Annotated in this window: 113 protein-coding genes, 2 tRNA genes, 3 pseudogenes and 1 riboswitch (2 of these 119 only partly in view); of the genes and pseudogenes, 48 read left to right on the forward strand and 70 right to left on the reverse strand. The window is 72.6% G+C overall.

The window, feature by feature from the left end:
• The 4 genes from FB455_RS21495 to FB455_RS21515 all read left to right on the forward strand — a co-directional run.
• Positions 1 to 305 carry the 3' end of a helix-turn-helix domain-containing protein gene (locus tag FB455_RS21495; protein ID WP_030271678.1) on the forward strand. Its footprint begins 574 nt before the window's first position, so the window shows 305 of its 879 coding nt (coding positions 575-879); the start codon falls outside the window, past its left edge; its stop codon occupies positions 303 to 305.
• Positions 298 to 498: a DUF397 domain-containing protein gene (locus FB455_RS21500; RefSeq protein ID WP_030271680.1), complete on the forward strand. Its 201-nt coding sequence runs from the start codon at positions 298 to 300 to the stop codon at positions 496 to 498. The genes FB455_RS21495 and FB455_RS21500 overlap by 8 nt, the downstream gene beginning before the upstream one ends.
• Before the next feature lie 232 nt (positions 499 to 730).
• Positions 731 to 937, forward strand: coding sequence for a DUF397 domain-containing protein (locus FB455_RS21510; protein ID WP_030271682.1), 207 nt, complete (start codon positions 731 to 733; stop codon positions 935 to 937).
• A gap of 83 nt (positions 938 to 1,020) precedes the next feature.
• The gene (locus FB455_RS21515) at positions 1,021 to 2,160 is read left to right on the forward strand and encodes a site-2 protease family protein (RefSeq protein WP_145754795.1); all 1,140 of its coding nucleotides are present in this window, start codon (positions 1,021 to 1,023) and stop codon (positions 2,158 to 2,160) included.
• Positions 2,161 to 2,221: 61 nt separating this feature from the next.
• Here FB455_RS21515 and FB455_RS21520 read toward each other — a convergent pair whose 3' ends face one another.
• On the reverse strand, positions 2,222 to 3,448 hold the full coding sequence (locus FB455_RS21520) for an FAD-binding protein (protein ID WP_145754797.1): 1,227 nt from the start codon (positions 3,446 to 3,448) through the stop codon (positions 2,222 to 2,224).
• Between the two features lie 67 nt (positions 3,449 to 3,515).
• On the opposite strand from FB455_RS21520, the gene FB455_RS21525 reads away from it, so the two are divergent.
• Positions 3,516 to 3,929 (forward strand): hypothetical protein, encoded by a 414-nt coding sequence (locus FB455_RS21525; protein ID WP_145754800.1) that lies wholly within the window; start codon positions 3,516 to 3,518, stop codon positions 3,927 to 3,929.
• Positions 3,930 to 4,221: 292 nt separating this feature from the next.
• Here FB455_RS21525 and FB455_RS21530 read toward each other — a convergent pair whose 3' ends face one another.
• Entirely contained in the window at positions 4,222 to 5,151 is a 930-nt protein-coding gene (locus FB455_RS21530) for an LLM class F420-dependent oxidoreductase (protein ID WP_145754803.1), read from the reverse strand.
• Between the two features lie 87 nt (positions 5,152 to 5,238).
• On the opposite strand from FB455_RS21530, the gene FB455_RS21535 reads away from it, so the two are divergent.
• Both FB455_RS21535 and FB455_RS21540 read left to right on the forward strand, forming a co-directional pair.
• Positions 5,239 to 5,547 carry a metalloregulator ArsR/SmtB family transcription factor gene (locus FB455_RS21535; RefSeq protein WP_186461614.1) on the forward strand — a complete coding sequence of 103 codons (309 nt, stop codon included), beginning with the start codon at positions 5,239 to 5,241 and terminating at the stop codon, positions 5,545 to 5,547.
• Positions 5,548 to 5,550: 3 nt separating this feature from the next.
• Positions 5,551 to 6,081 (forward strand): SRPBCC family protein, encoded by a 531-nt coding sequence (locus FB455_RS21540; protein WP_145754809.1) that lies wholly within the window; start codon positions 5,551 to 5,553, stop codon positions 6,079 to 6,081.
• 9 nt (positions 6,082 to 6,090) lie between these two features.
• On the opposite strand, the gene FB455_RS21545 is transcribed toward FB455_RS21540, so the two are convergent.
• Both FB455_RS21545 and FB455_RS21550 read right to left on the reverse strand, forming a co-directional pair.
• Complete coding sequence (locus tag FB455_RS21545; protein WP_013287882.1) at positions 6,091 to 6,474, reverse strand: hypothetical protein; 384 nt, start codon at positions 6,472 to 6,474, stop codon at positions 6,091 to 6,093.
• An 80-nt stretch (positions 6,475 to 6,554) separates the two neighbouring features.
• Positions 6,555 to 7,316 carry a GNAT family N-acetyltransferase gene (locus FB455_RS21550; protein ID WP_145754812.1) on the reverse strand — a complete coding sequence of 254 codons (762 nt, stop codon included), beginning with the start codon at positions 7,314 to 7,316 and terminating at the stop codon, positions 6,555 to 6,557.
• A 158-nt stretch (positions 7,317 to 7,474) separates the two neighbouring features.
• Between FB455_RS21550 and FB455_RS21555 the strand changes: the two genes are divergently transcribed.
• Both FB455_RS21555 and FB455_RS21560 read left to right on the forward strand, forming a co-directional pair.
• A complete protein-coding gene (locus FB455_RS21555; RefSeq protein WP_145754815.1) occupies positions 7,475 to 7,942 on the forward strand; it encodes an SRPBCC family protein in 468 nt (155 codons plus the stop codon).
• A gap of 369 nt (positions 7,943 to 8,311) precedes the next feature.
• On the forward strand, positions 8,312 to 8,746 hold the full coding sequence (locus FB455_RS21560; RefSeq protein ID WP_047892035.1) for a hypothetical protein: 435 nt from the start codon (positions 8,312 to 8,314) through the stop codon (positions 8,744 to 8,746).
• Positions 8,747 to 8,890: 144 nt separating this feature from the next.
• Here the strand turns inward: FB455_RS21560 and FB455_RS21565 are convergent, their stop codons facing one another.
• Positions 8,891 to 9,376: a hypothetical protein gene (locus tag FB455_RS21565; protein ID WP_047892036.1), complete on the reverse strand. Its 486-nt coding sequence runs from the start codon at positions 9,374 to 9,376 to the stop codon at positions 8,891 to 8,893.
• Positions 9,373 to 9,879 (reverse strand): SigE family RNA polymerase sigma factor, encoded by a 507-nt coding sequence (locus tag FB455_RS21570; RefSeq protein ID WP_013475583.1) that lies wholly within the window; start codon positions 9,877 to 9,879, stop codon positions 9,373 to 9,375. The genes FB455_RS21565 and FB455_RS21570 overlap by 4 nt, the downstream gene beginning before the upstream one ends.
• Before the next feature lie 136 nt (positions 9,880 to 10,015).
• On the opposite strand from FB455_RS21570, the gene FB455_RS21575 reads away from it, so the two are divergent.
• On the forward strand, positions 10,016 to 10,807 hold the full coding sequence (locus FB455_RS21575; protein ID WP_145754818.1) for an AAC(3) family N-acetyltransferase: 792 nt from the start codon (positions 10,016 to 10,018) through the stop codon (positions 10,805 to 10,807).
• A gap of 24 nt (positions 10,808 to 10,831) precedes the next feature.
• Here FB455_RS21575 and FB455_RS21580 read toward each other — a convergent pair whose 3' ends face one another.
• On the reverse strand, positions 10,832 to 11,272 hold the full coding sequence (locus FB455_RS21580) for a hypothetical protein (protein ID WP_235437459.1): 441 nt from the start codon (positions 11,270 to 11,272) through the stop codon (positions 10,832 to 10,834).
• A gap of 19 nt (positions 11,273 to 11,291) precedes the next feature.
• On the opposite strand from FB455_RS21580, the gene FB455_RS21585 reads away from it, so the two are divergent.
• Positions 11,292 to 11,816, forward strand: a complete 525-nt coding sequence (locus FB455_RS21585) for a hypothetical protein (RefSeq protein ID WP_235437460.1) — start codon at positions 11,292 to 11,294, stop codon at positions 11,814 to 11,816.
• Here the strand turns inward: FB455_RS21585 and FB455_RS21590 are convergent.
• Positions 11,748 to 12,131, reverse strand: coding sequence for a hypothetical protein (locus FB455_RS21590; protein ID WP_186461613.1), 384 nt, complete (start codon positions 12,129 to 12,131; stop codon positions 11,748 to 11,750). The two genes, FB455_RS21585 and FB455_RS21590, sit on opposite strands and share 69 nt — an antisense overlap.
• Before the next feature lie 335 nt (positions 12,132 to 12,466).
• Positions 12,467 to 12,742, reverse strand: a complete 276-nt coding sequence (locus tag FB455_RS34840) for a hypothetical protein (protein WP_278090924.1) — start codon at positions 12,740 to 12,742, stop codon at positions 12,467 to 12,469.
• A 13-nt stretch (positions 12,743 to 12,755) separates the two neighbouring features.
• Between FB455_RS34840 and FB455_RS34845 the strand changes: the two genes are divergently transcribed.
• Positions 12,756 to 13,088, forward strand: a complete 333-nt coding sequence (locus FB455_RS34845; RefSeq protein WP_278090925.1) for a hypothetical protein — start codon at positions 12,756 to 12,758, stop codon at positions 13,086 to 13,088.
• A 1,136-nt stretch (positions 13,089 to 14,224) separates the two neighbouring features.
• Here FB455_RS34845 and FB455_RS21600 read toward each other — a convergent pair.
• Complete coding sequence (locus FB455_RS21600; RefSeq protein WP_047892040.1) at positions 14,225 to 15,292, reverse strand: helix-turn-helix domain-containing protein; 1,068 nt, start codon at positions 15,290 to 15,292, stop codon at positions 14,225 to 14,227.
• A gap of 665 nt (positions 15,293 to 15,957) precedes the next feature.
• Between FB455_RS21600 and FB455_RS21605 the strand changes: the two genes are divergently transcribed.
• From FB455_RS21605 to FB455_RS21625, 5 genes are all read left to right on the forward strand, one after another.
• Complete coding sequence (locus FB455_RS21605) at positions 15,958 to 16,284, forward strand: helix-turn-helix domain-containing protein (protein ID WP_377624748.1); 327 nt, start codon at positions 15,958 to 15,960, stop codon at positions 16,282 to 16,284.
• On the forward strand, positions 16,230 to 16,541 hold the full coding sequence (locus FB455_RS21610) for a hypothetical protein (RefSeq protein WP_486481563.1): 312 nt from the start codon (positions 16,230 to 16,232) through the stop codon (positions 16,539 to 16,541). The genes FB455_RS21605 and FB455_RS21610 overlap by 55 nt, the downstream gene beginning before the upstream one ends.
• Positions 16,542 to 16,728: 187 nt before the next feature.
• Positions 16,729 to 17,520, forward strand: coding sequence for a hypothetical protein (locus FB455_RS21615; RefSeq protein ID WP_145754821.1), 792 nt, complete (start codon positions 16,729 to 16,731; stop codon positions 17,518 to 17,520).
• A 114-nt stretch (positions 17,521 to 17,634) separates the two neighbouring features.
• Entirely contained in the window at positions 17,635 to 18,132 is a 498-nt protein-coding gene (locus FB455_RS21620; protein ID WP_047892043.1) for a DUF5956 family protein, read from the forward strand.
• Positions 18,133 to 18,150: 18 nt separating this feature from the next.
• Complete coding sequence (locus FB455_RS21625; protein ID WP_145754824.1) at positions 18,151 to 18,345, forward strand: hypothetical protein; 195 nt, start codon at positions 18,151 to 18,153, stop codon at positions 18,343 to 18,345.
• A gap of 47 nt (positions 18,346 to 18,392) precedes the next feature.
• Here the strand turns inward: FB455_RS21625 and FB455_RS21630 are convergent.
• From FB455_RS21630 to FB455_RS21645, 4 genes are all read right to left on the reverse strand, one after another.
• A tRNA-Ile gene (locus FB455_RS21630) sits at positions 18,393 to 18,469 on the reverse strand.
• A 124-nt stretch (positions 18,470 to 18,593) separates the two neighbouring features.
• Positions 18,594 to 19,829 carry an NAD(P)/FAD-dependent oxidoreductase gene (locus tag FB455_RS21635; RefSeq protein ID WP_145754826.1) on the reverse strand — a complete coding sequence of 412 codons (1,236 nt, stop codon included), beginning with the start codon at positions 19,827 to 19,829 and terminating at the stop codon, positions 18,594 to 18,596.
• Positions 19,822 to 21,957 carry an MMPL family transporter gene (locus FB455_RS21640; protein WP_145754829.1) on the reverse strand — a complete coding sequence of 712 codons (2,136 nt, stop codon included), beginning with the start codon at positions 21,955 to 21,957 and terminating at the stop codon, positions 19,822 to 19,824. The genes FB455_RS21635 and FB455_RS21640 overlap by 8 nt, the downstream gene beginning before the upstream one ends.
• A gap of 176 nt (positions 21,958 to 22,133) precedes the next feature.
• Positions 22,134 to 22,206, reverse strand: a tRNA-Asn gene (locus FB455_RS21645).
• Positions 22,207 to 22,473: 267 nt separating this feature from the next.
• Between FB455_RS21645 and FB455_RS21650 the strand changes: the two genes are divergently transcribed.
• Entirely contained in the window at positions 22,474 to 22,860 is a 387-nt protein-coding gene (locus tag FB455_RS21650) for a hypothetical protein (protein ID WP_013287896.1), read from the forward strand.
• Between the two features lie 96 nt (positions 22,861 to 22,956).
• Positions 22,957 to 24,141, forward strand: coding sequence for an ROK family transcriptional regulator (locus tag FB455_RS21655; RefSeq protein WP_145754832.1), 1,185 nt, complete (start codon positions 22,957 to 22,959; stop codon positions 24,139 to 24,141).
• 4 nt (positions 24,142 to 24,145) lie between these two features.
• On the opposite strand, the gene FB455_RS21660 is transcribed toward FB455_RS21655, so the two are convergent.
• The 17 genes from FB455_RS21660 to FB455_RS21740 all read right to left on the reverse strand — a co-directional run bounded on the left by FB455_RS21660 (position 24,146) and on the right by FB455_RS21740 (position 46,373).
• Positions 24,146 to 25,156 carry a sugar phosphate isomerase/epimerase family protein gene (locus FB455_RS21660; RefSeq protein ID WP_145754835.1) on the reverse strand — a complete coding sequence of 337 codons (1,011 nt, stop codon included), beginning with the start codon at positions 25,154 to 25,156 and terminating at the stop codon, positions 24,146 to 24,148.
• 173 nt (positions 25,157 to 25,329) lie between these two features.
• Complete coding sequence (locus FB455_RS21665; RefSeq protein ID WP_145754838.1) at positions 25,330 to 27,438, reverse strand: ThuA domain-containing protein; 2,109 nt, start codon at positions 27,436 to 27,438, stop codon at positions 25,330 to 25,332.
• A 17-nt stretch (positions 27,439 to 27,455) separates the two neighbouring features.
• Complete coding sequence (locus FB455_RS21670) at positions 27,456 to 30,290, reverse strand: RICIN domain-containing protein (RefSeq protein ID WP_145754841.1); 2,835 nt, start codon at positions 30,288 to 30,290, stop codon at positions 27,456 to 27,458.
• A gap of 290 nt (positions 30,291 to 30,580) precedes the next feature.
• A complete protein-coding gene (locus tag FB455_RS21675) occupies positions 30,581 to 31,648 on the reverse strand; it encodes a polyprenyl synthetase family protein (protein ID WP_145754844.1) in 1,068 nt (355 codons plus the stop codon).
• Positions 31,645 to 33,039 carry an alkaline phosphatase family protein gene (locus FB455_RS21680; protein WP_145754847.1) on the reverse strand — a complete coding sequence of 465 codons (1,395 nt, stop codon included), beginning with the start codon at positions 33,037 to 33,039 and terminating at the stop codon, positions 31,645 to 31,647. The genes FB455_RS21675 and FB455_RS21680 overlap by 4 nt, the downstream gene beginning before the upstream one ends.
• Positions 33,036 to 34,223 (reverse strand): metabolite traffic protein EboE, encoded by a 1,188-nt coding sequence (gene eboE / locus FB455_RS21685; RefSeq protein ID WP_145754850.1) that lies wholly within the window; start codon positions 34,221 to 34,223, stop codon positions 33,036 to 33,038. Before eboE ends, FB455_RS21680 begins: the two co-directional genes overlap by 4 nt.
• Complete coding sequence (locus FB455_RS21690; RefSeq protein WP_013287904.1) at positions 34,223 to 35,074, reverse strand: TatD family hydrolase; 852 nt, start codon at positions 35,072 to 35,074, stop codon at positions 34,223 to 34,225. Before FB455_RS21690 ends, eboE begins: the two co-directional genes overlap by 1 nt.
• Position 35,075: 1 nt before the next feature.
• Positions 35,076 to 35,681, reverse strand: a complete 606-nt coding sequence (locus FB455_RS21695; protein ID WP_145754853.1) for an EboA domain-containing protein — start codon at positions 35,679 to 35,681, stop codon at positions 35,076 to 35,078.
• Between the two features lie 34 nt (positions 35,682 to 35,715).
• Complete coding sequence (locus FB455_RS21700; RefSeq protein WP_145754855.1) at positions 35,716 to 36,612, reverse strand: sugar phosphate isomerase/epimerase family protein; 897 nt, start codon at positions 36,610 to 36,612, stop codon at positions 35,716 to 35,718.
• A complete protein-coding gene (locus FB455_RS21705) occupies positions 36,609 to 37,517 on the reverse strand; it encodes an SCO3242 family prenyltransferase (protein ID WP_047892053.1) in 909 nt (302 codons plus the stop codon). The genes FB455_RS21700 and FB455_RS21705 overlap by 4 nt, the downstream gene beginning before the upstream one ends.
• Positions 37,514 to 38,662: an inositol-3-phosphate synthase gene (locus FB455_RS21710; RefSeq protein ID WP_145754858.1), complete on the reverse strand. Its 1,149-nt coding sequence runs from the start codon at positions 38,660 to 38,662 to the stop codon at positions 37,514 to 37,516. The genes FB455_RS21705 and FB455_RS21710 overlap by 4 nt, the downstream gene beginning before the upstream one ends.
• 210 nt (positions 38,663 to 38,872) lie before the next feature.
• Positions 38,873 to 40,045 carry a Gfo/Idh/MocA family protein gene (locus tag FB455_RS21715; RefSeq protein WP_377624752.1) on the reverse strand — a complete coding sequence of 391 codons (1,173 nt, stop codon included), beginning with the start codon at positions 40,043 to 40,045 and terminating at the stop codon, positions 38,873 to 38,875.
• Positions 40,046 to 40,098: 53 nt separating this feature from the next.
• Positions 40,099 to 41,151, reverse strand: a complete 1,053-nt coding sequence (locus tag FB455_RS21720; RefSeq protein WP_013287910.1) for a substrate-binding domain-containing protein — start codon at positions 41,149 to 41,151, stop codon at positions 40,099 to 40,101.
• Between the two features lie 93 nt (positions 41,152 to 41,244).
• The gene (locus FB455_RS21725) at positions 41,245 to 42,333 is read right to left on the reverse strand and encodes an ABC transporter permease (protein ID WP_145754862.1); all 1,089 of its coding nucleotides are present in this window, start codon (positions 42,331 to 42,333) and stop codon (positions 41,245 to 41,247) included.
• Positions 42,330 to 43,898, reverse strand: coding sequence for a sugar ABC transporter ATP-binding protein (locus FB455_RS21730; RefSeq protein ID WP_145754865.1), 1,569 nt, complete (start codon positions 43,896 to 43,898; stop codon positions 42,330 to 42,332). Before FB455_RS21730 ends, FB455_RS21725 begins: the two co-directional genes overlap by 4 nt.
• Positions 43,895 to 45,073: an ROK family protein gene (locus FB455_RS21735; protein WP_013287913.1), complete on the reverse strand. Its 1,179-nt coding sequence runs from the start codon at positions 45,071 to 45,073 to the stop codon at positions 43,895 to 43,897. Before FB455_RS21735 ends, FB455_RS21730 begins: the two co-directional genes overlap by 4 nt.
• Before the next feature lie 208 nt (positions 45,074 to 45,281).
• Entirely contained in the window at positions 45,282 to 46,373 is a 1,092-nt protein-coding gene (locus FB455_RS21740) for a YihY/virulence factor BrkB family protein (RefSeq protein WP_013287914.1), read from the reverse strand.
• 1,026 nt (positions 46,374 to 47,399) lie between these two features.
• Here FB455_RS21740 and FB455_RS21745 point away from each other — a divergent pair.
• The 5 genes from FB455_RS21745 (at position 47,400) to FB455_RS21765 (ending at position 54,441) form a co-directional block, all read left to right on the forward strand.
• Positions 47,400 to 49,691, forward strand: coding sequence for a TRAP transporter fused permease subunit (locus FB455_RS21745; RefSeq protein ID WP_013287915.1), 2,292 nt, complete (start codon positions 47,400 to 47,402; stop codon positions 49,689 to 49,691).
• Complete coding sequence (locus FB455_RS21750; RefSeq protein WP_013287916.1) at positions 49,667 to 50,686, forward strand: TAXI family TRAP transporter solute-binding subunit; 1,020 nt, start codon at positions 49,667 to 49,669, stop codon at positions 50,684 to 50,686. Before FB455_RS21745 ends, FB455_RS21750 begins: the two co-directional genes overlap by 25 nt.
• A 64-nt stretch (positions 50,687 to 50,750) precedes the next feature.
• Positions 50,751 to 53,087, forward strand: coding sequence for a sensor histidine kinase (locus FB455_RS21755; protein WP_013287917.1), 2,337 nt, complete (start codon positions 50,751 to 50,753; stop codon positions 53,085 to 53,087).
• Positions 53,084 to 53,476: a roadblock/LC7 domain-containing protein gene (locus FB455_RS21760; RefSeq protein ID WP_013287918.1), complete on the forward strand. Its 393-nt coding sequence runs from the start codon at positions 53,084 to 53,086 to the stop codon at positions 53,474 to 53,476. The genes FB455_RS21755 and FB455_RS21760 overlap by 4 nt, the downstream gene beginning before the upstream one ends.
• Positions 53,473 to 54,441 (forward strand): TAXI family TRAP transporter solute-binding subunit, encoded by a 969-nt coding sequence (locus tag FB455_RS21765; RefSeq protein ID WP_013287919.1) that lies wholly within the window; start codon positions 53,473 to 53,475, stop codon positions 54,439 to 54,441. Before FB455_RS21760 ends, FB455_RS21765 begins: the two co-directional genes overlap by 4 nt.
• A 15-nt stretch (positions 54,442 to 54,456) precedes the next feature.
• Here FB455_RS21765 and FB455_RS21770 read toward each other — a convergent pair whose 3' ends face one another.
• Positions 54,457 to 54,996, reverse strand: coding sequence for a GNAT family N-acetyltransferase (locus FB455_RS21770; RefSeq protein ID WP_013475555.1), 540 nt, complete (start codon positions 54,994 to 54,996; stop codon positions 54,457 to 54,459).
• A 78-nt stretch (positions 54,997 to 55,074) separates the two neighbouring features.
• Between FB455_RS21770 and FB455_RS21775 the strand changes: the two genes are divergently transcribed.
• The 5 genes from FB455_RS21775 to FB455_RS21795 are packed head-to-tail and all read left to right on the forward strand — an operon-like array spanning position 55,075 to position 58,039.
• A complete protein-coding gene (locus FB455_RS21775; protein ID WP_145754868.1) occupies positions 55,075 to 55,998 on the forward strand; it encodes an ABC transporter ATP-binding protein in 924 nt (307 codons plus the stop codon).
• A gap of 36 nt (positions 55,999 to 56,034) precedes the next feature.
• The gene (locus FB455_RS21780) at positions 56,035 to 56,826 is read left to right on the forward strand and encodes an ABC transporter permease (RefSeq protein ID WP_145754871.1); all 792 of its coding nucleotides are present in this window, start codon (positions 56,035 to 56,037) and stop codon (positions 56,824 to 56,826) included.
• A complete protein-coding gene (locus FB455_RS21785; protein ID WP_145754874.1) occupies positions 56,823 to 57,380 on the forward strand; it encodes a TetR/AcrR family transcriptional regulator in 558 nt (185 codons plus the stop codon). Before FB455_RS21780 ends, FB455_RS21785 begins: the two co-directional genes overlap by 4 nt.
• Positions 57,381 to 57,413: 33 nt before the next feature.
• Positions 57,414 to 57,668 (forward strand): type II toxin-antitoxin system Phd/YefM family antitoxin, encoded by a 255-nt coding sequence (locus FB455_RS21790; RefSeq protein WP_013287924.1) that lies wholly within the window; start codon positions 57,414 to 57,416, stop codon positions 57,666 to 57,668.
• Positions 57,665 to 58,039, forward strand: a complete 375-nt coding sequence (locus FB455_RS21795) for a type II toxin-antitoxin system VapC family toxin (RefSeq protein ID WP_013287925.1) — start codon at positions 57,665 to 57,667, stop codon at positions 58,037 to 58,039. Before FB455_RS21790 ends, FB455_RS21795 begins: the two co-directional genes overlap by 4 nt.
• Before the next feature lie 3 nt (positions 58,040 to 58,042).
• Here FB455_RS21795 and FB455_RS21800 read toward each other — a convergent pair whose 3' ends face one another.
• The 9 genes from FB455_RS21800 to ppdK form a co-directional block, all read right to left on the reverse strand.
• Positions 58,043 to 58,585 (reverse strand): hypothetical protein, encoded by a 543-nt coding sequence (locus FB455_RS21800; protein WP_047893502.1) that lies wholly within the window; start codon positions 58,583 to 58,585, stop codon positions 58,043 to 58,045.
• The gene (gene dnaG / locus FB455_RS21805) at positions 58,585 to 60,480 is read right to left on the reverse strand and encodes a DNA primase (protein WP_145754876.1); all 1,896 of its coding nucleotides are present in this window, start codon (positions 60,478 to 60,480) and stop codon (positions 58,585 to 58,587) included. Before dnaG ends, FB455_RS21800 begins: the two co-directional genes overlap by 1 nt.
• A 73-nt stretch (positions 60,481 to 60,553) precedes the next feature.
• Positions 60,554 to 60,799 carry a helix-turn-helix transcriptional regulator gene (locus FB455_RS21810; protein ID WP_013287928.1) on the reverse strand — a complete coding sequence of 82 codons (246 nt, stop codon included), beginning with the start codon at positions 60,797 to 60,799 and terminating at the stop codon, positions 60,554 to 60,556.
• A gap of 10 nt (positions 60,800 to 60,809) precedes the next feature.
• A complete protein-coding gene (locus FB455_RS21815; RefSeq protein ID WP_013287929.1) occupies positions 60,810 to 61,661 on the reverse strand; it encodes an ABC transporter permease in 852 nt (283 codons plus the stop codon).
• Positions 61,658 to 62,632 carry an ABC transporter ATP-binding protein gene (locus FB455_RS21820; RefSeq protein ID WP_145754878.1) on the reverse strand — a complete coding sequence of 325 codons (975 nt, stop codon included), beginning with the start codon at positions 62,630 to 62,632 and terminating at the stop codon, positions 61,658 to 61,660. The genes FB455_RS21815 and FB455_RS21820 overlap by 4 nt, the downstream gene beginning before the upstream one ends.
• Positions 62,633 to 62,702: 70 nt before the next feature.
• Positions 62,703 to 63,539, reverse strand: coding sequence for a siderophore-interacting protein (locus FB455_RS21825; protein WP_013475546.1), 837 nt, complete (start codon positions 63,537 to 63,539; stop codon positions 62,703 to 62,705).
• Between the two features lie 48 nt (positions 63,540 to 63,587).
• Entirely contained in the window at positions 63,588 to 64,814 is a 1,227-nt protein-coding gene (locus FB455_RS21830) for a deoxyguanosinetriphosphate triphosphohydrolase (protein WP_013475545.1), read from the reverse strand.
• Positions 64,815 to 64,863: 49 nt separating this feature from the next.
• Positions 64,864 to 65,217, reverse strand: coding sequence for a VOC family protein (locus tag FB455_RS21835; protein WP_013287934.1), 354 nt, complete (start codon positions 65,215 to 65,217; stop codon positions 64,864 to 64,866).
• 115 nt (positions 65,218 to 65,332) lie between these two features.
• Positions 65,333 to 68,041 (reverse strand): pyruvate, phosphate dikinase, encoded by a 2,709-nt coding sequence (ppdK, locus tag FB455_RS21840; protein ID WP_013287935.1) that lies wholly within the window; start codon positions 68,039 to 68,041, stop codon positions 65,333 to 65,335.
• A 310-nt stretch (positions 68,042 to 68,351) separates the two neighbouring features.
• On the opposite strand from ppdK, the gene FB455_RS21845 reads away from it, so the two are divergent.
• Together FB455_RS21845 and FB455_RS21855 are read left to right on the forward strand one after the other, a co-directional pair.
• The gene (locus FB455_RS21845) at positions 68,352 to 70,082 is read left to right on the forward strand and encodes a beta-N-acetylhexosaminidase (protein WP_145754881.1); all 1,731 of its coding nucleotides are present in this window, start codon (positions 68,352 to 68,354) and stop codon (positions 70,080 to 70,082) included.
• 840 nt (positions 70,083 to 70,922) lie between these two features.
• The gene (locus tag FB455_RS21855) at positions 70,923 to 71,570 is read left to right on the forward strand and encodes a C39 family peptidase (protein ID WP_145754886.1); all 648 of its coding nucleotides are present in this window, start codon (positions 70,923 to 70,925) and stop codon (positions 71,568 to 71,570) included.
• Positions 71,571 to 71,641: 71 nt separating this feature from the next.
• On the opposite strand, the gene dusB is transcribed toward FB455_RS21855, so the two are convergent.
• Positions 71,642 to 72,805: a tRNA dihydrouridine synthase DusB gene (gene dusB, locus FB455_RS21860; RefSeq protein ID WP_013287938.1), complete on the reverse strand. Its 1,164-nt coding sequence runs from the start codon at positions 72,803 to 72,805 to the stop codon at positions 71,642 to 71,644.
• A 178-nt stretch (positions 72,806 to 72,983) separates the two neighbouring features.
• On the opposite strand from dusB, the gene FB455_RS21865 reads away from it, so the two are divergent.
• Positions 72,984 to 73,946, forward strand: coding sequence for a type IV toxin-antitoxin system AbiEi family antitoxin domain-containing protein (locus FB455_RS21865; protein WP_145754890.1), 963 nt, complete (start codon positions 72,984 to 72,986; stop codon positions 73,944 to 73,946).
• A gap of 60 nt (positions 73,947 to 74,006) precedes the next feature.
• Here the strand turns inward: FB455_RS21865 and FB455_RS21870 are convergent, their stop codons facing one another.
• From FB455_RS21870 to FB455_RS21880, 3 genes are all read right to left on the reverse strand, one after another.
• Positions 74,007 to 75,386 (reverse strand): glycine--tRNA ligase, encoded by a 1,380-nt coding sequence (locus FB455_RS21870; RefSeq protein WP_145754892.1) that lies wholly within the window; start codon positions 75,384 to 75,386, stop codon positions 74,007 to 74,009.
• A 113-nt stretch (positions 75,387 to 75,499) separates the two neighbouring features.
• Positions 75,500 to 75,973 (reverse strand): hypothetical protein, encoded by a 474-nt coding sequence (locus FB455_RS21875; protein ID WP_013287941.1) that lies wholly within the window; start codon positions 75,971 to 75,973, stop codon positions 75,500 to 75,502.
• A gap of 94 nt (positions 75,974 to 76,067) precedes the next feature.
• A complete protein-coding gene (locus FB455_RS21880; protein ID WP_013287942.1) occupies positions 76,068 to 76,409 on the reverse strand; it encodes an antibiotic biosynthesis monooxygenase family protein in 342 nt (113 codons plus the stop codon).
• 27 nt (positions 76,410 to 76,436) lie between these two features.
• Between FB455_RS21880 and FB455_RS21885 the strand changes: the two genes are divergently transcribed.
• The 7 genes from FB455_RS21885 to FB455_RS34365 all read left to right on the forward strand — a co-directional run bounded on the left by FB455_RS21885 (position 76,437) and on the right by FB455_RS34365 (position 80,555).
• Complete coding sequence (locus FB455_RS21885) at positions 76,437 to 76,700, forward strand: DUF6703 family protein (protein WP_013287943.1); 264 nt, start codon at positions 76,437 to 76,439, stop codon at positions 76,698 to 76,700.
• An 88-nt stretch (positions 76,701 to 76,788) separates the two neighbouring features.
• Positions 76,789 to 77,736, forward strand: coding sequence for a metal ABC transporter substrate-binding protein (locus tag FB455_RS21890; protein ID WP_145754894.1), 948 nt, complete (start codon positions 76,789 to 76,791; stop codon positions 77,734 to 77,736).
• Positions 77,733 to 78,497, forward strand: a complete 765-nt coding sequence (locus FB455_RS21895; RefSeq protein ID WP_145754896.1) for a metal ABC transporter ATP-binding protein — start codon at positions 77,733 to 77,735, stop codon at positions 78,495 to 78,497. The genes FB455_RS21890 and FB455_RS21895 overlap by 4 nt, the downstream gene beginning before the upstream one ends.
• A gap of 1 nt (position 78,498) precedes the next feature.
• Positions 78,499 to 79,374 (forward strand): metal ABC transporter permease, encoded by an 876-nt coding sequence (locus FB455_RS21900; RefSeq protein ID WP_145754897.1) that lies wholly within the window; start codon positions 78,499 to 78,501, stop codon positions 79,372 to 79,374.
• A 43-nt stretch (positions 79,375 to 79,417) separates the two neighbouring features.
• Positions 79,418 to 79,720, forward strand: a complete 303-nt coding sequence (locus FB455_RS21905; protein ID WP_013287947.1) for an ArsR/SmtB family transcription factor — start codon at positions 79,418 to 79,420, stop codon at positions 79,718 to 79,720.
• Positions 79,721 to 79,772: 52 nt separating this feature from the next.
• Positions 79,773 to 80,378, forward strand: a complete 606-nt coding sequence (locus FB455_RS21910) for a hypothetical protein (protein ID WP_013287948.1) — start codon at positions 79,773 to 79,775, stop codon at positions 80,376 to 80,378.
• 9 nt (positions 80,379 to 80,387) lie between these two features.
• Entirely contained in the window at positions 80,388 to 80,555 is a 168-nt protein-coding gene (locus FB455_RS34365) for a hypothetical protein (RefSeq protein ID WP_013287949.1), read from the forward strand.
• 57 nt (positions 80,556 to 80,612) lie between these two features.
• On the opposite strand, the gene FB455_RS21915 is transcribed toward FB455_RS34365, so the two are convergent.
• The 4 genes from FB455_RS21915 to FB455_RS21930 form a co-directional block, all read right to left on the reverse strand.
• The gene (locus FB455_RS21915; RefSeq protein WP_145754898.1) at positions 80,613 to 82,586 is read right to left on the reverse strand and encodes an acyl-CoA dehydrogenase family protein; all 1,974 of its coding nucleotides are present in this window, start codon (positions 82,584 to 82,586) and stop codon (positions 80,613 to 80,615) included.
• Between the two features lie 108 nt (positions 82,587 to 82,694).
• Complete coding sequence (locus tag FB455_RS21920) at positions 82,695 to 83,195, reverse strand: DUF6328 family protein (RefSeq protein ID WP_013287951.1); 501 nt, start codon at positions 83,193 to 83,195, stop codon at positions 82,695 to 82,697.
• A 91-nt stretch (positions 83,196 to 83,286) separates the two neighbouring features.
• Positions 83,287 to 84,036, reverse strand: coding sequence for a sugar isomerase domain-containing protein (locus FB455_RS21925; protein WP_013287952.1), 750 nt, complete (start codon positions 84,034 to 84,036; stop codon positions 83,287 to 83,289).
• A complete protein-coding gene (locus tag FB455_RS21930) occupies positions 84,033 to 84,869 on the reverse strand; it encodes an alpha/beta fold hydrolase (protein WP_174361733.1) in 837 nt (278 codons plus the stop codon). The genes FB455_RS21925 and FB455_RS21930 overlap by 4 nt, the downstream gene beginning before the upstream one ends.
• Before the next feature lie 76 nt (positions 84,870 to 84,945).
• Positions 84,946 to 85,052, forward strand: a riboswitch (TPP riboswitch).
• 75 nt (positions 85,053 to 85,127) lie between these two features.
• On the opposite strand from FB455_RS21930, the gene FB455_RS21935 reads away from it, so the two are divergent.
• The 3 genes from FB455_RS21935 (at position 85,128) to FB455_RS21945 (ending at position 88,045) form a co-directional block, all read left to right on the forward strand.
• A complete protein-coding gene (locus FB455_RS21935; RefSeq protein WP_013287954.1) occupies positions 85,128 to 85,718 on the forward strand; it encodes an ECF transporter S component in 591 nt (196 codons plus the stop codon).
• A 96-nt stretch (positions 85,719 to 85,814) separates the two neighbouring features.
• Positions 85,815 to 87,248 (forward strand): ABC transporter ATP-binding protein, encoded by a 1,434-nt coding sequence (locus FB455_RS21940; RefSeq protein ID WP_013287955.1) that lies wholly within the window; start codon positions 85,815 to 85,817, stop codon positions 87,246 to 87,248.
• Positions 87,245 to 88,045: an energy-coupling factor transporter transmembrane component T family protein gene (locus FB455_RS21945; RefSeq protein ID WP_013287956.1), complete on the forward strand. Its 801-nt coding sequence runs from the start codon at positions 87,245 to 87,247 to the stop codon at positions 88,043 to 88,045. Before FB455_RS21940 ends, FB455_RS21945 begins: the two co-directional genes overlap by 4 nt.
• Positions 88,046 to 88,298: 253 nt before the next feature.
• Here FB455_RS21945 and FB455_RS21950 read toward each other — a convergent pair whose 3' ends face one another.
• Positions 88,299 to 88,595, reverse strand: a complete 297-nt coding sequence (locus FB455_RS21950) for a hypothetical protein (RefSeq protein ID WP_145754899.1) — start codon at positions 88,593 to 88,595, stop codon at positions 88,299 to 88,301.
• A 366-nt stretch (positions 88,596 to 88,961) separates the two neighbouring features.
• Between FB455_RS21950 and gndA the strand changes: the two genes are divergently transcribed.
• Entirely contained in the window at positions 88,962 to 90,404 is a 1,443-nt protein-coding gene (gene gndA, locus FB455_RS21955; protein WP_145754900.1) for an NADP-dependent phosphogluconate dehydrogenase, read from the forward strand.
• Between the two features lie 27 nt (positions 90,405 to 90,431).
• Here the strand turns inward: gndA and FB455_RS21960 are convergent, their stop codons facing one another.
• The 4 genes from FB455_RS21960 to recO all read right to left on the reverse strand — a co-directional run bounded on the left by FB455_RS21960 (position 90,432) and on the right by recO (position 92,713).
• Positions 90,432 to 90,656 carry a hypothetical protein gene (locus FB455_RS21960; protein ID WP_013287959.1) on the reverse strand — a complete coding sequence of 75 codons (225 nt, stop codon included), beginning with the start codon at positions 90,654 to 90,656 and terminating at the stop codon, positions 90,432 to 90,434.
• A gap of 121 nt (positions 90,657 to 90,777) precedes the next feature.
• A complete protein-coding gene (locus FB455_RS21965) occupies positions 90,778 to 90,963 on the reverse strand; it encodes a hypothetical protein (RefSeq protein ID WP_013287960.1) in 186 nt (61 codons plus the stop codon).
• Positions 90,964 to 91,031: 68 nt separating this feature from the next.
• Positions 91,032 to 91,808 (reverse strand): isoprenyl transferase, encoded by a 777-nt coding sequence (locus FB455_RS21970; protein ID WP_030274649.1) that lies wholly within the window; start codon positions 91,806 to 91,808, stop codon positions 91,032 to 91,034.
• 32 nt (positions 91,809 to 91,840) lie between these two features.
• Positions 91,841 to 92,713, reverse strand: a complete 873-nt coding sequence (gene recO, locus FB455_RS21975) for a DNA repair protein RecO (protein ID WP_030274647.1) — start codon at positions 92,711 to 92,713, stop codon at positions 91,841 to 91,843.
• Positions 92,714 to 92,890: 177 nt separating this feature from the next.
• Here recO and FB455_RS21980 point away from each other — a divergent pair, with 177 nt between their 5' ends.
• Positions 92,891 to 93,649, forward strand: coding sequence for a DUF4097 family beta strand repeat-containing protein (locus FB455_RS21980; RefSeq protein WP_232236785.1), 759 nt, complete (start codon positions 92,891 to 92,893; stop codon positions 93,647 to 93,649).
• Positions 93,650 to 93,714: 65 nt separating this feature from the next.
• On the opposite strand, the gene FB455_RS21985 is transcribed toward FB455_RS21980, so the two are convergent.
• From FB455_RS21985 to FB455_RS22020, 10 genes and pseudogenes are all read right to left on the reverse strand, one after another.
• Positions 93,715 to 94,890 carry an acyltransferase family protein gene (locus FB455_RS21985; RefSeq protein WP_013287964.1) on the reverse strand — a complete coding sequence of 392 codons (1,176 nt, stop codon included), beginning with the start codon at positions 94,888 to 94,890 and terminating at the stop codon, positions 93,715 to 93,717.
• 151 nt (positions 94,891 to 95,041) lie between these two features.
• Complete coding sequence (era, locus tag FB455_RS21990; RefSeq protein ID WP_013287965.1) at positions 95,042 to 95,938, reverse strand: GTPase Era; 897 nt, start codon at positions 95,936 to 95,938, stop codon at positions 95,042 to 95,044.
• Entirely contained in the window at positions 95,935 to 96,321 is a 387-nt protein-coding gene (locus FB455_RS21995; RefSeq protein ID WP_013287966.1) for a hypothetical protein, read from the reverse strand. The genes era and FB455_RS21995 overlap by 4 nt, the downstream gene beginning before the upstream one ends.
• Positions 96,314 to 97,723 carry a hemolysin family protein gene (locus FB455_RS22000; RefSeq protein ID WP_174361814.1) on the reverse strand — a complete coding sequence of 470 codons (1,410 nt, stop codon included), beginning with the start codon at positions 97,721 to 97,723 and terminating at the stop codon, positions 96,314 to 96,316. Before FB455_RS22000 ends, FB455_RS21995 begins: the two co-directional genes overlap by 8 nt.
• Positions 97,699 to 98,172, reverse strand: a complete 474-nt coding sequence (ybeY, locus tag FB455_RS22005) for an rRNA maturation RNase YbeY (RefSeq protein ID WP_013287968.1) — start codon at positions 98,170 to 98,172, stop codon at positions 97,699 to 97,701. The genes FB455_RS22000 and ybeY overlap by 25 nt, the downstream gene beginning before the upstream one ends.
• 39 nt (positions 98,173 to 98,211) lie before the next feature.
• Positions 98,212 to 98,574, reverse strand: a pseudogene (locus FB455_RS34850) (PhoH family protein); the annotation flags it as partial.
• 264 nt (positions 98,575 to 98,838) lie between these two features.
• Positions 98,839 to 99,657 (reverse strand): annotated as a pseudogene (locus tag FB455_RS34855) (LAGLIDADG family homing endonuclease); the annotation flags it as partial.
• Positions 99,646 to 100,341, reverse strand: a pseudogene (locus FB455_RS34860) (PhoH family protein); the annotation flags it as partial. The pseudogenes FB455_RS34860 and FB455_RS34855, both read right to left, overlap by 12 nt.
• 134 nt (positions 100,342 to 100,475) lie before the next feature.
• Complete coding sequence (locus tag FB455_RS22015; protein ID WP_145754901.1) at positions 100,476 to 101,852, reverse strand: serine hydrolase domain-containing protein; 1,377 nt, start codon at positions 101,850 to 101,852, stop codon at positions 100,476 to 100,478.
• The gene (locus FB455_RS22020; RefSeq protein ID WP_013287971.1) at positions 101,849 to 102,193 is read right to left on the reverse strand and encodes a histidine triad nucleotide-binding protein; all 345 of its coding nucleotides are present in this window, start codon (positions 102,191 to 102,193) and stop codon (positions 101,849 to 101,851) included. The genes FB455_RS22015 and FB455_RS22020 overlap by 4 nt, the downstream gene beginning before the upstream one ends.
• Before the next feature lie 93 nt (positions 102,194 to 102,286).
• On the opposite strand from FB455_RS22020, the gene FB455_RS22025 reads away from it, so the two are divergent.
• Positions 102,287 to 103,048, forward strand: coding sequence for an SDR family oxidoreductase (locus tag FB455_RS22025; RefSeq protein ID WP_145754902.1), 762 nt, complete (start codon positions 102,287 to 102,289; stop codon positions 103,046 to 103,048).
• Between the two features lie 125 nt (positions 103,049 to 103,173).
• Here the strand turns inward: FB455_RS22025 and FB455_RS22030 are convergent, their stop codons facing one another.
• The 3 genes from FB455_RS22030 to hrcA form a co-directional block, all read right to left on the reverse strand.
• Positions 103,174 to 103,908: a 16S rRNA (uracil(1498)-N(3))-methyltransferase gene (locus FB455_RS22030; protein WP_013287973.1), complete on the reverse strand. Its 735-nt coding sequence runs from the start codon at positions 103,906 to 103,908 to the stop codon at positions 103,174 to 103,176.
• A 1-nt stretch (position 103,909) separates the two neighbouring features.
• Complete coding sequence (gene dnaJ, locus FB455_RS22035) at positions 103,910 to 105,055, reverse strand: molecular chaperone DnaJ (protein ID WP_030274641.1); 1,146 nt, start codon at positions 105,053 to 105,055, stop codon at positions 103,910 to 103,912.
• Between the two features lie 73 nt (positions 105,056 to 105,128).
• Positions 105,129 to 106,151 carry a heat-inducible transcriptional repressor HrcA gene (gene hrcA, locus FB455_RS22040; protein WP_013287975.1) on the reverse strand — a complete coding sequence of 341 codons (1,023 nt, stop codon included), beginning with the start codon at positions 106,149 to 106,151 and terminating at the stop codon, positions 105,129 to 105,131.
• A gap of 232 nt (positions 106,152 to 106,383) precedes the next feature.
• Here hrcA and FB455_RS22045 point away from each other — a divergent pair, with 232 nt between their 5' ends.
• Entirely contained in the window at positions 106,384 to 106,995 is a 612-nt protein-coding gene (locus tag FB455_RS22045; RefSeq protein ID WP_013475521.1) for a DUF4870 domain-containing protein, read from the forward strand.
• Between the two features lie 39 nt (positions 106,996 to 107,034).
• On the opposite strand, the gene hemW is transcribed toward FB455_RS22045, so the two are convergent.
• Complete coding sequence (gene hemW, locus FB455_RS22050; protein ID WP_174361734.1) at positions 107,035 to 108,258, reverse strand: radical SAM family heme chaperone HemW; 1,224 nt, start codon at positions 108,256 to 108,258, stop codon at positions 107,035 to 107,037.
• Between the two features lie 19 nt (positions 108,259 to 108,277).
• On the opposite strand from hemW, the gene FB455_RS22055 reads away from it, so the two are divergent.
• Both FB455_RS22055 and FB455_RS22060 read left to right on the forward strand, forming a co-directional pair.
• Positions 108,278 to 109,063 carry an enoyl-CoA hydratase-related protein gene (locus tag FB455_RS22055; protein WP_013287978.1) on the forward strand — a complete coding sequence of 262 codons (786 nt, stop codon included), beginning with the start codon at positions 108,278 to 108,280 and terminating at the stop codon, positions 109,061 to 109,063.
• A 113-nt stretch (positions 109,064 to 109,176) separates the two neighbouring features.
• Positions 109,177 to 110,037: a hypothetical protein gene (locus tag FB455_RS22060; RefSeq protein WP_030274634.1), complete on the forward strand. Its 861-nt coding sequence runs from the start codon at positions 109,177 to 109,179 to the stop codon at positions 110,035 to 110,037.
• 13 nt (positions 110,038 to 110,050) lie between these two features.
• On the opposite strand, the gene FB455_RS22065 is transcribed toward FB455_RS22060, so the two are convergent.
• Both FB455_RS22065 and FB455_RS22070 read right to left on the reverse strand, forming a co-directional pair.
• Positions 110,051 to 110,884 (reverse strand): carbohydrate ABC transporter permease, encoded by an 834-nt coding sequence (locus tag FB455_RS22065; protein ID WP_013287980.1) that lies wholly within the window; start codon positions 110,882 to 110,884, stop codon positions 110,051 to 110,053.
• On the reverse strand, positions 110,881 to 111,442 hold the 3' portion of the coding sequence (locus tag FB455_RS22070) for a carbohydrate ABC transporter permease (RefSeq protein ID WP_013287981.1). The gene runs 425 nt beyond the window's last position; 562 of the gene's 987 nt are visible here — the last part of the coding sequence; the start codon falls outside the window, past its right edge; it ends in the stop codon at positions 110,881 to 110,883. The genes FB455_RS22065 and FB455_RS22070 overlap by 4 nt, the downstream gene beginning before the upstream one ends.

Consider the following 111,442-nt stretch of genomic DNA (forward strand, 5'->3'; position numbering starts at 1 on the left):
AGATCCTGAAGGCAGCAGAGCTACCCAACGTGACCGTCCAAGTTGTGGAATTTTCCGCCGGGCTGCATGCCGGGGCCATGGCGGGAGCCTTCTCGATCTTGGACTTCCCGAAGGACAGCAACGGCAAGGAGCTGGAACCACCGGTGGCTTACCTGGAGGCAGCGACCGGCGCCATCTACCTCGACAAGCCGCACGAGATTGCCGCCTACGACACCATCTGGGCCGACATGACGAGCCGCGCCCTCACCGAGTCCCGATCGAAGAGTCTGATCCAGCAAGTCGCAGAGGAGTACTCCCGTGCCTGACCTGACCGGCGCAGTCTGGCGCAAGTCGAGTCGCAGCAACAACGGTGGCAACTGTGTCGAGGTCGCCGACGGCCTGCCCGGCGTCGTGGGGCTACGTGACAGCAAGGAACCCGCCGGCTCGGCCCTCGCCTTCCCGCCTAGCAGTTGGACCGCCTTCATCCGGGCCGTCAAGAACGAGACGCTCGGCCAGTGACCGGCCGTCTCGGCTGGTGGCAGGCGTACGACGACGTGCTGCCGGACGATGCGGACCGGCCCGGCCGCACCATCCAGATCCTGATCTTCGGCGCGGACGAGTGCGGGTCGATGGGCAGCACCTTAAGCGTGCTGACCTTCCCGAGCCGGCCGATCCGGGGGTCGTCTACGTCGAGACCCGCGCGGGTAGCCTCATCCTGGGGGCGATCGACGAGCTGTGAGAGGACGCGCGGGTGGAAGAGGTCAACCAGGCGGCGGTGACCTGGCGCAAGAGCACCCGCAGCAACGGCTCTGGAAACTGCGTCGAAGTCGCCGACGGCCTGCCCGGCGTGGTCGGGCTACGCGACAGCAAGGACCCCGCCGGTCCGGCCCTCGCCTTCGACCGGGCAGCCTGGTCGACCTTCATCGCGAGCGTCAAACAGCGGTCCTTCCGCCGCTGACGCCCTGAGGGCTCTGCCCTGGTGCCCTGTGAGATGCCACCCGGCCCTGGTGTGCGGGTGGGTCCGCCGGGTATGACGGGAACATGAGGGCGAGTTTCCGTCTGGGCCGGATCGCGGGCGTACCGGTCGGCGTCAACTGGAGTGTCCTGGTCATCTTCGTGCTGATCGCGTGGGCGCTGTCGGCGAGCCTGTTCCCATCCTCGTACCCCGGTCACTCCCCCGTCGCCTACTTCGCGGCCGGTCTGGCCGCCGCCGTGGTCTTCTTCCTCGGCCTGCTCGCCCACGAGGTGGCGCACGCCGTGGTCGCCAAGCGCAACGGCATCGAGGTCGAGGGCATCACGCTGTGGCTGTTCGGCGGCGTCGCCGAGCTGAAGGGCGAGGCGAAGGACCCGGGCGCCGAGCTGCGGATCGCCGGGGTCGGGCCGCTGGTCAGCCTGATCATCGGCGTGTTCTTCGCGGCGATCGCGGTAGCGGTCGCCGCCGCGGGCGGGCACGGGCTGCTGCTCGGCGCGCTGGCCTGGCTGGCGGGCATCAACGTGCTGCTGGCGATCTTCAACGTGCTGCCGGCCGCCCCGCTGGACGGCGGGCGGCTGCTGCGCGCGGCGGTCTGGAAGTTCACCGGCGACCGGACCAAGGCGTCCGTGGTGGCGGCCCGCGCGGGCTGGGTGCTCGGCGTCGTGCTGATCGGGCTCGGGCTGTGGCGGTTCTTCACCGGCGCCGGGTTCGGCGGGCTGTGGCTGGCGCTGATCGGCTGGTTCCTGCTCGGCGCCGCCGGCCAGGAGGAACGCGCCGCACGGATGGGCGACGCGCTGCGCGGCATCCGGGTGGGCGACGTGATGACGCCGCAGCCGCAGACCGCGTCCGGCGACCTCACAGTGGCCGACTTCGTCGACCACTACCTCTTCGCGTACCGGCACTCCGCGCTCCCACTGACCGTCGACGGCAGGCCGGTCGGCCTGGTCACGCTCGATCGGGTACGCAGCATCCCGGCGGACCGCCGCGCGTCGACCACCCTGGCCGAGGTGTCCTGCCGGACTGACGAACTCGTGCTCGCCCGCCCGGAGGAGCAGCTCACCGACCTGCTGCCCCGGCTCAACGAGTGCACCGACGGCCGGGCGCTCGTGGTGGTCGGCGACCAGCTGGTCGGCATCGTCTCGCCCAGCGACATCAGCCGGGCGGTGCAGCGTGGCAGCCTGCGCCAGCAGGTGCCGGCCGGGCGCTGACCCGCATGAGTGACCGCACCGAGCGAAGCGAGGGCCGGGAGCGCATGCCCAGTCGGCGCCGTCAGTCCCGGGGGAAGTAGCGGTCCATCTCGGCGGTGCGGAACTTCCCCTTCGGGTCGAACTCGCGCAGCAGCGCGGCGAAGTCGGCGTGCCGGGGGTACGCGGCGGCGGGATCGCGGTCGAACAGCTTCCCCCAGTGCGGGCGCGGCGCGAACGGGGCGAGCCGCGTCTCCACCTCGGCCAGCACCGGCGCCACCGCCACCGGGTCGCCGATCCAGGTGAAGTGCAGCGCCAGCGAGTGGCGCCGGTAGTTCGGGCTCAGCCACAGCTCGTCGGCGGCGATCGTCCGCAGCTCGCAGATCTGGAGCACGGCGGCGATCCGGTCGGCGACCGGGTCGAGCGCGGCGAGCGCCGCCGCCGCGTCGTCCCGGGCCACGTGCCACTCGGACTGCAACTCGTCGCCGCTGCTCGGGGTGAAGCCGAGCCGGAAGTGCGGCAGCCGCTCGTGCCACGGCCCCGGCTCGCCGAGCTGCGCCGTGCAGTGCTCCGGCGACATGCCGGGCACCGGGTGCCGGGGGGAGTCGGCCGCCTCCGTGTCCAGCCAGTCGGCGGGCGGCGGCGCCTGGTCGGCGTACTGCTTCACCCACACCTGGTCGAAACGCTCCGAACGCCACGAGGTGAAGACGCTGACGCTGTACTCGGCGTCGAGCGCCTCGTCCAGCGCCGCGCGGGGCAGGCCGAGCCGGACGTATTGCCGGATCTCGTACGTGGGCACCACGTCGAGCGTGAGCCGGGTGACCACGCCCAGCGCGCCCAGGTTGACCACCAGCCCGGCGAACCGCGGGTCGGCCCGGTCGACGGTGATCAGGTCGCCGTCGGCGGTGACCAGTTCCAGCGCGGCGACGGCGGCGGCGAGGTTGCGGTTCCGCACGCCGGAGCCGTGGGTGGCGGTGGCGACCGAGCCGGCCACCGAGATGTGCGGCAGCGAGGCGAGGTTCGCCAGCGCGTACCCCTGAGCCTGCAGCGCGGTGGCCAGGTCGCCGTAGCGGACGCCGGCCGCGACGGTGACGGCGCCGCGGTCCGGGTCGAGCGCGACGGCGGGCGGCAGGCCGTCCAGCGCGATCTGGGTACCAGTGGTGTCGCCGAGCCGGTTGAACGAGTGGCCGGTGCCGACGGCCCGGACCAGGTCGGCCTCCGCGACCAGCCGGCGCAGGTCGTCGGTCGAGGTCGGCCGCGATCGGGTACGCGCCGACCAGCTGACGTTTCCGGCCCAGTTGGTGTCCGTCATGCGCTGCATCATGCGCCATCATGCGCCCGCAGGGTTGCCCCGGCCACTCGGCGGGAATCCTGGCGGGATGAGCAGCTACCGCGACCCGAGCCTCCGCGGCGACGTGTACCCGTCGGAGGAGGAGATCGACCCGACCGGCGTGGACCCCGACGCCGCGGAGATGCCGCCTGCCGCCGTGGGGATGCCGCCTGCCGCGGCCGGGGCGGGGCCCGTGGGGACCGCGCCGGTGCCGGGGCCCACGCCCGAGCCCGAGCCGGACCCGGTGCCCCATCCGGGGCCGCCGCCGCGCCAGGTGTCGGGCCGGTCGATCGTGACCCGGCACCTGGACGGTTCCGTCGAGGTGGTGACCGACCTCGACGGCGACGGCGTGGCCGACGTGGTGCAGGTCGACCTGGACGGCGACGGTGTGCCCGACGTGACGTACCTGGACAGCGACCGCGACGGCCGCCTCGACACCGTCCGCCGCGCAACCCCACGCTGACGCGCCCGGCGCTCACGCGACTCGGCGACGATCTTGGAGTTCTGGCGCCCACACCGTTGATCATGCAGTTGCTGCCCCGACAAGAGCCGTAAATCCGGCACTGAAAGGGCCGCAACCGCAAGATCGCGGGGTTGCGGCGGTGGTGCGGGAGTGCCTCCCGTAACGCGAGATAGTCGTTTCGCAAGGTGGGACCGATGGAGATCTTGGTAAGAAAGGGCCCCTATGGGGGCCGTTTGGTACCAAGATCTCGACGGGATCCGGGAGGCGCGACGGGCGGCGGGCAGGGGCCGGGTCAGATCTTGGGCATCACCTCGGCAGCTACCAGCTCCAGGTGGTCCAGGTCGCTCACGTCGAGCACCTGGAGGTAGGCGCGCGAGCTGCCCGCCTCGGCATACCGGCCGAGCGTCTCGACCACCTCGGCGGGCGTGCCGGCGGCGCCGTTGGCGCGCAGTTCGTCGGGGTCACGGCCGATCGCCTCGGCGCGGCGCTTCACCTCGGCCTCGTTGCGGCCGCAGCAGAGCACGAGCGCGTTGGACCAGGTCATCGTGGACGGGTCGCGGTCGATCCGGGCGCACGCGTCGCGTACCCGCCCGAACTGCGCGACGGTGTCCTCGACCGAGGCGAACGGCAGGTTGAACTCGTCGGCGTACCGGGCGGCCAGGCGGGGTGTGCGCTTCGGGCCCATGCCGCCGAGCAGGATCGGCGGGCGGGGGCGCTGCACCGGCTTGGGCAGCGCGGGCGAGTCGCTGACCGGGTAGTACGTGCCGGGGAAGTCGAACGTGGAGCCCGCCGGGGTGGACCAGAGCCCGGTGATGACGGCGAGTTGTTCCTCCAGCCGGTCGAACCGCTCCCCCAGCGACGGGAACGGGATGCCGTACGCGGAGTGCTCCTCGGCGTACCAGCCGGTGCCGATGCCCAGCTCGACCCGGCCGCCGCTCATCTGGTCGACCTGCGCCACGGTGATCGCCAGCGGGCCCGGCAGCCGGAACGTGGCGGCTGTCATGAGCGTGCCGAGCCGGATCCGGGTGGTGTCGCGGGCCAGCCCGGCGAGCGTGGTCCACGCGTCGGTCGGGCCGGGGTCGCCGCTCACCGAGCCCATCTTCAGGTAGTGGTCGGAGCGGAAGAACGCGGCGAAGCCGGTCTCCTCCGCGCGGCGGGCCACAGCGAGGAGCTGGTCGTATGTGGCCCCCTGCTGGGGCTCGGTGAAGATCCGCAGTTCCATCCCCCGAGCATATGGAGCCGGCCGGGCCGGGGCAGCGCGACCTGTCATTCCTTGCCAGGCATATAACTGATGAGGCATATTGCAGGGGTGACCGTCGACGCCTTCACAGTGCTGGCCGAGCCGTCCCGGCGCCGCATCCTCGACCGGCTGCGCCGGGCGGAGAGCAGTGTCGGCGAGCTGGTGGACGCGCTGGGCATGAGCCAGCCGGCGGTCTCCAAGCACCTGCGGGTGCTCCGCGACGCCGGCCTGGTCACCTGCCGTACTGCCGCGCAGCGGCGGATCTATCGGATCGACACCACGCCGCTACGGGTAGTGGACGACTGGCTCGGGCCGTACCGGTCGATGTGGACCGCACACCTCGACGCCCTGGAACGCCATCTCGACAGTCAGGAGTGACCGATGGACCGCGACACGTTCCGTCCCGGCCCGCCCGCCCGGGTGCATCTGGAACCCGCGAACGACAGGTGGGACCTGGTCTTCGTCCGCGCCCTGCGGCACCCGCCGGAGACGGTGTGGGCCGCGCTCACCGACCCGGATCGGCTCGCCGAGTGGGCGCCGTTCCTGGCCGACCGCGACCTGGGCCGTACCGGTGACGCCGTGCTCAGCACCGTCGACGGCGACCAGACCCACCCGGCGGCGGCCCGGGTGCTGCGCGCCGACCGGCCGCACCTGCTGGAGTACACCTGGGGCGACGACCTGCTCCGCTGGGAGCTGACCGCGACCGCCGACGGCACCACGCTCACGCTGCGGCACCGGGTCGGCGGTCCGGACCTCGCCCCGATGACGGCCGCCGGCTGGCACCTCTGCCTCGACGTCGCCGCGCACCTGCTCGACGGCGACCCGGTCGGCCCGATCCGGGGCGCGGAGGCGAAGGACTTCGGCTGGGCGGAACTGCGCGACGCGTACGCCGAACGTCTGGACCGCGACTGACGACGCCCGTCACGCGGTCCGGCGGCGCAGCCACCCGGCGGCGCCGCCGACCAGCGTCGTCCCGATGGTCGTGCCGATGGCCACCAGCGCCGCCCCGACCGCCCACAGGCCGGTGTCGTCGGTCGAGGCGGCGTGCACCGCCCACGGGACGGTGAACGCCACTGTCATCACCGTTGCCACCAGCCAGATGTTCAGCCACCAGCCGCCTACCGCGGCCAGCGCGCCCAGGGTCAGCACCGCGGCGGCGACCTGCCAGACCGCGTACGGCCCGCTCATGTCGCCGGTCTGCGGGTCCACGGTCCAGCCGGACTCCCAGCTCAGCCACGCCACCCAGGCACCGGCCGTGGCCAGCGCCAGGAGCAGACCGCCGAGCAGCGTACGTCTCGTTGTCACGCATTCGATCCTGCCCGGCCGACGGGCCGGGCGAATGAGCACGCGTACTCGGTTCGCCACCTCGGGACGCATCGAGCGGGCTACGCGTCGGGGATGCGGACCGTGAGCACCCGGGTGAGGACGCGGAAGCCGACGGCGTCGTACATGCGGCGGGCCGGGTTGCCGTCGACCACCGACAGGCCGACTGACGGCAGCCCGACCTCCCGCGCGCCGCGCAACGCGTGCACGAGCAGCGCCCGGCCGAACCCGCGCCGCTGTGCGCGGGGCGCCACGCCCAGGTTGAGGATCCAGACGCAGTCGTCGTCGGTCCACGGCACCGGCCCGGCGCACAGCACGTGCCCGGCGCTGCGGCCGTCCGGGTCGATCAGCCGGGCCGAGGCGGGCACCAGGGGTGGCACCGGCTCGCCGGTGTCGAACATCGCCCGTACCTCGTCGGTGTCGCTCGGCTGCCAGCGGCCGTCCGGGTGGTCCGGGCCGTACGCCGCGTCCAGCCCTTCGGCGAGGTCGTCGTCCCAGCCGGGGGCGCCGAGCGACCAGCCGTCCGGCAGTGCCACCGGTTCGGGTACGCCGGTCAGGTCGTGTCGCATGTCGGTGGCGGCCCGGTCCAGCTTGAGCCCGTCGGCCACCAGTGCCGCCGCCAGCGCCTCGTCCGGCGTCTCCAGCCGGTGCCCGGCGAGGTCGCGCCGCACCTGCGCGACGAGCCGGGTGAGCGGCGCCTCGGGCAGCGGCCGGACGTCGGCCGCGACCGCGGTGCCGTCGTCGTCCCGCAGCCGCATTCGGGCCAGCGGCGTGTCGTCGTCACCCAGCAGCAGCGAGTCGTGGAGGTGTTGTCGTACCGGCATTCGCGGCAGCGTACCGGGCGCGCCCCGCTCCCGCTCCCCGCCGATCTTGGACTTGTGGCGCCTGAATCGCCCTTCTCAGCCGCATTCGTTCACGACCACAACTCCAAGATCGACGAGGAGCACCCGCGGGCGGGAGGGCGCGGGCCTAGGGTTGGGGGGTGAGCAGGATCGACCGGGGCAGCAGGACGATCGCCGCACCACCGGCGGCGGTGTACGACGCGCTCGTCGACCGGGCCGCCCTGGAGGCATGGTTGCCGCCGGACGGGATGCGCGGGCGGATCGAGCGCTGGGATCCACGGCCGGGCGGCGGGTTCCGGATGGTGCTCACCTACCTCGACCCGGCCGGCAGCCCTGGCAAGACGTCGGACGCGACGGACGTGGTCGACGTCGGGTTCGCCGAACTCGTACCGGCGCACCGGGTGGTGCAGACGGCCGTGTTCCAGGCCGACGACCCGGCGTACGCGGGCACCATGACCATGACCTGGCACCTCACGGCGGCCGGCGACGGCACCGCTGTGACGGTCACCGCCACCGGTGTGCCGCCGGGCATCGACCAGAGGGTGCACGAGGAGGGCATCGCGTCCTCGCTGGCGCACCTGGCCGCGTACCTCGAACCGGGCGGCTGACCACGACGGAGGCCGGGAATGGCGGCGGCTTTTGCGGGTAGCCGCCGGCGGTGACCGGGCAGCGTGCGGGGCGCGGCGGCCGGCGGGGGTCGTCGCGGCGCGCCGGCCTGGACGCGGAACGGTTCGACGAGGCGTGGGAACGCGTGAACGAGCGCGGCCGCGCGGCCGGGCGGGACCGGATGCAACAGCTGCGGATCAAGTCCGTACTCGCCGTGCAGGCCGGACTTGCGGCGGCGCTGGCCTGGGCCGCCGCGCGCTGGCTCACCGGCATGCCGAGCCCGATCTTCGCCCGCGGACGCGGGCGTGCAGGTGCATGTCGTGCCGTCCGTCGTCGTGCACGGCAGCGCTGCGCTCGGCTAGGGTGCGCCTGTGGCAGTGACGGCAGCGGGCGTCTTCCGGCGTACGCCGCAGGAGCGGGCCGACCAGCGACTCGCCTGGGATCGCGCCGACCAGCCGTTCTTCGCCGCCGGGGCCTGCCACATCCTGGCCTGGGTGTGCCGGGACACCTACCCGGATCGGCCGATCGGTCTCGCGGGGTTGCGGTTCGCGGGTCAGAGCCAGGTCTTCCACGTGTACGCGACCTGGGCGGACCGGGCGTTCGACCACGCCGGCTGGAACCCGGAGGCGGATCTGCTCGCGGCCAACCGGGAGTTCGAACGGCGCCCCCTGGAGCGGATCGCGATCGTCGACGATCTCGCCACCTTCTGCCGGGAGCACTTCTCCCGCATGCCACACCAGTACTGGGGTGATCCGCTCCCCCGCGCCCGCGACTACGTGAACCGGCACGCCCCGCCGTGGGAGTGACGCCGAACGTCGGTAGGGCCGTCTCCACCCGGCTCGGATCGGTCGGGCGTACCCGCATGGACTGACCGCGCCGAGGGCCGGGCCCGCCACGGTCGGGGCGGGCCCGGCCCTCGCACCGGCCCGGAGGGTGCCGGCGTACGACGGTCAGCGCCTGATGGGGCTGGGCGACGGAGCCGCACCGCCCGGCGGGCTCGTGCCCTCCGGACCCAGCGGGACGGGCGACGGCATCGCACCGCCCGACGGGCTCGTGCCCTCCGGGCCTACCGGGACGGGCGACGGTGCGCCCGGGCGAGTCGGGTCCGCGCCGTCCGGCATCCGCCGGCCGTCCGGGCCGACCGGGACGGGCGACGCCAGGCCCGGCGGGGCCGGAACGGGCTCGGTCCGGTCCGGCTGCGGGGCGCTCGTGCCCGGCTGCGGCGAGATCACCGGGTCGTCGCCGCGGCCGGCGTAGGCGAACGGCGCCCCGATCACCAGCACCGCCAGGATGCCCGCCGCACCTGCCGCCACCGTGTTGCGTCGACGGTTACGCACGCGCCGTTCCGCCCTGGTCAATGAGTCCTGCACAGTCGGTGCCTCCTCGGCGATGTCGGTGAGGGTGGAGCGGAGCAGACCTTCGAACGGATCACTCATCGCCGCATCTCCAGAAGCTCGCTGTCCGGCAGGATCTGACGCAGTCGGGTGACCGCCCGGTGGGTCCGGCTGCGCACCGTCCCGACCGAGCAGCCCAGCAGTTCGGCGACCTGGGCCTCCGGCAGGTCCTCGTAGTAGCGCAGGACCACGACGGTGCGCTGCGCGGGCGGCAACTCCCACAGCGCCGCCCGCAACGCCAGCCGGAGATCCGTACCGCCGGCCGGGTCGGCCACCACCGGCTCCCGCACACCGGCCGGGGACTCCCGACGACGGCGCAACCGCCGCCACCAGCTCACCTGCTCCCGGTACATGACGGCACGGAGGTAGCCCTCCGGGTCGGCGTGCCGGATGCTCCGCCACTTCGGAATGATCTTCGACAGCGCCGACTGGAACAGATCCTCGGCACTGCTGCGGTCACCGGTGAGCAGGTAGGCGACCCGTATCAGCGCCGGGGCACGGCTCGCCACGAACTCGGCCAGCACCGCCCGCTCGTCCTCGTCCACCGCACCACCCTCGTCTCCTCGTTCACCAGTGACAGACGCCGGACGGCACCGCCGCTATCCCGGGATCGGCGAAACGGTTTCCGCGGGCGTCGGCACCGTCCCCGGTCCAGGCTCGGCCCCGCCTACACTGCGGCGGGTGGACCAGGCCGCACCGCACACCGTCAGCTCGATCGCGTACGACCTGCGCGTGCTCGGCATCGCCCCGGGTGACGTTCTGCTGCTGCACTCGTCGTACCGGAGTCTCGGGTTCGTCGCCGGTCGCACCGAGGCGGTGGTGCGGGCGCTGCTGGCGGCGCTCGGGCCGGAGGGCACCCTCGTCGTGCCGACGCACACCCCGGAGAACACCGACCCGGCCGAGTGGCGGCATCCGCCCGTACCCGAGGCGTGGTGGCCGGTCATCCGCGAGCAGACGCCCGGCTTCGACCCGGCGTGCACGCCGAGCCGGTGGATGGGCGCCGTCGCCGAGACGGTACGCACCTGGCCGGGCGCCCGCCGCAGCGACCACCCGCAGGTGTCCTTCGCCGCGCTCGGCGCGCACGCCGCCGACGTCGTGGAGGGACACCGCCTCGACGACGCGCTGGGCGAGCACTCACCGCTCGGCGCGGTGTACCGGCTCGACGGCAAGGTGCTGCTGCTCGGCTGCGACCACAGCTCCAACACCTCGCTGCACCTGGCGGAGTGGCGGCAGGCGTCGCCGCCGCGGGCGGTGACGGGCTCGGCGGTACGGCTGCCGGACGGCACGAGCCGGTGGACCACGTGGACAGACGTCGTCACCGACGAGGACGACTTCGACCGGCTGGGCGCCGACTTCGAGGCGACAGGCGGCGCGACGACCGGCCAGGTCGCCGGCGCGACGGCACGGCTGATGCGCCAGCGCACCCTGGTCGACTTCGCAACCGCCTGGATGGCCACGAACCGCGCGCACTGACCGCGCCTGCGGCGCGCCGCGCGCTCAGTCCGGCGGCTTGGGGGCGAAGGGGTTACGGCGGGGCTGGCGTAGTTCCCACTCCGCCGGGCAGAGGTGGGTCCACGCGGCTCCCGTCACCGATCGCCGGTCGGGCAGCTCGTCGCCCCAGGCCGGCAGGCGGTTCTCGACCTGCCGGACATAGCGCTCGTAGACGACAAGCTCGCGGTACTCCGGATCGTGCCGCCAGAGCGCGTACGGCTGCTCGCGCAACCAGTCGCATGCCGCGTCGCCCTCGGCGACCAGATCCGCGGTCGGCGGCAACACCGCCAGCGGCCGATCGTTCCGCCGGTCGCCGTACTGCTTCAGGTACGCCAGGTATCCGCTCTCGTCCCGCGGGTGGGTCGCGTGGACGCCGACGACGGTCACCGGCAAGGCGAGCAGCGCGGTCACGGCCAGTGCCGACACCACCCACAGGCGTCTGTTCACGCGGCAACCATAGACTGCGGTGCATCTGTCCGCCGCCCCCTGGCAGCGGCGCGCCACGCCTACGATCTCGCGCATGAAATCGCCGCGCCTGCGCCTTCTCAGCTGCCTCGCCGTGCCGTTGCTGGCAGCCTGCGGCGCCGAACCGTCCGAGATGGTGGCGGAGGTGCCGCCGACGTACACCTGCTGCGAGGACCTGGACGTCGACAAGCCGTATCAGCCTGGCCAGACCGTGACCGTCCACTGGACCGTCGAGTCCCCGGACGAGCCGGGCTCCGCCTCGCCGCAGGTCGAGCTGGCCGCACGGCTGACGGGTCCGTTCGGCACTGTGGACGACCTCAAGGCCGCTTCGGCGGTCCCGGGGCTGGTCACCTTCACGGCGACACCGGTCCGGCCGACCGGCACTCCGGGCGAGCGTCCCGCCAGCACGATCGTGATCGGCCCCGATGCCAAGCCGGGCTTCTACGACCTGGTCACCTCAGTGATCGACGGAGGCAACGCCACGTCCAGTGGCAGCAGCATCGTCCGGGTCGTGCCCGAGCAATGAGCGCCGGCTTCCAGGAGCAGGCATCTCCCGAGGCGGCCCCGGCTCGGCGCGGCACCAACCGCCTCGGAACTCCACTCCGGGGATTCCCTCGATCAGGCGGCTGATGTCGACCACCGCCCCGAGAGAGTCGGCGACGCTGCCGCGCAGTTCTCCGACCGCCGATTCGAGATCGTCGTCTTCCGTGCGCCACTCGACATCCGCATCTCGCAGCTCGGCCACTGCGCGATCGGTGAGAGCCTCCGCGTCAGTGACCAGGACGTCGACTCTGCAGTACAGGTGCAGAGCGAACGGCGTCGAGGCGTGCGGGTTCTCCATCCGGTCAGCATGCCGAAGCAGGCGTGAGTTGGGTAGAGCGCTCCCGACGGGCCCGGCCCTCGCCGTGGTAGAGGTCCGCCCGGTCCTGGAAGCTTATGACCCGGGCGAGTTCATCAGTGGGATGCGCGGGGCCACCCACTCGGCCAACCCGCGCCGTAGCAGGAACCGCTGATCCGAAGTGAGATCAACCGTTACGACGTCAGCAGCGCTCATGCGCGCGATTGTCACCCGGGCGGTCCATCTGGTTGATGGCCGCCACTGCGTCCGACATGTATCGTCACGCTCCCGCAAGATCGCGAGATGGGATACGACGTGACGGTACGACGGTTCGGGCTCTACGTGGCGGTCGCTGCGATGCTGCTCACCGCCTCGGCGTGTGGCCGCGCCGACGAGACGCCGGGCACGCCCACCGCCGTGGCGGCGAGCACCGCTACGGAGTCACCCACTCCCATGCCCTCGGCGCCGACGGCCACACCGAGCCTCGCGCCCGAGCCCTCGCAGACCTCACGGTCCTCGGGGACTCCCCGGTCCTCGACGGCCCCCGCGGCCGCGCCCACGACCAGGAAGGCCACGCAAGTGGCCACCGCCAGCAGCAAGGCGGCCTGCACCACCGTCAGAGGTCCCTTGGAGAAGGCCATCGCCGGGCTGATCACCCTGGTCGGGGTCGCCTCCAGTTCGACAGTGGAGGCCGAGCTCGTCAACGCCCGGGCGGAGGCGTCCACCCGATTGGTCAACCTCGAGGCGGTGGCGAACAGGGTGGCCGGCGAGCAGACCGACCGCACGCTGCGGAAGAAGTTCCAGGTGCTCACCATGGCCGCAGGCCGGAAGGACGTCGAGGTCCGCTCGATCAAGCCCAAGCTCGAATATGCGGAAGCGATCGTGAAGGTGGCGAGCGACACGGGCGACCTGGAGAGCGCGGTCGACAAGCTCGAGCCGACCTGCGGCAGGTACTGGTAGCTCGGCTGAGCAGGGCGTCTCGCGTGGCAGGGCGGGCGGCATCGAACGCATCCCGCCTTTCGGTACGGTGACGCTTCACGGGTCGCGCCCCAACCGTCGAAGGCCTCGCCGTTCAGGAGGTGACGCGCGTGCGATGGACCAGCCGCATGTTGTGGTGGCCGATCAGCGTCTGCCTGATGGTGACGCCAGCAGCCTGTACGTCCTCAAGCGGTTCCGGCCAGGGTGAGGCCCGACCACCCGCACCAACTGCATCTCTGGGTACTGACCCGAGCGCGTCCCCGTCAACTGACGGGAGCGCCAGGCAGGAGTCATGCACTGTATCGGTGGATGCGATGCAGGAACCGCCGGCGGGTTATCGGCTCGTGGGAGAGGACGTCGCGGTACCTGACCGGCCTGTGCTTCAAGCAGAGGAATCGGGGCAACCGGACCCGGCAGCCCGGCTGTTCGCCAAATGGGGATTGGTCGTACGCGGCGGCGCAGTGATCGATCTTCGGGTGGCATCCGGCTGGGAGGACAGGGCGCGTCTCGGATGGGGCTCGTCAGTGGTGCCGGCCGTGCGCGCCCGTGTGCGCGCCTGCGCACCTGTCGACGACCAATCTCAGTGGCTGGCCTTCGTCGGCGGCACGTGGGTTGCGCGGGCGACCTGCCTACCGCTCACAATTCGGTCGCGGGGGCAGACGGCGCAAGTACAGCTAGGTATCGGTGTCCCGTGCGACGGAACCGACCCGCCAAGTTCCTAGGAAGGCTTGCCAGGAACTTCGCTGTAAGGCGGATCTCCTCGTCGCAGTCGTAGACCGGCCTCAGTGCGGACCGAGAGCGTCGGACCGGACCTCGACGCGGTGCGTGCGGGTCGCCACCAGCATGGCCGACCAGGGAAAACGGGTGGTGGGGCGGGCGGGGTTCGAACCCGCGACCGAGGGATTATGAGTTAGATTTCCCGCGTGATCGCTAGTCCGAAGACGTGTTGAGGGGTGCCTATCCGTCCTGGTGGGCACCCTTCACCGTGGTTCCCCATCTAGCCCCGTGACGATCAATCCGGAGGCGTCCGGGCTCACACCGGGCTCACACCGGGCTCACGTTAGGCCCCCACGCCGGTCGGCTGAGTGCTCTCAGCCGCAGTGAGCTCCGCCTCGCTGTCAGGCTCGCTCGACCTCGCGCAGCATCAACGCGAGGCTCTGTGACCGCCGCTCGGCCGGGAGCGCGTCCCAAGCCCGCCGGGCGTACATGACGCCGCCAGCCTTGTCGCCGGCCTTTGCCATCGTCAGCCCCCGATGTAGCTCGATGTGCGTCGCGAAGCGCGGGAGCCCTGCCGGCCGTGTCCGGTCGGCCTCCTCTTGAGCCTCGCTTCCAGGTTCCGGCATCCCCAAGCGGGCGTACAGCATGCTACGGAAGGTCGCCATACGCCATGGCGGAACGGCGGTGTCGGAGATTTCCCCGTCCGGTGACGCGACGTGATCGAAGACGCGGCGCGCTTCGGTGTCAAGCGCAATCGCGCCGGCCTGGTTGCCGCGCCCCGCCGCGACGTGCGCGCCGGCCATGAGGGCTTGGACGCGGCCGAGCGAGGGCCGGTCGGACAGGGCTAGGGCCTGGTCGGCGTACCGCCGGGCCGTTGGAAGCGCCGCGCCTTCGTAGGCGAGTGCGATAGCTGCCCTGCCTCGAACCCATACGCGGACTCCAAGGTCGTCGGACCGGTCCGCCGCCGTTGCCGCTAGGTCGTACCAACGGATCGCTTCAGCCGGGTTGGGTGTGGTTTTCCCATAGGTGACCAGGGCTCGCGCGGCGTGCGACCACATGTGCGGCGTGTCGAGGTGCTGTTGAAGGATCACGAGGTCATTCGCAAGTCTGACCTGGAGAACGGCCGCTCCTACAGCCATGTAGTCCCGGCCGTACTGGTCAACCCGCTCGCGCCAGTCCTCCTCGGCCCCTCGGCCATCAAGTGCGGCGGTGAAGCCAGCTCGGATGAGTTCTCCAGCCACGACCGGACCCACGACGCCGGCTGCGAGTCCGAGTACTTGTCGGCGGTTCACGTCACCCTCCCCGAGCGCCCGCGCATAGGCGAGCACGATGTCAGGGGTCGCGGCCCTCCGTCCTGCCTCCACGTTGCTCAGGTGCGAAGCCGAGTAGCACGAGCGGGCCGCCACCGAGGCCAGCGTCGCGCCGGCCTCGGTACGAGCCTGCCGCAACTGCGCGCCAAGGTCGTCCACGGGGTCCCCCTGTTGAAAGCCTCTGAAAGCATCGACCTCCTTCCGAGCGTAGTCCGCTGATTGCAGGCTGAGACCAGACGGCCGACGCGACGGGAGGTAGAGCAACGTGCCTCGATGGAAGTGGTTTCGGCGCAAGCAGAACCCCGGAGATGCCTCAGAGCGCTCGGCGCGTGCGCAATGTAGCGGTCTACATGTCGGCCGCGTCCGTTCAGCGCCCGGCTGGAACGGTCCCACAATGCTGCTGGATGATCGGCCCTTGCTGACGCGGGGTGGCATGTGGCGGGCTGATCAGGCGGGCCGCCGGTCACGTGGAGATCGGCGGTGAACGTGGGAACGCCGCTGCCTGAACCCCCTTTCGCCGTGATGATGGCGGGTTTCGTCGTTGACTTCCATCACCGAGATGCGTGCTCTCGGTGCCAGCCGGACGGCAGTTGTGCTCGGCTCAGTCGCGCGGGCGAAACGCTGCTGGCGTGGAGAGCCAGGAACGGGCAGACGGCCGGCTTACTGCCGGCGCGTAGCGCTGCGGAGTACGCGCCGGCTCGGCCGCCGGGTCGTCTGTCGCATGAGGGTGGTGGGCGGCGGTGACCCTTTCTGTGGTGGCCGCGCTCGCCGCTCCTCAGCGCCTGGAGGCGGTCCCGTTGGAGGTGGTGGCGGACTCACGCCGGGTGTCGGGGCGTGCTCTGGCAGAGTCGCGGCGGTCGGCGGGGGTGACACAGGAGCGGTTGGCGCTCTTGGTGCGGCGGTCGCGCAGCAGCATCGCCAACATCGAGGTAGGGCGCCAGGTCGCGCCACGCGAGTTCTGGATGGCCTGTGACGTGGCGTTGGGATGCGAGAGTGCGTTGGCCGCGTGGGGCCGCACGGACGCCCTGCTGCGTCGGCTGAGGGAGCAGAAGAAGGAAGCGCAGATTCGGCAGCTCCTCGCCCAGCCGCCTCCTGGATGTGTCTGTCGGGAACTGCATCGGCTGTTGGCGGAGTCGGGGTGGTCGTCGTGACGCGCCGGCCGCATTCGCCGCTTCGGCCGATCCGGCTGTGTCGTGCCTGCGGCCATCCATGGCCGCGTGGGGACGCGAAGCTTGCGCTCTTGAGTGAGTACGAACGGAACAGGGTGAGCCTGTTCGTGTACCTGGCCGGGACGCTGGGTGATGCGGCGGACGACCTCGCCAAGCTGCGCGCCGAGGTGCCGAGTGCGAACGAGCTGTTCGATCGCTTTTTGGGGTGGCCGAAGTTACAAAAGAGGGAGCGAAGCTAGGCCGACCGAACAGGCCGAACGCGATTTCACCGCCGGGTCCGATCTCGCCCGTGCGGCAATTCCGCTTATGTATATTGATTGATGTTGGTGAATGTCAGTAAAGCGACGAAGCATTGATTGACCGTTCTAGATGTCGCAAGAATTCTCACGACCGCATTAACCGGCAGTTTGCGTGAGAGGAGAAAGCGTGAACATCCGTAGCCTCAGAAGGGGCGGCGCAATCGTCGCCGGCCTTCTCGCTGTCGTGCTCGGCGTCACGGCGGTGGAAGCTCCGGCGGTGGCCGGCGCGAGCGGGAAGAACACCTACGACGGCGCTCAGAAGGTGCTCGCGCCGTGCATCGCGCTGGCCATGCAGCAGAAGTCGCCGGATTGGGTCTGCACGAGCGCCGGTCTGGCCAGCACCCGCCGTGACCCCAACGGCACCCCCGTCACCACCTACACGCCCGTCGCCGCGACGATCGCCCCGGCCCCCGATCCCGTGTCGGTCCTCGCGGACGACTACGACACCTGGTGCGAGAGCAGCGGCACCTGTCACCGGATCATCGACGCCTCGCGCTACATCGGCGAGACGAAGGGCAACGCCACCTACGGCGACAGCAACGGGGTTATCGGCAGTTTCGACGTGATCATCCGCAACAGCCTCCAGGGTCGGCGCGGCCGGTGGACCGTCTCCCTGATCTGGGACTACGGCCCGTCGCTGACCTTCAGCGACTCCTGGATCAACTGCTACGAGGTCATCGACAACTGGCCGGACGCCGACTGCGGCGACCACGCTCTCTACCCGGGCCGAATCAGTGGCACGAACTGGCGCTGGAACAGCTCGACTCTCTACGGCAACTTCCTGGTCAACCCCAAGCCGTACTACGCGGCCTTCAACACCGACTTCACCCCCGGCGGCTACTCCGTGCGCACGCTGCCCCCGCTGGAGACGGCGCGCTTCAAGTGTTACGGGTCGACCGCCGACCCCTGCAAGTTCTGATCCTGTCCGGTCCGAAGTCGTACCATCACAGGTGAATGCGGATGTGTGACCACGGTCCCGACCTCTCCCCGGGGAGGCCGGGACCGTGCCGTAGCAAGCCTCCGGAGGAGCAGCATGGGCGACACCAGCGCCGCACCGAACGCCTGGGACACGGCCGCGCCGTTCCCCGGTTCACCGCCGGACATCACCGAGCGCCGCCACGCCATCCACACTCCTGATGGCAGGTACTGGGAGCTGAGCGTTTCCGGCTGGGATGCCATGCTCGGCTACCTCGCCGACCCCTCCACCCTGGCCCGGCTCCCTGAAACCCGGCAACACCAAGTGGAGGTGAAGATCATCGACCGTGCAGGAGAGCGTACGTCCTTCGAGCCGCGCACGGCCGATGACCAAGAGATCATCGATGAGGCCGCGAACTCGTTCCTACGCGATGTGGGATTGCCGGAGCGGCCGGCTGGCTATCGCTGGTTTCAACGCCTACCCGACGACCTCACCGTCAGAGACATCGATGAAGCGATCTACGAGGCGATCAAGCACCTACCCCTCGACCACCACCCCGCCGAGGCGGTGCCGGCCATCCGTGCGGCCCTCGCAGAGCTGTACAGCGGCCGATGAGGCGGCGACGAGGCCACCGTGACCGACATGGGTGAGCCTCGAAGAGTGCAGCGCCACTGGAACCCCGAGCTGGCGGAGGCGGCACCGGAGCAGCGTATCGGCGTCCCTCGTCCGGATCGAGGAGACGAGCCCAAGAGCGATGCCGGAAACCGCATCGTCGCTCTCGACGCCGACGGCTTGAAGGTGTCGAAGCGCCACATCAAACGAGTGTAAAAGATCGCAAAACTGGCAAGAAGTAGCAGGTCAAGCGCTCTTTCTGATGGTGGGGCGGGCGGGGTTCGAACCCGCGACCGAGGGATTATGAGTCCCCTGCTCTAACCGGCTGAGCTACCGCCCCGTGACCGCGCCGGATCGTAACCCGCCGATCGTTGCGCGGACCACCACCTACCGGGCGGAAACACGGCCGCGACAGCACGATGGGCAACGCGAGGATAACAACGCGCAACCCGTCGACCAACGCCTCACGCGCGCCGCAACTCCGCGAGGACCGCGCCGACCGCTCGCCACCCGCTGGCGAGCGCCCCCTGGATGGACGGGCTGTCGCGGTGGTCCCCGGCCACGTACAGGCCGTCGCCGAGCGCCACCGGCTTCCGCAGCCGGCCCTGTGGTGGCGGTGCGGCCGGGAGCGCGTCCGGCACGGCGACTGTGGTGAGGTGGGTCCAGTCGGCGGTGGAGCGGCCGTAGAGGCGGTCCAGTTCGCGCCGGATCACCGGTTCGGGCGGGGCCTGCGGGCCGACCACCGAGGTGGCGATCAGGTGTTCGCCGTCCGGCGCGTACGTGGGCGCGGCCCGGCTCACCACCACCGTGTTGGCCACGAGTTCGCGGCGGTCGCCGTCGAGCAGCAGGATCGGCTCGTCCAGCGGCGCCGCGCCGGTGCGGTGGTAGTAGGTGGTGTACGCGTGCATGCGTACCCTCGGCAGCCCTGGCAGCAGCGTGGCCGCCGCGGACGGGTCCACCGCGACCACGACGGCGCGGCAGGTGATCTCGCCGGACGGGGTGCGGACCCGGCCGGGCGCGACCTCGGTGACCGGGGTGTTCAGCTCGATCAGCTCGGCGGGCAGCGGCGCGGCGAGCGCCCGGGGCAGCGCCTGCATGCCGTCGGCCGGCAGGCCGATCCTCCCCCGGGCGAAGGAGCGCATGACGACGGCGAGCACGTGGCTGGAGGTGGCCAGCTCGCGGTCGAGCAGCACGCCGGACAGGAACGGCCGGAGCAGTTCCTCGATGATCGCGTCGGAGAGGCCGGCCCGGCGCAGCGCCTTCTCGGCGCTGCTCTCGGGCGTGTCGAGGAGCCGCCCGACCGGCACTGTGGCGTAGCCGGCGGCGAGTGTGGCGAACCGCAACCGGTCGGTCAGCGATCCGATGCCGGCGGTGAGCGTGCCGGGTGCGCCGGCAGGTTCTCGCAGCGGGTTGACCAGGCGTTCCAGCCGGTCGCCGCGGCGCACCAGCACGCCGGAGGTGAACCAGCCCATCTTGAGGGTGCCGACGTCGACCAGTCCGGTGAGCCGCGGGTAGGCGGTGTTGAGCACCTGGAAGCCCCGGTCGAGCAGGAACCCGTCGACGCGGTCGGTGGCGACCCGCCCGCCGAGCCGGTCGCCCGCCTCCAGCAGCCGCCACGGCACGCCGGCGCGGTGCAGCCGCCGGGCGGCGGCGAGACCGGCCAGGCCGCCGCCGACGATCACCACGTCCGTGTCAGGCACGGTCCACCCCCGCCCCGGCCCGGTCGCCCTCGCGGTGCGACCGCGACAACCGGCCCGGCCACCAGACCTTCGGCCCGATGTCGTACGCGAGCGCGGGCACCAGCAGCGAGCGGACCACGATGGTGTCGAGCAGTACGCCGACGGCGACCGCCACGCCCAACTCGACGAGCACCACGAGCGGCAGGACGGCGAGCGCGGAGAACGTGGCGGCGAGCACGATGCCGGCGGAGGTGATGACGCCGCCGGTGACGGCCAGTCCGGCGAGCACACCGGCGCGGGTGCCGCGGCGGACCGACTCCTCGCGGACCCGGCTCATCAGGAAGATGTTGTAGTCGATGCCGAGCGCGACCAGGAAGACGAACGCGAACAGCGGGAAGGACTGGTCGACGCCGGGGAAGTCGAAGACGTACCGGAACAGCAGCGCGCACAGGCCCAGCGTGGCCAGGAACGACAGCACCACTGTGGCGATCAGCAGCACCGGTGCGACCAGGGCCCGCAGCAGCAGGGCCAGGATGACCGCGATGACCAGCAGCACCACCGGGATGATGACGTCACGGTCGCGTACCGAGGCGTCGGCGGTGTCCACGTTGATCGCGGTGAAGCCGCCGACCACGGCGTCGGCGCCGGGTACCCGGTGCACCGCCTCGCGCAGGTCGCGGATGGTGCGTTCGGCGCCGTTGCTGTCCGGCGGGTCGGCGAGCGTGACGTCGAGCTGGACCCGCCCGTCGACCACCTTCGGGGGCGCGTCCGGGTCGGGCGGCGCGTTCTCGCCCCGCTGGCCGAGCGGCAGCACCGAGGCGACGCCCGGCACGCCCTGCGCCACCTGGGCGACCTGCCGCGCGGTGGCCTGGGTGGTGAAGATGGTGGCGGGGCTGCCGGTGCCGGCCGGGAAGTGCCTGTCGATGACCTCCTGCCCGGCCACGGAGTCGGTGCGCTGGGTGAACAGCTGGGACTGGCCGAGCGTGGTGGCGCCGAGCTGGGTCACCCCGATCGTGAGGGCGGCGAGCACCACGGCGGTGACGACCCAGACGGTACGCGCGCGGCGCGCCACGAAGCCGGCGATCCGCCCCCAGATGCCGTGTTCGGTGCGCGGGTCGGCCTGGTCGTAGCGGGGTCGCCGGGGCCAGAACGCCCAGCGGCCACCGAGGACCAGCAGCGCGGGCAGGAACGTGAGCATCACCAGCAGCGTGGCGGCGATGCCGACGGCACTGACCGGGCCGAGCGCGCGGTTGGAGTTGAGGCTGGACAGCAGCAGGCAGAGCAGGCTCACGATGACTGTGGCGCCGGAGGCGATGATGGCCGGGGCGGCGCCCTTCCAGGCGGTCCGCATGGCGTCCCACGGGCGCTCGTGCCGGTGCAGTTCCTCCCGGTAGCGGGCGATGAGCAGCAGCGCGTAGTCGGTGCCGGCGCCGAAGACGAGCACGGTGAGGATGCCCTGTGCCTGCCCGTTGAGCTTGACGATGTCGTGGTCGGCGAGCAGGTAGACGAAGACGGCGGCGAGCGAGTACGACATCCCGGCGGCCAGCAGTGGGAAGATCCAGAGGACCGGGCTGCGGTAGACGACGAGCAGGATGACCAGCACCACTGTCAGCGTGACCAGGAGCAGCGGCCCGTCGATCGCGCCGAACACCTCGATCAGGTCGCCGAGCAGCCCCGCGGGTCCGGCCACGTCGACGGTGAGCCCGTCGCGGTCCGGGCCGGCGATGTCGCGCAGGCGTTCCACAACGGACCGGATCTGTTCGCCCTCGGAGCTGTCGATCGGCACGATCACCTGGGCGGCCTGCTCGTCCTGGCTGACGACCGGTGGCGGCAGCGGACCGACCACGCCCGGCACCTCGGCGAAGCGGGCCGCGTCGGCCCGGATGCGCTGCTGGTCGGCCGGGGTGAGGCCGCCGGGTCGTTCGTAGACCACGAGTGCCGGGGTGGTCTCCCGGTCGACGAATCCGGCGGCCAGGTCCTGCGCCCGGGTGGCCTCGGCGTCGGCCGGCAGGAAGGAGGCGTTGTCGTTGGTGGAGACCTCGCCGAGCTTGCCGGAGTAGGGGCCGGCGATGCCGCCGACGATCAGCCAGCCGAGCACCACCGCCACCGCGATCAGCGTCGCGGTCCAGCGGCTGCGTCCTGCGGCCATCTCCACCGTCCTCGAATCGACGCATCAATCGACGCAGCGGGAGTCTAAGTCGACGCCGACCATCCTGCCGGGCGAACGAGGACTCGGGGGCGGAAACCGGGCAGCCGGGCACGCGAAGGGGACCAGCGACGACGAACGCCCGCCGGCGATGCCGACGGGCGTGACGTGGAGCGAAGCTCCCCCGATTGGACTCGAACCAATAACCTGCCGGTTAACAGCCGGCTGCTCTGCCAATTGAGCTACAGGGGACCGTGCACCGCTCGGTTCGGATCTCTCCGCTCCGTGCGACGGGGACAAGAGTACAGGACATCGGGGGGTGGTGCGCCAGGGGGTTACCGGAGGAGGACCGGACCGGCTGACGCGCCAGGATTGCGGACAAATCGTCATCTCGGCACAGGGAGGCATGAGCGGAGAGCAGGATGGGTAGTTAGCCGTCGACAGAGAAGCAGGCGCGAGACGGTCATTCCGCCGAGCTGGCGGAAACCGGCGAGAGCGTCAGGTACGGAAGGAGCCGCCATGCGCGGAAAGATCATGTTTCTTGGCGGGCTGGCTGCGGGATTCGTCCTGGGCGCCCGTGCCGGCCGGGAGAAGTACGAGGAGCTGGTGGTCCGCGGGCGCAAGGTGCTCGACCACCCGACCGTCCAGGAGGCGGCCGGGGTCGCGCAGGCCCAGGCGACCCGGCTCTACTCGGAGGGCAAGGACAAGCTGGGGCAGACCAAGCTCGGTGAGAAGCTCGCCACCAACGGCGGCAAGCCGGGCATGACCGACGCCGACAAGCCGTTCGCCGGCACGCCGGCCGCGGTCGGCAGCCGCAGCGCCAACGGGACGGGCTCGACCAGCGCGTCCGGCTCGACCACCACCGGCACGAGCACCAAGCCGTCCAGCACCGGCAACACGCTCTGACACCAGCGGACAGCGGGCCGGTCACCTCCGGGTGACCGGCCCGCTCCCGTGTGCGCGGGCGGCGATGTGGCACATTCTCCGTGGGGAGGTGACCAGATGCCGATGGTCGGACCGGAGACGGCGGATCAGGCGCGACTGCTGCGCCTGCTGCGCGACGACGGCCCACGCTCCCGGGTCGAGCTGGCCGACCTCCTCGGCCTGCCCCGGGCCCGGTTCGCCGCCGAGGTCGACCGGCTGACCACGCTCGGCCTGGTGGAGACCGCCGGACCGGCCGCGTCCCGGGGCGGACGCCGCTCGTCGCTGCTGCGCGTCGGCGCGCAGGTCCGGTTCGGCGCGGTGCTCGTCGGCGACGGCGTCCTGCGGGTCGCGCTCACCGACGGCGAACTGAACCCGCTCGCCCGGCACGACGAGCCGGTGGACGTCCGGCTCGGCCCGGACGTGGTGGTCGGGCGCATCGTCGAACTGCTCGGCAAACTGCGTGTCGAGGCGGGACTGTCGTCGCTCACCGGCGTCGGCGTCGCGCTGCCCGCGCCGGTCGAGGTCCGCGACGGCACGCCGGTGTCCGCGCCGGCCCTGGCCGGCTGGCACCGCTTCCCGGTACGCGACACGCTCGCCGCCGAGCTGGGCTGCCCGGTGCAGGTGGACAACGACGCCAACGCGATGGCCCTCGGCGAACGGCACGCCGGCACCGGCCGCCCGTTCGACGACTTCCTCTACGTCAAGCTGGGCGAGGCGATCGGCTGCGGGCTGGTGCTCGCCGGCGCGCTCTACCGGGATGCGGCCAGCGGGGCCGGCGACATCGGCCACTTCCAGCTCACCGAGGACGGGCCGCTCTGCGGCTGCGGCAACAACGGGTGCGTCGAGGCGTACTGCGGGGATGTCGCACTGGTGCGCGAGGCGGTGAGCGCCGCGCGGGCCGGGCGCTCGACGGCGCTGGCGGACCGGCTGGCCGCGGCCGGGACGCTGTCGGTGGCCGACGTGGCGGCGGCGGCCACCGAGGGCGACCCGGCGGCGCAGACGCTGGTGCGCGACGCCGCCCGCCGGCTCGGGCGGGTGCTGGTCGGGCTGGTCAGCTTCGTCAACCCGGCCATCGTGATCATCGGCGGCGCACCCGGCGGGATCGGGCCGGTGCTGCTCGCGGAGATCCGGGGCGTGGTCTACCGGCGCTCCACGCCGCTGGCCACCGGCAGCATGCCGATCGTCCTGTCCGACCTCGGCGACACCGCCGGCCTGGTCGGGGCGGCGCGCCTGGTCAGCGACCAGGTCTACGCCGCCCGCTGACCGGTCAGTCGCGGCTGCTGCTGAAGGCGGCGTCGAAGGCCGCGGACGGGGCGTCGAACGCCAGGCGGCGGACGAACTGGAGCGCCTCCGGCGCGCCGACCAGGCGGTCCATGCCGGCGTCCTCCCACTCGATCGAAATCGGGCCGTCGTAGCCGATCGCGTTGAGCGCCCGGAAGCAGTCCTCCCACGGCACGTCGCCGTGGCCGGTGGAGACGAAGTCCCAGCCGCGCCGCAGGTCGGCCCAGGGCAGGTGGGAGGAGAGCCGGCCGCGCCGCCCGTCGCCGGTACGGACCTTCGCGTCCTTGCAGTCGACGTGGTAGATCCGGTCGGCGAAGTCGAAGATGAAGTTCACCGGGTCCAGTTCCTGCCAGACGAAGTGCGACGGATCCCAGTTGAGCCCGAACGCCTCCCGGTGCCCGATCGCCTCCAGCGTGCGCTTCGTCGTCCAGTAGTCGTAGGCGATCTCGCTGGGGTGCACCTCGTGCGCGAACCGCACCCCCACCTCGTCGAAGACGTCGAGGATCGGGTTCCACCTGTCGGCGAAGTCCTGGTAGCCGCGCTCGATCATGGCCGGCGGCACCGGCGGGAACATCGCCACCGTGTGCCAGATGGACGAGCCGGTGAAGCCGACGACGGTGTTCACGCCGAGCTTCGCCGCCGCCCGCGCGGTGTCCTTGATCTCCTCCGCGGCCCGCTGCCGCACCCCCTCCGGCTCTCCGTCGCCCCAGATCCGGGACGGCAGGATGTCCTGGTGCCGCTCGTCGATCGGGTGGTCGCAGACGGCCTGCCCGACCAGGTGGTTGGAGACGGCGAACACCTGGAGGTTGTGCTTGGCCAGGGTGGCCCGCTTGCGCTCCACGTACGAGTCGTCGGCGAGCGCCTTGTCCACCTCGAAGTGGTCGCCCCAGCAGGCGATCTCCAGCCCGTCGTAGCCCCACTCGGCGGCGAGCCGGCAGACCTCGTCGAACGGCAGATCGGCCCACTGGCCGGTGAAGAGCGTGATGGGTCGCGCCATTGTCCTTCTCCCCTGTGGTGATGGGGGATTCCGTCGCGGACCGGGGCGAGGACGACCGGAGGCGGCGGCGCGTGGGAACCGGTGGACGCCGGAGCGTCTGCTCCCGGACGGGTTGCGCCTCCCGCCGGGTCACCGGCCACCTCGCGGTCGCCGCCTCCACTCTATGGCCTCCGTCAGGGCAGGGTCCAGCGCTGGTTCGCCGCGCCCGTGCACGTCCACAGGTGCACCGCCGTGCCGTCGGCCGAGTTGTTGCCGGACACGTCCAGGCACTTGCCCGACTGCGGGTTACGCACCGTGCCGTCCGCCTGCGCGGACCAGTTCTGCGCGCCTGTGCCGTTGCACGTGTAGAGCTGGATCTTCGTGCCGTCCGCACTGCCGCCGCCCGACACGTCCAGGCACTTGCCCAGCGCCTTCACCGGCCCGTTCGGCGTCACGGTCCACGACTGCGCCGACGAGCCGTTGCAGGTGTAGAGCTGGATCTGGGTGCCGTCGGCCGACGATCCGCTCCGCACGTCCAGGCACTTGCCGGCGAGGCCCTTGATCGGGCCGGCGCCGCCGGTGCCGGTCGAGCGGACCAGCGTGAAGTCGTCGACGTCGAACAGCCCGGAGCCGCTGCCGGTGAACGTCAGGTGGACCGTCTGCGTACCGGACGGCACGCCTGTGAGCGCGGTGCTCACGTCGGCGAACGTGGTCCAGCTACCGGTGTTCGGCACCGCCACCTGGCCGAGCACCGGGCCGCTCGGCGAGCCGGTCCGCACCTGGAGTGTGCCGCCCGGGCCGCCAGAGACCACCCGGGCGCGCAGCGACGTCACACCGGTCAGGTCCAGACCCGGGTACGCGGCCCAGTCGCCCGGGTCCACGTACCCCAGGGTCTGGCCGCCGTTGGCGCCGGCCTTGGGGTACGCGCTGACGCCGCTCGCCGAACCGAACGCCTCGGCCTGGACGGTGGTGTTGCCGGTCGGCGGCGGCGTGCCGCCGAGTTCCTTGATCCGGATGTTGCGGAACGACACGTCGTCGCCGGTGCCGTGGTTCTGGATGCCGACGTGCCCGGCGAGCGACCGCACCGGGTCGGTGTTCGTGAAGTCGTTGATCCGCACGCCGTTGAGGAAGACCTGGAGCCGCTCGGACTCGACCAGGATCTCGTAGGTGTTCCACTCCCCCGCCGGGTTCAGCGCCGCGTCCCGGGCCGCCAGGTCGGCGGACTTGAAACCGTAGACCGCGCCGGTGGTCCGGTCGGCCGCGTCGGTGGGGTCGATCTGGATCTCGTAGCCGTTGTTCACCGCCGAGTTCGGGTCGCTCGACGGCGGGAAGCCGACGAACACGCCCGAGTTGTCGTCACCGGCCAGCCGCCAGTCCAGCTTCAGCGAGTAGTTGGTGAACTGCTTGGCGCTGTACCAGTACAGGCCCATGCCGCCGACCGAGGTGAGCGTGGCGTCGGCATTGGTGAAGCTGCCCGGCCCGGCCTGCGACCAGCCGGTGGTGCCGCCGTTGTAGAGCGCGGTGTAGCCGGTCTCCGGCCGGCAGTCGGCCTTCGTGCGCCCGGCGGCGTAGCGGATGCCGCCGAGCAGGTGCGCCCGGAACGCCGCGTCGGCGTAGGACGCCTGGGTGTGGCCGCCGCCGGTGTAGAAGGACCGGCCGCCGCTGTACGTCTTGCACCAGGCGTGCGGGTGGTCGCCGCCCATCGAGCCGCCGGAGTACGTGGACTCGTCCAGGCTGGCCAGCACGTGCGCGGTGGAGCGGGCGTTGGTGCGGTAGTCGTACCACTCGTCGGTGCGGTTCCACCGCTGCGGCAGGTGCGCGGTGGCGGCGTGCGCCCGGTCCTCCACCTTCACCGTGGCCGGCTGGATGGCCGGGTGGGACGCGAACCAGGCGCCGACGAGGTTGCCGTAGAACGGCCAGTCGTACTCGGTGTCGGCGGCGGAGTGCACGCCGACGTACCCGCCGCCGGCGCCGATGTACGCCTCGAACGCCGACTGCTGGCTGGCGTTGAGGACGTCCCCCGTGGTGTTGAGGAAGATCACCGCCTCGAAGCGGGCCAGGTTGGCGGTGGTGAACTGGGCGGCGTCCTCGGTCGCGGTGACGGTGAAGTTGTTCGCCGCGCCCAGCTCCCGTACGGCCTGCGTGCCGACCGCGATGGAGTCGTGGCGGAAGCCGGCGGTCTTGGAGAAGACGAGCACGTCGTAGGGGGCGTCGGCGGCGGCTGCCGGGCCCGCGGGGACGGTGCAGGCGATGGTGGCGAGGACGGCGGTCACCGCCCCCAGTGCGGTACGCACGAGTTTCATCTGGTTCTCCTTCATTCTCACGGCAGGGTCCAGCGCTGGTTCGCCGCGCCGGTGCAGGTCCACAGGTGCACCGCCGTGCCGTCGGCCGAGTTGTTGCCGGACACGTCCAGGCACTTGCCCGACTGCGGGTTACGTACCGTCCCGTCCGCCTGCGCGGACCAGTTCTGCGCCCCGGTGCCGTTGCACGTGTAGAGCTGGATCTTCGTGCCGTCCGCACTGGCCCCGCCGGATACGTCCAGGCACTTGCCCAGCGCCTTCACGGTGCCGTTCGGCGTCACGGTCCACGACTGCGCCGTCGTGCCGTTGCAGGTGTAGAGCTGGATCTGGGTGCCGTCGGCGGTGGCGGCGTTGCGCACGTCCAGGCACTTGCCGGCCAGGCCCTTCACCGGGCCGGTGCGGACCGCCGACGTGGTGAGCGTGAACGCGTCCAGGTCGTAGAGCGCCCCGGTGCCACCGGCGAACGTCAGGTAGAGCGTGGTGGTGCCGGCCGGCGGATTGGCGATCGTGCCGGTGACTGTGGTGAACGTGTCCCAGGCGCCGGTGACCGGGACGGTGGCCGAGCCGAGCACGGTGCCGGTGGCCGAGCCGGCCCGCACCTGGAGCGTGCCGCCGGCGCCGGCGGACGACACCCGGGCGGTGAACCCGGTGGCGTCGGCGAGCAGGTACGGCTGGAACGCGATCCAGTCCCCGTTGTGGATGTCGCCGACGGTCTTGCCGCCCTCGGCGGTGGCCTTGTCGAACGTGTTGATCCCGGACGAGGTCTTGAAGTGCTCGGCCTGCCGGTGCCGGGGCTGGAGCGTGTGCTGGGTGTGCGTGGTGAGGCCACCGGAGTCGGTGTACTCGGCGTCGAAGACGGCGAAGATGTTCGCCGCGTCGTCGTGCTCACCGTCGACGGGTACGGCGATCGAGCCGGTGCAGCCGGTCGCCGAGGTGATCTGGTGGCCGTGCTGGTCGTGGCCGAGCACGTATGTCATCTTGACCTTCGTGCAGTCGATCGTGGCGTCCTCCGGGTCGGTGACGGTGATCCGGAACGGCACGGTGTCGCCGAAGGAGAACAGCTTGCCGTTGCCGGGCGTCTCGATGACGACTGTCGGCGCGGTGTTGCCCACTGTGATCGTCACGCTCGCGGTGCCGGTGGCGCCCTGCGGGTCGCGCACGGTGAGGGTGGCGGTGTACCTGCCGTTTGTGGTGTAGGTGTGCGAGGGGTTCGCGGCGGTCGAGGTGCCGCCGTCGCCGAACGTCCAGGCGTACGTCAGCGCGCCGCCCTCCGGGTCGGACGAGCCGGCCGAGGAGAAGGCCACAGTCAGCGGCGCGGCGCCGGAGGTCCGGTCGGCCGCGGCGCGGGCCACCGGGGCGCGGTTGGCGCCGCCCAGGTAGTCGAAGCGGTACAGCGCCGAGTTGGCGTCGCCGTTGAAGTAGCCGGTGCCGTAGTCGAGCACGTAGTACGCGCCGTCCGGGCCGAACGCCGAGTCCATCACCTGCTTGCCGGTCCACGGGAAGCTGTCGATGGTGCCGGGTGAGCCGTCCGCGCCGACGTGGATCGGCTTGATCCAGCCCCGGCCGAACTCGGTGGCGAAGAACTGCCCGTCGAAGGACTGCGGGAACTTCGTGGTGGACGGGTTCGCCGCGTCGTACCGGTAGACCGGGCCGCCCATCGGCGACTCGGAGCCGCCGCCGAACTCGGGCGGGCTGCCGGCGTCACCGGCGTAGCGGATCCAGGACGGCTTCGCCGCCGGCAGCGTGGCCAGGCCGGTGTTGCGGAACGAGTTGTTCGTCGGCCCGCCGGTGCAGTTGAACTTCGGGCCGGCGGTGCCGGCGGCGAAGTCCCACTCGGCGTACGTCTCGGCGGCGGTGTTGGTGCCGGTGCAGTACGGCCAGCCGTAGTTGCCGGGCCCTGTCACCCGGTTGAACTCGACCTGCCCGGACGGGCCGCGGGCCGTGGTGGTGCCGGCGTCCGGCCCGTAGTCGCCCACGTAGACGATGCCGGTGGCCTTGTCGACGCTGATCCGGAACGGGTTGCGGAAGCCCATCGCGTAGATCTCCGGGCGGGTCCGCGCGGTGCCGGGCGCGAAGAGGTTGCCGGCCGGGATCGAGTACGTGCCGTTGGCGTTCACCTTGATCCGCAGGATCTTGCCCCGCAGGTCGTTGGTGTTGCCGGCGCTGCGCTGCGCGTCGTACCCGGGGTTGCGGTTGGTGCGCTCGTCGATCGGCGCGTAGCCGGCCGAGTCGAACGGGTTGGTGTCGTCGCCGGTGGACAGGTAGAGGTTGCCCGCGGCGTCGAAGTCGATGTCGCCGCCGACGTGGCAGCACAGCCCCCGGTCGGCCGGTACGTCGAGCACGTCGACCTTGCTGGCCTGGTTGAGCGTGAAGTCGGCGTTGAGGGTGAACCGGGAGAGCCGGTTGACGCCCTGCCAGGCGGAGAAGTCGCTGCCGGTGGCGGGCGCGTCACCGGCCGGGGTGGACAGCGGCGGCGCGTAGTAGAGGTAGATGTGCCGGTTGGAGGCGAAGCCGGGGTCGACGCCGACGCCCTGGAGCCCCTCCTCGTCGTGGGTGTAGACAGGCAGCGTGCCGATGACTGTGGTGGCGCCGGCCGCGTCGGTGCGGCGCAGCGTGCCGTTGCGGGCGGTGTGCAGGACCGACCGGTCGGGCAGCACCGCGAGCGACATCGGTTCGCCGGTCTCGGCGACACCGCGGGCGAGTTCGACCTGCTGGAAGTCGCTCGCCGGGATCGGGTGGGCGGACGCCGGGACGGACGCCGCGGCCACTGTGACGGTGCCGGCGGTGGCCGCGAGCAGCAGCGCTGCGGCAGCGGCGAACGGTCGTCGGGCACGGGGGTGGTGGTGGCTGGACATGCTGTGCTGTCCCTTCCTGACGCGCGCAGCCAGGAACGGGCGCGCGTCGCGCCGGATGCCGAGCAGGGGGATGCTGCGCCGGCCTGCCGGGGAGGTCGGCGGGCCGCGACCTCCGGTCGGGACCGGAGGTCACCTCGCCGAGGCGGGCGGTGCGGGGCGATCTGGTGCGGGGCGATCACCTCGGCGAAACAGCGTTGTGCTGTGCACGACATTAAAACCTTTCGATCAGCCTGTCCATAGCTTCTGATCGATTGGCTTTGACTTTCGGCGCTCAGCGACAAAAGTAGGTGTCACTCGTGGCGGTCGACCGCCCGCTCCGCGAGCGCCGCCAGCACCCGCCGCGCCGGTTCCGCCAGCGGCAACGCGTCCAGCGCGACAAGTGCCGCGTCGGCCCGGGTACGGATCATCCGCTCCACCGCCTCCCGGGCACCGGACTCCTCGACGATGCCCCGCACCTCTGCCGCGGCCGACTGGTCGAGGCCGGGATCGCCGACCAGCTCCCCCAGCCGGGCCGCACCGGCCGGCGAGGCGGACGCCCGGGCCAGCGCCAGCAGCACCGTCGGCTTGCCCTCACGCAGGTCGTCCAGGTTGGACTTGCCGGTCACCGACGGGTCACCGAAGACGCCGAGCAGGTCGTCGCGCAGCTGGAACGCGTCACCGAGCGGGTCGCCGAACCCGGCCAGCGCGGCCACCTCCTCCGGCGCCGCACCGGCGAGCGCGGCGCCGATCTGCACCGGACGGGTCACCGTGTAGCGGGCCGTCTTCAGCCGTACCACTGTGAGCGCGTTCGCCACCGAACCGTCCCCGGCCGCACCGGCCACGTCCAGGTACTCCCCCGCGATCACCTCCGAGCGCATCCGGGCCAGCAGCACGTGCCCCCGGCGCAGCCGCTCGGGCGGCAACCCGCACCCGTGGAACATCTGCGCCGACCAGGTGGCGCAGAGGTCGCCGCAGAGCAGCGCCGCCTGCCGGCCGTACGCCGCCGGGTCGCCCGGCCAGCCGGACGCGGCGTGCAGCTCGGCGAAGAACCGGTGCAGCGTCGGCGCGCCCCGGCGGCGGTCGCTGCGGTCCACGATGTCGTCGTGGATCAGCGCGAACGCGTGGAACAGCTCCAGCGACGCCGCGGCGACCACGATCGGCGAGGCGTCCGGGCCGCCGAAACCCCGCCAGCCCCAGTAGCAGAACAGCGGGCGCATCCGCTTGCCGCCGGCCAGGACGAACCAGCGCAGAGCAGTGTGGACGGCCCCCGTACCGTCGTCCGGCCGATCCGGCTCTCTCGCGTCCAGGAACGCGGCTAGCGCGGCGTCGAAGCGGCCCCGCAACAGGGCCGGATCGGTCGGTGCGACGGTTACGGTCATGGTGCCTCCCTGGCCAGTCCGGCGAGTTCGAGCAGCAACGCCTTCACATCGGTGGCCTCCACCCGGGGCCGGATCGCGGCCCGGTCGGAGCAGAGCAGCACCGGGCCGTCCGCCGGGTCGGCGGGCAGGCGCCCGTGTGAACCACGCACCGCACGCGCGCCCGCGTCCAGCCCCACCACTGACATCAGGTAGCGCAGCCCGAGCTTCTTGCGGGCCAGCGCCACGGCCGCGCGGCGCTTCGCCGCACCCGGCGCGGCCGGGTCGAAGAACAGCTCCGCCGGGTCGTAGCCGGGTTTGCGGTGGATCTCCACCAGCCGGGCGAAGTCGGGCGCCCGCGCGTCGTCGAGCCAGTAGTAGTACGTGAACCAGGCGTCCGGCTCGGCCACCAGCACCAGCTCACCCGAGCGGGGGTGATCCAGCCCGTACCCGGCCTGCCCGGCGGCGTCGAGCACCTCGGCCACGCCCGGCAGCGACGCGCAGAGCTTCGCCACCGCCGGCACGTCCGCCGGATCCTTGACGTAGACGTGCGCCACCTGGTGGTCGGCCACCGCGAACGCCCGCGACGTCCACGGGTCGAGATATTCCATCCCGGCCTGGGTGTAGACCCGCAACAGCCCCTCGGCGCGCAGCATCCGGTTCACGTCCACCGGGCGGGACACGTCGGTGATGCCGTACTCGGACAACGCCACCACTGTGGCGTCCCGTTCCCGCGCGGCGTCGAGCAGCGGACCGAGCACGGTGTCCAGCTCCGCCGCCGCGGCGGCGGCCTGCGGGCCGGACGGGCCGAAGCGTTGCAGGTCGTAGTCCAGGTGCGGCAGGTAGACCAGCGTCAGGTCGGGAGCGTGATCGGCGAGGATGCGCTGCGCCGCCCGGCTGATCCACGCCGAGGACGGCAGCCCGGCACCCGGCCCCCAGTAGCTGAACAGCGGGAACGTGCCGAGCGCGTCGGTGAGGGTGTCCCGCAGCTCGGGCGGGTCGGTCCAGCAGTCGGGCTCCTTGCGCCCGTCGGCGTGGTAGACCGGGCGCGGCGTGACCGTCCAGTCCACGTCCGCGCCCATCGCGTACCACCAGCAGACGTTCGCCACCCGGTAGCCCGGCTCGACGCGACGGGCCGCCTGCCACACCTTCTCGCCGCCGACGAGCCCGTTGTGCTGCCGCCAGAGCAGCACCTCGCCCAGGTCGCGGAAGTACCAGCCGTTGCCCACCACGCCGTGCCCGGCGGGCAGCTCGCCGGTGAGGAACGTGGACTGCGCCGAGCAGGTCACCGCCGGCAGCACGGTGCCCAGCTCGGCGGCGAACCCGGCGTCGGCCACCGTGCGCAGCCGGGGCATGTGCGCCAGCAGCCGCGGCGTCAGCCCGACCACGTCGAGCACCACGAGCCGCCGGCTCATGAGGGCGCCCCCACCGTCGTGGCCAGGCCGAGCGCGGTCAGCTCGTCGCGGGCGAACGCCAGCTCGGCGGCGATGCCGGCGGCCAGCTCCGCGTCGCCGCGCGGCCGCCGCGCCTCCGGCAGCACCCCCCAGGTGTACGTCTCGACGTCGAGGTGGTCGCAGCCGGCGACGGGACCGGCGTACAACGCGGCCAGCGCCTCGCGCAGCACCGGCGCTGTGGAGCGCAGCGGCGGCTCGGGCGGGGCGTGCAACGGCACGTGGTAGTGCACCCGCCACGCCCCGGGCAGCCGCGCGTCGAGCGCGGCGTCGAGGTCGTCGGCCGCGTACGCCGGATCGGCCGGATCGGCGGCGCCTGCGCAACCGGCAGCCCGCGTCTGGTGCAGGAAGCGCGGTTCGACGAACCGGCGCAGCGCCGCGCTCGCGGCGGGCGGGTCAGGGGCCTCGACCGCTGCGGACACCTGGACCTTCACCACGGGGAGACCGGCGGCACGCAGCCCGGCCAGGGCATCCGCCGGCTGCTCCCAGGCACACGCCAGGTGCGCGAGATCCACGCAGATCCCGAGCCGGTCGGTATCCATGTCTGAGAATACCTCGCGTGCTTGTCCCGTCGACTCCACCAGACAGCCCGGTTCCGGTTCGAAGCCGACCCGGATCACCCGGCCGGTCTCCCGCTGCACGGCGGCCAGGCCCTCGGCCAGCGCGTCCAGGCGACGCCGGGCGGTGGCGGCCCGCCCGGCGTCCCAGGGGGTGCGCCAGGCGATCGGCAGCGTCGAGATCGAGCCCCGGACGGCGTCGTCGGGCAGCAGGTCGGCGAGAACCCGGGCCAGGTCCAGCGTGTACGCCGACCGTTGCGGCGTGGTCCAGTCCGGGTGGTACACCGCGCCCTTGACCACAGGGGCCTGGAACGCGGCGTACGGGAAGCCGTTGAGCGTGACCACCTCCAGCCCGCGTACCGTCAGCTCGTGGCGCAGCCGGCGCCGGGCCGGCGGGTCGGCGGCGAGCGCGGCGGCGACCGGCGCGGCCAGCCAGAGTCCGAGCCCGAGCCGGTCGGCGTCGAGCGCCCGGCGTACCGCCACCGCGTACGTGTCGAGCTGGGCGACGATGCCCGGCAGGTCCTCGGCCGGGTGCACGTTCGTGCAGTAGCCGAGATGGACGGTCGTGCCGTCGGCGTGGCGCAGCCGCATCACTGCCCCCCACGGGCGATCGAGTTGCCGGCGAAGGTGGGGTCGCTCGTCTCCAGGTCGGTCAGGTCGAGCCGGCCGGACTGGCCGTAGAACTCCACCGGGTTGCGCCACAGCACCCGGTCCACGTCGTCGGCGTCGAACCCGGCCAGCAGCATCGCCTCCCCGGTGGCCCGGGTCAGCAGCGGATCCGACCGGCCCCAGTCGGCCGCCGAGTTCACCAGCATCCGTTCGGTGCCGTACCGCTTCAGCAGCTCCACCATCCGCGGCGGCGACATCTTCGTCTCCGGATAGATCGAGAAGCCCAGCCAGCAGCCGGTGTCCCGGACCAGCTCGACGGTCACCTCGTTGAGGTGGTCGACGAGCACCCGTCCCGGCGCGATGCCCGACTCGGCGACCACCGCGAGCGTTCGCTCGACGCCGCGCGCCTTGTCCCGGTGCGGCGTGTGCACCAGCGCCGGCAGGTCGTGCGCGACGGCCAGGGCGAGCTGACCGGCCAGCGCGGCGTCCTCGGCCGGCGTCATGGCGTCGTAGCCGATCTCGCCGACCGCCACCACGCCGTCCTTGTCCAGGTAGCGGGGCAGCAGGTCGAGCACCGGGCGGCAGCGCGGGTCGTTCGCCTCCTTCGGGTTCAGCGCCACAGTGGCGTGGTGCCGGATGCCGAACTGGCCGGCCCGGAACGGCTCCCACCCGATCAGCGAGTCGAAGTAGTCCACGAAGCTGTCCACGCTCGTACGCGGCTGGCCCAGCCAGAACGCCGGCTCGACCACCGCGCGGACGCCCGCGGCGGCCATCCGCTCGTAGTCGTCGGTGGTGCGGGACGTCATGTGAATGTGCGGGTCGAAGATGCGCATGTCACGCCTCCGTGGTGGGGATGGTCAGCCGGCGCAGCAGGTCGGTCGCGTCGGCGGGCATGTCGCGGCCGGCGGCGTGCCGTTCGGCGGCGAACGCGGCGAGCATCCGGGCCAGTTCGCCGTCGGCCCGCTCCGGCAGGCCGTCGACGACCGCCAGCGGCACGCCGGTGAACACGCACTTGAGCACCGCCTGCCGCCAGGTCGCCTGCTCCAGGTGCCGGGCGTACGGGCCGAGCGCCGCGGCCATCAGCCGGGTGTCGTTGGTGCGGGTCGCGTCGTGCAGCAGCGGCACGCACTCCGCGCCGATCGGCAGCAGCGGCAGCGCGCGCAGCACGGCGCGTTTCTCGGCGGCGTCGCCCTGCCGGTACAGCGTCTCCGCGCCGGCGGCGTGGCCGTGCGGCAGCGCGGTCAGCAGCAGCGCCCGGGCCGCCTCGTCCGCCGTCCAGCCGGGCGGGTCGGGCAGCGGCAGGCGACCGCACCGCCGGGCGGCGGCGGCGAAGAACCGCCCGATGGCCGTGGGTTCGGTCGCGACGCGGCGCAGCGCCGCGTCCAGCCACTGCGGATCGGGTACGCCCCGAAGCGCGGCGCGCAGTCGGTCGGGTGTCATGCCGTCTCCCCTCTGCCGGGTGGAAGGTGGTGGGTCACCGCCCCTCGCCGCGCGAGGCGGCGGCGCGCAGGAAGTCCAGTGAGCGGGCGGCGACGGCCGGTGCGGCGTGCGAGTGGCGGGGCAGTTCCACGGCCACCAGCCCGCGGTAGCCGGCGTCGGCCAGGGCGCGCAGCACCGGCGGGAAGTCGATCTCGCCGGTGCCGAACTCCAGGTGCTCGTGCACGCCCCGGCGCATGTCGTCGATCTGCACGTTGACCAGGTGCGCGGCGACCGCCGACACGCACTGCGGCACCGGCATCGGCTCCAGGCAGCGGCAGTGCCCGATGTCGAGCGTGATGCCGAAGCCGGGCGGCGCGCCCAGCGCCTCGCGCAGCCGCCACCACCCGGCGATGTCCTCGACGAACATGCCCGGCTCGGGTTCGAAGCCCAGCGGCACGCCCGCCTCCGCCGCCGCGGCGCACACCGTCGCGCAGCCCGCCACCAGGCGGTCGGCGGCGACGCCGGGTGGTACGCCGGGTGGGCGTACCCCGGCCCAGAAGGAGACCGCCTCCGCGCCCAGGTCGGCACCGATCCGGACGGCTCGGCGCAGGAACTCCACCCGCCGGGCCGGGCCGTCGTGCAGCAGTGTCGGCGCGTGCTTGTGCCGCGGGTCGAGCAGGTACCGGGCGCCGGTCTCGACCACCACGGCCAGCCCCAGCGCGTCCAGCCGGCGACTGACGGCGGCGACCCGGCGGGCCAGGCCGGGGGCGAACGGGTCCAGGTGGTCGTGGTCGAGGGTGAGCGCGACGCCCACGTAGCCGAGGTCGGCGAGGACCGCGAGCGCGTCCCCGAGCCGGTGGTTGGCGAAGCCGTTGGTGCCGTACCCGAAGCGCAGCGCGCCCGGCCCGGACAGCGGGCCGGCGGTGGGCCGGGAGGCCGGCGCGGCGGTCATGTCGGTGAGATCAGTCGGGCCAGGCGGCGGCCGAGCGGCGCGGCGCCGGCCACGGCGAGGCCGAGCAGCCGGGCCCCGGCGCGGGCGGTCAGCGCGCCCTGCAACGCGGGCAGCCCGGTGATCCCAGCGCCGACCGCGGCTCGCACCCGGGCCGGTGACGGGTCGGCGAGCACGCGGGCCTGCGCCCGGCCGTAGCGGACGGCGTACCCGGCGGCGAGCACCGCCGGAACCAGCTCCCCGAGCCGAAGGAAGGGCCCCCTCTTAACGCATCCGGTAGAGGAGGGGGCCCCGCTTAACACGGTCGGCCGGGCCGGGGTGGTGAGCGCGATCAGCGCGGTGCCGGCGAGCGTGAGGCCCGGCAGACGCCGGTCCGCGCCGGTCACCTCGCGGCGGGACAGCGCGGTCACGGTCCAGGTGTGCGCGGCGACTGTGAGCGCGGCCGGGAGCGCCCGGACCACCCGCCCGCCGGACGCGCCGAGCAGCACGTCCAGCCCTCGGCACGCGGCCATCACCGCCGGCCCGGCGGCGGTGTTCTTCGCGCGCAGGTCGTACCCCCAGATCGTGGCCGCGAGCGGCAGCGCGACTGCCGCCGCCCGGCGGCCCCCGGCGGCGGTGGCGACCGCGAGCCCGGCGGCGGTCAGGCCGGACGCGACGCCGAGCGCGACCGACGGGCGCACCCGGCCGGACGGGATCGGCCGCTCCGGCCGCTCGACCGCGTCCAGCCGCCGGTCGGCCCAGTCGTTGGCGGCCATCCCGGCCCAGTACAGCAGCACCGACGCGCCGGCCAGGGCCGGTGTACGCGGACCGAGCGCACCGGCGGCCGCCGCGCCGGAGAGCACGTCCCCGGGTACGGAGAGCGCGGCGGGCGCCCGGACCAGCTCGGCCAGGTCGGCCAGGCGGGTCACGGCGTCACCCGGGCGTGCAGGCCGGCGGCGAACTCCCGCAGCACCGTCCACTGTTCACCGAGCGCGTGACCGGTCGCGCCGAGCGGGTCCTTGAAGAAGAACGCCAGCTCGGTCAGCGGGCCGTGGCGGCCGGCGGCGTGCGCGGCGGCGGTGAGCCGGGCCAGGTCCAGCACGAGCGGCGCGGCCAGCGCCGAGTCGCAGCCGTGCCAGGTGAACTCCATCCGCATTCCGGTGCCCAGGAAACCGGCGAACGTGACCAGGTCCCAGGCGGTCTTGAAGTCGCCGAGTTCCTCGACGTACTCGATCCGGGTGTGGCCCTGCGGCAGGTAGCCGAGCGTCTCGGCGAGCACCCGCTGTTTGCTGCCCACCTTCGCGGCGTTGGCGGCCGGGTCGGCGAGCGTGGCGCCGTCGCCGCCGCCGAGCAGGTTCGTGCCGGACCAGGAGCGCACGGCCAGGTGCCGCATCGCGAACATCGGCGCGAGCACCGACTTGAGCAGCGTCTCGCCGGTCTTGCCGTCGTGCCCGGCGTACGGCAGCTTTCGTTCGGCGGCGAGCGCGGCCAGGGCCGGCAGGCGGGCGCCCGTGGACGGGGTGAAGTCCACGTACGGGCAGCCCGCGGTGAACGCCGCGTACGCGTATCCGGAGCTGGGCGGCAGCACGTCGGCCGGGCCGGTCAGCGCGTCGCGCAGCGCGGCCAGGTCGCTGTGGGCCGGGTGCGGGGCGGGCGCCGGTTCGGTGGCGGCGACGTTGACCACCACCACCCGGTCCAGCCCGTTCCGGCTGCGGAACTCGGTCAGGTCGCGCACCACCGCGGCGATGCGCTCACCCTGGCCGCCCTCGGTGGGCGCGGGCCGCAACGCCGCCTCGACGGCGGCCAGGTCGGGCGCCACGGCGTCGGCCAGCCGGGCGGGCAGCACGCCTGCGGCGGCGAGCGCCTCGGCGCGTTTGGTGAGCGGGGTGGCGACCACGTCGTGGCCGCCGAAGACGAGATCGGCGAAGCCCGGCAGGGCGGGCCCGCGCAGGTCGGGCAGCTCGGTCACGCAGCCGGTCGGCGCGGTGAGCCCGGCCCGCAGGGCCAGTCCCCCGACCACGCTCGTGGTGGCGACCGAGCCGCGCGCACCCACCAGCCAGACACCCGTACGCATTCGCGCTACCTCCCCAGGTATGGCCGGTCCGCCGGTGCGGCCGGGGAATCCCGGTCCGGCCGCACCGGAGGGCCGTGCTGGTCGTGCCGGCGGATACCGGCGGCACGCTCCCCGGAGCCGGCCTCGTCCCCGCCGCGGGGCGCAACCGCGGCGGGCCCTCGCCGGCCGGCGCCGGTGAGTGTCGACGGACCCCGCAGGGGCCGTCTCGGGTCAGGCGGAAGCTTCGGCCAGTGCGGGCTCCACCTCCGTCCAGGCGGCCCGCTCGGCCGAGCGGGTCACCGCGTCGAGCACGAGCTGGACCTGCAACGCGTCGGCGAACGACGGGGCCGGGTCGGCGCCGGTGGCGACCGCCTCGACGAAGTCGCGCGCCTGGTGGGTGAAGGAGTGCTCGTAGCCGATGATGTGGCCGGGCGGCCACCACGCACCCAGGTACGGGTGGTCCGGCTCGGTCACCAGGATCCGGCTGAAGCCCTGCTCGGCGGCCGGCCGGGTGGCGTCCAGGAACTCCAGCTCGTTGAGGCGTTCCAGGTCGAACACGACGCTGCCGCGCGAGCCGTTGATCTCGACCCGCAGGGCGTTCTTGCGGCCGGTGGCGAACCGGGTCGCCTCGTACGTGGCCAGCGCTCCCCCGTCGAGCCTGGCCACGAACACCGCCGCGTCGTCAACCGTCACCTGGCCCATCGCGCTGCCGTTGCCGTCGGCCTGCGCGGCCAGGCCGCTCGACCCGGCGACGAGCGGCCGCTGCCGCACGAACGTCTCGGTGAGCGCGCTGACCCCGGTGACGAGCTGACCGGTGACGTACTGGGTCAGGTCGATGATGTGCGCGCCGATGTCACCGAGCGCGCCGGAGCCCGCCCTGTCCTTCTGCAACCGCCACACCAGCGGGAACTGCGGGTCGACGATCCAGTCCTGGAGGTAGGTCGCCCGGACGTGCCGGATCTCGCCGATCCGCCCGTCGGCCACCAGCTGCCGCATCAGGGCGACAGCGGGCACCCGCCGGTAGTTGAAGCCGCACATCGCGCGTACCCCGGACTCGCGTGCCCGGGCCGCGGCCTCGGTCATCTCGCGGGCCTCGGCGACGCTGTTCGCGAGCGGCTTCTCGCACAGCACGTGCTTGCCTGCGGCGAGCGCGGCGAGTGCGATCTCGCGGTGGCTGTCCCCCGGCGTGCAGATGTCGACCACGTCGATCTCGTCGGACTCGACGAGCCGCCGCCAGTCGGTGGTGTAGCCGTCCCAGCCGAGCCGGTCGGCGGCCTCGGCCACCTTCGGCTCGTCGCGGCCGCAGACGAGCGCCATCCGCACCCGCGCCGGCAGGTCGAACACCCGGTTCACGGTGCGCCACGCCTGGGAGTGCGCGGCGCCCATGAACGCGTAGCCGACCATGCCGACCCGCAGGATGCTGTCGTGACTGGACAAGGTGGGTCTCCCCCCGTGTGTCAGAACCCGAGCTTCAGGTAGTCGCTCGCGTTCTCCTTGGTGATCGTCTCGGAGGCGAGCACGATCTCCTTCGGTACCTGGAGTTCGACCAGGTCGGACATGCCCTTGCCCTGGCCGATCAGGCGCGCCAGGGAGATGGCCGAGGAGGCCATCGACGGGCTGTAGGTGACTGTGGCCTTGAGGACCGTGTTGTCGGCGGCGATGTCCTCCATGGCCTTCTTGGAGCCGGCGCCGCCGACCATGACGAATTCCTTGCGGTTGGCCTGGTTGACCGCCGCGAGCACGCCGATGCCCTGGTCGTCGTCGTGGTTCCAGACCGCGTCGATCTTCGGCAGCGCCTGGAACAGGCCGGTGGCGGCCTGCTGCCCCGAGTCCACAGTGAACTCCGCAGGCCGCCGGTTGGCGACCTTGAACCCGTACGAGGCGAGCGTGTCGGCGAACCCCTTCGAGCGTTCCTGGGTCAGCTCCAGCGACTCGATGCCGGGGATCTCGCCGATCACCGGGTTGCTGACGCCCTTGGCCTTGAGCTGCTCGGCGATGTAGGTGGCGGCGGCCACCCCCATGCCGTAGTTGTCGCCCTTGATCTGCAGCCGGTAGGCCCGCGCGTCCGGGAAGGCCCGGTCCAGGTTGACCACCGGGATGCCGGCCTTCATCGCCTCCAGGCCGAACGCGTTGAGTTCCTTGCCGTCGTGCGGCAGCAGCACGATCACGTCGGGCTTCTGCGAGATCAGCGTGGACAGCGCCGCCCGCTGGGCCGCCGCGTCCGCGCCGGCCTCGACCGACTTCAGCTCCACGTCCTGGTACGCCCCGGCCTGGGCCTTGGCGTTGTTGGTGATGGCGGCGATCCAGCCGTGGTCGGCGGCCGGGGCGGAGAAGCCGATGCTCACCTTCTTGCCCGTCTCGGTGTTGGCGCCGGAACCGGCCGCCTTGGTCTGCGCCTCGGTCGGGTTCTGCTCGTTGCTGGTGCAGCCGGCGAGCAGCACCCCGGCGGAGACGGCGGCCCCGCCGAAGAGCAGCCGGCGGCGGGACAGGTCATGGCGCGGTGTTCTCATGACGCCTCCTGGGATGAGGTGGTGGGGTGGTTTCGGGTGTGGCGGGCCGGACCACAGTCGGTACGACGGCAGCCGGGGTGTGCGCGGGTGGGGTCAGGTGGTGGTGGCCCGGTTGCGGGCGAGGAACTGGGTGAGACTGCCGAACTGCACCTGCTGGACCAGGACGGCGGCGACGATGATGCCGCCCTTGACCATGTTCTGGGCCTCGGCGGAGAGGTTGTTGATGGCGAACAGGTTGGTGATGGTGGAGAAGATGATCACCCCGAGCAGGGAGCCGATGATCGTTCCCCGCCCGCCGCTGAGCAGCGTGCCGCCGATGATCGCGGCGGCGATCGCGTCCAGCTCGTAGAGGTTGGCCATCGCCGCCTGCGCGGAGGTGGCCTGCGCGGTCAGCATGACCGCGGCGATGCCGCAGCACAGGCCGGACAGCGCGTAGAGGAGCACCGTGTGCCGGCGGACGTTGATGCCTGCCAGCCGGGCCGCCTCCGGGTTGCCGCCGACCGCCACCGTACGGCGGCCGAACGTGGTCCGGTTCAGCAGCACCCAGCCGGCCGCCACCACCGCCACCAGGATGTAGACCAGCAGCGGGATGCCGAGCACGTTCGTGCTGGCGATGCCGTTGATGAACGTGCTGCCCGACACCTGGGTCTGCTTGTCGGAGATCTCCGCCGCCAGCCCCCGGGCGGCCACGAGCATGGCGAGCGTGGCGATGAACGGCACCAGCCGCCCGTACGAGACGAGCAGCCCGTTCACCACGCCGACGGCGAGCCCGACTGTGAGCGCGGTGAAGATCATGCCGCCCGCGCCGTAGCTCTGCGTGGCCACTGTGGTGCACCAGACCCCGGCGAGGGCGACGATCGCGCCGACCGACAGGTCGATGCCCCCGCCGATGATCACGAACGTCATGCCGACTGTGACCACGCCGACCACCGAGGCGAGCTTGAGGATGGTGAGCGTGTTGCCCCACACCCAGTTCGGGTCGCCGTAGAGGTCGGGGCGGGTCAGGACGCCGATGACCACCAGCACGACCAGCGTGGCGAGCAGGCCGAGGTTGCGCTTGACGCCCTCCCCGCCGTCACCGCGCCACCAGGAGAGCTTCGCCGGCGCGCCGACCTTCGCGGTCTCCGTCCGCTCCACCGGCGGCGACTGCGCGGGCAGCGAGGATTCTCTGACATCGCTCATGCCGGTGCGCCTTCCATGAGAGACCCCGCCATGACGAGGTCGAGCACTGTGTTCTCGTCCAGTTCGCCGGCCGGGGCCTCGCGGACCACCCGGCCCTCCCGCATCACCAGCACCCGGTCGGCCAGGCCCAGCACCTCGGGCACCTCGCTTGAGACCAGCAGCACCCCGACGCCACGGGCGGCCAGATCGCGGATCACCTGGTACAGCTCGGCGCGGGCGCCCACGTCCACGCCCCGGGTCGGCTCGTCGAGCAGCAGCAGCCGGGTGTCTCCGAGCAGCCACCGCCCGACCACCACCTTCTGCTGGTTGCCGCCCGACAGCGTGCGCACCGGCCGGCGTACGTCCCGGGGCCGCAGCTCCAGCGACGCGGCGATCCGGTCCGCCTCGGCGCGCTCCCGTCCGGTATCGGTGAAGCCGAGGCGGGCGTACCTGCTGAACGTGGCGAGCGTGACGTTGCGGTAGATCGGTTCGCCGAGCAGCAGCGCCTGACTCTTGCGCTCCTCCGGCGCCATGCCCATCCCGGCCCGTACCGCCGCGCCCACACTGCCGGGACGCAGCGCACGGCCGTCCACCCGGACCGTCCCGGCGTGCGCCCGGCGCGCGCCGAAGATGGTCTCCAGCAGCTCCGACCGGCCGGAACCGACCAGCCCGGCGATGCCGACGATCTCTCCCGCCCGGACCCCGAGCGAGACGTCGGCGAACTCGCCGTGCCGGGTCAGCCCGTCCACCCGCAGCAGCTCCGCGCCGTCCCCGTGGTCGGCCGGGCGCTGCGGGAAGACGTACTCGATGGTCCGCCCGGTCATCCGGGCGACCAGGTCGCGGGTCGGCGTCTCGCGGGCCGGCAGGCTCGCCGCCGTGGTCCGGCCGTCCTTGAGTACGGTGACCCGGTCGCCGATCTCGCGGATCTCCTCCAGCCGGTGCGAGATGTAGATGACCGCGATGCCCTGCGCGGTGAGTTCCCGGATGATCCGGAACAGGTTCGCCACCTCGTCGTGGGCCAGCACCGCGCTCGGCTCGTCCATGATGATCAGCCGCGCCTCGTGGGACAGCGCCCGGGCCATGCTGACGATCTGCTTGCCGGCGGCGGGCAGGTGCCGCACCAGCCGTCCCGGCGGGATCTCCGGGTGGCCGAGCCGTGCCAGGATCTGCCGGGCACGCCGGGCCATGTGCCCCCGCCGGACGAAGCCGAACCGGCGCGGCTCGTGGCCGAGGAACGCGTTCTCCGCCACCGACAGGTCGTCGACCAGGTCGAGTTCCTGGTAGATCGTGGCGATGCCGGCACGCATGGCGGCCTGCGGGTTGGCGAACGAGGCCGGCTCGCCCCGCCAGAGCACCTCGCCGGAGTCCGGCCGGTGCACCCCGGCCAGCACCTTGATGAGTGTGGACTTACCGGCGCCGTTCTGCCCCAGCAGGCAGTGGACCTCTCCGGCCCGCACCTCCAGTTGCACGCCGTCGAGCGCGCGTACCCCCGGGAACGTCTTGACCACGTCGGTGAGGCGCAGGACCACCTCGCCCGCGACGGCGTCCGCGGGCGCCTCGACGAGCGGCTTGCCGGTGTCGTTCACGCTGCCTCCCCGAATGCGAGGTCACTGGCCAGCACCGCCGCGCCGGCGACGCCGGCGCGCGGGCCCAGCTCGGACAGGACGACGGGCAGGTTGCCGGTGGCGAGCGGCAGCGAGCGGCGGTAGACCACGCTGCGGATCTCGGCCAGCAGGATGTGCCCGAGCTGGGCGAGCCCGCCGCCGATCACGATCATCGACGGGTTGGTGAAGCTGACCAGCCCGGCCAGTACGCTGCCGACCCGCCGGCCGCCGTCGCGGATGAGCTGGATGCAGGTGACGTCCCCCTCGATCGCCCCCTGCGCCACGTCGAGCGCGGTCACCACCCCCCGGGCCGCGAGCCGCTCGGCCAGTGCCGGGGACACCTCGGTGCGGGCCGCGACTGTCGCCTCCCGGGCCAGCGCGGCGCCGCTGAACACCGCCTCCAGGCAGCCGAGGTTGCCGCAGCTGCACATCGGGCCGTTCGGGTCGACCTGGATGTGGCCGATGTCCCCGGCGCAGCCGTCGGTGCCCCGGTAGACCTCGCCGTGCAGGTAGATGCCGCAGCCGATACCAGTGCCGATCTTGATGAACAGGAAGTCGTCGACCGAGTGGGCCACGCCGCCGTGCCGCTCGCCGATCGCCATGATGTTGACGTCGTTGTCGACCACGGCCGGGCAGCCGTGCTCACGGGTGAGCAGCTCGCGGACCGGGAACCGGTCCCAGCCCGGCATGATCGGCGGGGAGACCGGCACGCCGTCGCGGAAGCTGACCGGCCCCGGTACGCCGATGCCCACCGCGTCGAGCCGCTCGTACGCGCCGTCCACCTTGGCCTTGTGCAGCAGCTCGTTGACCCGCTGGAGCGTCACCTTCGGGCCGGAGCGGATGTCGGCGGTCTCGGTGTAGGCGGCCACCGTCTCCAGCCGGCCGTTCACCACCTCCACGTCGATCGAACTGGCGCCCAGGTCGACGGCGGCGAACCGCAGGTGCGGGCTCAGTTCGACGAGGGTGGAGCGCCGCCCGCCCCGGGAGGCGGCCAGCCCCGCCTCGGCCACGTAGCCGAGGGAGACCAGGCGCTCCAGCTCGGCGAGCAGGCGCGGGCGGGGCATCTGGAGCCGGTCGCCGAGTTCGGCGCGGGACACCGCGCCCTCGTCCCGGAGCAGTCGCAGAAGCCGTACGTGCAGGGGGTCGACCGTCCGCACCGGCAGTCACCTCCGCATCGGAAGTCCGTCACATCGACGACAGCGATGTGTGTTGTGTCCGACACAGTAGGAGCCTTCCGGGCCGCATGTCCATAGCTTCGGCACGTCTGATGCAAACTTTTGTCCATACGAACAAAAGCGAGTTCCGGATCATGAAAACGCATCGCCCCGCCGGGGATTCTTCCGGGCGGGGCGATGCGTTTTCGGGTCAGCGGGAGTGCGCGCGGCCCTTCTTGCGCAGCTTGCGGTCGTCGCGCAGCTCGACGTAGGGCTCCTCGTCGGCCGGGTGCCCGGCGGCGATGGCGCGGCTGCGCTCCAGCTCGGCGTCGAACTCGGCGCCGAGCAGGATGGCGACGTTGCTCAGCCAGAGCCACACCAGGAAGATGATCACGCCGGCCACCGCGCCGTACGTCTTGTTGTACGAGCCGAAGTTGCTGACGTAGAGCGCGAACAGGCCGGAGACCACCAGCCAGAGCACCACCGCGAGCACGCCGCCGGGGCTGACCCAGCGGAAGCCGCCGTGCCGGGCGTTCGGCGAGGCCCAGTAGAGGATCGCGAACATCAGGCTCACCAGCACCAGCAACACCGGCCACTTGGCGATGTTCCACACCGTCACGGCGGTCTCGCCCAGCCCGATCGCGTTCCCGGCCTGCTCGGCAAGTCCGCCGGTGAACACCACGATCACGGCGCTGATCAGCAGCATCACGCCGATCACCGCGGTCACGCCGAGGCGCACCGGCAGCGTCTTCCAGATCGGCCGCCCCTCCGGCACGTCGTAGATGCTGTTCGAGGCGCGCATGAACGCGGCGACGTAACCGGACGCCGACCAGAACGCCGCCACCAGACCGACGATCGCCGCGATGCTCGCCAGCCCGCCGGACTGGCCCGCCTGGTCGATAGCGCTCTCGATGATGCGGCGGATGTTCTCCTCCGGCACCGCCTGCCCGACGGTGTCCCGCACCCCCTCGGTGGCCCGTTCCCCGAGCAGGCCGAGCACCGAGATCAGCACCAGGACGCCCGGGAAGATGGAGAGCACGCCGTAGTAGGTGAGCGCGGCGGCCCAGTCGGTCAGGCTGTCGTCCTGGAACTCCTGCACCGTCCGCTTGAGGGTCGCCATCCAGCCCGTCGCCGACAGGTCGGCCGGGCTGTCCGGCCCGTCGTCCGGCCCCACCGGTCCGGCGTGCTTCCGCCCGTCCGGCCGGTCGTGCCCGGCGCGGGCGTCGTCGCGCGTGGTGGGGGCGTCCTTGCGCCCGTCGCGGGTGTCCTCGTGGACGTCGTGGGCGTCGTCGCGGGCGGCCATGGCACCTCCTCGTCGTCATGTCGTCCCGCACGACATGCCCTGACGAGGGCAGCGATAACCACCGCACCCGCAAACCGGCCACTCGACCGCCGGCGACCGTCCCCACCCACCTCCCTGCCGGCCCCTTCCACGGCCGCGCCCGGCCCTTAACTCCCACCCGCTCCACTGCCCGCGCCCTGTCGCCGCCTCCCCCGTCGGCACCTTCCGCCCGCTCGCCGCCTCTGGCTCTGCAGCCACGCGCGCGACAGACACGCTCCGTAACCATGTGCGCCGATGGATGCAGAGCAAAGGCGGCGGGAGCAGCGCTCCCACCGTCGCCCCGCCACTCCCCACCCGAAATCCCGGAGAGCCGTCGCGCCACCGCGACCACCGATCGCCGCCATCACGACGACCGTCACGACGAGTGGAACGTCATGGGTGTCAAACGGGGCCGGAAGCACCCATGACGTTCCACTCACCGAGGGTCGGCCACCGGTCGACCGGCCGCCTGTGCGGAAGCGAGAGCGCGGTGTGCGGGCGGCGAAGGCCAGGGCGCTGAGGTAACGCGTGATCCGTCTTCCGATGCCACCACCTCGGCGAAGTGGAGTCGATCGTGGAAACGCGAGACGGCGAAGACGCTTTCCAGCCATTTCCCAACCGGGTGAGCGTGGCGGGCGCGAGCGCACACAGCACGGCGCGAGCGGGGTGCTACGGGCGCCGTCCGCGCGAGCCGCCACGAAAGACGCACCCACCTCAGCGGACACGTTGCGTGACGACAAGCATCCCCGGCACGTTCATTCTTCATCGTTGTAAGTGATATCGGGAGAGAGCCGGGAGAACCCTTCTCCCGCCATTGCGAAACAGTTTCAAGAAATAAGTGACGCGAGTGAGCGAAGCTCCATTCCGTCACTCATTGCAATCACGATCGGCAATGTTCCCAACATGCGCGCTATTCGCGTATCGTGCCCCCTCGTGCCGCCCGTTCGCCCCTCCGACGCGACTCCCCCCAAACCCCGGCCGCCGTCCGGCGGACGACCGGGGTCCGACGTGGACGCCGAGGTGGTGTCGCTGCCGCCGGACGACGGAAGCGTCGCCGGACCCGAGTGGGCCGACGACGGGCCGGGCGAGACCCACCACCACAGCCGAGCAGCGCACCACACCGCAGGCGAGCACCACACCGCGGACGAGCACCACACCGCAGGCGAGCACGACACCACGGGCGAGAACGAGACCCGCGACAAGAGCGAGAGCCCGGAACAGACCCAGGACGCCCGCGAACTGGCCGCCCGGTTCGAGGAGGAGAAGCCGGGACGCGTACTCGCCGGACCGGTCGGTGTCCTCTTCACCGGCATCACCGTCGCGGTCGGGCTGCTGACGCTCTGGCAGGTGTTCTTCCCGCTGGCCCAGGGCAGCAAGTACTACCTGATCTTCTTCCTGGCCGGCGTCCTGCCGATCGTGTTCCTCGCGTACCCCTCGGGGGTGCGGCTGCGACGCGCCAAGGCTGACGCGGCCGACGCGGACGACCGGCGCGGACCGACGCCCGTGGACTGGCTGCTGGCCCTCGCGGCGCTCGTCGTCTGCCTCTACCCGGTGCTGCCGGTCACCATCGGCGCCGGTGGCGGCGGGTATGACGCCTTCCTCGACCGGCAGGGCCTGCTCGATCCGCTGGACGTGGCGTTCGGCACCGGGCTGCTGCTTCTGCTGCTGGAGGCGTGCCGGCGCACGACCGGATGGATCCTGCCGGCGGTCTGCGTGCTGTTCCTCGGGTACGGCTACTACGGCGGGCTGCTGCCGCAGTCCTGGCCGGTGGCGCACGCGGGGCTCGACTTCGGGCAGCTCGTCGACGCGTTCTACAACTCCGACAGCGGCTTCTACGGCACCCCGCTGGACGTGGCCGCCTCCTACATCGTGCTGTTCACCATCTACGGCGCGGTGCTCAACCTGTCCGGCGCGGGCCGGTTCTTCGTGGAACTGTCCGCCGCCGCGTTCCGCCGCTCCCGGACGGCCGCCGGGCGCACCGCCGTCGCCTCGGGTTTCCTGCTCGGCACGGTCTCCGGCTCCGGCGCCGCCACCACGGTCAGCATCGGCGCGGTGACCTGGCCGATCCTGCGCCGCGCCGGCTACCCGGCCGAGCGGGCGGGCGGCATGCTCGCCGCCGCCGGTGTGGGGGCGATCCTGTCGCCGCCGACGCTGGGCGCCGCGGCGTTCATCATCGCCGAGTACCTGGGCGTCTCCTACCTCCAGGTGCTCGGCTGGGCGACGGTGCCGACGATCCTCTACTACCTGGGCATCCTGCTCTCCGTCGAGATCGACGCCCGGCGCTCCGGGGTCCGCCCGGTGGTCATCGACACCGGCTCGGCCTGGCGGCTGCTGGCCCGCTTCGGCTACCACTTCCTCTCGCTCTTCGTGATCATCGTGGTGCTCGCACTCGGCGCGTCGGCGATGCGCGCGGTCGTCATCGCCACCGTGCTCGCCGCCGTGCTGTCCTTCCTGGACCGGCGGCACCGCCTCACGCCGGCCCGGCTGGTGGAGGCGCTGCGCGACGGCGTACGCGGGGTGCTCGCGGTGAGCGCCGTCTGCGCCGCGGCCGGCATCATCACCGCCACCACCACGAAGACCGGCCTCGGGCCGCAGGCCGCAGCGCTGCTGATCGACGGCGCGCAGGCGGTCAGCTCCGAGCCGGCAGTGGTGCTGGCCCTCACCGCCGTGCTCGCCGCCGTCGCGCTCAGCCTGCTCGGCCTCGCCGTGCCGGTCACCGCCTCGTTCGTCATCGGCTGGGTGATCATCGGTCCGGCGCTGCTCAACCTGGGCGTCGAAGCGCCCGCCGCGGCCATGTTCGTCTTCTACTTCGCGGTGCTGTCCGAGGTCTCGCCGCCGACCGCGCTCGCAGCTGTCGCCGCCGCCGCGGTCACCGGCGGCCGGCTGGTGCCGACCATGTGGCAGACCCTGCGGTACGCGCTGCCTGCGTACCTGATTCCGCTGGCCTTCGTGATCACACCGACCGGTCTCGGCCTGCTCGGCATCGGCGGCGCCGGGCGGATCGTGACGGCCGGCCTGGTGTCGGCACTGGGTGTCGCGGTGCTGGCGGTCGCGGCCGGCGGCTGGCTACCCGGTGTGGGCCCGGCCGGCGTGCCGGAGCGGATCGTCGGCGCGATCGCCGGGCTGGTGCTGCTCTGGCTGGAACCACTGCCCATGGCGATCGGCGCGGCGCTCGCCGCGCTCGCGGTCGCGGGCGTGTACGTCCGACGTGGCGCCGCCGGGCACCCCGGCCGCCCGGCGGTCGAAGAATCCGTGGACCTTGGGGAGGAGAGAGAGTGGGACGGATCGACGCGAGGATAGTGGCGGGTGTCGGGGCACTGGTCCTGGTCGCCGCCGGTGCCGCCGGCTGCGGGGGCCGTCAGGACGGCGCGGCGAAGGACGACGCCGCCCGCGAGGTCAGCTGCAAGGTCACCAAGGACACCCGGGTCGGCATCGCCACCGGCAACGCCACCGGCGTCTACTACGTGGTCGGCAACGCGCTCGCCGGTGAGCTGAGCAAGACCACCGACGGCAAGCTCACCGGGACGGCCGCCGAGACCGGCGCCTCGGTGCAGAACGTCGAGCAGCTCGTCGCCGGCCAGTACGACGTGGCGTTCTCGCTGTTCGACACCGCCGTCAACGCGGTGCAGGGCAAGGGGAGCTTCAGCTCGCCGCAGCCGGTGAAGGCGCTGGCCCGGATCTACGACAACTACACGCAGGTGGTGGTCCGCGCCGACGCGGGGATCACGTCGGTGGCCGACATGAAGGGCAAGAAGATCTCCACCGGCTCGCCCAAGTCCGGCACCGAGGTCATCGCCAACCGGCTGCTCACCGCCGCCGGACTGGACCCGGCCAAGGACATCCAGGCGCAGCGGCTGGACCTCACCAAGACCGTCGACGGCATGAAGGACGGCAGCATCGACGGCTTCTTCTGGTCCGGCGGCGTGCCGACCGGCGGGGTCACCGACCTGTTCACCACGTCGGGCGACAAGGTGAAGTTCGTCGACATCAGCCCGCTGCTGCCGAAGATGGCCGAGCTGAACCCGGCGTACCAGGCGGGCACCATCGGCAAGGACATCTACCGGACCCCGGCCGACGTGCCCACCATCGTGGTGCCGAACGTGCTGCTGGTGCGGGACAACCTGGACGCCGACGTGGCCTGCGCGATCACCCGGACGGTGTTCGACTCCAAGGACGCCCTGGCCCAGGCGAACCCGGCGGCGAAGGGCATCGAGCTGGGCAACGCCCGCAAGACCGACCCCGTGCCGCTGCACCGCGGCGCGGAGCGGGCGCTGAGCGACCTCGGCGCGAGCTGACCCGAACGGGCCGGGCCCGGACGCGCGTCCGGGCCCGGCCCACCGACCCGACCCGGAGACCCCCGTGCCGCTGCCCCACCCGGCCCGCGTACGCCGGCATCACCGCTCCGCGGACCGCACCGGACGCCTCCGCTCGGTCCGCGTCCAACTGCTGGCCCCGATCCTGGTGGCCACTGCCGGTCTGGTCGTGCTGGGGGCGGCGCAGACCGGCGCCGCGCTCGACGCGTCCGCCGACGCCGACCGGGCCCGCGTGCTGGCCGGCACCGCCACCGCGACCGTACGGCTGGTGCACGAGCTGGAACGCGAACTGGCCGAGACGGCCGCGTTGCGCCAGCGCGGCGGTACGTCCGGCCGCCCGCTCGTGGACGCGCAGCGCCGGCGGGTGGACACGGCGGTGGAGCGCTACCGCTCGGCGCAGGGTGACGCGCGCCGGGCCGCCCCGGATCTGGCCGGGGTGCTCGACGACGTGGGCGGGCGCCTGGCGCAGCTCGCACCCACCCGGGACCTGGCGTTGGCCGGTGAGCGCGGCGACCCGGCGTACGTGTCGCTCGTGGAGTCGCTGCTCGCGGTCGCGGACGCGCTGCCGAGTCAGCTCCGCGACGCCGACCTGGCCAACCAGGCGCGCGAGGTGGCAGCGGTGGCCGCCCAGGAGCACCTGTCCGCGCTGGAGCGCGACCTGCTGCGGGCGGTGTTCGTCAGGGGTGGACTGCAAAGTGGCGAGCTGGCCCGGCTGGGCCGGCTGCGGGGTGCCCGGGAGCAGCGGCAGGCCGAGTTCCTGCGGATCGCCTCCGCCCCGGCGAACAGGGCCTGGTACCGGCTGGTCGACGGCACCGACGTGACCACTGCCCGCCGGATGGGTGACGCCGTGCTCGACTCCGACGGCGCGCCGGGCACGGTGAAGACCGACGGTGACGCCTGGTACGTGGCGCAGAGCGGCGCGATCCGCCGGTACAACCTGCTCGGCCGGGACCTGACCGACGGGCTGGACCGGGACGCGGCGGACCTGGCCGGGACGGCCCGGTTGCGTGCGGTGCTGACCGCCGGCGCGACGAGCACCGTCGCACTCGGCTCGCTCGTCACCGCAGTGCTGCTGGCGGTACGCACCAGCCGCCGGTTGCGTCGGCTGCGGGTGGCCGCGCTCACCATGGCGAACCGGGAGCTGCCGGAACGGATCACCGCGATCGCGGCGGGCGAGCGGACCCCGGCGGAGGGTCCGGCGACCCGGATGACCGACGGGATCAGGCGCGGCAAGGACGAGGTGGCGCAGGTCGCCGAGGCGTTCGACACGGTGAACCGGGCCGCGTTGCGGCTGGCCGGGCAGCAGGCCGAGTTGCGGCTGGACGTGACCCGGATGGCGGAGGCGCTGGCCCGGCGCATCCGTACGCTCATCACCCGGCAGCTGCGGCTGCTCGACGACTTCGAGCGCGAGGAGACCGACCCGGACGCGCTGGCCCGCCTGTTCGCGCTGGACCACCTCGCCGCCCGGTTGCGCCGCAACGGCGAGAACCTGCTGGTGCTCGCCGGTGGCGAGCCCGGCCGGGGGCACGAGGGCGCGTTGCTGCTGGACGACGTGGTGCGGGCGGCGGCCTCCGAGATCGAGGACTACCCGCGGGTCGAGATCGACGTGCCGACCGCTGCGGTGCACGGCGCGGCGGCCGGCAACCTGGTGCACCTGCTGGCCGAGCTGCTGGAGAACGCCACCGTCTACTCGCCACCGGAGGCCCGGGTGCTCGTCGACGGGCGGCGCACCGTCGACGGGCTGGTGCTGCGCGTACACGACCAGGGCATCGGTGTCAGCGAGAGCCGGCTGACCGAGATCAACGATCGGCTGGCCGCGCCGGCCACGCTGTCCAGCGCGGCGGCGGGCAGCATGGGCCTGCACGTGGTGGCCCACCTGGCCGCCCGGCACGGGATCCGGGTGCAGTTGCACAACCCGGGCACCGGCACTGTGGCACAGGTCGACGTACCGGAATCGGTGCTGACCCGGGTCGAGTCGGTGGCGTCCCGGCCGACGGCCGAGCGGCGACAGCGCGCCGCGGCCTGGTTCAAGTCCGGGCCGGCCGGTGGCCGCAGTCTCGTCACCAGCGCCACGACCGTCGGCCCGGTGCGCGGCGTCGCCGCCGTCCGCACGCCCGGTGGCGCGCTGCTGGCGCCGAGCGCGGCGCGGATCCGGCCGGTGAGCGTGCCGCCGACGCCCGTCCCGACCACCGCCGCCGGGCTACCACGGCGGCAGGTGGGCGGCCACCTGCCCGAGCCGATGCCGGACACCACCGCGCCGCCGCCGGCGATCGACCTGCTCGACCCCGAAGTGGTACGTGCCCGGCTGTCCGCCCTCGCCGAGGGGGTGGCCAGCGCGACCCGCCGTGCCCCGAACACCACACCCAACGGGAGAAGACCATGACCTCATCGTCCTCCGCCGGCCTGGACTGGCTGCTGGCGAACTTCGCCGAGCAGGTGCCGGACGTCTCGCACGCGCTCGCGGTCTCCGAGGACGGGCTGCGGCTGGCGTCCTCACCCGACCTCGCCCCCGACCAGGTCGACCAGCTCGCGGCGGTGATCAGCGGGCTGGCGAGCCTGACAGTGGGCGCGGCCCGGCTGATGTCCGCCGGCCGGGTACGCCAGCAGATCGTGGACATGGACGGCGGGGTGATGCTGGTGATGGCCGTGGGTGAGCGGGCGCTGCTCGGCGTGCTGGCCGCGCCCGGCTGCGACCTGGGGCAGATCGGCTACGAGACGGCGACGCTCGTGCAGCGGGTGGCGGAGGCGCTGGAACCGGCGGTGCGACGGTGACCGGCCGCCCGCTGCGGCTGCTGGCCGCGCTGATGACGGCGGTGCTGGTGGTCGGCTGCGCGGCCGAGGACTCCGCCCCGGAGGCGTGGCACGGCGGGCGGATCTTCCTGGCCACCGGCAACACCACAGGCGTGTACTACCAGCTCGGCGGCGGGTACGCCGACCTGATCACCCGCCACCTGCCCGGGTACGAGGCGCGGGCGGAGCCGACCGGCGCGTCGGTGGAGAACATCACCCGGGTGGCGAGCGGGGACATGGAGATCGCGTTCAGCCTGGCCGACACGGCGGCGGACGCGGTCGACGGGCGAGGGGCGTTCGACAAGCAGCCGCAGCCGGTACGGGCGCTGGCCCGGGTCTACAGCAACTACACGCACGTGATCGTCCGCGCCGACGGAAAGATCGGCAGCTTCGCCGACCTGCGCGGCAAGCGCATCTCCACCGGTTCGCCGAAGTCCGGCACCGACATCATCGCCGGGCGCCTGCTCACCGCCGGCGGCATCGACCCGAACCGGGACATCCAGCGGTTCAACCTGTCGCTGCCGGAGACGGTCAAGCGGATGCGCGCCAAGGGCCTGGACGCCATGTTCTTCTCCGGCGGTCTGCCCACTCCCGGTGTCAAGGATCTGCTCTCGTCCGCACCGGGCACGTTCCGGCTGCTGCCGATCGACGAGCTGATCGAGCCGCTGAGCGCCCGCTTCGGCGCTGTCTACACCACCGCGACGCTGCCGAAGGAGGTCTACGACACGCCCGAGCCGACGCCGACTATCACCGTGTCGAACGTGATCCTGGTGGCGGCGGACATGCCGGAGCAGCTCGCGTACGACCTGACCCGGGTGCTGTTCACCTGGCAGGGCGAGTTGATCCAGGTGCACCCGGAGGCGGCGAACTTCAACCGGTCCAGTGCCGCGGCGACCCGCCCGATCCCGTTGCACCCGGGCGCGCAGCGGTTCTACCGCACCGGCTGAGCGCGGGACCGCCTGCTACGGCGTCCAGTCGCGCCGCAGAAGGCCGTAGATCACCAGGTCGGTGAAGCCGTCGCCGTCGTACTCGCGGTCCCGCTGGGTGCCCTCGTGGACGAAGCCGCACCGCTCGGCGGTACGCCGCATGGCCGTGTTGCCGGCGAGCGTCTCGATCTCCAGCCGGCGCAGGTTGCGGTTGCGGAAGCCGTACCGGCAGAGCAGCCGGATCACCTCGGTGCCGTAGCCCTGGCCGCGCGCCTCCGGCAGCAGCGTGATGCCGAGGTGGGCGTACCCGTTGAAGGCGTTGATGCCCCAGAGCACGCCGGTGCCGAGGAACGTGCCGTCGGCGACGGTCTCGGCCAGCAGCGACACCGGAGCGGCGGCCTCCGGCTGCTCGGCGGCACGCTTCTCCAGCCGGGCCCGGACCTGCCCGACGTGGTGCGGCAGGAACGGCTCGTCGTCGGTGACCAGGTGCAGCTCCGGGTCGCTGTGCAGTCGGAACATGTCCGGCGCGTCGTCGGGGGTGGGCGTACGCAGGCGGACCCGGTCGGTGGCGAACATGCCGCGACGCTAACGGCGGACGGGTGGGCCGACAACCGGATTTGGCCTCCCTACCGACCGGTCGGTAGGGTGGTGCGTATGACCCCGCTCGTGCTCGCCACCGCCCTGACCAAGACCTACGGGACGCGCGACGCCCTGCGCGCGCTCGACCTGACAGTCGCGCCGGGCAGCCGGTTCGTCGTGCTCGGCCACAACGGCGCCGGCAAGTCCACGCTGCTGGAGATCATCGCGACGCTGCGCACCCCGACATCCGGCTCGGTACGCGTCGGCGGCTTCGACACCGTCACGCAGGAGCGGGACGCCCGGCGCCTGATCGGCCTCGCGCCGCAGTCGAACGCCCTGGACCCGCTGGCCACCCCGACGGAGGTGCTCGACTTCCACGGTGTCGCGCTCGGGCTGGGACGCCGGCAGCGGGCCCGCCGTACGCGGGAACTGGTCGACCTGTTCGGCCTGGGCGAGCACCGCGCGGCCCGGGTCGCCACGCTCTCCGGCGGCACCCGCCGCAAGCTCGACCTGGCCGTGGCGCTCGTCGCCGAGCCCGCCGTGGTGATCCTGGACGAGCCGACCACCGGCCTGGACCCGCTCGCGCGCATCGACTTCTGGACCGAGCTGACCCGCCTCAACCAGGCCGGCACGTCGCTGCTCATCTCGACCCAGGACCTGCACGAGGCGGACGTGCTCGCCACCGAGATCGCGGTGCTCCGGGACGGCCGGGTGGTCGCCCAGGGTTCACCGGCGTCGCTCAAGCAGCGCGTCGGCGCCCGTACGCTCACGCTCGACCTGTCCGGCGCCGCCGCCGCTGCCGCGTTCGCCGCCGCGTCCGAGGCCGGGTTCCGCGCCGACCCCGACCGCCCGGACCGGGTACGCCTCAGCGTTCCCGACGATCCGCGCGCCCTGGCGAAGGCCCTGGTCGAGGCCGGAGACGCCGCCGCCGACATCACCCGGCTGCACCTCGCCGAGCCCTCCCTCGACGACGTCTTCGTCGCCCTCGCCGCCCGCTGAGGCGTGATCCCACCGCACCCCGAAAGGCCCGAACCCGTGCTCCCGCTCGCAGTCGCCCCGCCCCGCCACTCCCCGGCCCCTGTCGTCCTCGCGGCGATCAGACGCTCCACGCGCGCCGTGCTCCGTACGCCCGCACTGCTGGTCGCCCCGGTCGCCCAGTCCCTGTTCTTCCTGCTCGTCTACGCCGGGCAGCTCGACGCCGTCGGCAGCACCTACCTGGACGGGACGAGCTTCATCGCGTTCCTGCTGCCGCTGATCCTGCTCACCGGCGTCGCCACCGGCGCGGGCGCCGCCGGCACGCTGGTGCTGGGCGACCTCAGCAGCGGATACCTCGACCGCCTGCGGCTCGCCCACGGCACCACGACACCGTTCCTCGTCGGCCCGGTCGTCGCCGCGCTGATCGCCGTCGTCCTCCAGATGGCGGTGACAGTGGCCGGGGCCGCGGCGATCGGCTACCGGTCGGCGAGCTGGTCCGGCGTCGCCGGGATGCTGCTGCTGATGCTGGCCCTGGGCGTCGGTGTCGCGCTGCTGAGCACGGCGCTCGCGATCCGGTCGGCCTCGGCGTCGGCCACCAACCTGGTCACGCTCGCCGTGTTCGGCCTGTCGTTCTTCACCGGCGTGTTCGCGCCGGTCGACGAACTCGCCGGCTGGATGCGGGTGATCGCCGTGGTCAACCCGCTCACCTATATCGTCGACACCGCCCGCCAGCTCGGCGGCGACGCGGCGCTCACCGCGGCCCCGATCGGTGTGGCGGCGATCGTCGCCCTCGCCGTCGCCGGGACCGCGGCCTGCGCCCTCGCCCTCCACCACGCGAGGAAGAACCGATGAGCCCAGCCGACACCCGCACCCAGATCATGGACGCCTTCGCCGAGCAGCTCGCGGCGACCGGCTACCGGGGCATCTCCCTGGTCGGCGTGGGCCGCAGCGTCGGCATCCAGAAGCCGTCCATCTACCACCACTTCCCCGGCGGCAAGGAGGATCTCTACATCGCGGTGGCGGAGCGGTACATCCGGGACGTCGGCGCCCGGATCTCGGCGGCGCTGGCCGGCCCCGGCGACGTGCCGCACCGGCTGCACGCGCTCGCCACCGTCGCCGCCGGTCAGCACGGCGACGCGGTCACGTTCGAGCAGCGCATCTACGACACGCTGCCGCTCGTCTCCGCCGCGACCAGCGAGCGCGTCTCGGGACTCTACGTCGCCCTGATGCTGGCGCCGGTGACCCGGTTCTTCGCCGACGCCCGGTCCGAGGGCGTCGTCACCGGCGAACCGGAGTTCCTGATGAACGCGTTCCTGCACCTGGCCCGCGCCGCCGACCTCACCGACGAGACCGGACCCGCCCGGATCGTCGCGCTCTTCCTCGACGGCGCCCGCCCACGTGCCTAAACTAAGGACTTAGCTAACCGAGGAGGTCGCGCAATGTCGGCTGAGGCTGTGCACTACAACATGCATGACGCCAAGACCCACCTGTCGCGCATCATCGAGCGGGTGGAACGCGGCGAAGAGATCATCATCGACCGGGCGGGCACCCCCGTGGCGAAGGTCGTGCCGCTCGTGCGCCGCGCCAACCGCACGGCGGTCGGCTCCCTCGCCGGGCAGGTGGACCTCTCCGGTGACTGGGACTCGCCACAGACCAACGCCGAGATCGCCGCCGACTTCGGAATCGGCGCATGACCCTGCTGCTGGACACCCACGTCGCGCTCTGGGCCATCACCGGCGACGCCACCCTCGGTGTCGAGTTCCTCGACCGGCTACGCCACGACCCAGATGTCTTCCTCTCCCCGGTCAGCCTCTGGGAGATCACCATCAAGCAGCAGGCGGGGAAGCTCTCCGGCCCGCCCGATCTGGCCGAACGGGTACGCGACATGGGTTTCCGTGAACTACCGGTGACCCACGACCACGCCATCACCGCGGGCCGCCTGCCGCCGCATCACCGTGACCCCTTCGACCGCATGCTGGTGGCTCAGGCGATCACGGAGAATCTGACCCTGGCCACGCGCGACGCTTCCATCCCGCTCTACGAGGTCGACGTCCTCAAGGTGTAGGTGTCAGGCGTCGGCGGGGGTGGTGGCGGCCCGCGCCGCCGCGACCAGCCGGGCGGTCTCGTCGGTCACCGCCTGGTCGTCGGTCGGCGTCCCCGGGTCGTAGCGGACCGTCCAGGTCAGGCCGTCGACTCCGGGCACCCGCCGGGCCGCGACCCGCCCGGAGCCGCCGGGCACCTCGTGGTGCGAGGTGTACGCCACCGAGCCGGTGACCCGGGCCCGGACCTGGTGCGGCAGGTCGCCCGGGTCGACGAGCAGGTACGTCTCGGGAAGACCGTCCGCGACCACCAGGTAGCCGTCGCGCTCGGCGACCGGCTCGGCCGGGGTGACTGTCAGCTCGCGGCCGGACCAGACCGCCTTGAGGATGTCGTGCCAGCCGAGGCGATCCACCCGGCCGGGCAGCCAGAGCCCGCGGTTGCTGGCGACCAGCACGCCGTCGTTGCCGCCCTCGCCGGTGCCGGCGGCGGCCCAGGCGAGCACGCGCTCGTCGGCGGCCAGCGGCGGCCGGTCGGCCGAGGGCAGTTTCGGCCGGCGGTTGAACAGACCCATCACAAACCTCCGGCGGCCTGCTCGCGCAGTGCCCGTGCGTGCTGTTCCAGCGAGAGCAGTTCTCCGAACAGGGAGAAGTACTCGTCCTTGTTGCTCACCGGGTTGACTCGCTGGATCTTCGACTTCAGGTCGCGGATGCGGCCCGTGACCGAACTCCACTGGAGCCGGGCCATGGTGATCGAGACGTACCGCGGGTCGGGCTCGCCGTCGATGCGCAGCGGCTCCACCGCCAGCTCACCGATCAGCGCCTGCCCGGCCAGGTCGTCGCAGGCGTCGCGGACCCGCTCGATCCAGACGGCGCCGCCGGTGGCGCCGGACGCGCCGCCGGCCGCTGCGACTGCGGCGCGTACCGCGACGTGCACCGGGTGCTGGTAGTCGGTCGCCTCGACCGCGTCGAACATCGGGCCGGCCAGGACCGGCTCCTGCAACGCCAGCTTCAGCGCCTCCCGCTCCACCATGGACCGCGGACTGTCCACGCTGGGTGCCCCCTGACGAGGACGCGCGGATGCGGCGGGCGTACCGGGCGCCGGTTGCCCGTTCGCGGCGGTGAGCACCGCACGCTGCACCGGCTCGATCTCCATGCCGAGGTCACCGGCGAGCTTGCGCACGTACTCCGGGCGCTTCTCCCGGTCCTTGATCTTCGCCACCAGCGGCGCGGCGCGGCGCATGGCCTCGACCCGGCCGTCGACGGTGTCGAGGTCGAACCGGCTGATCACGTGCCGGAGGGCGAAGTCGACGAGCGGCTCACGGCGGGCCACCAGGTCACGCACGGCCAGGTCGCCCTTTGCCAGGCGCAGCTCGCACGGGTCCATGTTGTCGGGGCTGACCGCGATGAAGGTACGCCCGACGAAGCGCTGGTCGTCCTCGAAGGCGCGCAGCGCCGCCTTCTGCCCGGCCGCGTCACCGTCGAATGTGAAGATGATCTCCCCGGCCCGCTCGTCGCTGTCGAACAGCACCCGGCGCAGCACCGAGATGTGGTCGCCGCCGAACGCGGTGCCGCAGGTCGCGACCGCTGTCGGCACGTCGGCGAGGTGGCAGGCCATCACGTCGGTGTAGCCCTCGACCACCACCACCTTGCCCTGCTTGGCGATCTCCCGCTTGGCCTGGTCGATGCCGTAGAGCACGTGCGACTTCTTGTAGATCGGCGTCTCGGGCGTGTTGAGGTATTTCGGGCCGTCGTCGTCGTCGAAGAGCTTGCGGGCGCCGAAGCCGATCACGTCGCCGGTGATGTCCCGGATGGGCCACATCAGGCGGCGGCGGAACCGGTCGATCAGCGAGCCGGAGCGGGCCGGGCGGGACAGGCCGCCGGTGACCAGCTCGTCGTGGGTGAAGCCCTGCTGGCGCAGGTGCTTGGTGAGCAGGTCCCACCCGTCGGGGGCGAAGCCGCAGCCGTACCGCTCGGCGGCGGCCCGGTCGAAGCCGCGCCCGGCGAGGAACTCGCGGGCCGGGCGGGCGCCGGCGGTGGTGAGCTGGGCCCGGTAGAACTCGACGGCGGCGGCGTGCGCGGCCACCAGACGCTGCCGCTGCCCCTGCTGCGGGCGGGTACGCGGCGTGGACCGGTCGTCCTCGACGTAGCGCAACTGGATGCCGGCGCGGGCGGCGAGCCGCTCGACGGACTCGACGAAGCTGAGGTGCTCGGCGTCCATCAGGAACTTGATCGCGTCGCCGCCGACCCCGCAGCCGAAGCAGTAGAACACGTTGCGGGCGGGCGAGACGTTGAACGACGGGCTCTTCTCGTCGTGGAACGGGCAGAGCCCCTTGAGGTTGCCGCCGCCGGCCGACTTGAGCGTCACCACCTCGGAGATGACGTCCGCGATGGCGGTGCGCTCGCGGACGAGCGCGATGTCCTCGTCCCGGATCCGCCCCGCCATGACCGCCACCCCCTCGGCGTACATCCTGCCCTGCCGGACCGACGTTCCGGCGGCCGGGGGGACGGGCGTGTGGCCGGCCACGCCCGTCCCCGCCGGCTCAGGCCGAGCGGGCCGCCGCGGGGTCGCCGATGCGCGGGAACGGCTCGATGGAGAAGACCACCTCGACCGGCACCTCGAAGTACGCGGCGATGCGCAGCGCCAGGTGCAGGCTGGGCCGGAACTCGCCGCGCTCCAGGTAACCGACGGTCTGGTAGTGCACACCGAGCGCGTCGGCCAGTTGCCGGCGGGAGATGCCCCGTTCGGCGCGCAGCACCGCGATCCGGTTGTGCACGGTCTCGCTCATCGACGCCCTCTCATCCGACCCGCTGCATGGCCCGTTCCCGCCGGGCCGCGACCCGCGAGCCGGACTCCCGGCGGGCCATCCGGCGCAGCACCACCGGGGCCAGCACGAGCCCGAGCACCGCCCAGGCTCCGAGCACGCCGACCGTCTCCAGGTGCCGCCAGGAGCCGCCGAGTTCGACAGCCGCCAGGTCGCCCGGGAGCAGCGCCGAGCGCATGCCCAAGCCTAGCCAGTAGAGCGGGAAGACCTGGGCGACGCCCTGGAGCCAGCCGGGCAGGCCGTTGATCGGGTAGAAGATGCCGGACAACGCGATGAGACCGAAGATCGGCATCACCACCAGGCCCATGTTGCGCGGGTTCTCGACCAGCGAGCCGATCACCGCGCCCAGCGGCAGCGTCGCCACCAGCCCGAGCGGCACCACCCAGGCCAGCGTGAGCCAGGCGCCGGGGTCGCCGAGCCGCAGCCCGTCGAGGAAGAACAGGCCGGGCGTGAGCTGGATGACGACGCCGATCAGCGCGACCGCCGACACCAGCACGATCTTGCCGACCAGGTAGCCGAGCATGCCGTCCGGGATGGCCTTGGCGCGCAGCAGCGTGCCGTCCTCCCGGTCGATGACGAGCTGGTTGGCCAGCCCGAGCAGGCCGCCGAAGAGCAGGCCCATACCGAGCGCGCTGGGCAGCGTACGGGCGCCGAGGGAGAAGTCGGTGCCGGGCACCGTCGAGCCGCGCATCCAGAACACGGCGACCAGCAGCACCACCGTGGGGAAGAAGTAGGTCCAGAGATCCTGGCCGTTGGTGAACGTGGCGCGCAGCTCTATCACGCCGCGCCGCAGCCCGGCCCGCAGCGCGTTGGTGGTCGGGTTCATCGGTTCGCCTCCTGCTGCCACACCCGCTCGGCCCGGCCGGTACGGATGCCGGTCTCCTCCTCGTGCACCAGCGCCAGGTACGCGTCCTCCAGGCTGGCCCGGCGCACCTCCAGCTCGCGTACCCGGTCGCCGTGCTCGCGGAGCAGGTCGCGCAGGAACGCGGTGGCGTCGGCGGTGGCGTGCACGTACCGCTCGCCGTCCCGGGTCCAGCGCACCTCGGCGTCCCCCGCGACGCGCCGGGCGAGCTGGTCGGGCGAACCCTCGGCGATGATCCGGCCGCCGGCCAGGATGAGGATGCGGTCGGCCAGCTTCTCCGCCTCGGCCAGGTCGTGCGTGGTCAGCACGATGGTGGTCTCGTCCAGGTCGGCCAGGCGGTGCACCAGCTCGTGGAACTCGCGCCGGGCGGCCGGGTCGAACCCGACGGTCGGCTCGTCCAGGAACAGCAGTTCGGGGCGGCCGACGATGCCGATAGCGACGTCGAGCCGGCGGCGCTGGCCACCGGAGAGCCGGGCCACCCGGCTTCCGGCGTGCGCACTCAGGCCCACGGTCTCCAGCAGTTCGTCGACCGGCCACGGGCGCGGGATCCGGTCGGTGGCGTACGGCGCGTAGAAGTCGCCGAGGTGTGCGAGCAGCTCCCGCACCCGCCACTTGCAGTGGTCGCGCCAGGACTGGAGCACCACGCCGAGCCGCGCGCGCCACCGTTCGTCGCCGCGGGCCGGGTCGGTGCCGAGCACGCGCACCGTGCCGGCCGAGGGCAGCCGGAAGCCTTCGAGGATCTCGATGGTGGTCGTCTTGCCCGCGCCGTTGGGCCCGAGCAGCGCCACCACCTCGCCCCGCCGGGCGGTCAGGTCGACGCCGTGCAGCACGTCGACGGCGCCGTAGCGCATACGCAGATCCCGCACGTCGAGGACGAGATCCTCGTCGGGAGGTCGGGGGGACGCGACGGTCCCCGGGAGTTCGACCGCAGTCATACCCCGGAATGTAGCACTTCTACTACATCCCGGGGTACACCCGCTCACTGCGGGACGCACGATGGAGTCGTCAGGACACGACGGCGGCGGCCTCCTCGGCCTCCACTGCGGCGTTCCAGGCCGGCTTGGTGGACCGCCAGCCCTCGTCGTCCATGCCACGCCGCCAGTAGCCGGAGATGGACAGGTCGCCCCGGGGCACGCCGCGCTCGACGCGCAGCAGCCGCCGCAGCTCCTTCATCGCCCCGGCCTCACCGTGCACGAACGCGTGCACCCGGCCGGGCGGGAACGCCAGCGCCCGGACCGCCTCGACCAGCGGCTCGCCGTACGGACGCCCGTCGCGGTGCAACCAGCACACCTCGACCTCACCCGCGCTGGTCAGGGGCAGCTCGTCGGCCGGGCCGCCGACCTCGACGTACACCTTCGCGGGCGCGCCCACCGGCAGCCGTTCCAGGGCGGCGGCGATGGCCGGCAGCGCGCTCTCGTCGCCCGCCAGCAGGTGCCAGTCGGCAGCCGGGTCCGGCGCGTACGCGCCGCCCGGCCCGGTGAACAACACCCGGTCGCCGGGACGCAGCGCCGCCGCCCACGGCCCGGCCAGACCCTCGTCGCCGTGGTGCACCACGTCGACAGTCATCTCACCGGCCGCGGCGTCCCAGGCCCGGACCGTGTACGCGCGCAGGCGCGGCCACTGCTCCGCCGGGAACTCCCGCTTGATCGTGGCCAGGTCGACCGGGTCCGGGTAGGTCACCCCGGCCGGCGGGAAGACGAACTTCACGTAGTGGTCGGTGTACGCGCCCACCGGCAGTCCGGCCAGCTCGGCGCCGCCCAGGACCAGGCGGATCAGGTGTGGGGTGGGCCGCGTGGTCCGGACGACCGTGGCGGCGGTGAGCTTCTTCGGGCGATCCGTCATGCGCTTAGGCTAGCCTAAGTTCGATGGCTCGCCCCGGGCACGATGCGGTCAGCTCGGCGACACCAGCCGGGCGTGCCAGGCCAGCGCGGCCGGATCGGTGAGCGAGGCGACCTGGTCGATCACCACGCGCAGCCGCGCGGCGTCGTCCGCCGCGTCACGCCACAGCGGCGCGAACACCGGGTCGAGCGCATCCGGCGCCCGATCCAGCAGCGCCGCGACCAGCCCGGTCAGAACGTCGCGCTGCCGCGCGTAGCGGTCCCCGGCGCCGGGGCGGCGCATCACGTACCGCAGCGCGATGCCCTTGAGCAGCGCGCACTGCGCCCGGATCCGGCGCGGCACCTCCAGGTCGGCGTCGTAGCGGCGGTGCGGGCCGGGACCGTGGCGCTGCTCGGTCGCGGCCACCACGCCGGCGACGAACCGGCCGGTGAGCACGCTCGTGGTGGCCTTCAACGCGGCGAGCGCGCGGTGGCTGCCGTCGTACGCGGCAAGCGGGGCGAGCACCGGATCGGCCAGCAGGCCGGCGAGCACCTCGCCCAGATCCTCCGGCGCCTCACCCGAGTAGGCGGCGGCCACGTCGGCGCAGAGCGCCCGCCGCTCGTCCGCGTCGGCCAGCAGCGGGCGCAGGTCGACGTACCCGCCGTGGATGCCGTCCTCGACGTCGTGCACCGAGTACGCCACGTCGTCGGCCCAGTCCATCACCTGGGCCTCCAGGCAGCGCCGGTCGCCCGGCGGGGCGCCTTCGCGCAGCCAGTCGAAGACCGGGCGGTCGTCGGCGTACACGCCGAACTTGCGCTCGCCGGGGCGGCGCGGCCACGGGTACTTGCTCACCGCGTCCAGCGCGGCCCGGGTCAGGTTCAGCCCGGCCGAGCGCCCGTCCGGGGCGAGCACCTTCGCCTCCAGCCGGGTGAGCACCCGCAGCGTCTGCGCGTTGCCCTCGAAGCCGCCGCAGTCGGCGGCCAGCTCGTCCAGGGCGTACTCGCCGTTGTGCCCGAACGGCGGGTGGCCCAGGTCGTGCGCCAGCCCGGCGGTGTCCACCACGTCCGGGTCGCAGCCCAGCCGGGCGCCCATCTCGCGGGCGATCTGCGCGACCTCCAGCGAGTGGGTCAGCCGGGTACGCAGGAAGTCGTTCGTCCCGGCGGTGTGCACCTGGGTCTTCGCGGCGAGCCGGCGGAACGCCGCCGAGTGCAGCACGCGGGCGCGGTCCCGCTCGAACGGCGACCGGCCGTACCCGGTGTCCTTGGGCGCCTCGTCGACCAGCCGCGCCGCGTCGCTCATTTCTCCCGGACTGGCAGAGGGTCGCGACTGCGGGGCTCGCAAGACCGGCTCACTCCTCGCGCTCCCGGAGCACGCAGAACTCGTTGCCCTCCGGGTCGGCGAGCACCGTCCACTCCACGTCCCCCTGGCCGATGTCGACGTGCCGGGCGCCCATGTCGACGAGGCGCTCCACCTCGGCCTCCATGTCGGCCGGGCGCAGGTCGATGTGCAGCCGGTTCTTCCCCTCCTTCGGCCCGGAGACCGGGACGAAGACGAGACCGGGCGTCGTGTCGGGGGTCCGGCGGATCTCCACCTCGTCCGGCTTGTCGGTGATCACCTGATAGCCGAGGGCCTCCGCCCACCAACTGGCGAGCCGGGACGGATCCCGGGCGTCGATGGTCAGGTTCTCCCAGACGGCGGTCATGCGGCCACCCCTCCTGATCGACACGTGGCGGAAGCTCAGGCTACGCCGAGGAGGCCGGAAAGGCGCGCCGGGCGTACGCGGGGCCGCCGGCGAGCACCGGCGGCCCCGCGCCGCGTCAGCGGGAGTCCGAACCGGTGGTGGTGATCGACGCGCGCCCTGCCTCCAGCCGGGCCACCGGCACCCGGAACGGCGAGCAGGAGACGTAGTCCAGGCCGACCTCGTGGAAGAAGTGCACCGAGTCCGGGTCGCCGCCGTGCTCGCCGCAGACGCCGAGCTTCAGGCCCGGACGGGCCGCCCGGCCCTCCTCGGCGGCGATGCGCACCAGCCGGCCGACGCCGTCGGTGTCGATCGACTCGAACGGCGAGATACCGAAGATGCCCAGCTCCAGGTAGCGCCAGAAGAACGCGCCCTCCACGTCGTCGCGGGAGAAGCCCCAGCCCATCTGGGTCAGGTCGTTGGTGCCGAAGGAGAAGAACTCGGCCGCCTCGGCGATCTGCCCGGCGGTCAGCGCCGCCCGGGGCACCTCGATCATCGTGCCGATCAGCACCTCGACGCCGCTGTCCCCGACCACCTCGGCGATGATCCGCTCGGCCTCGGCGCGTACCGTCTCCAGCTCCTGCACGGCCCCGACCAGCGGCACCATGATCTCCGGGCAGGCCTTGCCGCCGTCGCGGACGACCGCGACGGCGGCCTCCGCGATCGCGCGGACCTGCATGGCGAACAGGCCGGGGATGACCAGGCCGAGCCGGACGCCGCGCAGGCCCAGCATCGGGTTCTCCTCGTGCATCCGCCGTACGGCGGCGAGCAGCGCCTCCTCCTTGGCCACGTCCTCGCCGCGCTCCTGTGCCACTGCGACGTTGACCGCGAGCTGTTCCAGCGGGGGCAGGAACTCGTGCAGCGGCGGGTCGATCAGCCGCACGGTGACCGGCAGGCCGTCCATCTCGCGGAAGATCTCGATGAAGTCGGCCCGCTGCAGCGGCAGCAGCGCGGCGAGCGCGTCCTCCCGCTCCCGCTCGCCGGAGGCCAGGATGAGCCGCTCGACCAGCTCGCGCCGGTCGCCGAGGAACATGTGCTCGGTGCGGCACAGGCCGATGCCCTCGGCGCCGAAGCGCCGCGCCCGGGCCGCGTCCGCTCCGGTGTCGGCGTTCGTGCGTACCCGCAGCCGCCGCGCGGCGTCGGCGTGCGTCATGATCCGGTGTACGGAGCGGACCAGCGCGTCGTCGGTGTTCTCCGGGTCGAGTTCGCCCTCGAAGTACTGCACCACCTCGGACGGCATGACCGGCACCTCGCCGAGGTAGACCTTGCCGGTGGTGCCGTCGATCGAGACCACGTCGCCCTCGTTCACCACGTGGTCGCCCACAGTGAACTTCTTCGCCGGTACGTTCACTTCCAGCTCGTCGGCGCCGGAGACGCAGGTCTTGCCCATGCCGCGGGCCACCACGGCGGCGTGGCTGGTCTTGCCGCCCCGGGAGGTGAGGATGCCCTTGGCGGCGATCATGCCGTTGAGGTCGTCCGGGTTGGTCTCCCGGCGGACCAGGATCACCGACTCCCCCTCGGCGGCCAGCTCGACCGCGCGGGCCGAGGTGAAGACGACCTTGCCGGACGCGGCACCCGGGGAGGCGCCGATGCCCTTGGCCACCGGCTCGAACTCGTGGTCGAGCTGGAAGCGCGGGAACATCAACTGGGCGAGCTGCGCGCCGTTGACCCGGTGCAGCGCCTCGTCCAGGTCAATCAGACCCTCGTCGACGAGCTGCCCGGCGATGACGAACGCGGCGGCGGCGGTGCGCTTGCCGACGCGGGTCTGGAGCATCCAGAGCTTGCCGCGCTCGATGGTGAACTCGATGTCGCAGAGGTCCTTGTAGTGCTCCTCCAGCCGGGCCATGATGCCGAGCAGCTGGTCGTAGGAGGTCTTGTCGAGCTGCTCCAGCTCCTGCAACGGCACCGTGTTGCGGATGCCGGCGACGACGTCCTCACCCTGGGCGTTGGCGAGGTAGTCGCCGTAGATGCCCTGCGCGCCGCTGCCCGGGTCGCGGGTGAACGCGACTCCGGTGCCGGAGTCGGGACCGAGGTTGCCGAAGACCATCGTCACCACGTTGACGGCGGTGCCCAGGTCGGCCGGGATGCGCTCCTGGCGGCGGTAGAGGATCGCCCGCTCCGCGTTCCACGAGTCGAAGACCGCGCGGATGGCGAGGTCGAGCTGCTCGCGCGGCTCCTGCGGGAACTCGCGGCCGGTGTGCTTGGCGAAGATCTGCTTGTACGCGTCGACAAGCCCGCGCAGGTCGTCGGCGTCCAGGTCGAGGTCGTTGTGCGTGCCCTTGGCGCGCTTGATCTCGTCGAGCGCGTGCTCGAACTCCTCGCCCGGCACCTCGCAGACGGTCTTGCCGAACATCTGGATCAGCCGCCGGTACGAGTCCCAGGCGAACCGGTCGTTCCCGCCCGCCTGGTTGCTCAGGCCGACCACGCTGCGGTCGTTGAGGCCGACGTTGAGGACGGTCTCCATCATGCCCGGCATGGAGAACTTGGCGCCGGAACGTACCGAGACCAGCAGCGGGTCGTCCGGGTCGCCGAGGCGCCGGCCCATCTCGCGCTCCAGGGACTCCAGGTGCGCCTCGATCTGGGCGGCCAGGCCGTCCGGCTCGCGCCCGGTCGTCAGGTACGCCTTGCAGGCCTCGGTGGTGATCGTGAAGCCGGGCGGAACCGGCAGGCCGAGATTCGTCATCTCGGCCAGGTTGGCCCCCTTGCCGCCGAGCAGATCCTTGAGATCCTTGTTGCCCTCGGCGAAGTCGTAGACGTACTTCTGCTCGACCGGATCGTGCGCTGCCACCAGAGCCTCCCACGCGCGCCATTGACACTTAACGAAGGTTCAGTTCGGACATACCCCGGTAGTGACCACCGGTAATCCCGGCTCGTCAGCGTCGGTGGGGCGAAGGCTAGGCGAGTTTCGAGAAACCTGGGAGCGTTCGGTGACTTTCGGCACAACGGTCACCACAATCCGCGTTCGTACGGGTTTTTGGGAACGCTTCCACGAGCACGATCACGCAATTCCGATCCCCCTCGTACTCTTGACGTCACTGCATCTCGCGGAACCTGACCTTTGCCATATCCCGCGCGAATACACCCTCGGAGCCGTCGCCGTGCCGACCAACCCCGCCGCCCCGGAGACCGGGCCGGAGCCGACCGACACCCGTCCCACCAGCCCTTCCAGCGACGTACCCGCTGTGCCGCTGCCCGGTGTGCCGGCACCCGCGGCCGAGCTGGCCCGCGACGCCGCGGGCCGGGCCGCCGAGGCGCTCGCCGGACCGGCGCCGGTCCGGCTCGGCGACGTGGTGCCGGCGCCCGAGCACGTGCGCCCGGACCCGGCCGGCGACTTCACGCTGAGCGCGGACGCGGTGCTGCGGGTCAGCCCCGCCGGGCGGGACGTGGCCGAACAGCTCGCCGGCTGGCTGCGCCCGGCCACCGGCTTCCCGCTCCCGGTCGCCGACACCGGCGAGGACGGCCCGCTGACGCTCACGCTGTCCGCGGCGGTTCCCGCCCGGCCCGGCGAGCCGGACGACGCGCGGCTCGGAGACGAGGGCTACCGCCTCGACGTGACCACCGGCGGCGTCCGGATCACCGCCGCCACCCCGGCCGGGCTGTTCCACGGCGCGCAGACGCTGCGGCAGCTGCTACCCGCGCCGATCGAGAGCCCGACCGCCGTCGCCGCGCGCTGGGCGGTACCCGGCGGCACGATCGTCGACCGGCCGCGCTTCCCCTACCGGGGCGCGATGCTCGACGTCGCCCGCCACTTCTTCGCGGTCGAGGACGTGCTGCGGGTGGTCGACCACCTGGCCCGCTACAAGCTCAACCACCTGCACCTGCACCTCACCGACGACCAGGGCTGGCGGATCGCCGTCGACTCCTGGCCACGGCTCGCCGAGGTCGGCGGTGCGACAGCGGTCGGCGGCGGCCCCGGCGGCTGGTACACACGTGACGACTACCGCCGCATCGTCGCGTACGCCGCCCGCCGCCACGTCACAGTGGTGCCCGAGATCGACCTCCCGGGCCACACCAACGCGGCGCTCGTCGCGTACCCCGAACTGGCGCCCGGCAAGATCGCGCCACCGCCGTACACCGGCACCGAGGTCGGCTTCAGCTTCGTCGACCCCGCCGACGAGCGGACGTACGCCTTCGTCGCGGACGTGGTCGGCGAGGTGGCCGCGTCGACGCCCGGGCCGTGGCTGCACCTCGGCGGCGACGAGGCGTTCAAGGTGCCGGCCGACAGCTACCGCTCCTTCGTGGAGCGGGCGCAGCGGCTGGTGGCCGCCACCGGCAAGACCGTCGTCGGCTGGCACCAGCTCGCCCCGGCCGCACACGTCGACGGGCGCGTCCTGCAGTGGTGGGGCACGAACGGTGACGACCCGGAGACCGCCGACGCGGTACGCCGGGGCGCCCGGCTGATCCTCTCCCCCGGCAACCACGCGTACCTGGACATGAAGTACGCCCCGGACACCCCGATCGGACACGACTGGGCAGGTCTGATCGACGTGCGCCGGGCGTACGAGTGGGATCCGGGCAGCCACGTGCGGGGCGTACCGGCCGAGGCGGTGCTGGGTGTGGAGGCGCCGCTGTGGACCGAGTCGATCACGACGCCGGCCGAGGTCGAGTTCATGCTCTTCCCGCGCCTGCCCGCCGTCGCCGAACTCGGCTGGTCACCGCGCGAGACGCACGACTGGTCCCGGTTCCGCAGCCGGCTGGCCGCACACGGCCCGCGCTGGTCCACAGCCGGCATCGCCTTCCACCCCTCCCCCGAGATCCCCTGGCCCACCACCCCAGCCCAGATCCCCACCCAGCCCACCCCCACCCCCACCACCCACACCACCCCCTGACCGCGCACGGGGCGCCGAACCCCGTCGATCATGAAGTTGACGGCGACAAACCGGACACAAAACGCCGTCAACTTCATGATCGACGCCCTCATCCCCGGGCGGCGACATCCAGCCGCCCCTCGCCGTCGCGCACTCCCTCCCGAGCGCCCCGAGCGCCCCGAGCGCCCCGAGCGCCCCGAGCGACCCGAAGATCTTGGTACGGAACAGCCCTCGGAGGGGCGCCGATCTACCAAGATCTCGAAGCTCACCCGCCCAGAGCCCGACATCGGGCACCAAGGCGACTCACCCCCCCTCCCATCGGATCGGTGATCAAGGAGTTTGTGCCCGGTGCGCGGCCTCAGACGGACACAAACTCCTTGATCAACGGGGTGGGGGGTTGGGGGGAGCCCTTGAGGTGGCCGGGGCGGGGTGACTGCGGCGAGGGCGGGCGGGGTTCGGTGTCGGCGGCAGCCCTGATGGGCTCGGTGTCCGGATTCGGGGTGGTCGGGGTCACCCGTGGGGTGGAATCGGCGGTGGGTGCGGGGCGTTGTACATGGCAGACCGCGCCGCTCCCGCCGACCGCCCGCCCCCTCGGGCCGGGAATCAGGCCGGGACGCCGGTCGTTACATCCCCGGAGCCGCCGAGCAGGCCGACAGCGCCTGTCGAGCCGGCCCCACCGCCGGGCAGCACTCCCCGGGAATGACCCCGGGGCCCCCGGTCGTTACATCCCCGAGCCGCCGGAGCAGGCCACCCCGCTGGTCGCCCGAGCGAGCCACCGGCCCGACGCACATACCGGGCCACCTGATCTTTATTCGCGGCATCCCCCATCGCCGCGTACCCCCGACAGAGAGGCAACTGATCATGGCTACCACTCTGCTGCGCAAGACCGCTCTGACCGTCGCCGGTATCGCCGCCACCGCCGGTGGCATCGCCGGCCCCGCCATCGCCGCCCAGGCCACCCCGGCCGAGCGCGCCGCCCAGGTCGTCACCACCGACCGCAAGCACGGCGAGCGTGAGCTGGACGTGCGCTACGAGGCGCAGCCCAACTTCTACTTCTGTGGCCCGGCCGCGGCCCGTAACGCGCTGAGCGTGCAGGGCAAGAACATCGACGTGGACGCCATGGCCAAGGAGATGGGCACCACCGAGGCCGGCACCAACTCCATCAACGACATCACGCCGGTGCTCAACAAGGAGACCGGTAAGGACGTCTACAAGTCGACCGAGATCCCGGTGGACAAGGCCGGTGAGAAGGTGGAAAAGCTGCGTGCCGACGTGGTGCGCACTGTGGACGACGGCCGGGCCGTGGTGGCGAACATCGCCGGCACCGCGACCGACACCGACGGCAACACCCACTCGTTCGAGGGTGGCCACTACATCAGCGTGGTCGGCTACCGCGACGGCGGCAAGGTCGTGACGATCGCCGACTCGGCGAACCCGGACCAGGCCTCCTACCGGATCGACGTGGACGAGCTCGCCCGCTGGATCGCCAGCCGCGGCTACAGCTCCTGACCGAGTGACAATGACGAAGGGCCCGACCCCGGAACGGGGGTCGGGCCCTTCGGCGTGTCCGGGGTCAGCGGTCAGCCGCCCGAGTCGTCCAGCTCGGCGCCGTCGGGCGGGGTGTCGTCGTCGCGGCTGGCCAGCCAGCCGTCGGGCAGGAATACCTTGCCCGGGGAGTTGGTGCGGCCACGCGGCTGGCCGAGGTTCTCCACCGGGAACGGTACGGCCGGGTCGAGCTTGCCGAGCAGGTCGTCGAGCTGCGCCAGGCTCTCGATCATGGCGAGCGAGCGGCGCAGTTCGCTGCCGATCGGGAAGCCCTTCAGGTACCAGGCGACGTGCTTGCGGAAGTCGGTGCAGCCGTCCCGCTCGCCGCGGGCCGGGTTGCGCGCGCCCGCCACGAACTGCTCCACCAGCAGTTCGGCGTGCCGCCGCATGGTCACCGCCACCTCGCCGAGGCTCGGTAGCCGCCGCTCGGCGCTCCCGTTGAACGCGGCCTCCAGGTCGGCGAACAGCCACGGCCGGCCCAGGCAGCCGCGCCCGATCACCACGCCGTCGACGCCGGTGTGCGCGACCATCCGCAGCGCGTCGTCGGCCTCCCAGATGTCGCCGTTGCCGAGCACCGGCACGTCGAGCGCCGACTTGAGCGTGGCGATCGCATCCCAGTCGGCGGTGCCGGAGTAGCGCTGCGCGGCCGTACGCCCGTGCAGGGCGACCGCCGCGACGCCCGCGTCCTGGGCCGCCAGCCCCGCCTCGACGTACGTCAGGTGGTCGTCGTCGATGCCCTTGCGCATCTTGACGGTGACCGGCACCCCGGCGGGTGACGCGGCGTCCACCGCGGCCCTGACCAGCCGGGCGAACAGCCGGCGGCGCCACGGCAGGGCCGAGCCGCCGCCCCGGCGGGTCACCTTGGGCACCGGGCAGCCGAAGTTCAGGTCGATGTGGTCGGCCAGGTCGCGCTCGACCACGATCCGCACGGCGGCGGCGGTGATCTCCGGGTCGGTGCCGTAGAGCTGGAGGCTGCGGGGCTTCTCCTCGGCGCCGAAGGCGATCATGCGCAGCGTCTTCGGGTTCCGCTCGACGAGCGCACGGGTGGTGATCATCTCGCAGACGTAGATGCCGCCGCCCTGCTCACGGCAGAGCCGGCGGAAGCCGACGTTGGTGATCCCGGCCATCGGCGCGAGCACCACCGGCGGCCACACCCGGTGCGGGCCGATGGTCAACGCGGGCAGGGTCGGGGCAGTCACCGCACAAGTGTAAGGAAGGGCCCCCTCTTAACGTCTCCGGTAGAGCAGGGGCCCCTTGTTAACAGGGCACATATCACAGCCGGCCAGCCCGGCGGGCGTTCTCCACAACCGGGGAGGCTGTCCACAGGCCGGGCGGACGGGCAGGAGGAGCAGCGGTCGAGCCCGCACGCTACCGGGCATGCGCGAACAGCCACCCGAACTCAGCGACCTGGCCGAGCGCCAGCACCAGATCGTCACCCGGACGCAGCTGCTCGGCGTCGGATACGACGACATGTACCTGTACCGGCAGACCCGGCGCGGCCTGTGGCAGCGCGTGCTGCCGGCCACGTACGCGCTCGTCACCGGCACCCTCACCGACGAGCAGCGACGCATCTCGGCGGCGCTCTACGCGGGCGCCGACGCGCAGCTCACCGGCCTGGCCGCCCTGATCTGGTACGGCTTCCGGCACAGTCCGCGCACTGCTGACGTACACCTGATCCTGCCGCACCACGTGCGGCGCCGCTCGGCCGGTCACGCGGTGATCGCGCGGGCCCTGGAGCTTGATCCGCGGGCCCGGCGGACCGCGCTGTACCCGGTGTGCTCGCCGGCCCGGGCGGTCGTGGACGCGGCCCGCGACCTGCGCCGGCTGCGGCCGGTACGGGCGACGGTGGCCGAGGCCGTGCAGCGCGGTTTCACCGACCTGGACAGCCTGGACGCGGAGATCCGCCGGGCCCGGCGCAGCCGCACCGCCCTGATCCGGAAGGCGTTCGCGGAGATCACCGATGGGGTCCGCTCGGCGCCGGAGACGGAGCTGCGGGAGTGCCTGGGCGCCAGCGGCGTGCTCGGCGGGATCCTGTGGAACCCGCGGCTGTCGGCGGCCGACGGCACCCGCCTGCCGACGCCGGACGGCTACCTCGCCGACTGCGCGGTGGCGCTGGAGGTCGACTCGCGGGAGTACCACCTCAGCCCGAACGACTGGGCGCGGACGCTGGACCGACACAACGAGCTGAGCCGGTACGGGGTGCTCATCCTGCACTTCACGCCGGCGCAGATCCGCCGGGAGCCGGGCCGTGTGCGGCGGATGGTGGAGGACGCGTACGCGGCCCGGCGCGGGCTGGGCGCCGGGACCGGCGTACGGGCGGAGCCGATCTCCCCCGGATGAGGGGTGTTAAGAAGGGGCCCCTTCTCTACGCGAGGCGTTAAGAAGGGGCCCTTCACACGCTCAGCAGCCGGGCAGGCGCTCGATCAGGTAGCGCTCGACCTGGTCCAGCGAGACGCGCTCCTGGGCCATCGTGTCCCGGTTCCGGACCGTGACCGCGTTGTCGTCGAGCGTGTCGAAGTCGACTGTGACGCAGAACGGCGTGCCGATCTCGTCCTGCCGACGGTAGCGGCGGCCGATCGCCTGCGAGTCGTCGAACTCGACCACCCAGCGCTTGCGCAGGTCGGTGGCGAGCTGCTTGGCCTTCGGCGACAGCGCCTCGTTGCGCGACAGCGGCAGCACGGCGACCTTGACCGGGGCCAGGCGCGGGTCGAACCGCATGACGGTGCGCTTGTCCACGCCGCCCTTGGTGTTCGGCGCCTCGTCCTCGTCGTACGCCTCGAGCAGGAACGCCAGCACCGCGCGGGTGAGGCCGGCGGCCGGCTCGATCACGTACGGCATCCAGCGCTCGCCCTTGCCCTGGTCGAAGTACGACAGGTCGACGCCGGAGTGCTTGCTGTGCGTGGCAAGGTCGAAGTCGGTGCGGTTGGCGATGCCCTCCAGCTCGGCGAACTCGCTGCCGCCGAACCGGAACCGGTACTCGATGTCGACGGTGCGCTTCGAGTAGTGGGAGAGCTTCTCCTTGGGGTGCTCGTAGAAGCGCAGGTTCTCCTCGGACAGGCCCAGGTCGAGGTACCAGTTCCAGCGCTCGGAGAGCCAGTACTCGTGCCACTGCTCGTCGGTGCCCGGCTCGACGAAGAACTCCATCTCCATCTGCTCGAACTCACGGGTCCGGAAGATGAAGTTGCCCGGGGTGATCTCGTTGCGGAACGACTTGCCGGTCTGCGCGATGCCGAACGGCGGCTTCTTGCGGGCGACCGTCTCCACGTTCTTGTAGTTGACGAAGATGCCCTGGGCGGTCTCCGGGCGCAGGTAGTGCATGCCCTCGTCGCTCTCCACCGGGCCCAGGTAGGTCTTCATCAGGCCGTTGAACATCTTCGGCTCGGTGAAGGTGCCCTTGTTGCCGCAGTTGGGGCAGTTCAGCTCCGTCAGCGAGGTCAGCGGCTTGCCGTGCTTGGCCTCGTACGCCTCTTCCAGGTGGTCGGCCCGGAACCGCTTGTGGCAGGACTGACACTCGGTCAGCGGGTCGACGAACTCGGCGATGTGGCCGCTGGCCTCCCAGACCTTGCGGGCCAGGATGACCGCCGAGTCGAGGCCGACGACGTCGTCGCGCTGCTGCACCATGGTCCGCCACCACTGCCGGCGGACGTTCTCCTTCAGCTCGACGCCGAGCGGACCATAGTCCCACGCCGACCGGGTGCCCCCGTAGATCTCGCTGGAGGGAAAGACGAAGCCCCGGCGCTTGGCGAGGCTGGTGACGGCGTCGATACGGTCGGCTGGCATGTTTCCTCCTACGCCGGCTGGCGGTCGGCGCGGTTGAGATGGATGGAACCGGGCTGTTCGGGACAACGGTACGACCGTGTCCGTCCCGAGCCCAGCAGAATACCGGGGGCCGGTCAGCTCACCCCGCAGACCTCCACGCCGCCCGTCTGCTGGTCCGGCGCGAGCGTCACGGTCTGCGCCTCCCGCCGGCCGCCGGCGAGCGTGACGTCCACCGGCACGGTGAGCGTGGTGAGGTCGACCTCGCCCACCCGGTAGCCGGAGATCTGCGGCTCGGTCGCCACCCGGCGCTCGAACTCGCGCCGGGGCTCGCGTCGCCGGATGTCGTCGCAGAGCGTGTCGTACGCCTTGGACCACTCCCGGGCCACGAGCGCCTGGTAGTAGTCGTTCGTGACCGCCCGGCCCTGCTCACCGATCGCCTGGGCGTTGCTCACCGCCAGGCCGACCACTGCCGCCCCGCCCCCACCGCAGCAGATCAGCACTGCGAGCGCGCCCGCGCCGAGGCCGAGCCAGAGCCGGGTCCGCCCGCCCTCGGTGGGCGGGGCGGCGAACGGCGGCGCGGCGCCGGGCCCCTGCGGCGGCGCGGGCACCCCGTGTTCCGCCGGCAGCGCGGGCGGAACGGATGACGGGGGTGGCGCGGCCGGTCCGGGAGCGGTCATACGCGCCAGGGTAGTGCCCCGGCACTCAGCGATACGGACCTGCGGCGCGATCGCTGGCGACGACGACGATCTCACCCTCGGGGGCGGCGCTGGCGAGCGTCTCGTACGCCGACGGCTCGTCCACCGATCGGGCGAGCAGCGGCACGGCGGTGACCTTGACGTCGAATCCGCCGAGCGCCCGCCGGTACGCACCGACCGACTCCCACTCGGTGATCAGGACCCAGTGGTCCGGGTCGTCGAGCGCCCGCAGCAGTTCACCGCGCAGGTAGCCGGGGCGGGCGGCGAGCGCGGCCAGCGCGGCGTGCGCCGCACGGGTGAACTCGTCCACCGTTTCGGCTTCCACCACGAAGCGGTTGGTGACCAGCACGGGGTTCCTCCTCGTAGAGTTTGTGGCATGCAGCGTACGCAGAGTCCCGTGCTGTCCCGGTTGGCACGGCTCAACCCGACGGCGGTGTTCCTGGCCGCGCTGGCCCTGGTGCTTGTCGGCCTCTTCGCGCCCGGCCCGGCGGGCGGCGTCCTGCTGCTCGTGCTGGCCGGCGTGCTGGTCTGGCTGATGTCGGTCACCTGGCCGGTGCAGGCCCCGGCGACCCGGATGCTCCGGCTGGTGATGCTCACCTTGTTGATCGCGGTGGCGCTGGCGAAGCTCATGGTCGGCTGACTCGGGCAAGCAGAACCGAGCTGACCTGCGCTGACATGCAATCATGCGTTTTTGACAATAGTTTTCGTTGTCGCGGACAGTTGAGCCCATGACCGTTCGTGCACCTCGCCGTATCCTGACCGCCGCAGCCACCGCCCTGCTCGCCGCCGCCGGCCTGACCGCCTGCGCGGACGGCACAGGCGGCGCGAGCGGGCCGGGCAGGATCGACGTGGTGGCCGCGTTCTACCCGCTCCAGTTCCTGGCCGAGCGGATCGGCGGCGACACGGTCGCGGTCAGCAACCTGACCAAGCCCGGCGCCGAGCCGCACGACCTGGAACTCAACCCGCGGCAGGTCGGCCAGGTCGTCGACGCCGACGTGGTCGTCTACCTCAGCGGCTTCCAGCCGGCGGTGGACGAGGCGGTGGAGCAGAACGGCGGCGACCGCGCGTTCGACGTGGCGGGCGTGACGCCGCTGCGGGACGCGGCCGCCGGTGGCCACGACCACGATCACGAGGGCGAGGCCGGGCACGCCGAGGAGAGCGGCGGCAAGGACCCGCATGTCTGGCTCGACCCGACCCGGCTGGCCACCATCGGCGACAAGCTCGCCGAGCGCCTCGGCAAGGCCGACCCGGACCACGCCGCCGACTACACCGCCCGCGCCGGCGCGCTGCGCACCGAGCTGACGAAGCTGGACACCGAGTACGCCGACGGCCTGCGCACCTGCCAGCGCCGGGAGATCGTCACCAGCCACACCGCGTTCGGCTACCTGACCGAGCGCTACCAGCTGGAACAGATCGGCATCAGCGGGCTCACCCCGGAGTCCGAGCCGTCCCCGAAGCGCCTCGCCGAGGTCGCCGAGGAGGCCCGGGAGCACCAGGCCGGCACGATCTTCTTCGAGACCCTGGTCAGCCCGAAGGTCGCCGAGACGATCGCGCGTGAGGTCGGGGCGAAGACGGCCGTCCTGGACCCGCTGGAGGGCCCGCCCGCCGACGGCGACTACCTCTCCGCGATGCGCACCAACCTGCAGACCCTGCGAACCGCTCTGGACTGTTCATGACCTCACCCGTGATCGAGATCGCGCACGCCACAGTCGGCTACGACGGCCGCCCGGTGCTGCGTGACGTCTCGCTGACAGTGACCGCCGGCGAGGTGGTCGCCGTGCTCGGCGCCAACGGCTCCGGCAAGTCGACGCTCGTGCGCGCCGCGCTCGGCCTGGTGCCGGTCGGCGCCGGGTCGGTCGACCTGTTCGGCACGCCGCAGCGCCGCTTCCGGCAGTGGCACCGCATCGGGTACGTGCCGCAGCGGCTCGGCGCGGGCAGCGGAGTACCAGCCACCGTGCGCGAGGTGGTGGCGTCCGGGCGGCTGGCCCGCCGGGGCGTGCTGCGTCCGGCCGGGCGGGCGGACCGGGAGGCGGTGGCGGCGGCACTGGACGCGGTCGGGCTCGCCGACCGGGCCGGTGACCCGGTGTCCACGCTCTCCGGCGGCCAGCAGCAGCGCACCCTGATCGCCCGCGCGCTGGCCGGCGGGCCGGAGCTGCTGGTGCTGGACGAGCCGACCGCCGGGGTGGACGCTGCGAGCCAGGAGGCGTTCGCCGGGGCGCTGCGCGCGTTCCGCGACGGCGGCGGCACGGTCCTGCTCGTCGCGCACGAGCTGGGCCCGCTGCGCCCGCTGATCAGCCGGGCCGTGGTGGTGCACCAGGGCGGGATCGCCCACGACGGCGCGGTGCCCGAACCGGCCGGCCACCACGCCGACCCGGACCACGAGCACGTGCACCCGCACTGCGACGAGGAGCCCGCCCGGCTCTGGACAGGCATCTGAGATGGATCTCTTCCAGTACGACTTCATGCTCCGTGCCCTGGTCGGCGCGCTGATCATCGGGTTGGCCGCCCCGGCCCTCGGCATCTACCTGGTGCAGCGCCGGCTTGCGTTGATCGGCGACGGGCTCGGGCACGTGGCGCTCACCGGCGTCGGTGCGGGACTGCTGCTCAACCGCTCCCCCGTGCTGGTGGCGGTGATCGCCGCGACGCTCGGCGCGGTCGTGATCGAGCTGGTCCGCGCGTACGGGCGCACCTCCGGCGACCTGGCGCTGGCGTTGCTGTTCTACGGCGGCATCGCCGGTGGCGTGATGCTGGTCGGGCTGTCCGACGCCAGCAGCGGGTCGCTCAACGCGTACCTGTTCGGGTCGCTGACCACCACCTCCCGCACCGACCTGATCACCATCGGGGTGCTCGGCGCGGTGCTGCTGGTGACCATGCTGGTGCTGCGCCCGGCGCTGTTCGCGGTCTGCCACGACGAGGAGTACGCCCGGGTGTCCGGCCTGCCGGTGCGGGCGCTGAACCTGCTCATCGCGGTCGGCACCGCGGTCACGGTGACCATCGCCATGCGGGCGGTCGGGGTGCTGCTGATCAGCGCGCTGATGGTGGTGCCGGTGGCGACCGCGCAGCAGGTGACCCGGGGCTTCCGCTCCACCATGACGGCGGCCATGGCGCTGGGCCTGTTCGCCGCCGGCACCGGGGTCTGGGTGGCCGCGACCGCCGACACCGCCCCCGGCGCGTCGGTGGTGCTCGTGGCGATCGGCTCGTTCCTGCTGGTCGCGCTGGCGGCGGCCGGTCTGCGGGCGCTGCGGCGGCGGGTTCGGGCCGACCGGGCCACGCCGCCGCCCGAGCCGGTCGAGCACGAGGTGCTGCTGCGGTGAGGCCCTGCCCGCCGGCGCAGCTGGGATTGGTTACCGTTACAGGGTGACCGGCACGAACGGGTACGACGCCTTCGAGGGTGCGGGTGACCTGCTGCGCGCGCTCTCGGCCCCGATCCGGCTCGCGATCGTCAGCGAGCTGGCCGAGGGCGAACGCTGCGTGCACGAGCTGGTCGAGAAGCTCGGCGCGCCGCAGCCGCTGGTCTCCCAGCACCTGCGGGTGCTGCGGGGCGCCGGGGTGGTGCGCGGGTCGCGGCGCGGCCGGGAGATCGCGTACGCGCTGGTCGACGACCACGTCGCGCACATCGTGGCGGACGCGGTCAGTCACGCCGGTGAAGGGTCGCACTGAGCGGGAAATCGGCCACGTGCCGACGCGCCCGCGCCGTGGGACGCTGTCCGGCGTGAAGATCTACGCCGACCGTTTTCCCACCGCCGTCCGCCAGTTCCTCACCGACCTGCTCGTGGTCGTCTGGGTGTACGCGGCGATCCGCTTCGCGCTGTGGCTGCACGACGTGGTCGAGAAGCTCGCCGTACCGGGGCAGAAGCTGGAGGGGGCCGGCGGTGGACTCGCCGACAACCTGGCCGACGCCGGCGGCAAGGTCGGCCGGGTGCCGATCGTCGGCGACGAGCTGACCGCGCCGTTCACCCGGGCCGCCGACGCCGCCCGCTCGGTCGCCGAGGCGGGCCGCGACCAGCAGGAGCTGGTCGGGCAGCTCGCGCTCGGGCTGACCGTCGCGGTGCTGGTGTTCCCGCTCGGCCTGGTGCTGTTCGGCTGGCTGCCGCTGCGCCTGCGCTGGATGCGCCGGGCCGGCGCGGCGAAGGCCCTGGCGGGTGTCCCGGCCGGCCGGGACCTGCTGGCGCTGCGCGCGCTGGCCGGTCAGCCGCTGTCGAAGCTGACCCGGATCGCGCCCGACGTCGCCGAGGCGTGGCGGCGCGGCGACGACGCGACTGTCGACGCGCTCGCCGCGCTGGAGCTGCGCGAACTGGGGCTGCGCGGCGGCCGGTAAGGTGTGCCGGTGCTGTACTTCCTGATCGTCGTCGCCGTGCTGCTGCTGGGATACGCAGGCGTGCTGGTGAGTTTCGTCCGCAAGGGCCGCAAGATCCCGCCGTCGGCGTACCTGGTGCTGGCCGGCCTCAACGGCCTGATCCTGGCCGGCATCCTGGCCTGGGCGATCGCGCGCTGACCGCCCGGCGGCCGCGCTCGGCGGCCGTCCGGACGGCACGGCCGCCTGGTGGTCCGGTCAGCCGGCGGGCGGGATGCGACGGCGTACGTCCTGCTCGGTGGACGGCCCCGGCTCCCAGCGGGCCACCCAGGGCAGGTCGGCGGGCGGGGTGACGACACCCTCCTCCACCGAGGCGTACCGGCCGGCGACGATCCGCTTGGCGGCGGCCACGTCGACCGAGTCGGTGTTCGACCACAGGCCGGTGAACAGCTCGTCGACGCGCAGCCGCGCCTGCCGGCAGAACAGGTCGGCCAGCTCGACGTTCTCCGGGTGCGCGTCCCGCTCGGCGTAGGCCCGGACGCAGACCGCGCTCATCGCGAACAGCTCCGCGCCGATGTCCACCACCCGGCCGAGGAACGCCTGCTTGCGCTCCATCTTCCCCTGCCACCGCGACATCGCGTAGAACGTCGACCGGGCCAGCTTGCGGGACGTCCGCTCGACGTGGCGCAGGTGCCCGGCCAGCGGCCCGAACTCCTGGTACGCCCCGGGCGTCTGCCCCTTCCCGACGGCGAGCGTGGGCAGCCACCTCGCGTAGAAGGCGCCGGCCCGCGCGCCCGCCTTCGCCTTGCGGCCCAGCCCCGCGTCGGGGTCGATGATGTCGCCCGCGACGGACAGGTGCGCGTCGACCGCCTCGCGGGCGATCAGCAGGTGCATGATCTCGGTGGAGCCCTCGAAGATCCGGTTGATCCGCAGGTCGCGCAGGAGCTGCTCGACGGCGGCCGGCCGTTCCCCCCGGGCGGCGAGCGAGTCGGCCGTCTCGTAGCCACGGCCACCGCGGATCTGGATCAGCTCGTCGGCGATCCGCCAGGCCATCTCGCTGGCGTAGAGCTTGACCAGCGCCGCCTCGATCCGGATGTCGTTGCGGTCGTCGTCGGCGAGCATGCAGGACAGGTCGAGCATGGACTCCATGCCGTACGTGGTGGCGGTGATGAAGGCCAGCTTCTTCGCCACCGCCTCGTGCTCGCCCACCGGGCGGCCCCACTGGACCCGGTCCGCCGCCCACTCGCGGGCCACGTTGAGCGCCCACTTCCCGGCGCCGACGCACATGGCAGGCAGCGAGAGCCGGCCGGTGTTCAACGTGGTCAGCGCGATCTTGAGGCCCTTGCCCTCACCGCCGATCACGTTCTCCTTCGGCACGAACACGTCGTGGAACCGGGTGAGGCTGTTCTCCAGGCCGCGCAACCCGACGAAGGAGTTGCGCCGCTCCACGGTGATGCCGTCGCTGTCGCCCTCCACCACGAACGCGGTGATGCCGCCGCGCCGCCCCTCGCCGGCCGGCACCCGGGCCATCACCACCAGCAGCGTGGCGAGCGTGCCGTTCGTGGCCCAGAGCTTCACCCCGTTGAGCCGGTAGCCGGTGCCGTCGGCGGTCGGCTCGGCGGTGGTGGCGAGCCGGGCCGGGTCGGAGCCGACGTCCGGCTCGGTGAGCAGGAACGCGGAGACCTCACCGGCGGCGAGCCGGGGCAGGAACCGTTCCTTCTGCTCGGGCGTGCCGAACATCTTCAGCGGCTGCGGCACGCCGATCGACTGGTGCGCGGAGAGCAGCGCGCTGACCGCCGGGTTCACCGAGCCGACGAGCATCAGCGCCCGGCAGTAGTGCAGGTTACTCAGCCCCAGCCCGCCGTACTGACGGTCGATCTTCATGCCGAACGTGCCGAGCCCGGCCAGGCCGTGGAACACCTCGTCGGGGATGCGCGCGTCCCGCTCGATCGCCTCGCCGTCCACCTCGGACGTCAGGTACGCGCGCAGCGAGCCGAGGAACTCGTCGGCGCGGGCCACCTCGGCCGGATCGGGGCGGGGCCACGGGTCGATCAGGTCGAGCCGGAATCGGCCGAGGAACAGTTCCTTGCCGAAGCTGGGCCGGTCCCAGGCCGACTCGCGGGCCGCCTCGGCTACCTGCCGGGCCTCCTTCTCGGAGACCTGGCCCGCCTCGGCGGGCAGCGGCCCCGCGCCGTCTGGTGACTCGGGCCGGCTGTTCTGTGTCGTGGTCACGGCTGCCTCCTCGTCGGTCCGGCTGCGTCGACGCGTTCGACGAAAACGACGCTACCCCCGGGTGTTACCCAGGGGTAGCGCTGCGTGCACGTCCGATTTGGCGGACGGTCAGTCGGTGAGCGTCTGCGGGTTGTCGTCCTCGTCGTCGATGTCGTCCTCACCCCAGTTGCGCCGGCTGAACGGCAGGATGGCCCAGAAGATCAGGAACCAGAGGCCGGTGAGCGCGCTGAGCAGGAACGCGATCGGCCGGTCCAGCACGAAGTCGGTGACCAGCAGGACCGAGCTGACCATCGCGATCAGCATGAAGAACAGGCCGCCGGTGGCCATCCGGTGGGCGAACCGGACCAGCTCCGGCTTACGCCCCTGCCGGAACAGCGCCCGGTGGAACGCGACCGGAGAAATGATCATCGCGGCGGACGCGGCGGCGGTCAGCAGCGCCACGATGTAGACGTCGCGCTGGAACTCCGTGGTCCGGCCGAACCCGTTGCTGAACGGCAGCGTCAGCAGGAAGGCGAAGAGGATCTGCACGCCGGTCTGCGCGACCCGCAGCTCCTGCAACAGATCGGCGAAGTTGCGCTGCCAGCGCTGCTTCTCGGATTCCTTGGACACTCGCGGACCTCCCCGGGAGACGGCACGGCCGGCGGGTGAACGCCCACCGGCAGGACCGCCTGTGCCCCGTACGGATGATCACGAAACCGGTTCAGGAACCGCGGCGGATCCGGCCCGCGTACCGTGCCTCCAGTTCGGCGTTGTGCTCGTCGCCGCCGGTGATGTTCGCGGACAGGTAGACCGGCGGGCGCTGCCCCGCCGCGACCAGCCGGGCCACCACCTCGGCGACGATCTGCTGGGCGAGCAGCGCCGCGGTGATCGAGGAGACCGCGCCGACCGCGCCGCCGCCCGGCAGCGGCAGCGTGGCGTCGCCGTACGGGGCGCCGTTGTCCAGCACCACGTCGGCGAAGTCGGCCAGCTTGCGGCCGGACGGGTGCCGCGAGGTCATCCGCGCCGAGTGCTGTGCCGACGTGATCGCCACCAGGCCGTGCCCGCGTTCCTTCACGATGGACGCGAACTCGACCATCGCCCCGTTCACGCCCGAGTTCGAGGCCAGCACGAACACGTCCTGCGGCCGGATCGGCGCCAGCTCGTAGAGGCGGTGCGCCACCGCCGGGTCGCGTTCCAGCTTCGGGCCGAGCACGTCGGCCGGGTCGCCGCCGATCAGCACCAGGTCACGCAGCGCGATCCGGTTGGTGGGCACCAGCCCGCCGGCCCGGCCGGCGATCTCCATGGCCAGCGCCTCGGAGTGCCCGGTGCCGAACGCGTGCACCACACCGTCGGCGCGCAGCGCCGCCGCGATCAGGTCGGCCGCGTCGGCCACGTTCTGCCGCTGCTCGGCGGCGACCCGGCCGATCGTCTCGGTCACCACCGCCAGGTACGCCTCGGCGCTCACCGTCATGCCTCCTCCGTTCCCGCGCACCGGGCGAGGATCGCCTCGGCCAGCGGGCCGGGCGCCTCGTCCGGGATCCAGTGGCTGACGCCGGACAGCGTCACGAACCGGTAGTCACCGGTGACGTGCGCGGCGCACGCCTGCGCGGCCGTCCGGCCGATCGCCACGTCCTTGTCGCTCCACACGAACGTGGTGGACACCCCGACCGGGGCGACCGCCTTCATGTCCGCACCGGTCATCGCGCGGTACCAGTTCAGCGCCGCCGTCAACGCGCCCGGCTCACGCATCGGCTCGGCGTACCGGGCCACCACGTCGGCGTCGCCCACTCCGCTCAGCAGCTTGCGCAGCGTGGCGCCGTTCCACGCCAGCAGCACCTTCTCCGCCGTACCGGGCTTGCGGAACAACGCGATGTAGGCGGACTTGACCTTCTGCCGCGGGTCGGTGGCGAGCGCGTGCCCCATCGCGGCCGGGTGCGGCACCGACACCGCGGTCAGCGTCCGCACCCGCTCCGGGTGCGCCGCCGCCAGCCCCCACGCCACGATCGCGCCCCAGTCGTGGCCGACCACGTGCGCGCATGTCACCCCGAGCGCGTCGAGCACCGCGGCCGCGTCGGCCACCAGCTCCGGAATCCGGTACGCCCCGACGTCCGCCGGACGCGCGCCGGGCGAGTAGCCGCGCTGGTCGAGCGCGTACGTGCGCAGCCCGGCGGCGTGCAGCGCGGGCGTGACCGCGTCCCACTCACCGGAGTGCTGCGGAAAGCCGTGCAGCAACAGGACCGGGTCACCGTCCTCGGGGCCGCCGGCGCGTACCTCGAACGTCAGTCCCCGCGCATCCACCAGCATGATCGCCACCATACCGACACTCGCCCTGCTGGGCCGGGGCCCGTGGTCGGTGCTAGCGTCTGCGACGAGACAACTTCACATCCGACAGGGGAGCGCACAGCGCTGAGAGTGCGGGCCGGTGCCCGCAGACCCTCGAACCTGATCTGGGTAATGCCAGCGCAGGGAGTTCGGTCGACCTCCAGCCGCGTCGCCGTCCGGTGACCACCGGGCGCGGCGTGCGTCTTCTCCTGGTTCACCTCGACGAACTGGGAGCCAACCGTGAACCACACCGACAGCAACCGCTGGCGTACCGTCGACATCGTCGTCGCCTCGGTCATCGCCGTCGCCTTCGGCGTCGTCTTCTGGGCCTGGGGCCTGCTCTGGAGCGCCACCGACGCGGCGTTCGCGTTCTTCCCGCCGGCACAGGCCGTGCTCTACGGCGTCTGGCTGATCCCGGCGGTGCTCGCCGGCCTGATCATCCGCAAGCCGGGCGCCGCGCTGTACTGCGAGACGGTGGCCGCGATCATCTCGGCCCTGCTGGGCAGCCAGTGGGCGAGCATCGTGATCCTCCAGGGCCTGATGCAGGGCATCGGCGCCGAGCTGGCCTTCGCCGCGTTCCGGTACCGCTCGTTCCGACTGCCGGTGGCGGTGCTGGCCGGCGCGCTGACCGGCCTCGGCGCGGCGATCTTCGACTTCGTCTACTGGAACAAGGCGTTCGACTTCGCCTCCTACCGCCTCCCGTACGCGCTGATCACGATCGTCAGCGCCACGATCGTCGCCGGTTTCGGCGCGCACGTCCTCACCCGCGCGCTGGCGAACACCGGCGTCCTGGACCGCTTCCCCGCCGGCCGCGACCGAGCCCTGGTCTGACGCCTCCATCGTGTCGATCATGAAGTTGGCGGCCGTTTCGGCACCCGTCATCGCCGTCAACCTCATGATCGACGGAGAAGAGGGGGTGGGTGGGCGGTGAGCGGGGTGGTGCTGCGGGGGTTCGGGTGGCGGCACGGGGGACGGAAACGCTGGGCTCTGCGCGGGGTGGATCTGCGCGTGGAGAGCGGCGAGCGGGTGCTGCTGCTCGGACCCTCCGGCGCCGGTAAGAGCACGCTGCTGGCCGCGCTGGCCGGGCTGCTGCCGGAGGACTCCGGCGAGCAGGAGGGCACCGTCGAGATCGACGGGCTGGACCCGCGCAAGGCCCGCGAGCGCGTCGGCATCGTCTTCCAGGACCCGGAGACCCAGCTCGTGATGGCCCGCTCCGGCGACGACGTGGCGTTCGGGCTGGAGAACCGTGGCGTACCCGCCGGGGAGATCTGGCCCCGCGTCGACGAGGCGCTGCACCGGGTCGGCTTCCCGTACGACAGGGACCGCCCCACCGCAGCGCTCAGCGGCGGCGAGCAGCAGCGGCTGGCGCTGGCCGGCACGCTCGCGCTGCGTCCCGGGCTGCTGCTGCTCGACGAGCCCACCGCCAACCTCGACCCGGCCGGTGCCACCCTGATCCGCCGGGCCGTCGCGAACGCGCTCGACCCGGACACCACGATGGTCCTGGTCGAGCACCGGGTCACCGAGGCACTGCCGCTGGTCGACCGCGTCGTGGTGCTGGAACCCGGCGGCGGGGTGCGCGCCGACGGGCCGCCCGAGGCGGTCTTCGCCGCGCACGGCGACGCGCTGGCCACCGCCGGGGTCTGGGTACCCGGCCACGTCGCGCCACCCCGGCACGCCACCACGCCGCCCGGCGACGTGCTGCTCACCGCGGAGCGGCTCGGCCTGCCGCCCCGGCTCGACCCCACCGATCTCCGGGTACGCGCCGGCGAGGCGCTCGCCGTCCTCGGCCCCAACGGCGCCGGCAAGTCCACACTGGCGCTGCTCCTGGGCGGCCTGCTGAAGCCCGGCACGGGCGCCGTCACCGCGTCGGCGGCACTCGCCGGGCGGGACGCGCGTACTCCCCCGCACCGCTGGCGGGCACCCGCGCTGGTACGCCGGATCGGTTCGGTGTTCCAGGACCCGGAACACCAGTTCGTCACCGCCACGGTCCGCGACGAGCTGGCGCTCGGCCCGCGCCGCACCGGCCGGCCCGAGTCGGCGGTGACCGCCACCGTCGACGAGCTGCTGCACCGGTTGCGGCTGGACCGGCTGGCCGGCGCCAACCCGTACACCCTCTCCGGTGGGGAGGCGCGGCGGCTGAGTGTGGCGACGGCCCTGGCCACCGCGCCCCGCCTGCTGATCTGCGACGAGCCCACGTTCGGCCAGGACCGGCGGACCTGGCTGGAGCTGGTCGACCTGCTCGCCGAGCTGCGCGACGCCGGGCACGGCGTGGTCGCGGTGACCCACGACGAGGACTTCGTCGCCGCGCTGGCCGACACGACGCTCACCCTGCACCGCTCCCCCGCCGGGGTGGCCACGTGATCGGCCTCGAACCGGTCGCCGCACCCGGCGCCCCGCTGGCCCGGCGCAACCCGGTGGCGAAGCTGGCCGCCGCTGTGGTCTTCACGCTGATCCTGGTGGCGACGCTCGACCCGGTGGCCCCGGCCATCGCCATCGCCGTCGAACTCGCGGTGCTGCCGCTGTTCGGGGTCCGCTATCGGGTGCTGGCCCGCCGGGCCTGGCCGCTGCTCGCCGGCGCCGTCGGCATCCTGATCACGCTGGTGCTCTTCGCGGCCGACCGCTCCGGCCGGGTGCTGGTCGAGGCCGGTCCGGTCCTGGTCACCGAGGGCGTTCTCGTCACCGCGCTGGGCCTGGTGCTGCGGATGCTCGCCGTGGCGCTGCCCGGCATCGTCGTGTTCGCCACCACCGACCCGACGGACCTGGCGGACGCGTTGATCCAGAACGCGAAGACGCCCGCCCGGTTCGCCATCGGGGCGCTCGCCGCGTTCCGGATGGTGCCGCTGCTGGAACAGGAGTGGCGGATGATCAGCATGGCCCGCCGGGCCCGCGGCGTGGACGCCGGCCGCAACCCGGTGGCGAAGCTGCGGCTGTTCGCGTCCACCGCGTTCACGCTGCTGGTGGGCGCGATCCGGCGGGGTACCCGGCTGGCCGTGGCGATGGACGCCCGGGGCTTCGACGCGGGTACGCCGCGCACCGTGGCCCGCCCGCAGCGCTTCACCCGCGCCGACGCCCTGCTCGTGGCGGGCGCCGCGCTGCTGGCCGGCGGTGCCCTGGCCACAAGCATCGCCCTGGGCACCTTCCGCCCCTTGATCGGCTGACCCCGGGCCCGCCCCGCCTCCCCGTCCCCGCCCACCCTCACCCTGCCCACCCTCGCCCTGTTGATCATGAAGTTGACGGCACCGGTTGCCCGTTTTGTCGCCGCCAACTTCATGATCGACACGGCTGGAGTGGATCTTGGTACGGGATGGCGCCTCTAGGGGCCGGAATCGTCCAAGATCTCCGGGGGGACGCCCGGGCAGGCCCCCGATGAGGGGCCTGCCCGGTGAGCGGCTGGCCGGGAAGGGCTGTCGGTCAGCTGCGGCGGAAGGCGTAGAACCGGGTCTGGCCGGCGCGCTGACTACGCCCGGTGAACCGGGCCTGCCGCCCTGCCGGTGGGCCGGACCGGGGCGGCGTCGCGGATGCGCCCGGCAGGACCGGGGTCTCCAGGGACTCCGAGGGCGGCACCGAGTCCGGGGACACGGCGGACGCCACCGGCTCCGTGGGGAGCACCACCGCGGGTGGCGTCAGCGTGAGCGCGTCGAGCTTCGGCGGGGTCACCTGCGGCGACGACTGCTTGCGGGACTTCTTCGGATTGCGCTTCGCGGGCATTCGCGGGCCTCCTGTCGTGCGGGCGCGCCGACCGGGACGCGCCGAGCGAGGGCTCCGGTGCGTTCCGATCACGACAGACACCGCGACCGACGGTGGCGGGGAAGGAATGCGGACGCCCGGAGCAGGACGGGTCCACGGCACTGGCGGCGGTGGACCGGGCTCGGAGGTGGGGCGTCACATACGCATGCGGCAACGCTATCCCGCCGCCCGGAGACCCGCACCCGATTTACCGGGAGAGAACGCGAACGCGCCCGCGCGCGACGCACAGCCACCCGGCGATCACGCCCTGTCGACGTCCCCACCCGCTCCCCCGGCGACCGCGATACGGTCGCAGAACGGCAGCACGAACGAGAGGTGGCGGTACGCATGGCAGAGCACGCGACGGCGCAGATCGGGGTCACCGGTCTGGCGGTGATGGGCCGCAACCTGGCCCGGAACCTGGCCCGCAACGGCTTCGCCGTGGCGGTGCACAACCGGTCGCCGGAACGTACCCGGAGCCTGGTCGCCGAGCACGGCGACGAGGGCACGTTCGTGCCGTCGGAGTCGCTCGCGGACTTCGTCGGCTCGCTGGAGCGGCCCCGCGCGGTGATCGTGATGGTGAAGGCCGGCGCGCCCACCGACGCGGTGATCGACGAACTGGTCCCGCTGCTGGAGGAGGGCGACATCGTCGTCGACTGCGGCAACGCGCACTTCGCCGACACCCGCCGCCGGGAGGAGGCGCTGCGCGCGCACGGGCTGCACTTCGTCGGCACCGGAGTGTCCGGCGGCGAGGAGGGCGCGCTGCTCGGTCCGAGCATCATGCCCGGCGGGTCGGCCGAGTCGTACCGCAAGCTCGGGCCGATCTTCGAGAAGATCGCCGCGCAGGTGGACGGTGAGCCCTGCTGCCGGCACATCGGGCCGGACGGCGCGGGCCACTTCGTGAAGATGGTCCACAACGGCATCGAGTACGCCGACATGCAGCTCATCGCCGAGGCGTACGACCTGTTGCGGGCCGGTCTGTCGGCGAGCCCGGCGGAGATCGCGGAGATCTTCCGGGAGTGGAACGGCGGCGAGCTGGGGTCGTTCCTCATCGAGATCACCGCCGACGTGCTCGGCCACACCGACGCGGCCACCGGCCAGGCGTTCGTGGACATCGTGCTCGACCAGGCCGAGCAGAAGGGCACCGGCCGCTGGACCGTGCAGAGCGCGCTCGACCTCGGCATCCCGATCACCGGCATCGCCGAGGCCACATTCGCGCGGTCGCTGTCCGGCCACGCCGACCAGCGCGAGGCAGCCCGCCGGGTGTTCGCCGACGCGGGTGAGAAGTGGCAGGTGGACGACCGGGACGCGTTCGTCGAGGACGTGCGCCGCGCACTGCTCGCCAGCAAGATCGTCGCGTACGCGCAGGGGTTCGACCACATCCGGGCCGGCAGCCGGGAGTACGACTGGGACATCGACCTGGGCGGTACGGCCACCATCTGGCGGGGCGGCTGCATCATCCGGGCCGGTTTCCTGGACCGGATCCGGGAGGCGTACGACGCGGAGCCGGACCTGTCGACGCTGCTCGTCGCGCCGTGGTTCGCCGAGCGGGTCAGCGACGGCGTACCGGCCTGGCGACGGGTGGTGGCCGACGCGGCCCGGGCGGGCGTGCCGGCCCCGGCCTTCGGGTCGTCGCTGGCCTACTTCGACGCGCTGCGGGCGCAGCGGCTGCCGGCCGCGCTGATCCAGGGCCTGCGGGACGACTTCGGCGCGCACACCTACCACCGGGTGGACCGGGACGGTTCGTTCCACACCCTCTGGGCGGGCGACCGCTCCGAAGTGGAGGCGTGAGCCGCGCAGACAGCCCCGCCGGACGGTTCACCAGGCCCGCTGACCGTCCGGGTCGGGCGCCCAGCCGGCGGCCGGCTCACCCGACGCCAGTTCGCCGATCTCACCGGAGCGGACCGCCGGGGTGTGCCCGAGGTCCGCGCACCACCGCTGGGCGACGTCGGCGCACAGTGCGGCCACCGCGTCCCGGCGGGCCGGCTCCACCAGGTCGGCGGCGGCCAGGGCAGCAGTCATCTCGTACCGGAGATCGCGCATCCTCCACCCCCGTGGCGGGCGCGCACCCGGCGGCGCGCCCTGCGCCGATCGTAGAGCGGAACGCCCCGCGCCCGGCGGGAAAGCCGGATGCGGGGCGTCACGGTCGGGCCGGACGTCGCGGTCAGAAGAACCGGCGACGCCTGGCCTTCTGCGGCCGGATCAGGTCGGCGCCCTTGGTCAGCAGACGGCTCACCCCGGACGGGCCACGACGGGCCTCCAGGGTGTGGCTGAGCCGGCGCGCGCCGGCCGCCGCCAGCGGCACGGCGACCGCCATGACCGCCCACTGCGCGATCCGCTTCTGAATCATGTGGTTCACCTCCGCGTTTGCTGTCTGGAGGTATCGGTACCCAGCGCGGCCCGTCGGTAAGCGTGACCTCAGGCGCCCGGGGCGACCGGGTTGGGCAGGGCGCCGCCGAAGCGGCGGTCGCGCTGGGCGTACAGCTCGCAGGCGTACCAGAGGTGGCGGCGGTCGAAGTCGGGCCAGAGCGTGTCCAGGTAGACCAGCTCGGCGTACGCGGTCTGCCAGAGCAGGAAGTTGGAGATGCGCTGCTCGCCGGAGGGGCGCAGGAACAGGTCGACCTCGGGCACCTCGGGGTGGTAGAGGTAGCGCGCCACCGTCTTCTCGTTCACCTTGGCCGGGTCGAGCCGGCCGGCCGCGACGTCGCGGGCGATCCCGGCGGCGGCGTCGGCGATCTCCGCCTGGCCGCCGTAGTTGACGCAGAACTGCAGCGTCAGCGTCGAGTTGCCGCGCGACATCTCCTCGGCGGTCTGCAACTCGGAGATGACGCTCTTCCACAGCCGGCCGGCACGGCCCGACCAGACCACCCGGACGCCCAGGTCGACGAGCTGGTCGCGGCGGCGGCGGATGACGTCCCTGTTGAAGCCCATCAGGAAGCGGACCTCGTCCGGCGAGCGCCGCCAGTTCTCGGTGGAGAACGCGTACGCCGACAGGTAGGGGATCCCCATCTCGATCGCGCCCTCGACGGCGTCGAACAGGCTGTGCTCGCCCTGCTCGTGCCCCTTGGTGCGGGGCAGCCCACGCTCCTTGGCCCAGCGGCCGTTGCCGTCCATCACGATGGCGACGTGCCGGGGCACCGCGGCGGGCGGCAGCGCCGGCGGACGGGCGCCGGAGGGGTGCGGGGTCGGCGGCACCGGCTCGCGGCGGGTCGCCCTCGTCGATCGGATCACTCGGTCATCTCCCTGTTCACTCCGGCGACGGGCCCGGCGCCGGAGCGCGGCGGGACCACATCCGGCCCCGCGCCGCCGGGCGACGGGACCGCGCCGGCCGCCGGGGCACCCCGGTCGACCAGCGGCAGCGAGCGTAGCGCGCGCTCCAGATGCCACTGGAGGTGCGCCGCGACCAGTCCGCTGCACTCCCGGCGTACGCCGGTCTCTGCGGCGTCGGCGTACCCCCAGTCGCCGGAGGTCAGCGCGGACATCAGCTCCAGCGTGGCGGGCGCGGGGTGGGCGGCGCCGGGGGGCCGGCAGTCCGGGCAGACGGCGCCGCCGGCCGGTACGGAGAACGCGCGGTGCCGGCCCGGCTCGCCGCACACCGCACAGGCGACGAGCGCCGGCGCCCAGCCGGCGAACGCCATGCCGCGCAGCAGGTACGCGTCGAGCACGAGCGTGGTGGCGTGTTCGCCCCGGGCCAGCGACTTCATCGCGCCGAGGGTGAGCTGGAACAGCCGCAGCGACGGCTCGCGTTCGACCGGGGTGAGTCGCTCGGCGGTCTCGGCGATCGCACTGGCCGCTGTGTAGCGGGGGTAGTCGCCGAGGAACCGCTTGCCGTACAGCTCGATCGCCTCGACCTGGCTGACGGTGTGCAGCGAGCTGCCCTGGTTGCCCTTGGGATCACCGGCGAGCTGGAGGTCGACGTGCCCGAACGGCTCCAGCCGCGCGCCGAACCGGCTCGTGGTGCGCCGCACGCCCCGGGCGACCGCGCGCAGCCGCCCGTGCCGGCGGGTGAACAGCGTGATGATGCGGTCGGACTCGCCCAGCTTCTGCACACGCAGCACCACCGCGTCGTCGCGGTAGAGCTGTCGGCGGTACCCGGCCATCAGGCCATTCTCCCTCCGGGTGCGATCTCAGGGTCGGCTCGGGGTGGACGGTCGGGCGATCCCCGATGTGCCGGGCGTCGGGCCGGACCTAGTGTGCTGGCCATGGCTTCGCTCCACACCGCTCCCCGGCTACGCAGCGCTTTCCGGCTACGTGGCGCTTTCCGGCTACGTGGCGTGGTGGCCGCTACCGCGGCCAGCGCCCTCATCGTCCTCGCCGGGTGTGACACCCTCTCGTTCCGCCGCCTCGACTTCGACCAGACGGAGCGGACGAAGATCACGAAGATCACCGTGGACGACGACGGCGCCGGCGACGTCGTGGTCCGGGCGAACGGCCCCGCCGACCAGGTACGCATCAAGCGCGTGGTCCGCTACCAGGGCGACGAGCCGACCAGCCGGTACGAGATCAAGGGAGACGAACTCGTCCTGCCCACCGACTGCGGGCACCGGTGCAGCATCTCCTGGGAGGTGACCGCGCCGCCCGGCGTGGTGGTGCACGGCGGCACCGGCTCGGGCAACGTCGACCTCAGCGACGTCGGCGCGGTGGAGTTCACGCTCAGCTCCGGCGACCTGACCATCAGGGGCGCCACCGGCGAGGTCCGCGCCTCCACCACGTCGGGCAACATCCGGGTCGTCGAGGCGGCCGGCCCGGTGCGGCTGCGTGCCCGCTCCGGTGACATCGAGGCCCGCCGGCTCGCCTCCGCGATCGACGCCGAGACCACGTCCGGCAACATCGTCGTCGAGCTGGACCAGCCGGCACCGGCCCGGGTGCACGCCACGAGCGGAGACGTGGACCTGGCCGTGCCGGCGGGCCGCTACCGGGTGCGCGCCACCGCGACGTCCGGCGACACCGACGTGCGCGTCACCGACGACCCGACAGCGTCGGTGCAGCTCGAAGCGTCCGCCACCAGCGGCAACGTCACGGTCAGCACCCGCTGAGCGGACGGCGCACCTGGGCGGGCCGCGCCCGGTGGCCGCTCAGTCGGGCCGCGCCCGGTGGCCGCTCAGTCGCCGCCGGGCGTGTCCCGCCGGGCCGCCCGGACGCCGTCGCCCCGGCCGGGGTCCTCGGCCGGGCGGCGCGGCGCCGGCACCCGCGCCCCGACGCTCACCAGCGCGTCCTCCGCCCCGGCGGGGGCCGGGCTGGCCGGGGCGGCCGCCGCCCGGTCGGCCACGGTCCGCCGCGGCTTGCCGGGGACCAGTTCGGGGGTACGCCGGGCTGCGACGTCCTCGACCCAGCCGACCAGAAGCGTCACCACGCCGACGAGCGCGAAGACCAGCCCCACCCGCAGCCACAGGCCCACCGGGTCGCGCGGCGACCAGCCGACCAGGCCGACGAGCGGGGTGAGGAGCACCACGAACGGCATGTGCCAGAGGTAGATCGTCAGCGCACGCCGGTTCACCACCGTCACCGCCCGGCCGAGCGCCGGCACGCGGTCGACCCAGGTCACCCCGGCCGGGGCCCGGCCGATCGCCACCAGGATGAACGCGGCCGACCAGAGCGCGTTGCCCAGCGGGATGTCGTTGATGTCGAATCCGCGCGGGCCCGGATGGGTGACGATCCAGGCCAGCCCGGCGGCGCCGACCACGGCGGCCACCGGCAGCAGCACCCGGTTGCGCATCCGGCGCAGCAGCCCGTCGTGGTGGGCGAAGCCGAGCAGCCAGGCGCCGAAGTAGAGGCCGAACTCGCGCAGCACCGTCGGCGGGTTCGCCAGGACGCCGATCTCGATCGCGACCAGCAGCAGGTACGGGGCGGCGAGCGTGGGCAGCGGCGCCCGGCGGAACAGCCAGAGCACGAACGGCGAGGCGAGCACGAACCACAGGTAGTCCCGCAGGTACCAGATGGGGCTGAGCGCCAGCCCACCCCAGTAGTTGGCCGGCGGGTCGCTGATCGGGAAGAGCCAGAGCAGCACCTTCGGGCTGAACGTCAGCCCGGTGAGCAGCATGGCCGGCACGAAGACCGCGGCCACCACCCACAGCGACGGCAGGAGGCGGCGCAGCCGGCGCCCGACCGCGCGTACCCCGCTGCGGTCGAGTGACGCCGCCATCAGCGACCCGGCCAGGGCGAACATCACCGACATCGCCGGAAACACCAGCGTGAGCGTGGCGTAGCCGGTGACGTGGTAGGTGACGACTCGCAGGATGGCCAGGAAGCGGAGCAGGTCCAGATAGCGGTTTCGCATCAGCTCACGGCGGGGTCCGGGGGCAGAGACAATGGTCCCTACCCTGCTCCGGGACGCTGTGAAACAGCCAAGAACACCTATGGAAAGTGAGATGTCCCATAGGTCTGGCTGATCCTGATCACCGACCCCCGGGGCCCGCCCCGGCCGCCTGTCAGAAGCCCAGCTTGCGCAACTGCTTCGGGTCGCGCTGCCAGTCCTTCGCCACGCGTACGTGCAGGTCGAGGTAGACCCGGGTGCCGAGCAGCTCCTCGATCTGCCGCCGGGCGGTGGTGCCCACGTGCTTGAGGCGGCTGCCCCGGTGGCCGATGACGATGGCCTTCTGGCTCGAACGCTCCACGTACACGTCGGCGTAGATCTTGGTGAGGTTGCCCTCCGGGATCATCTCCTCGACCACCACGGCGATGGAGTGCGGCAGCTCGTCGCGTACGCCCTCCAGCGCCGCCTCGCGGACCAGCTCCGCCACGAGCACCTGCTCCGGGTCGTCGGTGAGCATGTCGTCCGGGTAGAGCTGCGGCGAGGGCGGCAGGTAGCCGGTCATCACGTCGACGAGCGTGTCGACCTGGTGGCCGGAGACCGCGCTGACCGGCACCACGTCGGCGAACTCGCCCAGCTCGCTCACCGCGAGCAACTGCTCGGCCAGCCGCTTCTTGTCGACCAGGTCGGTCTTGGTGACCACCGCCAGCACTGTTGCCTTGAGGCTGGCCAGCTCGCCGGTGATGAAGCGGTCGCCCCGGCCGACCGGCTCGTTCGCCGGTACGCACAGGCCGATCACGTCGACCTCGCTCCAGGTCTCCCGGACCAGGTCGTTGAGGCGCTCGCCGAGCAGCGTGCGGGGCCGGTGCAGACCCGGGGTGTCGACGAGCACGAGCTGCGAGTCCGGCCGGTGCAGCACCGCCCGGATGATGTGCCGGGTGGTCTGCGGCTTGTTCGAGGTGATCGCGATCTTGGTGCCGACGATCGCGTTGGTGAGCGTCGACTTGCCGGCGTTCGGCCGCCCGACGAAACAGGCGAAACCGGCCCGGTAGGGGCGCGCCTCGGGCGTGGTCACTCGACCACCGTGCCGAGGACGGTGCCGTCCGGCGCGGCCACGTGGACCGGCGCGTCGGCGGAGAGGTCACGCACCGCGGCGTGCCCGGCCCCGTCCAGCGTCGACGCCTCGGTCACCACCACAGCGGCCTCCAGCCGGCTCGCGCCCGCCGCCACCGCCGAGGCGACAGCGAGCTGGAGCGCGGTCAGGGTCAGCGACGGCAGCGCCACGCTCGCCGCCGCGTACGTCCGGCCGTCCTGGTCGCGGACCGCGGCGCCCTCCACGGCCGCCACCCGGCTCCGCGCCCCCCGGGCCAGGACGACCAGCTTGGCGTCCTCGGCGCTCAGCTCGGCCGGGTCGGCGGGGGTGGGCATGGCGGCCGGTACGGCGGGTGACTCAGGCATCGGCGGGTTGCCTCTCCTCGGAACGGTTGTTGTCGCCACGGGAATCGGGCGGATCGCTTCGGTTGGTGCCCTCCGGCGCGTCACCCCGGTCGACCCGGCTCACCAGAACCGTGTCTATCCGGTTGCGCCGGCCGGTCGTGCCCTCGGCCACCAGCCGCAGGCCGGCCACCTCGGCCTCGGCGCCCGGGATGGGCACCCGGCCGAGCGCCTGGGCGAGCAGGCCACCGACCGTCTCCACCTCGTCGGTGGGCAGCTCGGTGTCGAACAGCTCGCCCAGATTCTCCACCGGCAGCCGCGCGGTCACCCGCACGGCCCCGTCCGGCAGGTGCTCGACCGGCGGGCGCTCGACATCGTACTCGTCGGTGATCTCCCCGACGATCTCCTCCAGGATGTCCTCGATGGTGACCAGCCCGCCGGTGCCGCCGTACTCGTCGACCACGATGACCAGGTGGTTGCGGGCCGCCTGCATCTCGGAGAGCAGGTCGTCCACCGGCTTGGACTCCGGCACGAACGTGGCCGGGCGCATCAGCTCGGCCACCGGCATCTGCCGGGCGGCCTGGTCGCCCTGCACCCGCCGGATCAGGTCCTTGAGGTAGAGCACACCGAGCACGTCGTCGACGTTCTCGCCGATCACCGGGATGCGGGAGAACCCGGAGCGCAGGAACAACGCCAGCGCCTGCGCGAGCGTCTTGCGTTCCTCGATCCACACCATCTCGGTACGCGGAACCATCACCTCGCGGGCGATGGTGTCGCCGAGCGCGAAGACCGAGTGGATCATCTGACGCTCGCCGTGCTCCACCACGCCGCGCTGCTCGGCCAGGTCGACCAGCTCCCGCAGCTCCACCTGGGTCGCGAACGGCCCCTCACGGAAGCCCTTGCCGGGGGTGACCGCGTTGCCGATCAGGATCAGCAGCGAGGCCAGCGGGTTGAGCGCGCGGCCCAGCCAGCGCACCAGCGGCGCGACCGCGCGGCCGACCGCGTACGCGTGCTGGCGGCCGATCGTCCGCGGGCCGACACCGACCACGACGAAGCTCACCACTGTCATCGCGCCGGCGGTCACCAGCGCCGCCCGCCAGCCCGCGCCGAACGTGTCGACAGCCACCAGCGCGACGAGCGTGGTGGCGGTCAGCTCGGCCAGCAGACGCAGCAGGAGCAGCAGGTTCAGATGACGGACCACGTCACCGGCGACCGCCTGGAGAGCACGCCCGCCGCGGGCACCGTCCCGGGTCAGCTCCGCGGCACGGGCCGGCGAGACCGCTGCGAGCGCCGCCTCGGTCATCGCGATCAGGCCGGCGAGCACCACCAGCCCGGCGGCGAAGACCAGGAGTTGAAGATCAGGCAGACCGGCGGGGGTGCGGACCGCCGCCAAGGTGTCCATCACCGCGACCGGGTCGACCGCCAGCTGGCCAGCAGCCGGGCCTGGAGACCGAACATCTCCCGCTCCTCCTCGGGCTCGGCGTGGTCGTAGCCCAGCAGGTGCAGCACGCCGTGCACGGTGAGCAGGTGCAGCTCGTCGGCGGCCGAGTGCCCGGCCACGGCGGCCTGCTTGGCCGCCACCTCCGGGCAGAGCACGATGTCGCCGAGCAGGGCGGGCTCGCCGCCGGCCGGGTTGCTCTCCCCCGGGCCGTGGTCGACGCTGCCCTCGTCCATGGGGAAGGCGAGCACGTCGGTCGGGCCGTCGCCACCCATCCAGCGGTGGTTCAGCTCCGACATGTATTCGATGTCGACGAGCAGCACGGACAGCTCGGCGAGGGGGTTGACCCCCATCTCGTCGAGGGCGTGCCGCGCGACGGCGAGCACGGCGTCGGTGTCGACGTCGACACCCGACTCGTTGGCGATCTCGATGGACAACTGTCTTCCTCTGATGATGTGACGGCTTCCGCCGGTGGGTCAGCGGCGCCGGCCGGCCCGGCCGCCCTGGGCGGTCCGCCCCGGTACGGCGTGCACGCTCTGCGCCTGCTGGGTCTCCCGCTCGGCGTCCCAGCGGGCGTACGCGTCGACGATGTCGCCCACCAGCTTGTGACGCACCACGTCGGAGCTGGAGAGCTGGGCGAAGTGCACGTCCTCGACGTTGTTCAGGATCTCCCGGACCACCCGCAGGCCGCTGGTCGTCCCGCCGGGAAGGTCCACCTGGGTGACGTCACCGGTGACGACGATCTTGGAGCCGAAGCCGAGCCGGGTGAGGAACATCTTCATCTGCTCGGGTGTGGTGTTCTGCGCCTCGTCCAGGATGATGAACGCGTCGTTAAGCGTGTTGTGAGTCACCAGGAAGTCGTCGGTGACGTAGAGCGAGTCCTCCGCCGCGACCTGGATGCACATCGTCTCCCGCACCCCGGCCGGGATGATCGAGTCGATGAACCGCATCGGCCGGCCACCGCCGTGCTCGTCGTAGAGCCGGCGCTTGCGCGACAGGCGGAACGGCGCGACACCGGCGGGTAGCCGGATCTCCACGACGTAGGCATCGGACCGGTACGGAACCGGCCGGCCCTTCGCCAGACCGGGCTTGCGTCCCTCGGCCGGACGAACCCGCGCCGTGGCCACCCCTCCGAGCGACTCGACCAGGTGGACCACGTCGTCGCACAACCGGGGGGAAGTGGTCGAGTACTGCACACGGCACGTGCGCCCGGCCTGGGTGACCGGCCCTCCGTCGGTGTCCAGCAGCCCTTGCAGGACCGCCAGCCGGACGCCCACGCTGTTGTTCTTGTAGACCTCGGGGACGAACTTCGTGCCCGAGGTGGCTCCGGCCAGCCCCAGTTCGCGGACGGCCACCGTCACCGGGTTCGCCACGATCACGCCGCCGCGGTGCCCGTTGACGTGCCGGAGGACGTAGTCGTAGTCACCCTTGCGGACCAGTTGGATGTCGACCAGCGCCTCCTCCAGTGCGGTCGCCAGCTCCGGGTCGGCGGTGGAGAAGGCGGGCGTGGCGCGGGACGAGATCGCGCCGTCGCCGAGCAGCAGCCCGAGCGCGTACGGGTCGAGCGGAACCGCCTGCGGCTCCATCTGCACCGGGGCGACGAGCGGGAGTTCGTAGCGACGGGTGTGGCCCCGCCACTCCTTGCCGATCATCTCCTGCGTCTCGATCGTGCGCCGCCGGCCGCGACGCTTGTCGTCCGGCGTGGCTACGGTCCACAGGTGCTCGCCGCAGCAGAGCGTGGACGCGCCGTCCTGGGTGGTGACCCGGTAGGTCTGCTTCGGCCCCTGCGGGTAGATGCCGATCACCGGTGTGGGCGTCCCGTTCGAGCCGATGACCAGGTCACCGACCTGGAGCGAGCCGAACGGCCGGAAGCCCTCCGGGGTCAGCACCCGGGCGTCGTACGGCTGGGCCCGCCCGCGCATGTACGCCAGCGGCGCCACCTCGATCGTGCCGGCGGCCATCAGCTTCGGGATGGTCTCCGGGTCGAGCATGTCGTGCAACGCGTCGTAGAGCGGGCGCAGGTAGGGGTCGATCTTCTCGTTCAGGGTGCCGGGCAGGAAGCCCAGCCGCTCCCCCGCCTCGACCGCCGGCCGGGTCAGGATGATCCGGTTGACCTGCTTGGCCTGGAGCGCCTGCACGGCCTTCGCCATGGCCAGGTACGTCTTGCCGGTACCCGCCGGGCCGATGCCGAAGACGATGGTGTGGGCGTCGATCGCGTCGACGTACTTCTTCTGCCCCAGCGTCTTGGGACGGATGGTGCGGCCACGCCGGGAGAGGATGTTGAGTGTCAGGACCTCGGCGGGCCGCTCGGCGCCGCCCTGTTCGAGCATGCCGACGGTACGCCGTACCGCGTCTGTGGTCAGGGTCTCGCCTTTCTCGATCAGTTCGAGCAGCTCACTGAAGAGACGCTCGGCGAGGGCGTTGTCGGCGGGGGCGCCGGTGATGGTGATCTCGTTGCCGCGGACGTGGACGTCGCTGTCGATCGAGCGCTCGACGAGCCGCAGGATCTCGTCGCCCGCGCCGAGCAGGTTCACCATGATCTTCTGGTCGGGGACCGTGATCCTGGTCTGCACACGCGGCGTGCCGGGAGGTGGGGTGCCGGTCATAGGTCGGGCCGTCGGGCCCTGCGCCACCTGCTCTCCGCTTCTCGGGCGCCGGGCCCTGTCGGCGCGGCGTTCGGTTACCTCCATCGTATCGGGTCGGCACCGTACGCACCGCGCCCATTTCCGGTGGCCGGCGGTCAGTCGCCGGCGCGGAAGTCGTACCCGTCGAAGGTCTCCTGGGTGCGGGTGAAACGGTAGGTCGCCCAGTGCATCCGGACCACCACGCCCCGTTCGTCGCGGGTCAGCCGCAGCAGCTCCCCCACCTCCCGGCCGGAGACCGTGCGGAACACGTCCGGCCGGTCCGGCAGCGGCGCGAACACCGCCGGCGGCTTCCCGGCCGGATCGTCCGCGCCACGCGCCCGCAGCGTCCCGTCGTGCCAGGAGAAGACGTACTCGAAGCCTTCGCCCCACCAGCGGCCCGGCACGCCGCGCAGGTGGTCGGGCGCGGGCGGGCCGGGACGCCACGGCTCGATCTCCGCCGGGTCGTGTTCGGCGGCGGCGGCGAGCAGCCGGTGTGACAGGTCGAACACCTCCACGCCGGTGCCGGACGAGCCGAGCACCGCGACGCCCATCGCCCCGGCGGTGCCCTGCCCGCCGCGCCGCCCGTAGACAGCGGCGAGGAACCCGGGCATCGCGCCGTCGTGGCCCACGTGGATCACCCGCTCCGGCTGCGGGATCAGGATCAGCCCCAGCCCGAAGCCGGCCGACCAGACCGACTCGTCGGTGGGGGTGAACGGCCAGCGCATCTCCTCGACAGTCGTCGCGGCGAGCACCGCGCCGTCCGGGTCCACCGCCGCCGGGTCGGCCAGGAACGCGGCCCAGCGGGCCATGTCCGTCGCGGTGCTCCAGAGCTGCGCGGCGGGGGCCACCGCGCCGAAGTCGGCGGGTGGTTCCGGGTGGGCCTCGTCGGAGTACGCGTCGACCAGGAACCCGGTCGCGGCACGCTCGGTCGGGTACGGGCCGGTGGCGGTCAGCCCGAGCGGGGTGAGCACCCGGTCGGCCAGCACCTCGGCCCAGGTGCCGCCGCGCAGCCGGGCGACCGCCTCGCCGAGCAGCGCCAGGCCGAGGTTGGAGTAGTGGAAGCGGCGGCCGGTGGGCAGCACCCGCTCGACCCGGGCCAGGTCGGCCAGCAGCTCGTCGACGGCCGGGGCGCGCAGGCTGTCCCACACGTCGCCGTGCGGCTCGCGTTGCAGGCCGGCGGTGTGCGACAGCAGCCGGCGTACTGTCGCGTCGCCGTGCGCGGGCAGGTCGAGGTGCCGCCCGATCGGGTCGTCCAGGTCGAGCAGGCCCTCGTCGCGGCACTGCATGACGAGCACCGCGGTGAGGGTCTTGGTGACCGAGCCGATCCGGAACACCGTCTCCGGCCCCAGCGGGGTGTCGTTGCCGGTGTCGCCCACGGCGCAGGTCCATAGCGGCCGGTCGGCCCGGTGCAGGGCGGCCGACACCGCCGGGATCCGCCCGGTGGCCTGCGCCTGGCGCACCATCCGGCCGAGCCGGTCGGAGACGTCGGTCATCGGCAGAGCATCGGGCCGAGCGGCGCGCCGCCGAGCAGGTGGGCGTGCACGTGGAAGACCTCCTGGCCGCCGTACGGGCCGGTGTTGAACATCAGCCGGAACCCGTCCACGGTCAGGCCCTCCTCCTCGGCGACCACGGCGGCGGTCTGGAGCACCTCGCCGGCCAGCTCGGGCGCACCCTGGGCCAGCGTGGCCACGTCCGCGTAGTGCTCCTTGGGGATCACCAGCACGTGGGTGGGCGCCTTCGGGTCGATGTCCCGGAAGGCCAGGGTGGTGGGGGTCTCGCGGACGATGGTGGCCGGAATCTCCCCGGCGACGATCCGGCAGAAGAGGCAGTCCATCGCAGCAGTGTAAGGAGGGGCCCCTGCTTAACGCCTCCGGTATGGGAAGGGGCCCTTTTTAACAGTCTGGCCCGGTGCGGCAGGATGGCCGCCATGTCGGGACGGGCGGTGCTGGTGACGGGGGCCTCGCGGGGCATCGGGCGGGCGGTGGCGCGGGCGTTCGCCGCAGGTGGAGACCGGGTGGCGATCCACCACCGGGACTCGGCCGAGCTGGCCGAGCGGCTGCGCGCCGAGTTGCCGGGTGACGGGCACGTGGTGGTCCGCGCCGACCTGGCCGACGCCGACGCGGTACGGACCATGGTGGACGAGGCGGCCCAGCGGCTCTGCGGCCTCGACGTACTCGTGAACAACGCCGGGGTGTTCGGGCCGGCCGATCCCCCGCACCCGGTCTTCGAGAGCAGCTACGAGCAGTGGCGGGCGCGCTGGCGGGAGGTGCTCGACACCAACCTTGTCGGCGCCGCGAACGCCGCCTGGTGCGCCGCGCAGCACATGCGCGAACGCGGGGGCCGGATCGTGAACGTCTCGTCCCGGGGCGCGTTCCGGGGCGAGCCGGCCAACCCGGCTTACGGGGCCAGCAAGGCCGGGATGAACGCGATGGCCCAGTCGCTGGCGGTGGCCCTGGCGCCGTACGGCATCGGGGTGGCCTGTGTGGCGCCCGGCTTCGTCGAGACCGACATGACGAACGAGCACCTGAAGAGCGAGCGGGGCGAGGCGGTACGCGCCCAGTCCCCGTTCCACCGGGTGGCCCGGCCGGAGGAGGTCGCGGCGGCGGTGCACTGGCTGGCGAGCCCCGAGGCCGAGTGGGCCGCAGGCACCATCATCGACATGAACGGCGCCTCCTACCTCCGCTCCTGACCCCCACGCCCTCCGCGATCTTGCACTTTCGGCCCCCACAAAGCGTCGAAAAAGGGGCGCAAGGCGGGCCGAAACTGCAAGATCAGCGCGCCGGGAGAACGCGGGCGGGGAACGAGGGCGCGGGTTTACCAGTGGGTCAGGCGGGTGGCCAGGACCGTCAGGGCTGCCACGCCAGCCGTGGACGTGCGCAGGACCGACGGGCCCAGGCGGACCGTACGGGCGCCCGCGTCGGCGAACGCGGCCAGCTCGTGGTCGGCGATGCCGCCCTCCGGGCCCACCACCAGCACGATCTCGCCGGTGGCCGGCAGGTCGACTGTGGTCAGCCGGTCGTGGGCACCCTCGTGCAGCACGAACGCGCCGGCCGCACCGGCGATCCGGCGGGCCACCGAGGCGGTGGACTCGTCGGGCGCGCCGGCCACCACCGGCAGCCACGGGCGGCGGGCCTGCTTGGCCGCTTCCCGGGCGGTCGCGACCCACTTCTGCCGGGCCCGTCCGCCCCGGTCGCCGCGCCACTGTGCCACCGAGCGGGACGCCGCCCACGGCACGATCTCGTCCACGCCGACCTCGGTCATCGCCTGCACGGCGAGTTCACCCCGGTCGCCCTTGGCGATGCCCTGCACCACGACGAGCCGGGGTACCGGCGCGTCCGCGTACCCCCGGCTGGTGACCCGCAGGTCGAGCGTGCCGCGGCCGACGGCGGTGACCACCGCGGCGGCGGTGCCGCCCCGGCCGTCGGCGAGCACCAGTTCCTCGCCGGCGCGCAGCCGCTGCACGGTGGCCGCGTGGTGGCCCTCCGGGCCGTCCAGCGTCAGCGTGTCACCGGTGGGCAGCGCCTCGACCAGGAACAGCGGGGCGGACACCTCAGGCGTGCCCGTTGAAGGCGTCGCGCATCCGGGAGAAGAAGCCGCCCTGCTTGGTCAGCTCGGCGACCTCCTCGCCGCGGGTCTTGGCGAAGTCGCGCAGCATCCGCTCCTGGTCGGCGTCGAGCTTGGTCGGGGTACGCACGTCCAGGTGCACGTAGAGGTCGCCCCGGCCGGTGCCGCGCAGGTGCGGTACGCCCCGGGCGCGCAGCCGCATCGTGCTTCCGGGCTGGGTGCCGGGCTTGACGTCGACCGTCTCCTCGCTGTCCAGCGTCTTGATGGTCAGCCGGGTGCCCAGCGCGGCCGCGGTCATCGGCACGGTGACCCGGCAGTGCAGGTCGTCGCCCTTGCGGGAGTAGACGTCGTGCGGCCGCTCGTGGATCTCGACGTAGAGGTCACCGGCGGTGCCGCCACCCGGCCCGACCTCGCCCTGCTGGGCCAGGCGGATCCGCATGCCGTCCTCGACCCCGGCCGGGATCTTCACGGTGAGTGAGCGGCGGGTGCGCACCCGGCCGTCACCGGCGCAGGTCGGGCAGGGGTGCGGGATGGTGGTGCCGTAGCCCTGGCAGACGGTGCACGGCCGGGCGGAGACCACCTGGCCGAGGAACGTCCGCTGCACCGACTGCACCTCGCCCCGGCCGCCGCACGCCTCGCAGGTGGCCAGGTGGGTGCCGGCGGCGGTGCCGGCGCCGGAGCAGGTGGTGCAGAGCACGGCGGTGTCGACGGTGATCGGCGCCTCGACGCCGAACGCGGTCTCGTTGAGGTCCAGCTCCAGGCGCAGGATCGCGTCCGCACCGGGGCGGGTACGCGGACGCGGCCCCCGGCTGCCGCCCGCGGCGCCGCCGAAGAACGCGTCCATGATGTCCTGGAAGCCGACGAACGGACCGGCGCCGCCCGGGCCGCCGGGACCGCCCATGCCGCCGCCGCCCGGGGCGAGCGGGTCGCCACCCAGGTCGACGATCTGCCGCTTCCGGTCGTCCGAGAGGACCTCGTACGCGGCGTTGATGTCCTTGAACTTCTCCTGGGCCTCCGGGTCCGGATTGACGTCCGGGTGGAACTGCCGCGCCAGCTTGCGGTAGGCGCGCTTGATCTCGTCGTCGGAGGCGTCCCGGCTCACGCCGAGAATGCCGTAGTAGTCCCTGGCCACTGCGTTAGGTGTCCTCATGTTCGTCTCGCGTCGCTCCGGTCGTCGGCCGGAACCGGCCGTCGGCCCTGACTGGTCAGTTCTGGGCCAGCAGTTCGCCCACGTAGCGTGCCACGGCCCTCACCATGGCGATATTGCCGGGGTAGTCCATCCGGGTCGGCCCGAGCACGCCGAGTCCACCGACGATCGTGCTGCCCGGTCCGTAGCCGGTGCTGACCACCGAGGCGGCCCGCAGGTTGTCGAATTCGTTCTCGTCGCCGATGAGCACCCGGGTGGTGCTCGGCTCCGTCTCACCGATCAGCTTGAGCAGCACGACCTCTTCTTCGAGCGCTTCCAGGATGGGCCGCAGCGAGCCCTGGAAGTCGAGCAGGCCGCCCCGGGTGAGGTTGGCCTGTCCGGCCAGCGCGAGGCGCTCCTCGTGCCGTTCCACGAGCGTCTCCAGCAGCACGGTGGAGAGCGTGGTCATGGCCGGGCGCAGATGCGGCGCGGACTCCTCGACGAGCGCCTGCACCAGCGGCGGCGTCTCGGCGAGCTGGCTGCCGACGAGCTTCTCGTTCACCAGCCGGCGCAGGTCGGTCACGTCGTCGGCGGGCACCGGGGCGGGCAGCTCGACCAGCCGCTGCTCGACCCGGCCGGTGTCGGCGATCATGACGACCATGAGCCGGGTGGTGGAGATCGGCACCAGCTCCAGGTGGCGCACCTTGGAGCGGGCCAGGCTCGGGTACTGCACCACTGCCACCTGCCGGGTGAGCTGGGCGAGCAGCCGGACCGTGCGGTGCACCACGTCGTCCAGGTCGACGGCGCCGACCAGGAAGCGCTCGATCGCCCGGCGCTCGGCCGGGCTGAGCGGCTTGACCCGGGACAGCCGGTCGACGAAGAGGCGGTAGCCGCGGTCGGTGGGCACCCGGCCGGCACTGGTGTGCGGCTGCCGGATGTAGCCCTCCTCCTCCAGCACCGCCATGTCGTTGCGCACGGTGGCCGGCGAGACGCCGAGCTGGTGCCGCTCGACCAGGGCCTTGCTGCCGACCGGTTCCTGCGTGGCGACGTAGTCCTCGACGATCGCGCGCAGCACGGCGAGTTTGCGGTCGTCGAGACCCATTCCCCACCTCCTGACGCACCTCGGCCGGGCCGGCACGCGGCATCCGCCGGGCGGCTGGCACTCGACTGTAGCGAGTGCCAGTCTACGTCGGCACCCCCGCCGGCGCGATGATCGCCCGACGGACCTGCGGTGCGGCCCACCACACAGCGCCGCCCACCAGGGCCGAACAGCCGGTCATCGTCGGTCTGTGTCGCTCTGGTGCGAGTTGACCGGTGCCCCTACCGTGGCGACCATGACAGAACCTCCTCGCCCTCCAGGGGCAGGGGACTCCGGCCCCCAGCCCGACCCGTCGGCGCCCTACGGCTCGTCGCCGGGCAGCGAACCGCCCACCGCTCCACTGTCCGGGGCGCCGGGCGCCGGCGGGTATCCCCCGCCCGGTGACTATCCGCCTCCGGGCGGCTACCCGCCCCCCGGTGGTTACCCTCCGCCGGGCGGCACGCCCGGCTACGGCGCCGGCTACCCCGCCGGTGGCGGGTACGGCCCCGCCGCGTACGCCAACAACGACGAGAAGACGTGGGCCCTGGTGGCGCACTTCGGTGGCGCCGCGGGTGTCATCGTCGGCGGCGGTCTGCTCGGCTGGGTCGCCCCGCTGATCGCGATGATGACCCGCGGTCAGCAGTCGCCGACGGTCCGCGCCCACGCGGTCGCGGCGCTGAACTTCCAGATCACCTGGACCATCGCCAGCGTGCTCGCCTGGGTGATCACGGTCATCACCTGCGGGATCCTGTTCTTCGTCCCGATGCTGGTCTGGCTGGTGCCGCTGATCTTCGGAATCATCGGCGGGGTCAAGGCCAACGAGGGTGTGCTCTACCGCTACCCGATGACCTACAACTTCATCAAGTGACACCGCCGGCCGGCCGAGGGGGCGGCCGGCCGGTGCCGGTCACGGCAGCAGGTCGCGTACCACCGCGTCGGCCAGCAGCCGGCCGCGCAGCGTCAGCACCACAAGCCCTCGCGCGTACGCCCCGGCGTCGAGCAGCCCGGCGTCCCGGGCCCGCTCGGCGCCCGCCCGGCCGGGCTCGTCCAGCACGTCCAGCGGCAGCCCGGAGGCGAGCCGCACCCGCAGCATCACGTCCTCCATGTGCTGCTCGTCCGGGGTGAGCTGCTCCCGGGCCAGCGCGGGCGAGGCGCCCTCGGCCAGCCGGGCCGCGTACGCGCTCGGGTGCTTGACGTTCCACCACCGCACGCCGCCGACGTGGCTGTGCGCCCCCGGGCCCAGGCCCCACCAGTCGGCGCCGGTCCAGTAGAGCAGGTTGTGCCGGCACGCCGCCGCCGCCGACCGGGCCCAGTTCGACACCTCGTACCAGGAGAAGCCGGCCTCGCCGAGCGCGGCCTCCGCAGCCAGGTAGCGGTCCGCCGCCACGTCGTCGGAGGGGTACGGCAGCTCGCCGCGGCGCATCCGCGCGGCCAGCCGGGTGCCGTCCTCCACGATCAGGGCGTACGCGCTGACGTGGTCCACGCCCGCGTCGACCACCTGGGCCAGCGAGGCGGCGAAGTCGTCTGCGGTCTCGCCCGGCGTGCCGTAGATCAGGTCCAGGTTCACGTGCTCGAACCCGGCGTCGCGCGCCTCCAGCGCGGCGGCGGTGGCCCGGCCCGCGCTGTGCCGCCGGTCCAGCACCGCGAGCACCCCCGGCGCGGCGGACTGCATGCCGAGCGAGATCCGGGTGTACCCGGCGGCCCGCAGCGTCTTGAGCGACTCCGGGCTCACCGACTCGGGGTTGGCCTCGGTGGTCACCTCGGCGTCGGCGGCCAGCCCCCAGACGCGGTCGATGCCGTCGAGGATCCGGGCCAGGTCGTCGGCGGGCAGCAGGGTGGGCGTGCCGCCGCCGACGAAGACCGTGTCGACCCGGGGTGGCGGCGAGTCGCCCAGCACCCGGGCGGCCAGCGCCAGTTCGGCCAGCACCGAGTCGGCGTACGTCTCCCGGCTCGCCCCGCCGCCCAGCTCCGAGGCGGTGTACGTGTTGAAGTCGCAGTAACCGCACCGGCTGGCGCAGAACGGGACGTGGACGTACACGCCGAAGCCGCGCGCGCCGACGGCGCGACGGGCGGTGGCGGGCAGCGATCCGTCGCGCGGGACGGGTTCGCCTTCTGGAAGGACGCCGGGCATGGCCACTAGTGTGCCCGGCATGACCTCTCCGGACGCTCTCGTGCGAGTCGCCACGGCCCGTGGGGTGACCACCCTCACCCTGGACAGCCCGCACAATCGCAACGCGCTCTCGACGCCCCTGATGACCCAGCTGCTGGCCGGGCTGGCCGACGCGGTCGCCGACGACGCGGTACGCGCGATCGTGCTCGACCACACCGGCCCGGTCTTCTGCTCCGGCGCCGACCTGAAGGAGACAGCCGCCGCGTACGCCAGCGGCACGGTGCCCGCCGGGATGCTCGGCGACGTGCTGGTGGCGGTGCGGGAGTGCCCGAAGCCGGTGGTGGCGAAGGTGGCCGGGCCGGCCCGGGCCGGCGGGCTGGGCCTGATCGCCGCCGCCGACCTGGCGGTCTGCGCGCAGGAGGCGACGTTCGCGTTCACCGAGGTGCGGATCGGCGTGATCCCGGCGGTGATCTCGGCGACCGTGCTGCCCCGGCTGGGCCAGCGGGCCGCCGCCGAGCTGTACCTGACCGGCGACACGTTCGACGGCCGCCGCGCCGCCGAGATCGGCCTGGTCACCGCAGCGGTGCCGGCCGACGAGCTGGACGCCGCCGTCGAGCGCTACTGCGCCTCGCTGGTGAAGGGCGCCCCGGGGGCGCTGGCCGGGGCGAAGGAGCTGCTGCGCCGGCCCGCCGGTCCCGACCTGCGGGCCGAGATCGCCGAGTTGGCCGCCCTGTCGACCGGGTACTTCCTCTCCGACGAGGGACGCGAGGGCGTCATGGCGTTCCGGGAGAAGCGTCCCGCCGCCTGGGTGCCCGCCGGAGACTGAGGTTCGCGGCGGGCCCCGCGGGAGCCCCATTGCGGCCGAGGTGGGGCCCGCCGGTCGGCCGAGACCCGCCGTGGCGGGTGGGACGTACGCTTGTCGGACTGTCGGGACAGGGGGTGCGGGTGCGGACGCGAGCGGCGATCGTGGCATCTGGGGTGGCGGTGTGCGTGCTGGCACTGCTCGCGGTCTACGTCGTGACCAAGCAGTTCGGCGAGCACCTGCGGCTCCCCCTGGCCAGCCGGACCTGCACCGTGAAGGCCGACGGCGAGGTGGTGCTCGGCGCCGACCAGATGGCGAACGCGGCCACCATCGCGGCCATCGGGATGCAGCGCCGGATGCCCGAGCGGGCGGTGGTGGTGGCGCTGGCGACCGCCTACCAGGAGTCGCACCTGCGCAACATCGCCCACGGCGACCGCGACTCGCTCGGTCTGTTCCAGCAGCGCCCGAGCCAGGGCTGGGGCAGCCCGGAGGAGATCCAGGACCCGCGGTACGCGGCGAACAAGTTCTACGCCGCGCTGAAGAAGGTCAAGGGCTGGGAGCGGATGCGGATCACCGACGCCGCCCAGCGGGTGCAGCGGTCGGCGTTCCCCGAGGCGTACCAGAAGTGGGCGGACGAGTCGGAGGTCCTCACCCGCGCGTTGCTCGGCCACGCGACCGGCGCGGTGGCCTGCACGGTCAGCTCGCCGCCGACGATGCGCGGGCCGGCTGCCGCCAGCGCCGTGCTGGAGAGCCTGTCGCTGGACTGGGGGCTGCCCCGGCTGGCCACTGCGACGGACCTGACCGCGCTCACCGTGCCGGCGGGCGACGACCGCAACGGCTGGCGGTACGCGCACTGGCTGGTCTCGCACGCCGACGATCACGGCGTGAAGAAGGTCCGCTTCGGCAACCTGGAGTGGACCGCCGCGCAGGGCTCCTGGGCCCGGGTGAAGGGCGACCCGGCCACCGAGGTGCGGGCCGAGGTGTTCGCCGCGGCCTGACCGGCCCGCCGGGTCAGCCCTTCACGGCTCCCGCGACGAGGCCGGAGACCATCCGGCGCTGCACCAGCAGGAAGAAGACGATCACCGGCAGGGTGAACAGCGTGGACGCCGCCATCACCGAGCCCCAGGCGGTGTCGTCCCGGCCGAAGAAGAACGTCATGGCCACCGGCAGCGTGTACTTCTGCTGGTCGTTGATGAAGGTCAGCGCGAAGATCAGCTCGTTCCACGCGGTGATGAACGAGAAGATGCTGGTGGCGACCAGGCCGGGCGCGACGAGCGGGAACAGCACCTTGCGGAACGTCTGGGCCCGGCTGGCGCCGTCGATGGCGGCGGCCTCCTCCAGTTCCTTCGGCACCGCGGCGACGAAGCCGCGCAGCATCCAGACCGCGAACGGCAGCGAGAAGCCGAGGTACGTGAGGATCAGGCTGGGCAGCGTGTTGTAGAGGCCGAGCCGCTGGATCATCAGGAACAGCGGGATGACCAGCGCCTCCAGCGGGATCATCTGCACCACCAGCAGCATGATCAGGAACGTGGTGCGCAGCTTGAACCGGAACCGGGCCACAGCGGTCGCGGCGAGCAGCGCGACCAGCCCGCTCAGCAGCACCGTCGCCAGCGCGACGAGGGCGCTGTTGAGGAAGAAGTCGGCGAACGTGACGCCCGGGATCAGGTTGCCGGTGAGGATCTCCCGGTAGTGCTCCAGCGTCGGCTCCGCCGGCACCGGCCGGGGGGTGGACGAGAAGATCTCCCGGTTGGGCTTCAGCGAGGTCGCCACCATCCAGTAGACCGGGAACGCGGCGAAGAGCGCGACCAGCAGGCCCGCGCCGTTGAGGGCGATCTTCTTCATCATTCGTCCTCCTGCCGCAGCACCATGCGGACGTACAGGGCGGTCACCACGAGCAGGATCACGGTGAGGATGACCGCGATGGCCGAGCCGAGGCCGTACTTGGGCGGTGGTGAGAACGCCTCCGCGTACGAGTAGATCGACAGCATGAACGTGGACCGGTCCTGGGTGCCGCCGGCCAGCACGAACTGCTGGGTGAAGACCTTGAAGTCCCAGATCGTGGAGAGCACCACGAGGATGCCGAAGACCGGCCGCAGGACCGGGAACGTCACCGACCAGAAGACCTTCCACGGCCCGGCGCCGTCGACCCGGGCCGCCTCCTGCAACTCCGTCGGCACGCTCTTGAGCCCGGCCAGGACGCTCACCGCGATGAACGGGAACGAGTGCCAGACCACCACGAGCGTCAGGATGGCGAAGAACAGCAGCGGGTCGTTGAACCAGCCGTACCCGGTCCAGTCGCTGCGCCCGAACAGCGCCGTCGAGAGCCCGTCCGGGAGCTTGTTGAACAGCCAGGTGACCAGGCCGCTCGTGTCGTCGAAGATCCACTTCCAGACGATGGTGCCG

It is taken from the genome of Micromonospora sp. CNZ296 (assembly GCF_007827635.1).

What these genes read in the sequence shown, in the direction of transcription:
- FB455_RS22025 (WP_145754902.1), top strand. Translation starts at nt 102,287, where the DNA reads ATGTCGGGACGGGCGGTGCTGGTGACGGGGGCCTCGCGGGGCATCGGG.
- FB455_RS21855 (WP_145754886.1), top strand. Translation starts at nt 70,923, where the DNA reads ATGGCTACCACTCTGCTGCGCAAGACCGCTCTGACCGTCGCCGGTATC.
- FB455_RS21790 (WP_013287924.1), top strand. Translation starts at nt 57,414, where the DNA reads ATGTCGGCTGAGGCTGTGCACTACAACATGCATGACGCCAAGACCCAC.
- FB455_RS21865 (WP_145754890.1), top strand. Translation starts at nt 72,984, where the DNA reads ATGCGCGAACAGCCACCCGAACTCAGCGACCTGGCCGAGCGCCAGCAC.
- FB455_RS21540 (WP_145754809.1), top strand. Translation starts at nt 5,551, where the DNA reads ATGGACCGCGACACGTTCCGTCCCGGCCCGCCCGCCCGGGTGCATCTG.
- FB455_RS21995 (WP_013287966.1), bottom strand. Translation starts at nt 96,321, where the DNA reads ATGCCTGAGTCACCCGCCGTACCGGCCGCCATGCCCACCCCCGCCGAC.
- FB455_RS21760 (WP_013287918.1), top strand. Translation starts at nt 53,084, where the DNA reads ATGACCTCATCGTCCTCCGCCGGCCTGGACTGGCTGCTGGCGAACTTC.
- FB455_RS21885 (WP_013287943.1), top strand. Translation starts at nt 76,437, where the DNA reads ATGCAGCGTACGCAGAGTCCCGTGCTGTCCCGGTTGGCACGGCTCAAC.
- FB455_RS21525 (WP_145754800.1), top strand. Translation starts at nt 3,516, where the DNA reads ATGAGCAGCTACCGCGACCCGAGCCTCCGCGGCGACGTGTACCCGTCG.
- FB455_RS21550 (WP_145754812.1), bottom strand. Translation starts at nt 7,316, where the DNA reads ATGCCGGTACGACAACACCTCCACGACTCGCTGCTGCTGGGTGACGAC.
- FB455_RS21660 (WP_145754835.1), bottom strand. Translation starts at nt 25,156, where the DNA reads ATGGCGCGACCCATCACGCTCTTCACCGGCCAGTGGGCCGATCTGCCG.
- FB455_RS21960 (WP_013287959.1), bottom strand. Translation starts at nt 90,656, where the DNA reads ATGCGCGATCTCCGGTACGAGATGACTGCTGCCCTGGCCGCCGCCGAC.
- FB455_RS21515 (WP_145754795.1), top strand. Translation starts at nt 1,021, where the DNA reads ATGAGGGCGAGTTTCCGTCTGGGCCGGATCGCGGGCGTACCGGTCGGC.
- FB455_RS21775 (WP_145754868.1), top strand. Translation starts at nt 55,075, where the DNA reads ATGACCCCGCTCGTGCTCGCCACCGCCCTGACCAAGACCTACGGGACG.
- eboE (WP_145754850.1), bottom strand. Translation starts at nt 34,223, where the DNA reads ATGCGGCTGCGCCACGCCGACGGCACGACCGTCCATCTCGGCTACTGC.
- FB455_RS21520 (WP_145754797.1), bottom strand. Translation starts at nt 3,448, where the DNA reads ATGACGGACACCAACTGGGCCGGAAACGTCAGCTGGTCGGCGCGTACC.
- FB455_RS21795 (WP_013287925.1), top strand. Translation starts at nt 57,665, where the DNA reads ATGACCCTGCTGCTGGACACCCACGTCGCGCTCTGGGCCATCACCGGC.
- FB455_RS21950 (WP_145754899.1), bottom strand. Translation starts at nt 88,595, where the DNA reads ATGCCCGCGAAGCGCAATCCGAAGAAGTCCCGCAAGCAGTCGTCGCCG.
- FB455_RS21825 (WP_013475546.1), bottom strand. Translation starts at nt 63,539, where the DNA reads ATGACGGATCGCCCGAAGAAGCTCACCGCCGCCACGGTCGTCCGGACC.
- FB455_RS21655 (WP_145754832.1), top strand. Translation starts at nt 22,957, where the DNA reads ATGCCGATGGTCGGACCGGAGACGGCGGATCAGGCGCGACTGCTGCGC.
- FB455_RS21830 (WP_013475545.1), bottom strand. Translation starts at nt 64,814, where the DNA reads ATGAGCGACGCGGCGCGGCTGGTCGACGAGGCGCCCAAGGACACCGGG.
- dnaG (WP_145754876.1), bottom strand. Translation starts at nt 60,480, where the DNA reads ATGTACGCCGAGGGGGTGGCGGTCATGGCGGGGCGGATCCGGGACGAG.
- FB455_RS21710 (WP_145754858.1), bottom strand. Translation starts at nt 38,662, where the DNA reads ATGCGTACGGGTGTCTGGCTGGTGGGTGCGCGCGGCTCGGTCGCCACC.
- gndA (WP_145754900.1), top strand. Translation starts at nt 88,962, where the DNA reads ATGGCAGAGCACGCGACGGCGCAGATCGGGGTCACCGGTCTGGCGGTG.
- FB455_RS22055 (WP_013287978.1), top strand. Translation starts at nt 108,278, where the DNA reads ATGACCTCTCCGGACGCTCTCGTGCGAGTCGCCACGGCCCGTGGGGTG.
- hrcA (WP_013287975.1), bottom strand. Translation starts at nt 106,151, where the DNA reads ATGGGTCTCGACGACCGCAAACTCGCCGTGCTGCGCGCGATCGTCGAG.
- FB455_RS21820 (WP_145754878.1), bottom strand. Translation starts at nt 62,632, where the DNA reads ATGACTGCGGTCGAACTCCCGGGGACCGTCGCGTCCCCCCGACCTCCC.
- FB455_RS21530 (WP_145754803.1), bottom strand. Translation starts at nt 5,151, where the DNA reads ATGGAACTGCGGATCTTCACCGAGCCCCAGCAGGGGGCCACATACGAC.
- FB455_RS21695 (WP_145754853.1), bottom strand. Translation starts at nt 35,681, where the DNA reads ATGACACCCGACCGACTGCGCGCCGCGCTTCGGGGCGTACCCGATCCG.
- FB455_RS21690 (WP_013287904.1), bottom strand. Translation starts at nt 35,074, where the DNA reads ATGCGCATCTTCGACCCGCACATTCACATGACGTCCCGCACCACCGAC.
- FB455_RS21665 (WP_145754838.1), bottom strand. Translation starts at nt 27,438, where the DNA reads ATGAAACTCGTGCGTACCGCACTGGGGGCGGTGACCGCCGTCCTCGCC.
- FB455_RS21800 (WP_047893502.1), bottom strand. Translation starts at nt 58,585, where the DNA reads ATGGGTCTGTTCAACCGCCGGCCGAAACTGCCCTCGGCCGACCGGCCG.
- FB455_RS21900 (WP_145754897.1), top strand. Translation starts at nt 78,499, where the DNA reads ATGGATCTCTTCCAGTACGACTTCATGCTCCGTGCCCTGGTCGGCGCG.
- FB455_RS21925 (WP_013287952.1), bottom strand. Translation starts at nt 84,036, where the DNA reads ATGACGGTGAGCGCCGAGGCGTACCTGGCGGTGGTGACCGAGACGATC.
- FB455_RS21985 (WP_013287964.1), bottom strand. Translation starts at nt 94,890, where the DNA reads ATGCGAAACCGCTATCTGGACCTGCTCCGCTTCCTGGCCATCCTGCGA.
- FB455_RS21590 (WP_186461613.1), bottom strand. Translation starts at nt 12,131, where the DNA reads ATGGAGAACCCGCACGCCTCGACGCCGTTCGCTCTGCACCTGTACTGC.
- FB455_RS21835 (WP_013287934.1), bottom strand. Translation starts at nt 65,217, where the DNA reads ATGACCGCCGTCTGGGAGAACCTGACCATCGACGCCCGGGATCCGTCC.
- FB455_RS21610 (WP_486481563.1), top strand. Translation starts at nt 16,230, where the DNA reads ATGTGTCTGTCGGGAACTGCATCGGCTGTTGGCGGAGTCGGGGTGGTC.
- FB455_RS21895 (WP_145754896.1), top strand. Translation starts at nt 77,733, where the DNA reads ATGACCTCACCCGTGATCGAGATCGCGCACGCCACAGTCGGCTACGAC.
- FB455_RS21890 (WP_145754894.1), top strand. Translation starts at nt 76,789, where the DNA reads ATGACCGTTCGTGCACCTCGCCGTATCCTGACCGCCGCAGCCACCGCC.
- FB455_RS21700 (WP_145754855.1), bottom strand. Translation starts at nt 36,612, where the DNA reads ATGACCGCCGCGCCGGCCTCCCGGCCCACCGCCGGCCCGCTGTCCGGG.
- FB455_RS22065 (WP_013287980.1), bottom strand. Translation starts at nt 110,884, where the DNA reads ATGATGAAGAAGATCGCCCTCAACGGCGCGGGCCTGCTGGTCGCGCTC.
- FB455_RS21720 (WP_013287910.1), bottom strand. Translation starts at nt 41,151, where the DNA reads ATGAGAACACCGCGCCATGACCTGTCCCGCCGCCGGCTGCTCTTCGGC.
- FB455_RS21770 (WP_013475555.1), bottom strand. Translation starts at nt 54,996, where the DNA reads ATGTTCGCCACCGACCGGGTCCGCCTGCGTACGCCCACCCCCGACGAC.
- FB455_RS21740 (WP_013287914.1), bottom strand. Translation starts at nt 46,373, where the DNA reads ATGGCCGCCCGCGACGACGCCCACGACGTCCACGAGGACACCCGCGAC.
- FB455_RS21565 (WP_047892036.1), bottom strand. Translation starts at nt 9,376, where the DNA reads ATGAGTGATCCGTTCGAAGGTCTGCTCCGCTCCACCCTCACCGACATC.
- FB455_RS21640 (WP_145754829.1), bottom strand. Translation starts at nt 21,957, where the DNA reads ATGGCCGCAGGACGCAGCCGCTGGACCGCGACGCTGATCGCGGTGGCG.
- FB455_RS22020 (WP_013287971.1), bottom strand. Translation starts at nt 102,193, where the DNA reads ATGGACTGCCTCTTCTGCCGGATCGTCGCCGGGGAGATTCCGGCCACC.
- FB455_RS21675 (WP_145754844.1), bottom strand. Translation starts at nt 31,648, where the DNA reads ATGACCGTAACCGTCGCACCGACCGATCCGGCCCTGTTGCGGGGCCGC.
- FB455_RS22015 (WP_145754901.1), bottom strand. Translation starts at nt 101,852, where the DNA reads ATGACCGACGTCTCCGACCGGCTCGGCCGGATGGTGCGCCAGGCGCAG.
- FB455_RS21870 (WP_145754892.1), bottom strand. Translation starts at nt 75,386, where the DNA reads ATGCCAGCCGACCGTATCGACGCCGTCACCAGCCTCGCCAAGCGCCGG.
- FB455_RS21680 (WP_145754847.1), bottom strand. Translation starts at nt 33,039, where the DNA reads ATGAGCCGGCGGCTCGTGGTGCTCGACGTGGTCGGGCTGACGCCGCGG.
- FB455_RS21930 (WP_174361733.1), bottom strand. Translation starts at nt 84,869, where the DNA reads ATGCTGGTGGATGCGCGGGGACTGACGTTCGAGGTACGCGCCGGCGGC.
- FB455_RS21965 (WP_013287960.1), bottom strand. Translation starts at nt 90,963, where the DNA reads ATGATTCAGAAGCGGATCGCGCAGTGGGCGGTCATGGCGGTCGCCGTG.
- FB455_RS21715 (WP_377624752.1), bottom strand. Translation starts at nt 40,045, where the DNA reads ATGGTCGGCTACGCGTTCATGGGCGCCGCGCACTCCCAGGCGTGGCGC.
- FB455_RS21725 (WP_145754862.1), bottom strand. Translation starts at nt 42,333, where the DNA reads ATGAGCGATGTCAGAGAATCCTCGCTGCCCGCGCAGTCGCCGCCGGTG.
- FB455_RS21810 (WP_013287928.1), bottom strand. Translation starts at nt 60,799, where the DNA reads ATGAGCGAGACCGTGCACAACCGGATCGCGGTGCTGCGCGCCGAACGG.
- FB455_RS22045 (WP_013475521.1), top strand. Translation starts at nt 106,384, where the DNA reads ATGACAGAACCTCCTCGCCCTCCAGGGGCAGGGGACTCCGGCCCCCAG.
- FB455_RS21620 (WP_047892043.1), top strand. Translation starts at nt 17,635, where the DNA reads ATGGGCGACACCAGCGCCGCACCGAACGCCTGGGACACGGCCGCGCCG.
- FB455_RS21670 (WP_145754841.1), bottom strand. Translation starts at nt 30,290, where the DNA reads ATGTCCAGCCACCACCACCCCCGTGCCCGACGACCGTTCGCCGCTGCC.
- recO (WP_030274647.1), bottom strand. Translation starts at nt 92,713, where the DNA reads ATGGCCGGGTACCGCCGACAGCTCTACCGCGACGACGCGGTGGTGCTG.
- FB455_RS21815 (WP_013287929.1), bottom strand. Translation starts at nt 61,661, where the DNA reads ATGAACCCGACCACCAACGCGCTGCGGGCCGGGCTGCGGCGCGGCGTG.
- FB455_RS21785 (WP_145754874.1), top strand. Translation starts at nt 56,823, where the DNA reads ATGAGCCCAGCCGACACCCGCACCCAGATCATGGACGCCTTCGCCGAG.
- FB455_RS21650 (WP_013287896.1), top strand. Translation starts at nt 22,474, where the DNA reads ATGCGCGGAAAGATCATGTTTCTTGGCGGGCTGGCTGCGGGATTCGTC.
- hemW (WP_174361734.1), bottom strand. Translation starts at nt 108,258, where the DNA reads ATGCCCGGCGTCCTTCCAGAAGGCGAACCCGTCCCGCGCGACGGATCG.